General features: G+C 68.9%; 68 protein-coding genes and 1 pseudogene. 41 read left to right on the top strand and 28 right to left on the bottom strand.

Annotated features, from left to right (window positions below; all coding sequences use genetic code 11):
- The first annotated feature begins 174 nt into the window (after positions 1-174).
- Positions 175-651, top strand: a complete 477-nt coding sequence (locus tag AB0O76_RS36080) for a hypothetical protein (RefSeq protein WP_365500501.1) — start codon at positions 175-177, stop codon at positions 649-651.
- A 261-nt stretch (positions 652-912) separates the two neighbouring features.
- A pseudogene (locus tag AB0O76_RS36075) lies at positions 913-1917 on the top strand (chitinase); the annotation flags it as partial.
- On the opposite strand, the gene AB0O76_RS36070 reads toward AB0O76_RS36075, so the two are convergent.
- Positions 1905-2474 carry a phosphatase PAP2 family protein gene (locus AB0O76_RS36070; RefSeq protein WP_365500498.1) on the bottom strand — a complete coding sequence of 190 codons (570 nt, stop codon included), beginning with the start codon at positions 2472-2474 and terminating at the stop codon, positions 1905-1907. The pseudogene AB0O76_RS36075 and the gene AB0O76_RS36070 sit on opposite strands and share 13 nt — an antisense overlap.
- A gap of 505 nt (positions 2475-2979) precedes the next feature.
- Positions 2980-4314 (bottom strand): 4-aminobutyrate--2-oxoglutarate transaminase, encoded by a 1335-nt coding sequence (gene gabT / locus AB0O76_RS36065; protein ID WP_365500495.1) that lies wholly within the window; start codon positions 4312-4314, stop codon positions 2980-2982.
- A gap of 366 nt (positions 4315-4680) precedes the next feature.
- On the opposite strand from gabT, the gene AB0O76_RS36060 reads away from it, so the two are divergent.
- From AB0O76_RS36060 to AB0O76_RS36005, 12 genes are all read left to right on the top strand, one after another.
- The gene (locus AB0O76_RS36060) at positions 4681-7089 is read left to right on the top strand and encodes an ATP/GTP-binding protein (protein WP_365500492.1); all 2409 of its coding nucleotides are present in this window, start codon (positions 4681-4683) and stop codon (positions 7087-7089) included.
- Between the two features lie 205 nt (positions 7090-7294).
- Complete coding sequence (locus tag AB0O76_RS36055; RefSeq protein ID WP_365500489.1) at positions 7295-8881, top strand: PucR family transcriptional regulator; 1587 nt, start codon at positions 7295-7297, stop codon at positions 8879-8881.
- A 187-nt stretch (positions 8882-9068) separates the two neighbouring features.
- Positions 9069-10514 carry an aldehyde dehydrogenase family protein gene (locus tag AB0O76_RS36050; RefSeq protein ID WP_365500486.1) on the top strand — a complete coding sequence of 482 codons (1446 nt, stop codon included), beginning with the start codon at positions 9069-9071 and terminating at the stop codon, positions 10512-10514.
- Between the two features lie 262 nt (positions 10515-10776).
- A complete protein-coding gene (locus AB0O76_RS36045) occupies positions 10777-12714 on the top strand; it encodes an acyl-CoA dehydrogenase family protein (RefSeq protein ID WP_365500483.1) in 1938 nt (645 codons plus the stop codon).
- Between the two features lie 117 nt (positions 12715-12831).
- Positions 12832-13347, top strand: coding sequence for a hypothetical protein (locus AB0O76_RS36040; RefSeq protein ID WP_365500579.1), 516 nt, complete (start codon positions 12832-12834; stop codon positions 13345-13347).
- Entirely contained in the window at positions 13344-14306 is a 963-nt protein-coding gene (locus AB0O76_RS36035) for a hypothetical protein (RefSeq protein WP_365500480.1), read from the top strand. The genes AB0O76_RS36040 and AB0O76_RS36035 overlap by 4 nt, the downstream gene beginning before the upstream one ends.
- A 53-nt stretch (positions 14307-14359) precedes the next feature.
- The gene (gene dxr, locus AB0O76_RS36030; protein WP_365500477.1) at positions 14360-15634 is read left to right on the top strand and encodes a 1-deoxy-D-xylulose-5-phosphate reductoisomerase; all 1275 of its coding nucleotides are present in this window, start codon (positions 14360-14362) and stop codon (positions 15632-15634) included.
- Positions 15631-16932, top strand: coding sequence for a site-2 protease family protein (locus AB0O76_RS36025; RefSeq protein WP_365500474.1), 1302 nt, complete (start codon positions 15631-15633; stop codon positions 16930-16932). The genes dxr and AB0O76_RS36025 overlap by 4 nt, the downstream gene beginning before the upstream one ends.
- Positions 16933-17119: 187 nt before the next feature.
- Positions 17120-18277: a flavodoxin-dependent (E)-4-hydroxy-3-methylbut-2-enyl-diphosphate synthase gene (gene ispG, locus AB0O76_RS36020; RefSeq protein WP_365500471.1), complete on the top strand. Its 1158-nt coding sequence runs from the start codon at positions 17120-17122 to the stop codon at positions 18275-18277.
- Between the two features lie 390 nt (positions 18278-18667).
- On the top strand, positions 18668-19516 hold the full coding sequence (locus AB0O76_RS36015; RefSeq protein WP_365500468.1) for a GNAT family N-acetyltransferase: 849 nt from the start codon (positions 18668-18670) through the stop codon (positions 19514-19516).
- 61 nt (positions 19517-19577) lie between these two features.
- The gene (locus tag AB0O76_RS36010; RefSeq protein WP_365500465.1) at positions 19578-20123 is read left to right on the top strand and encodes a GNAT family N-acetyltransferase; all 546 of its coding nucleotides are present in this window, start codon (positions 19578-19580) and stop codon (positions 20121-20123) included.
- A 69-nt stretch (positions 20124-20192) separates the two neighbouring features.
- A complete protein-coding gene (locus AB0O76_RS36005) occupies positions 20193-21896 on the top strand; it encodes a proline--tRNA ligase (RefSeq protein ID WP_365500462.1) in 1704 nt (567 codons plus the stop codon).
- Positions 21897-22022: 126 nt separating this feature from the next.
- On the opposite strand, the gene AB0O76_RS36000 is transcribed toward AB0O76_RS36005, so the two are convergent.
- Genes AB0O76_RS36000 through AB0O76_RS35990 form a run of 3 tightly spaced genes read right to left on the bottom strand, consistent with a single transcriptional unit; the run spans position 22023 to position 23983 of the window.
- Positions 22023-22931, bottom strand: coding sequence for an aminoglycoside phosphotransferase family protein (locus tag AB0O76_RS36000; RefSeq protein WP_365500459.1), 909 nt, complete (start codon positions 22929-22931; stop codon positions 22023-22025).
- Positions 22932-22979: 48 nt separating this feature from the next.
- Positions 22980-23438 carry a ferritin-like domain-containing protein gene (locus AB0O76_RS35995; protein ID WP_365500456.1) on the bottom strand — a complete coding sequence of 153 codons (459 nt, stop codon included), beginning with the start codon at positions 23436-23438 and terminating at the stop codon, positions 22980-22982.
- Positions 23435-23983, bottom strand: a complete 549-nt coding sequence (locus AB0O76_RS35990; protein ID WP_365500453.1) for a hypothetical protein — start codon at positions 23981-23983, stop codon at positions 23435-23437. The genes AB0O76_RS35995 and AB0O76_RS35990 overlap by 4 nt, the downstream gene beginning before the upstream one ends.
- Positions 23984-24278: 295 nt before the next feature.
- On the opposite strand from AB0O76_RS35990, the gene rimP reads away from it, so the two are divergent.
- From rimP to AB0O76_RS35945, 9 genes are all read left to right on the top strand, one after another.
- Positions 24279-24776, top strand: coding sequence for a ribosome maturation factor RimP (rimP, locus tag AB0O76_RS35985; RefSeq protein WP_365500450.1), 498 nt, complete (start codon positions 24279-24281; stop codon positions 24774-24776).
- A gap of 2 nt (positions 24777-24778) precedes the next feature.
- Positions 24779-25777: a transcription termination factor NusA gene (nusA, locus tag AB0O76_RS35980; protein ID WP_135330985.1), complete on the top strand. Its 999-nt coding sequence runs from the start codon at positions 24779-24781 to the stop codon at positions 25775-25777.
- A gap of 89 nt (positions 25778-25866) precedes the next feature.
- Entirely contained in the window at positions 25867-26157 is a 291-nt protein-coding gene (locus tag AB0O76_RS35975) for a YlxR family protein (protein ID WP_266871192.1), read from the top strand.
- Positions 26158-26302: 145 nt separating this feature from the next.
- On the top strand, positions 26303-29467 hold the full coding sequence (gene infB, locus AB0O76_RS35970) for a translation initiation factor IF-2 (RefSeq protein WP_365500446.1): 3165 nt from the start codon (positions 26303-26305) through the stop codon (positions 29465-29467).
- A gap of 139 nt (positions 29468-29606) precedes the next feature.
- Positions 29607-29900 carry a DUF503 domain-containing protein gene (locus AB0O76_RS35965; RefSeq protein ID WP_365500443.1) on the top strand — a complete coding sequence of 98 codons (294 nt, stop codon included), beginning with the start codon at positions 29607-29609 and terminating at the stop codon, positions 29898-29900.
- A 32-nt stretch (positions 29901-29932) separates the two neighbouring features.
- Positions 29933-30379 (top strand): 30S ribosome-binding factor RbfA, encoded by a 447-nt coding sequence (rbfA, locus tag AB0O76_RS35960; RefSeq protein ID WP_365500440.1) that lies wholly within the window; start codon positions 29933-29935, stop codon positions 30377-30379.
- Positions 30376-31284, top strand: coding sequence for a tRNA pseudouridine(55) synthase TruB (gene truB, locus AB0O76_RS35955; RefSeq protein ID WP_365500437.1), 909 nt, complete (start codon positions 30376-30378; stop codon positions 31282-31284). Before rbfA ends, truB begins: the two co-directional genes overlap by 4 nt.
- A 248-nt stretch (positions 31285-31532) precedes the next feature.
- Positions 31533-35027, top strand: coding sequence for a S1C family serine protease (locus AB0O76_RS35950; RefSeq protein ID WP_365500434.1), 3495 nt, complete (start codon positions 31533-31535; stop codon positions 35025-35027).
- Positions 35028-35142: 115 nt separating this feature from the next.
- Positions 35143-36111, top strand: a complete 969-nt coding sequence (locus tag AB0O76_RS35945) for a bifunctional riboflavin kinase/FAD synthetase (protein WP_365500431.1) — start codon at positions 35143-35145, stop codon at positions 36109-36111.
- Between the two features lie 40 nt (positions 36112-36151).
- Here AB0O76_RS35945 and AB0O76_RS35940 read toward each other — a convergent pair whose 3' ends face one another.
- Entirely contained in the window at positions 36152-36361 is a 210-nt protein-coding gene (locus tag AB0O76_RS35940) for a hypothetical protein (protein WP_365500428.1), read from the bottom strand.
- Between the two features lie 170 nt (positions 36362-36531).
- On the opposite strand from AB0O76_RS35940, the gene AB0O76_RS35935 reads away from it, so the two are divergent.
- Positions 36532-36756 (top strand): hypothetical protein, encoded by a 225-nt coding sequence (locus AB0O76_RS35935; protein WP_365500585.1) that lies wholly within the window; start codon positions 36532-36534, stop codon positions 36754-36756.
- An 84-nt stretch (positions 36757-36840) separates the two neighbouring features.
- Here the strand turns inward: AB0O76_RS35935 and AB0O76_RS35930 are convergent, their stop codons facing one another.
- From AB0O76_RS35930 to eccE, 9 genes are all read right to left on the bottom strand, one after another.
- Entirely contained in the window at positions 36841-37038 is a 198-nt protein-coding gene (locus AB0O76_RS35930; protein ID WP_365500425.1) for a hypothetical protein, read from the bottom strand.
- A gap of 190 nt (positions 37039-37228) precedes the next feature.
- Positions 37229-38227 (bottom strand): ABC transporter ATP-binding protein, encoded by a 999-nt coding sequence (locus AB0O76_RS35925; protein WP_365500422.1) that lies wholly within the window; start codon positions 38225-38227, stop codon positions 37229-37231.
- Between the two features lie 35 nt (positions 38228-38262).
- A complete protein-coding gene (locus AB0O76_RS35920; RefSeq protein ID WP_365500419.1) occupies positions 38263-39282 on the bottom strand; it encodes an ABC transporter ATP-binding protein in 1020 nt (339 codons plus the stop codon).
- Positions 39283-39296: 14 nt separating this feature from the next.
- Entirely contained in the window at positions 39297-40220 is a 924-nt protein-coding gene (locus tag AB0O76_RS35915) for an ABC transporter permease (RefSeq protein ID WP_365500416.1), read from the bottom strand.
- A complete protein-coding gene (locus AB0O76_RS35910; protein ID WP_365500413.1) occupies positions 40217-41308 on the bottom strand; it encodes an ABC transporter permease in 1092 nt (363 codons plus the stop codon). The genes AB0O76_RS35915 and AB0O76_RS35910 overlap by 4 nt, the downstream gene beginning before the upstream one ends.
- A 3-nt stretch (positions 41309-41311) precedes the next feature.
- Positions 41312-43237, bottom strand: coding sequence for an ABC transporter substrate-binding protein (locus tag AB0O76_RS35905; RefSeq protein ID WP_365500408.1), 1926 nt, complete (start codon positions 43235-43237; stop codon positions 41312-41314).
- A gap of 562 nt (positions 43238-43799) precedes the next feature.
- Positions 43800-47210, bottom strand: coding sequence for an SCO5717 family growth-regulating ATPase (locus AB0O76_RS35900; protein WP_365500405.1), 3411 nt, complete (start codon positions 47208-47210; stop codon positions 43800-43802).
- Between the two features lie 307 nt (positions 47211-47517).
- Positions 47518-48282: a hypothetical protein gene (locus AB0O76_RS35895; RefSeq protein WP_365500402.1), complete on the bottom strand. Its 765-nt coding sequence runs from the start codon at positions 48280-48282 to the stop codon at positions 47518-47520.
- Complete coding sequence (gene eccE / locus AB0O76_RS35890; protein WP_365500399.1) at positions 48282-49604, bottom strand: type VII secretion protein EccE; 1323 nt, start codon at positions 49602-49604, stop codon at positions 48282-48284. Before eccE ends, AB0O76_RS35895 begins: the two co-directional genes overlap by 1 nt.
- A 186-nt stretch (positions 49605-49790) precedes the next feature.
- Here eccE and eccB point away from each other — a divergent pair, with 186 nt between their 5' ends.
- Both eccB and mycP read left to right on the top strand, forming a co-directional pair.
- Positions 49791-51323, top strand: a complete 1533-nt coding sequence (gene eccB / locus AB0O76_RS35885) for a type VII secretion protein EccB (RefSeq protein ID WP_365500396.1) — start codon at positions 49791-49793, stop codon at positions 51321-51323.
- Between the two features lie 17 nt (positions 51324-51340).
- Complete coding sequence (gene mycP / locus AB0O76_RS35880) at positions 51341-52603, top strand: type VII secretion-associated serine protease mycosin (protein WP_365500393.1); 1263 nt, start codon at positions 51341-51343, stop codon at positions 52601-52603.
- Positions 52604-52640: 37 nt separating this feature from the next.
- On the opposite strand, the gene AB0O76_RS35875 is transcribed toward mycP, so the two are convergent.
- From AB0O76_RS35875 to AB0O76_RS35865, 3 genes are all read right to left on the bottom strand, one after another.
- Positions 52641-53231 (bottom strand): hypothetical protein, encoded by a 591-nt coding sequence (locus tag AB0O76_RS35875; protein ID WP_365500390.1) that lies wholly within the window; start codon positions 53229-53231, stop codon positions 52641-52643.
- Between the two features lie 69 nt (positions 53232-53300).
- Positions 53301-55460 (bottom strand): hypothetical protein, encoded by a 2160-nt coding sequence (locus AB0O76_RS35870; RefSeq protein ID WP_365500387.1) that lies wholly within the window; start codon positions 55458-55460, stop codon positions 53301-53303.
- Positions 55457-55918 (bottom strand): hypothetical protein, encoded by a 462-nt coding sequence (locus tag AB0O76_RS35865; protein WP_365500384.1) that lies wholly within the window; start codon positions 55916-55918, stop codon positions 55457-55459. The genes AB0O76_RS35870 and AB0O76_RS35865 overlap by 4 nt, the downstream gene beginning before the upstream one ends.
- A 334-nt stretch (positions 55919-56252) precedes the next feature.
- Here AB0O76_RS35865 and AB0O76_RS35860 point away from each other — a divergent pair, with 334 nt between their 5' ends.
- The 5 genes from AB0O76_RS35860 (at position 56253) to AB0O76_RS35840 (ending at position 60353) form a co-directional block, all read left to right on the top strand.
- Positions 56253-56726, top strand: a complete 474-nt coding sequence (locus AB0O76_RS35860; RefSeq protein ID WP_365500381.1) for a hypothetical protein — start codon at positions 56253-56255, stop codon at positions 56724-56726.
- Positions 56727-58171: 1445 nt separating this feature from the next.
- Positions 58172-58306, top strand: coding sequence for a hypothetical protein (locus AB0O76_RS35855; protein ID WP_365500378.1), 135 nt, complete (start codon positions 58172-58174; stop codon positions 58304-58306).
- Positions 58307-58308: 2 nt separating this feature from the next.
- On the top strand, positions 58309-59598 hold the full coding sequence (locus AB0O76_RS35850) for a S8 family serine peptidase (RefSeq protein ID WP_365500375.1): 1290 nt from the start codon (positions 58309-58311) through the stop codon (positions 59596-59598).
- Positions 59599-59655: 57 nt separating this feature from the next.
- Complete coding sequence (locus AB0O76_RS35845) at positions 59656-59994, top strand: WXG100 family type VII secretion target (protein ID WP_365500372.1); 339 nt, start codon at positions 59656-59658, stop codon at positions 59992-59994.
- A gap of 56 nt (positions 59995-60050) precedes the next feature.
- Complete coding sequence (locus tag AB0O76_RS35840) at positions 60051-60353, top strand: WXG100 family type VII secretion target (RefSeq protein ID WP_365500369.1); 303 nt, start codon at positions 60051-60053, stop codon at positions 60351-60353.
- A 97-nt stretch (positions 60354-60450) separates the two neighbouring features.
- Here the strand turns inward: AB0O76_RS35840 and AB0O76_RS35835 are convergent, their stop codons facing one another.
- Positions 60451-60639, bottom strand: a complete 189-nt coding sequence (locus AB0O76_RS35835) for a DUF397 domain-containing protein (protein WP_365500366.1) — start codon at positions 60637-60639, stop codon at positions 60451-60453.
- A 12-nt stretch (positions 60640-60651) separates the two neighbouring features.
- Positions 60652-61503, bottom strand: coding sequence for a helix-turn-helix transcriptional regulator (locus tag AB0O76_RS35830; RefSeq protein WP_365500363.1), 852 nt, complete (start codon positions 61501-61503; stop codon positions 60652-60654).
- Positions 61504-61666: 163 nt separating this feature from the next.
- Here AB0O76_RS35830 and AB0O76_RS35825 point away from each other — a divergent pair, with 163 nt between their 5' ends.
- Complete coding sequence (locus tag AB0O76_RS35825) at positions 61667-62152, top strand: ATP-binding protein (protein WP_365500360.1); 486 nt, start codon at positions 61667-61669, stop codon at positions 62150-62152.
- A 43-nt stretch (positions 62153-62195) separates the two neighbouring features.
- Here AB0O76_RS35825 and AB0O76_RS35820 read toward each other — a convergent pair whose 3' ends face one another.
- The 6 genes from AB0O76_RS35820 to eccCa all read right to left on the bottom strand — a co-directional run bounded on the left by AB0O76_RS35820 (position 62196) and on the right by eccCa (position 74665).
- Positions 62196-62426 carry a hypothetical protein gene (locus AB0O76_RS35820; protein ID WP_365500357.1) on the bottom strand — a complete coding sequence of 77 codons (231 nt, stop codon included), beginning with the start codon at positions 62424-62426 and terminating at the stop codon, positions 62196-62198.
- Positions 62427-64440: 2014 nt separating this feature from the next.
- Positions 64441-69150, bottom strand: coding sequence for a putative T7SS-secreted protein (locus AB0O76_RS35815; RefSeq protein WP_365500355.1), 4710 nt, complete (start codon positions 69148-69150; stop codon positions 64441-64443).
- Positions 69150-69776, bottom strand: coding sequence for a hypothetical protein (locus AB0O76_RS35810; protein ID WP_365500352.1), 627 nt, complete (start codon positions 69774-69776; stop codon positions 69150-69152). The genes AB0O76_RS35815 and AB0O76_RS35810 overlap by 1 nt, the downstream gene beginning before the upstream one ends.
- Complete coding sequence (locus AB0O76_RS35805; RefSeq protein WP_365500576.1) at positions 69773-70246, bottom strand: hypothetical protein; 474 nt, start codon at positions 70244-70246, stop codon at positions 69773-69775. The genes AB0O76_RS35810 and AB0O76_RS35805 overlap by 4 nt, the downstream gene beginning before the upstream one ends.
- 48 nt (positions 70247-70294) lie before the next feature.
- On the bottom strand, positions 70295-70594 hold the full coding sequence (locus tag AB0O76_RS35800; protein ID WP_365500349.1) for a DUF397 domain-containing protein: 300 nt from the start codon (positions 70592-70594) through the stop codon (positions 70295-70297).
- 93 nt (positions 70595-70687) lie between these two features.
- On the bottom strand, positions 70688-74665 hold the full coding sequence (gene eccCa / locus AB0O76_RS35795; RefSeq protein ID WP_365500346.1) for a type VII secretion protein EccCa: 3978 nt from the start codon (positions 74663-74665) through the stop codon (positions 70688-70690).
- 385 nt (positions 74666-75050) lie between these two features.
- On the opposite strand from eccCa, the gene eccD reads away from it, so the two are divergent.
- The 6 genes from eccD to AB0O76_RS35765 all read left to right on the top strand — a co-directional run bounded on the left by eccD (position 75051) and on the right by AB0O76_RS35765 (position 82385).
- Complete coding sequence (gene eccD, locus AB0O76_RS35790) at positions 75051-76577, top strand: type VII secretion integral membrane protein EccD (protein WP_365500343.1); 1527 nt, start codon at positions 75051-75053, stop codon at positions 76575-76577.
- Between the two features lie 218 nt (positions 76578-76795).
- Entirely contained in the window at positions 76796-77083 is a 288-nt protein-coding gene (rpsO, locus tag AB0O76_RS35785) for a 30S ribosomal protein S15 (protein ID WP_007385095.1), read from the top strand.
- A gap of 443 nt (positions 77084-77526) precedes the next feature.
- Positions 77527-79743 (top strand): polyribonucleotide nucleotidyltransferase, encoded by a 2217-nt coding sequence (locus AB0O76_RS35780; RefSeq protein WP_365500340.1) that lies wholly within the window; start codon positions 77527-77529, stop codon positions 79741-79743.
- Positions 79740-81119, top strand: coding sequence for a pitrilysin family protein (locus AB0O76_RS35775; protein WP_365500337.1), 1380 nt, complete (start codon positions 79740-79742; stop codon positions 81117-81119). Before AB0O76_RS35780 ends, AB0O76_RS35775 begins: the two co-directional genes overlap by 4 nt.
- Before the next feature lie 30 nt (positions 81120-81149).
- A complete protein-coding gene (dapB, locus tag AB0O76_RS35770) occupies positions 81150-81902 on the top strand; it encodes a 4-hydroxy-tetrahydrodipicolinate reductase (protein ID WP_365500334.1) in 753 nt (250 codons plus the stop codon).
- A gap of 30 nt (positions 81903-81932) precedes the next feature.
- Complete coding sequence (locus AB0O76_RS35765; RefSeq protein ID WP_365500332.1) at positions 81933-82385, top strand: hypothetical protein; 453 nt, start codon at positions 81933-81935, stop codon at positions 82383-82385.
- A 4-nt stretch (positions 82386-82389) separates the two neighbouring features.
- Here AB0O76_RS35765 and AB0O76_RS35760 read toward each other — a convergent pair whose 3' ends face one another.
- Positions 82390-82950: a hypothetical protein gene (locus AB0O76_RS35760; RefSeq protein ID WP_365500329.1), complete on the bottom strand. Its 561-nt coding sequence runs from the start codon at positions 82948-82950 to the stop codon at positions 82390-82392.
- Positions 82951-83059: 109 nt separating this feature from the next.
- Positions 83060-83299 carry a hypothetical protein gene (locus AB0O76_RS35755; protein ID WP_365500326.1) on the bottom strand — a complete coding sequence of 80 codons (240 nt, stop codon included), beginning with the start codon at positions 83297-83299 and terminating at the stop codon, positions 83060-83062.
- Between the two features lie 212 nt (positions 83300-83511).
- Between AB0O76_RS35755 and thyX the strand changes: the two genes are divergently transcribed.
- From thyX to AB0O76_RS35740, 3 genes are all read left to right on the top strand, one after another.
- The gene (gene thyX / locus AB0O76_RS35750) at positions 83512-84252 is read left to right on the top strand and encodes an FAD-dependent thymidylate synthase (protein WP_360780723.1); all 741 of its coding nucleotides are present in this window, start codon (positions 83512-83514) and stop codon (positions 84250-84252) included.
- Between the two features lie 190 nt (positions 84253-84442).
- Positions 84443-85342: a 4-hydroxy-tetrahydrodipicolinate synthase gene (dapA, locus tag AB0O76_RS35745; RefSeq protein WP_365500323.1), complete on the top strand. Its 900-nt coding sequence runs from the start codon at positions 84443-84445 to the stop codon at positions 85340-85342.
- Between the two features lie 137 nt (positions 85343-85479).
- The gene (locus tag AB0O76_RS35740) at positions 85480-87165 is read left to right on the top strand and encodes a ribonuclease J (RefSeq protein WP_365500320.1); all 1686 of its coding nucleotides are present in this window, start codon (positions 85480-85482) and stop codon (positions 87163-87165) included.
- Positions 87166-87486 lie beyond the last annotated feature (321 nt).

Raw genomic sequence — 87486 nt, 5'->3', positions numbered from 1 at the left:
CGGGGGCTGCGGGGGGGGGTGGGGGGTGTGGTCGGCGGCCCGCGCCCCCCCCCCCCCCCACACCCGCCCCGTCGCACTACCAACTGGTAGCCGAAACCCGCGTAATGCTCCGCCCCCGACCCCCTCTCGCCTGTGACAGGCACAGCTGGCGCAGAGGAAGAGGGAGGTCCCGCCATGAATGCCTCAAGGACGAAGTCGGCGGTCGAATGGCTGGTGTCGGTGGCGCCGGATCCGGAAGCCTGCCGCTGGGAGTGGGAGCGAAATCCCCTCGGGGTCGCGCTGCTGCCGGCGGGCAGGCTCTGGGACGTACTCATCCTGCCCGGCGAACTCGGCTACCCCACGCTTGACGTGCTCACCCGCTGCATCGACCGCCCAGGACCCGTGCTCGCCGACTTCGGCGACGCCCGCATGGGGTTCTTCGTCCCGGCGGGCACGGTCGCCCGCTGGATCGGTACGGGCATCCGCGGCGCGGGCCGCGGCACCTGGATCGTCGTGCCCTATCCCGGGCGGGCCAGCGGCGCGGCGCGCTGGCTGATCCTGCCGGACGGTTCGGGCACCCTGACCGATCCGGCGCTGCTGGAACTCGCGATGCACGAGGCGGCGGCGGGTCTCGCCCGGGAGGGGCAGGAGGGGGGAGGGGGGAGTCAGTAGTCCCGGTCAGGGGAGTGCCGCAGCGGCACAGGAGTGGTTGAAGGTCTTGACAGCCTTATTGGTCTGGACCAAATTAAGCGCACCCGCCCTCCAATCCCCCCATGCCCGGAGGCAGTTGTGGATCGTTCCGTGTTGCGTTCCCGTTCCCATTCCCTGAGACGTCTCACCGTGGCCGCGGCCGCCTCCTGCGCGCTCGCCGCGTCCGGCCTTCCTGCCATGTCCGCTGCAGCGGACACCGCACGACCGAAGGCCGCCGCCGACCACGCCCTCGTCGGCTATCTGCACACCAGCTTCGCCAACGGCTCCGGATACACCCGGCTCGCGGACACCCCCGACAGCTGGGACATCATCGACCTCGCCTTCGGCGAGCCGACGTCCGCCACATCGGGCGACATCCGCTTCAGTCTCTGCCCGCAGACCGAGTGCCCGAACGTGGAGACCAAGGACGAGTTCAAGGCCGCGATCAAGGCCAAGCAGGCGGCGGGCAAGAAGGTCCTGATCTCCATCGGCGGCCAGAACGGCCAGGTGCAGCTCACCACCACACAGGCCCGCGACACCTTCGTGTCGTCCGTCTCCGCGATCATCGACGAGTACGGACTCGACGGCCTGGACATCGACTTCGAGGGCCACTCCCTCTCCCTGAACGCCGACGACACGGACTTCAAGAACCCGACGACCCCGTCGATCGTGAACCTCATCTCCGCGGTGAGGACCCTCAAGTCCAAGTACGGCAGCGGCTTCACGCTGACCATGGCGCCGGAGACCTTCTTCGTCCAGCTCGGCTACCAGTACTACGGCACCGGCAAATGGGGCGGCCAGGACCCGCGCGCGGGCGCGTACCTCCCGGTCATCCACGCCCTGCGCGACGACCTCACCCTGCTGCACGTCCAGGACTACAACTCGGGGCCGATCATGGGCCTGGACAACCAGTACCACTCCATGGGCGGCGCCGACTTCCACATCGCCATGACCGACATGCTGCTCACCGGCTTCCCGGTGGCGGGCGACACCGACAATGTCTTCCCCGCCCTGCCCCCGGAGAAGGTGGCCATCGGCATGCCGGCCTCCACCAATGCGGGCAACGGCCATGTGCCGACCACCGAGGTCAACAAGGCCCTGAACTGCCTCACCAAGGGCACCGACTGCGGTGCGTACGCGACGCACGGCACCTGGCCGGCGCTGCGCGGCCTCATGACGTGGTCGATCAACTGGGACCGCCACAACAACTGGGAGTTCTCGAAGAACTTCGACGCCTACTTCGGTTGAGGCGTCCGCGTCCCGTAGCGCGTGACCACGACCACCATCACCTGCAGCACCATCCCGAACAGCAGCCAACTGGCCACGACGTCCAGCGGCCAGTGGTACCCGCGCCGCACAAGACCGAGCCCGACCCCGAAGTTCAACAGGGCACAGGCGATGACCAGTTCACGACGTCCGTACGTGCTTCGCAGATACGGAAGCAGGAGCAGCGCCGCCCCGCCGTAGGCGACCACGGCGGTGGCGGTGTGGCCCGAAGGGTAGTAGCCGCTGCCGTCCATGCCGGGCGGTCCGGTGCGGTCGATGAGGACCTTGAGCGGGATCACGAGCGCCGGGATCGCCACCATCGCCACGGTGGCGGTCACCGGGGCGAGCCACCAGCGGAAGACGCCGTCGAGCCTGCCCCGCCAGGCGGTCCAGACGACGACGGCACCGAGCACGGGTCCGGCGACCGCCACGCCACCGAGGTCGGCGAGGAACTCGGCGGCGCCGTCCGGGAGCCTGCTTCCGGTGATCCAGGGGCTGAGCCGCTGGTCCGCGTCGAGGAGGGGTCCTTCGGCGATCACCTGCCAGGTGACGAGCGCGAGGAACAGCGCACAGAGGGAAATAAAAATGGCCGGCCACCTCGGAACAGGGGGGGTAGTTCCGAAGTGGCCGGGCTGATCGGCGAACCGCGCGCCCCGGGGGGTTTGGGGCGTGCGGCCATCCGATCGGTGAGGAGTTCCGGAGCCAGAAGCTCCGGGTGTGTGCGCGATGGCACGACCAAGACGGGGCTGGGGAGGCTCCGTCCCGGTGTCGCCCACAGTCCCCTGTGGGCGGGGTGTTTCTCTCATCTGCAGAAACCGTACGTCAGGTGGTGACGGGCCGACAGGCGGAACGGCAACCCGTCATGGGCCCCGCACACGTTCTTCACACGCCCTGCCCGTCACCCCAGGTCATGGCTCTCTCACCGCGCGAGGTACACACACGTCAGGGCATGTGCGGATACATACGGAGCCGGGATCTTCCCGCTTTGGGGTGATCCCGGCTCCCTTGAGCGCTATGGATGACGGCCGTGGCCGACTCCCCGCGTCAGATGCCGGCGAACGCCGCCTCGATGATGTCCAGGCCCTCGTTGAGGAGGTCGTCGCCGATCACCAGCGGCGGCAGGAAGCGCAGCACGTTGCCGTACGTGCCACAGGTGAGGACGAGCAGGCCCTCGGCGTGGCAGGCCTTGGCCAGCGCGGCGGTCGCCTCCGGGTTCGGCTCCTTGGTGGTGCGGTCCTTGACCAGCTCGATGGCGATCATGGCGCCACGGCCGCGGATGTCGCCGACGACGTCGTACTTCTCCGCGATGGCGGCGAGGCGCGACTTCATCGTCGCCTCGATCGCCTTGGCCTTGCCGTTGAGGTCGAGCTCCTTCATCGTCTCGATGGCACCGAGCGCACCGGCGCAGGCCACCGGGTTGCCGCCGTAGGTGCCGCCGAGGCCGCCGGCGTGCGCGGCGTCCATGATCTCGGCGCGCCCGGTGACGGCAGCGAGCGGCAGACCACCGGCAATGCCCTTCGCCGTGGTGATCAGGTCCGGGACGATGCCCTCGTCCTCACAGGCGAACCACTGACCGGTGCGGCAGAAGCCGGACTGGATCTCGTCGGCGACGAAGACGATGCCGTTGTCGTTGGCGAACTGCACGATCGCGGGCAGGAAGCCCTTCGCGGGCTCGATGAAGCCGCCCTCGCCGAGCACCGGCTCGATGATGATCGCGGCGACGTTGTCCGCGCCGACCTGCTTGGTGATCTGGTCGATGGCCTGCTTGGCGGCCTCGGGACCGGCGTTCTCCTCGCCCGTCGGCCAGCGGTAGCCGTAGGCCACCGGTACGCGGTAGACCTCGGGCGCGAACGGCCCGAAGCCGTTCTTGTACGGCATGTTCTTGCTGGTCAGCGCCATCGTGAGGTTGGTCCGGCCGTGGTAGCCGTGGTCGAAGACGACGACGGCCTGGCGCTTGGTGTGCGCACGGGCGATCTTGACGGCGTTCTCGACGGCCTCGGCGCCGGAGTTGAAGAGCGCGGACTTCTTCGCGTGGTCACCCGGCGTCAGCTCCGCGAGCTGCTCGGCGACGGCGACGTACCCCTCGTACGGCGTGACCATGAAACAGGTGTGGGTGAAGTCGGCGAGCTGCGCGGTCGCGCGGCGCACGACGGCCTCGGCGCTCGCACCGACCGACGTCACGGCGATGCCGGAGCCGAAGTCGATGAAGCGGTTCCCGTCTACGTCCTCGATGATGCCGCCACCGGCGCGCGCCGCGAACACGGGCAGCACCGAACCCACCCCACCGGCGACCGTGGCGGTCCGGCGGGCCTGCAGCTCCTGGGACTTCGGCCCGGGAATGGCGGTGACGACGCGGCGCTCCTGCGGAATTTCGGTCATGGAGGGCTCCTGGGGGTGGGGGCGTTACGGACGCACTGTTGCTTTCTTCGCAGGTTAGGGCCGCGGACCGGGGGCGGTCATGCTCCACGGGGGAGTTGTTGGGCGTGGCGGTTGTCCGTGGTGGACATAGCGGCCCGCCCGGTGGGGTCAGGGGGTGGCGATCGGAGCGTGCTCTCGCGTTCCGACAGCCATGTCGTCGTGGTCCTTGTGATCGGCCATCGGACGACCGTAGCGGGACAGAGGCGTGCGGCCCAGCTCGCGCCGCCCCATTCCCGCAGGCCCGGCCGCGTATCCGGTGAACTCCCCCTGCGGGGGCACTAGATTGACCCGCGGAACAGCAGAGCGGCAGGTCAGGGGGCAAGGGGCATGGACTCCGACGGCACATACGACGCACGCGGCACGCACGCCACACCGGTGCCGCGGCCGGCGGTGCCTCCGTCCGGTGCCGCGGCCGGTCCTCCGCCACGGGTGCCCGCCGCGCCGCCGATGCCCCGGCAGGCGCCCGGCGCCGACAGCGCCACATCCGTCGCCGAATGGCTCGCCGCGCCGCGCCCCGAGGTGGCTCCGGGCCTCTGGCGCTACGCCTACCGGCCTCCGGCGCCCGAGGCCGATGGCGAAGGCGCCGATCGGCGACTGATCGTCGGCATAGTGATCTCCGCCCTGCTCGGTCTGCTGTTCTGGTCGCTGTGGCGGCAGGGCAGCATCCCCTATCAGTGGGCCCCGCTGAAGCTGTTCACGCCGGGCGACTGGTGGTGGGCCGGCAGCGCCACTCCCAAGGCGTGGCAGGCCGAGGACGCCCGGATCGTCTACGACGGGGTGGTCTTCGGCGCGGTGCTGTACACCGTCGGTCGGCTTGGCGCCTGGCCGGACGCGATCCAGCACTTCGTGGTGCGGCGCCCGCAACCGGCCCGTGCCGTGCTCGCCTCCGTCGCGGCGGTTGGTGTCCTGGTCTTCGTCTGGCCGAGCGCCCTCGGGCTCGACGCGCGGGCGCTGCCCGTGGCCGACCCCGTCTTCTCACTGGTCGCGCTCGTCGCGGGTGGGTACGAAGTATTCGAATCGCGCCTGCTCACCGACGCCCTGTACGTCCTGATCACCCTCGCCGTGCTGTGGCCCTTCGTGCGGATCGGAGGGTGGTGGCAGGCGGTCCGCGACGCCAGGGCCGTGAAGGAGCGGACGCCCGCCGCGCCGCCGCGCCCCGCCGACGACGCCACGCGCGCCCACTGGCCCAAACTGCGCGAGGCGGGACACGACAAGGCCGCTGATCTGCTCTCCACCGAACTGGTCGGCGGACGCATGAACGACGTCGACTGCGCCCGCGTGGCCCACGCCTGGCGCACGGCCACCCCCGACCCGGGGGCTCTCGCCGCCTTCGTGGACACGGTCGCCCGGCACGGCCGCGCCGCCTGGGCCCACCCCTCCGGCCGGCGTGACCTGCCCGCTCGCACAGCCGTCCACGACGTGCTCACCGGCCAGGTCAGGATCGGCCGCTACGCCAAGGACGAGCGCAACCCCTACGCCGTACGCAACGCCGCCGCCGCGCTCGATCCCGCCGTGCTCGGCACCTCCCTGCTTGCTGTGGGTCCGTCCGGAGCGGGCAAGACCGGACGGCTCATGCGTCCGGTGGTCGAGTCGCTCGCCCTGGGCGCCCTCACGGGGCAGTGCGCCGTCGTCGCCGTGGGCTCGGCGGGCACGGAGCTCGGTGCCGACGACGCGTACGACGTCGTGGTCAAGCCGGGCGATCCGGCGTCCGTCCACGACATCGACCTGTACGCGGACTGCGCCGACGCGGACGAGGCCGCGGCCTTCCTCGCCGAAGCGTTGGTCGGCGACCTCGAGGCCGTCGAGACGCGGCGCGCCGCCACCACTCTCGCGCAACTGCTCGGCCCCTACCGGGTCCTCCACGGAGGCTTCCCCTCCGTCCCCGTGCTGCGCGAACTGCTCGAAGGGGACCCCGTCGGCCTCGCCGCCCTCCAGGCGGGCCTCGCCACGGGCGAGCACACGGCCATGCGCCGCGAACTCGACGCCCGTATCCGTCAGTCCGGCTCTCCGGGCGACCCGGGCCCCGCCCTGGCCGACCGGCTCGCCCTGCTCGACCGGCCCGCTTTCGCCGACTTCTTCAACCCCGGCGGCGAGGGACGCCCCTTCTCCATGCGCGCCGTCGTCCACCACCCGCTCCGGGTCAGAGTGGATCTGCCCGAGCACGGACACGAGGAGGCGTCGAGGCTGCTTGCCCGACTGCTGCTCGCTCAGTTCACGTACGTCGTCCGCGGCCGTGCCCGGCGGCCGCACTTCGCCTGTCTGATCCTCGACGACGCCGCGCGCACCCTCACCACCGAGAGCGTGCGCGCCATCCAGCGGCTGCGGTCGCTGAACGCGGGCGTCGTGCTCGGTCTGCGCACCATCGGCGAGGTACCGGAGCCGCTCCAGGGGCCGCTCTTTGCGGCGGTCGGCTGCCGGATGGCCTTCTCCGGCGTGACGACCTGGGACGGTCGTCGGTTCACCGAGGCCTGGGGCACCGAGTGGATCGAGACGAAGGAAGTCGCACAGCACACCGTCTTCGCCGATCAGCCGATGACGCGGGCGCTGCACTCGCTGCGCAAGCTCGTCACCGGCAAGGCGGTCACGACCGACGCCGTCACCGTGCGCAAGGTCGAGCGCGAGCGCTGGTCCGCCTCCGACCTCGCCCACGCCCTGCCTCCCGGCCACGCCGTGCTCTCGCTCACCGATGTGCGCGGCGAGCACGCCCCGCCGCTCCTCGTGGACCTCCGGGGTTAGTCGGCAGGGCGTAGGTAGGGATGTACGTACTGGGTAATCGGTCCCGTACGTACCGTACGGTGAGGCAGAATCGACACAGGTCGTTCATACGTAGCGGCCAAAAGATCCACATCTCGTCCGGGATGCGATGTACGGACCGGGCGGGTGCCGTCTCGCCCGACGTCGTCGACACCCAGACCTGCCACTGACCCGACCTGAAGGTCCCATGCCGCCCACGCTCGCCTCGTTGGTCCATCACTCCGCGCTCAAGCTCACCGTGCGCGCGGGCGAGGAGCATCTGGATGCCCCCGTGCGCTGGGCGCATGCCAGTGAGCTCACCGATCCCGTGCCCTACATGGAGGGCGGCGAGCTCCTCCTGATCACCGCGCTCAAGCTGGACGCGGAGGATCCCGACGCGATGCGCCGCTATGTGAAGCGGCTTGCGGCTGCCGGTGTCGTCGGGCTCGGCTTCGCGGTCGGCGTGCACTACGACGACATTCCGCAGGCGCTGGTCGATGCCGCGGAGGGTGAGGGGCTTCCGCTCATCGAGGTGCCTCGGCGCACGCCGTTCCTCGCCATCAGCAAGGCCGTGTCGGCCGCGATCGCCGCCGACCAGTACCGCGCGGTGACGGCGGGCTTCGCGGCCCAGCGCGAGCTGACCAAGCAAGCGCTGAGCGACGGCCCCGAGGGGCTGCTCGCCGCGCTGGCCGGGCAGGTGGACGGCTGGGCCGCGCTGTACGACGCGTCCGGTGCCGTCGTCGCCACGGCACCGGAGTGGGCGTCCCGCAGGGCCGCCCGCCTCACCTCCGACGTCGAGCGGCTGCGGGACCGGACGGCCCCCGCGAGCGCGGTCGTCGCCGGCACGGAGGACCGCGTGGAGCTGCACTCGATCGGCACCGGGCGGCGGCCGCGCGCCGCGCTCGCCGTCGGCACGGCGTCCACCCTCGGCACCGCCGAGCGGTACGCGCTGCACTCCGCGATAGCGCTCCTCACCCTCACCACGGAGCGGAACCGCTCGCTGCACGCCGCCGAGGCGCGGATCGGGGCTGCGGTGCTGAGGATGCTGCTCGCCGGGGAGCCGGATCACGCGCGGACCGTGGCGGGGGAGCTGTACGGGGGGCTCCTTGACGCCCCGTTCCGCCTCGTCATGGCTGAAGTGCCGGCCTCCGCCCCCGAGGGCGGCGACCCGCTGGCCGGGCTCACCGACGCCGTCGAATCGGCCGCCGCGCGCGCCGGCGAGGCGCTCCTCGTCGTGCCTTACGGCGAGCGGCTCGTGCTCCTCGTCGTGGACGGCGGGGCAGGGGCGGCGGCCTGCGTCGCGTACGCGGAGCAGCTGGAGTCCGGCCGCTCGGAGGTGCGCGAGCAGGGCGCGGGCGACGACGCGTCGCTCCTGATGGGGCTCTCCGCGCCCGCCGGACCGATCGCGGCGGCCACGGCGTACAAGCAGGCAGACCAGGCGCTGTCCGTGGCCCGGCGGCGGGGCCGCACGCTGGTCGAGCACGAGGAGCTCGCGGCGGGCTCCGTCCTTCCCCTCCTCGCCGACGACGCGGTGCGGGCGTTCGCCGACGGGCTCCTGCGTGCGCTGTACGAGCACGACGCCACCGGCCGGGGCGACCTGATCGCCTCGCTGCGGGCCTGGCTGTCCCGGCACGGCCAGTGGGACGCGGCGGCGGCGGACCTCGGCGTCCACCGGCATACGCTGCGCTACCGGATGCGGAGGGTCGAGGAGATCCTCGGGCGCAGCCTGGACGACCCGGACGTCCGGATGGAGCTGTGGCTCTCGCTGAAGGCGACGTCGAGCGGCACGGAGTAGCCCTTACGGGCCCCGTCGCGTGTCGTCTCACCCCGGCACTGCTTCGCAAGCCCCCCGCCCCTGCCAAAGCGGCGCAGACCCAGTGTCCAACGTGCCGCGTCGGACAAACGCCCCGCACCCTTACCGCCCCTACGGTGGGGAACGTACCCCCCAAGACACACCTTTCGCGGAAGGGCCGGGAATCGACATGACTTCCATCCACGCCTTCTGGCTCGCCGGTCGCCAGACCACCGGTGAGACCACTCTCGACGTCACATCGCCCTGGGACGGGCGGCTCGTCGGCAAGGCGGCCGTCCCGACCGACGCCCAGGTCGAGGAGGCCGTCGCCGCCGCGTACGCCGTGCGCGACGAGTTCGCAGCGACCCCGGCCCACGTACGCGCCGCGGCCCTCTCCCACGTGTCGAACCGCCTGGTCGAGCGCACGGAGGAGATCGCCCAGCTGATCTCCGCGGAGAACGGCAAGCCGATCAAGTGGGCCCGCGGCGAGGTCGGCCGCGCGGTCTCCGTGTTCCGGTTCGCCGCGGAGGAGGCCCGCCGGTTCAACGGCGGCGAGGCCCAGCGCCTGGACACCGACGCCGGCGGCCAGGGCCGCCTCGCCCTGACCCGCCGCTTCCCCAAGGGCGTCGTCCTCGGCATCGCGCCGTTCAACTTCCCGCTGAACCTCTGCGCGCACAAGATCGCCCCGGCCATCGCCGTCGGCGCGCCGATCATCCTGAAGCCGGCGCCCGCGACGCCGCTGTCCGGACTCCTCATCGGCGAACTGCTCGCCGAGACCGACCTCCCGGCCGGTTCCTGGTCCGTGCTCCCCGTCGCCAACGACAAGATGCCCGCCCTGGTCCAGGACGAGCGCATGCCGGTCATCTCCTTCACCGGCTCCGACAAGGTCGGCTACGCGATCATGGACTCGGTGCCGCGCAAGCACTGCACCCTGGAGCTGGGCGGCAACGGCGCGGCCGTCGTCCTGGACGACTTCTCCTCGGACGAGGACCTGGACTGGGCCGCCTCGCGCATCGCGACGTTCTCCAACTACCAGGGCGGCCAGTCCTGCATCTCGGTGCAGCGGGTCATCGCCGACGCGTCCGTCTACGACCGTCTCGTGCCGCGCGTCGTGAAGGCCGTCGAGGCCCAGGTCACCGGCGACCCGTCGGACCCGGCCACCGAGGTCGGCCCGCTGGTCAACGAGGACGCCGCCAAGCGCGTGGAGGCCTGGGTCGAAGAGGCCGTCAACGCGGGCGCGAAGCTCCTCGCGGGCGGCAAGCGGGACGGCGCCGCGTACGCGCCGACCGTGCTCGCCGACGTACCGGCCGACGTGACCCTGGCCTGCGAGGAGGTCTTCGGCCCCGTCCTCACCCTCAAGAAGGTGGACGGCGAGGCGGAGGCGTTCGCCGCCGTCAACGACTCCAAGTACGGCCTCCAGGCGGGCGTCTTCACGCACGACCTGCAGACCGCCTTCCGCGCCCACCGCGACCTCGAGGTCGGCGGCGTGGTCATCGGTGACGCCCCGTCCTACCGCGCCGACCAGATGCCGTACGGCGGCGTCAAGCAGTCCGGCGTGGGCCGCGAGGGCGTGGCGTTCGCGATGGACGACTACACGTACGAGCGGGTCATGGTCCTGACGGGCCTCGCCCTGTAAGGCACTTCACGAAGCAAGGCACTTCACGAACCGGACGGCCGGAGCCCACTGTGCGGGGGCTCCGGCCGTTCTCGTGTCCGGGTCCGCGGAGCGGACGCGGTGCGGACGCTGTGCGGCCAAACGCTGCGCGAGGGCTGGTGGGGTTCGGGCGAATCGGGTACATACGATCCATACGATCGAGTAGCACCAGTCAGTAACCGACCGGGTCGAGATCGGTCCATCGGCACCGACCGCCCCCACTCCGCGGCGAGGTGAGCTCCTCATGTCCGCACCAACCCCCAAACCGTCCGTCAGCGAGCGCGAGGCCCGGCAGGTCGCCGAGGCCGCTCGCGAGCAGGACTGGCGCAAGCCCAGCTTCGCCAAGGAACTCTTCCTGGGCCGCTTCCGGCTCGACCTGATCCACCCGCACCCGCTGCCCGCGGACGAGGACGCCGAGCGCGGCGAGGAGTTTCTGGCCAAGCTCCGCGACTTCTGCGAGACGAAGATCGACTCGGCCCGCATCGAGCGCGAGGCGCAGATCCCCGACGAGGTGATCAACGGGCTCAAGGAGCTCGGCGCGCTCGGCATGAAGATCGACACGAAGTACGGCGGGCTCGGCCTCACGCAGGTCTACTACAACAAGGCCCTGGCCCTCGTCGGCTCCGCCAGCCCCTCGATCGGCGCGCTGCTCTCCGCCCACCAGTCGATCGGCGTACCGCAGCCGCTGAAGCAGTTCGGCACCCAGGAGCAGAAGGACGAGTTCCTGCCGCGCTGCGCCCGCACGGACATCAGCGCGTTCCTGCTGACCGAGCCGGACGTCGGCTCCGACCCGGCGCGCATGGCGATGGCGGCCGTCCCGGACGGCGACGATTACGTCCTGGACGGCGTGAAGCTGTGGACCACGAACGGCGTCGTCGCCGACCTGCTCGTGGTCATGGCGCGGGTGCCGAAGTCCGATGGCCACAAGGGCGGCATCACCGCCTTCGTCGTCGAGGCCGGGTCGGACGGCATCACGGTCGAGAACCGCAACGCCTTCATGGGGCTGCGAGGGCTTGAGAACGGTGTCACCCGCTTCCACCAGGTCCGCGTGCCCGCGGCGCACCGCATCGGCCCCGAGGGCGCGGGCCTGAAGATCGCCCTGACGACCCTCAACACCGGACGGCTTTCGCTCCCCGCGATGTGCGTCGGCGCCGGCAAATGGTGCCTGAAGATCGCCCGCGAGTGGTCGGGGGCGCGCGAGCAGTGGGGCAAGCCGGTCGCGTTCCACGAGGCGGTCGGCGCGAAGATCTCCTTCATCGCGGCGACGACCTTCGCCCTGGAAGCCGTACTCGATCTCTCCTCGCAGATGGCCGACGAGGACCGCAACGACATCCGCATCGAGGCCGCCCTCGCCAAGCTGTACGGCTCGGAGATGGGCTGTCTGATGGCGGACGAACTCGTCCAGATCCGTGGCGGCCGCGGCTTCGAGACGGCCGAGTCCCTCGCCGCCCGCGGGGAACGCGCGGTCCCGGCCGAACAGGTCCTGCGCGACCTGCGCATCAACCGCATCTTCGAGGGCTCGACGGAGATCATGCACCTGCTGATCGCCCGCGAGGCCGTGGACGCGCACCTGAAGGTCGCGGGCGACCTGATCGACCCGGACAAGTCCCTGTCCGACAAGGCGAAGGCGGGCGCCAAGGCAGGCGGCTTCTACGCACGCTGGCTGCCGAAACTGGTGACCGGAGCGGGTCAACTCCCGCGCTCGTACGCCGAGTTCCACCCCAGCGGCCACGCGGACCTGTCCGGCCATCTGCGCTACGTAGAACGCAACGCCCGCAAGCTGGCCCGCTCGACCTTCTACGCGATGTCACGCTGGCAGGGAAAAATGGAGACCAAGCAGGGCTTCCTGGGCCGCGTGGTCGACATCGGCGCCGAACTCTTCGCGATGAGCGCCGCCTGCGTACGCGCGGAACTCCTGCGCACCACGGAGGACCACGGCCGCGAGGCCTACCAGCTGGCCGACACCTTCTGCCGCCAGTCCCGCATCCGCGTCGACGAGCTCTTCGACCGCCTGTGGACCAACACCGACGACATCGACCGCAAGGTCGTCAAGGGCGTCCTCTCCGGTACGTACACCTGGCTGGAGTCCGGCGTCGTCGACCCCAGCGGCGAAGGCCCCTGGATCGCGGACGCCACCCCCGGCCCGACGAAACGGGAGAACGTCCACCGTCCCATCCGCTGATCGCGGAGCACGCCACGGCCCTTCCTCTGCGGCAGCCCCCGGCCCTACGCTCGTGCGGCGGACTTCTGGAACCGGAGTCCCGCCGCCGTACCGCCGGGGGATGCCGTGGACGTGCCGATGCTCATCCTGCTGGGGGCGGCGGGGGGCGTGCTGCGCGGAGTGCTCGACGCCTACAACTGCGTACTCGACTGGCAGGCGGCGCGCCGCGAACACCGGCAGGCACCTGCCGCCGGGCAGGAGCCCCAACCGCCGCGATTCCGGGACCACTTCGACCCCGTGGCCGATACCGCCGCAGCCGTCATCCACAGCGGGATGGGCGCCGGTGCCGCCGTGCTCTTCGGCACCACCGGCCAGATCAGCGGCGCGTACGCGGCGTTCGTCGTCGGAGTATCGGCCCCGGTGATCCTGACCCAGCTCGGGCGCATCCAGGCGGTGAGCGACGCCGTCACCGGTGCGCCGACGGCGCCCGCGCCCGAGGCGGGCGGGGCGCAGCAGACCGAGCCGCTCGGGCCGCGCGTCCGGCCCAGCGTGGTGCCTGAGCCCGCTCAGGCCCAGGAACCGCAGGCCGAGCCCCGGCCGCAGCCCCGCCGCATCCACGGATCCACGGCCGAGGGAGAGGGGACGGCACTGTGACCCGACCCTCCACGAACCGCAGGATCGCCTCGGCGGTGCTCGGCGTCGGCCGCGCCTCCGCCCGGCCGACGGGCGCCCCGCGCAGGGCCGAACTCCCGCTCGGCCGCCGGGTGCTTGCCGCGCTCCTCGGCATCCGCGTGAGCGCGCCGCAGCGGTCCGAGGCGGCGCCCGTGAACCGCCCTCCGCGGACTCCTTCGTCCCGCACGGCACCGCACCTGCTCGCCGAGGACCGCGCCGACTTCGAGCAGCTGCTCGACGGGGTGCTGCGCAGCGCACCGGAGCGGCCCGAGCTCTCCGCGGTGGGGCAGTTCGTGCACACCGAGCAGCTGCGCACCATGGCGACGAACGCGTCCGCCCTCATCGCCGCGGCCGCGGCGGCCGAGTACGACCACTACGTGAAGGTGCGCAGCGAGGTGCGGTCACCGGCCCAGCCGGACGATGCCGTGGCAGTCGGCGCCTCAGGCTCCGCCCACCTGGCTCTCGGACCGGCCCGCATGGAGAGCGGCAGTGGGCTCTTCGCCGTCTTCGCGGTGCTCGTGCCCGTCCTCGCCGGGACGGCCGCCGCGATCTTCCTGCTCATCGGGTACGTCCTGAAGATGCTCACCCCGGAGCCAGACTTCGCCGACGCCATGATCGGTGCCGGGTGGTTCTTCGGCGCGGTCACCGCCGCGGGACTGCTGGCCGGCGCGGTCGGCCTGGTGGTCACCGCACTGCGCCATGGTCTCCCCGCGGCCAAGGCGGAGCCACGGACGGGGCGCGAGGACGAGGTCGCCCGGGCCAGGGAGGCCTGGCGCCGCGCACTCCAGGAACGCGGCATCGAGCCCTTCCTGAGGGACGCGGTGGCGGAGTCCGACCCGGGCGCCGACCCACGCACCCGAGGTGGCGCCATCCCCTCGGTCCCGCCCCTCCGCTACGCCGCTCGCCCCGACAGTCCCGCCCCGGAACACGAGACCGAGTGACCGGATCGGGGCGCAGTGCACCCGCACACAGCCGCCCACGCAAGAATGGGGGCATGAGCGACAGCCCTGCCCCCCTCGCGGACCCGCATCTCGTCTTCGACCCCGTGGTCCCAGTGGCCACAGCCGGCCCGCGGGACATCGTCATCCTCGGCTCGACGGGGTCGATCGGCACCCAGGCCATCGACCTCGTCCTGCGCAACCCCGGCCGCTTCCGCGTCACCGCGCTCTCCGCCGCCGGCGGCCGCGTCGGCCTGCTCGCCGAGCAGGCGCGGCAGCTGCGGGTACGGACCGTCGCCGTGGCCCGCGAGGACGTCGTACCGGCGCTGCGTGAGGCGCTCAAGGGGCAGTACGGCGGCGAGTCGCTGCCCGAGATCCTCGCCGGGCCCGACGCGGCCACGCAGCTCGCCGCGTCCGAGTGCCACACGGTCCTGAACGGCATCACCGGTTCCATCGGGCTCGCGCCCACCCTCGCCGCCCTCGAAGCGGGCCGCACGCTCGCGCTCGCCAACAAGGAGTCGCTGATCGTCGGCGGCCCCCTGGTCAAGGCGCTCGCCAAGCCGGGGCAGATCATCCCCGTCGACTCCGAGCACGCCGCCCTCTTCCAGGCGCTCGCCGCCGGCACCCGCGCGGATGTGCGCAAGCTGGTCGTCACGGCCTCCGGGGGCCCTTTCCGGGGACGTACGAAGGCCGAACTGGCCGACGTCACCCCGGAAGACGCGCTCGCGCACCCCACCTGGGCCATGGGCCCGGTCATCACCGTCAACTCGGCCACGCTCGTCAACAAGGGCCTGGAAGTCATCGAGGCGCACCTCCTCTACGACATCCCGTTCGAGCGCATCGAGGTCGTGGTCCACCCGCAGTCCTACGTGCACTCCATGGTCGAGTTCACGGACGGCTCGACGCTGGCCCAGGCCACGCCGCCCGACATGCGCGGCCCGATCGCCATCGGCGTCGGCTGGCCCGAGCGGGTCCCGGACGCGGCCCCCGCGTTCGACTGGACGAAGGCGTCGAGCTGGGAGTTCTTCCCGCTCGACAACGACGCTTTTCCGTCGGTCGGGCTCGCCCGGCACGTGGGGCAGCTCGCGGGCACGGCCCCGGCGGTGTTCAATGCCGCCAACGAGGAGTGCGTGGACGCGTTCTTGAACGGCGCCCTGCCCTTCAACGGGATCATGGAGACCGTCACGAAGGTCGTCGCCGAACACGGTGACCCCGGTATTGGAGCGGCGGGAACTTCCCTGACCGTCGCGGACGTCCTCGAAGCGGAGACCTGGGCGCGTGCCCGGGCCCGTGAACTGACGGCGAAGGCGACCGCGGAGGCCCGCGCATGACGACCTTGATGATGATCCTCGGCATAGTCGTCTTCGCGGTCGGACTGCTGTTCTCGATCGCCTGGCACGAGCTGGGCCACCTGTCGACCGCCAAGCTGTTCGGCATCCGCGTGCCGCAGTACATGGTCGGCTTCGGCCCGACGATCTTCTCGCGCAAGAAGGGCGACACCGAGTACGGCATCAAGGCCATCCCCCTGGGCGGCTACATCCGCATGATCGGCATGTTCCCGCCGGGCCCGGACGGCAAGATCGAGGCCCGCTCGACGTCGCCCTGGCGCGGCATGATCGAGGACGCCCGGTCGGCCGCCTTCGAGGAGCTCAAGCCCGGCGACGAAACCCGCCTCTTCTACACGCGCAAGCCGTGGAAGCGCGTGATCGTGATGTTCGCGGGCCCCTTCATGAACCTGATCCTCGCGGTGGCGATCTTCCTCGGCGTGATGATGACGTTCGGCATCAGTACGCAGACGAACCAGGTCGGCAAGGTATCCGACTGCGTCATCCAGCAGAGCGAGAACCGCTCGACCTGCGAGAAGGGCGACAAGCCCTCGCCCGCCAAGGCCGCGGGACTGAAGCTGGGCGACAAGATCGTCGGCTTCCAGGGGCAGCCCGTCGACGACTGGTCCACGCTCCAGTCGAAGATCCGCGAGACCATCGGCCCGGCCACCATCACGGTCGAGCGCGACGGCAAGCGGGTGGACCTGCACGCCAACCTCATCAAGAACCAGGTCAGCAAGACCGACGGGGACGGCGGCTACGTGGAAGGGCAGTACGTCTACGCCGGCTTCCTCGGCTTCACCCCGGCCACCGGGATCGTCCAGCAGGGCTTCGGCGACTCCGTGGACCGCATGGGCGACATGATGGAGAACGGCGTCGAGTCGCTCATCGCCCTGCCGTCCAAGGTCCCCGACCTGTGGGATGCGGCCTTCGGGGACGGCGACCGCAAGCAGGATTCCCCGATGGGCGTCGTTGGCGCGGCCCGCGTGGGCGGCGAGGTCTTCACCTTGGACATCCCGCCGGAGAACCAGATCGCGATGATGCTGTTCCTGGTGGCGGGCTTCAACCTCTCGCTGTTCCTCTTCAACATGCTGCCGCTGCTGCCGCTGGACGGCGGTCACATCGCGGGCGCCCTGTGGGAGTCGGTGCGGCGGAAGGCGGCCAAGCTCCTGAGGCGTCCCGACCCGGGGCCCTTCGACGTGGCGAAGCTGATGCCCGTCGCCTACGTAGTGGCGGGAATCTTCATCTGCTTCACGATCCTGGTGCTGGTTGCGGATGTGGTGAATCCGGTCAGAATTTCCTGAGAACGTCCTGTTTACGAGAAGTTTGCGGCGGCCGGGCACCATATGTGTCCGGCCGCCCACTATTGGGTGGACTCCGGGACGTGATGTGCCCGCGCCCTGTGGGGTGCCGTAATCTCGAAGCCTGGAGCCCGCCGATCTCGGGACCTTGATCCACACTGTGATCCACACTCTTGGGGATGCTCGCCAGATGACTGCCGTTTCTCTCGGAATCCCGTCCGTTCCGACCAAGCTCGCCGACCGCAGGGTCAGCCGGAAGATCCAGGTCGGAACGGTGGCCGTCGGCGGGGACGCACCGGTGTCGGTGCAGTCGATGACGACGACGCGTACGTCCGACATCGGGGCGACGCTGCAGCAGATCGCCGAGCTGACGGCGTCCGGCTGCCAGATCGTGCGGGTCGCCTGCCCGACGCAGGACGATGCGGACGCGCTGGCGACGATTGCGCGGAAGTCGCAGATCCCGGTGATCGCCGACATCCACTTCCAGCCGAAGTACGTCTTCGCGGCGATCGACGCCGGGTGTGCGGCGGTGCGCGTGAACCCCGGCAACATCAAGCAGTTCGACGACAAGGTCGCGGAGATCGCGCGGGCCGCGAAGGAGACGGGCACGCCGATCCGCATCGGCGTCAATGCGGGCTCCCTGGACGCGCGTCTTCTCAAGAAGTACGGCAAGGCGACCCCCGAGGCGCTCGTCGAGTCGGCCCTCTGGGAGGCGTCCCTCTTCGAGGAGCACGACTTCCGGGACATCAAGATCTCGGTCAAGCACAACGACCCGGTCGTGATGGTCAACGCCTACCGGCAGCTGGCCGCCGCCTGCGACTATCCGCTGCACCTCGGTGTGACGGAGGCCGGTCCGGCCTTCCAGGGCACGATCAAGTCGGCGGTCGCCTTCGGGGCGCTGCTCTCCGAGGGCATCGGCGACACCATCCGCGTCTCCCTGTCGGCCCCTCCGGCGGAGGAGGTCAAGGTCGGCATGCAGATCCTGGAGTCGCTGAACCTCAAGCAGCGCCGCCTGGAGATCGTCTCCTGCCCGTCCTGCGGCCGCGCCCAGGTCGACGTCTACAAGCTGGCCGAGGAGGTCACGGCGGGCCTCGACGGCATGGAGGTCCCCCTCCGCGTCGCCGTCATGGGCTGCGTCGTGAACGGCCCCGGGGAGGCCCGCGAGGCCGACCTCGGTGTCGCGTCCGGCAACGGCAAGGGGCAGATCTTCGTCAAGGGCGAGGTCATCAAGACCGTGCCCGAGTCGAAGATCGTGGAGACCCTCATCGAAGAGGCGCTGAAGATCGCCGAACAGATGGAAAGGGACGGCGTCCCCTCGGGCGAGCCGTCGGTGGCGGTGGCGGGCTAGCCGCTGCGCGCGCTCGAACCGTGACGTGGGCCTCGCCACCGGCTGGTGGCGGGGCCTCTTCCGTGCGGGGCCTTCGCAGCCCGCGAAGGCCCAAGAGCGGGGGTGCTGCCTCGTCCGGCCTGGCAGCCGGGGCGGCCGAACGACGGCAGCTCCACCCACGGCACGGGCCGACGCAGGGCAATCGGGCGGGTGGGCGGGAAACCCGCCGCGGAGCGGCGAAGAAGCCACCCGCGCCCCAGGCAACAGGCGGTCGCGAAGTCGCCCTCCCCCCGGCCGACAGGACGTGAAGAAGCCACCCCGGCAAGGGGCCAAGTGGACGCCCCGGCACAAGGCGCCCCCGCCAGGTACAGTGCGGAGATCAGCAGCCCGTCCCCGTGAGGCCCCCCGCACGTGTTGACTCAGACCACATCCCGGGTCCTCGAACCGAGTGACCTGGACGCCGCGCTCGCCGTGCTCGACCGCGAGCCGGTGGCCAACGCCTTCGTGACCTCGCGGGTCCGCGTCGCCGGTCTCGACCCGTGGCGTCTCGGCGGCGAGATGTGGGGCTGGTACGAGGACGGAATCCTTGAGTCGCTTTGCTACGCGGGCGCCAACCTCGTCCCGATATGCGCCACCCCCCGCGCCGTACGCGCCTTCGCGGACCGCGCCCGCAGGGCCGGCCGCCGCTGCTCCTCCATCGTCGGCCCCGCCGAGCCCACGGCCCAGCTGTGGCGCCTGCTCGAACCCTCATGGGGCCCCGCCCGCGAGGTCCGCGCCCAGCAGCCGCTGATGGTCACCGACCGGCTCCCGCAGGACATCACCCCTGATCCGTACGTCCGTCGCGTCCGCAAGGACGAGATGGAGACGATCATGCCGGCGTGCGTGGCGATGTTCACCGAGGAGGTCGGCATCTCGCCGCTCGCCGGTGACGGCGGCCTGCTCTACCAGGCGCGGGTCGCCGAACTGGTCGGCGCGGGGCGCTCGTTCGCCCGCCTCGACGGCGACGGCAAGGTCGTCTTCAAGGCCGAGATCGGCGCCGCCACGGCGCAGGCCTGTCAGGTGCAGGGCGTCTGGATCGCCCCCGAGTACCGCGGCAAGGGCCTGGCCGCCCCCGGCATGGCCGCCGTCCTGGCCTACGCCCTCGCGGACGTGGCCCCGGTCGTCAGCCTCTACGTCAACGACTTCAACACCGCGGCCAGGGCGGCGTACCGGCGCGTGGGCTTCCAGGAGGTCGGGGCGTTCATGAGCGTCCTGTTCTAGCTCCCCGACGTCTCGTACCGCGCCCCTCACGCACCCCCGTCAGCGAGTTAAAGTTCGGCGCATGACTGACGACGTCGTGATCGGGCCGCTGGACCTCGCCACGCACGTGGACGACGCGCTGCGCGTGCAGGCCCACGCGTTCGGGCTCAGCGACGACGAGGTGGCCGTGCGGCGGCAGATCGTGCTGCGGCACATCACCTACCCCGGCGCCCGCGCACTCGGCGCCCGTACGCCCGAGGGACGGCTCATCGGCTTCGTCTACGGCATGCCCAACGACCGCGCTCACTGGTGGTCCACGGTCGTCGAGCCGTATCTGCGGGCCCAGCACCTCGACAGCTGGCTGGACGACTCCTTCGTGATCACCGAGCTCCATGTGCAGCCCGGCCACCAGAACCGCGGCATCGGCCGCACCCTCATCACCACCATCACCGACAGCGCCGCGCAGCCCCGCTCGATCCTCTCCGCGATCGACATCGAGAGCCCGGCGCGCGGCCTCTACCGCTCCCTCGGTTATACGGACCTGGCCCGCAACGTCCAGTTCCCCAGCGCCCCGAAGCCGTACGCGGTGATGGGCGCGCCCCTGCCGCTCAGGCGGCCCGGCGCCTGACCGATTTCCGCACGCGCCCGGCCCCCGGCTAACCTCCTGCACATCATTCTTTCCACGCAGGAGTTCACCATGGCCCAGGTCCAGCGCATGTCCCGATTGATGATCAAGACACTGCGCGACGACCCGGCGGACGCCGAGACGCTCAATCACAAGCTGCTCGTCCGGGCCGGATACGTCCGCCGCACCGCCGCCGGCATCTGGTCCTGGCTGCCGCTCGGCAAGAAGGTCCTGGAGAACATCACCCACGTCGTGCGCGAGGAGATGGACGCCATCGGCGCCCAGGAAGTCCTCCTGCCCGCGCTCCTTCCCAAGGAGTCGTACGACGCGACGGGCCGCTACGACGAGTACGGCGACCTGCTCTTCCGCCTCAAGGACCGCAAGGGCGCGGACTACCTCCTCGGCCCCACGCACGAGGAGATCTTCACCCAGATCGTCAAGGACCAGTGCTCGTCCTACAAGGACCTGCCGGTGATCCTCTACCAGATCCAGACGAAGTACCGCGACGAGGCCCGCCCCCGCGCCGGTGTGCTCCGTGGCCGCGAGTTCCAGATGAAGGACTCGTACTCCTTCGACACCACGGACGAGGGCCTCGCCGAGTCGTACGCCCTGCACCGCGCCGCCTACATCAAGATCTTCGAGCGCCTCGGCCTCGACCACCGCATCGTCTCCGCCGTCTCCGGCGCGATGGGCGGCTCGGCCTCCGAGGAGTTCCTGGCGCCCGCGCCGGCCGGTGAGGACACGTTCGTGGACTGCCCCGCGTGCGACTACGCGGCCAACACGGAGGCCGTGTCCTTCGTCGCGACCGAGACCGTCGACCCGACCGCCTCGGCGCACGGGCCCGTCGAGGACCTGGACACCCCCGACACCCCGACGATCGAGACGCTCGCCGCACACCTCGGCGTGCCCGCGTCCGCGACCCTGAAGAACCTCCTGGTCAAGGTCGACGGCGAGATCGTCGCCGTGGGCGTCCCCGGCGACCGCGAGGTCGACCTGGACAAGCTCGGCGAGCACCTCGCGCCCGCCGTCGTGGAGCTCGTGACGGCCGAGGACTTCGTGGGCCGCGACGATCTCGTACGCGGATACGTCGGCCCCCAGGGCCTGGAGAAGGTCCGCTACATCGCCGACCCGCGGGTGGCGGCAGGCACCGCCTGGATCACCGGCGCGAACAAGATCAACACGCACGCGAAGAACGTCGTCGCGGGCCGTGACTTCGAGGTCGACGACTACCTCGACGTCGTGGTCGTCGAGGAGGGCGACCCCTGCCCCAAGTGCGGCACCGGCCTGAAGCTGGACCGCGCCATCGAGATCGGCCACATCTTCCAGCTGGGCCGCAAGTTCGCCGACGCCTTCCAGCTGGACGTGCTCGGCCAGCAGGGCAAGCCGGTCCGCGTGACCATGGGTTCGTACGGCATCGGCGTCTCGCGCGCGGTGGCGGCGCTCGCCGAGCAGACGGCGGACGACAAGGGTCTGTGCTGGCCCCGGGAGATCGCTCCCGCCGACGTCCACGTGGTGGCCGCGGGCAAGGCGCTCCAGACGGAGCTGGCGCTCGACGTCTCCGAGCAGCTGAACGCCGCGGGCGTGCGGGTCCTGGTGGACGACCGGGCGGGCGTTTCGCCCGGCGTGAAGTTCACCGACGCGGAGCTGATCGGCGTCCCGACGATCCTCGTCGCGGGGCGTCGCTCCGCGGAGGGCGTGGTTGAGCTGAAGGACCGGCGTACCGGGGAGCGCGAGGAGCTGACGGTGGCGGAGGCGATCGCTCGCCTCACCGCGTAAGCGCGCCCGGGGAGGGGCGGGCCCTGCGGGGCTCCGCCCCGGACCCCGCTCCTCAAACGCCGGAGCGGCTATTTTTCCCGCCCACCCTCCCGATTGCCCCGCGGGTTCGGGGAGAGAGAACCGCCCCTACAGCCACCCCGCGAACTCCAGCAGCAGCTCCGCGTCCTGTTCGCGCCCGACGCGCCGCGCCCGCACCCCCGACTCCACCGCCCGGAACAGCGTCCACCCCCGCAGCCGCTCCTGATCCACATCCAGCGACTCGGCCAGCTTCTTCACCCGGCGACGGGTGATCGACGCCCCGGAGGGGGACGCGATCAGGTCCTCCACCCGGTCCCGCACCAGGCGGGCCAGGTCGAAGGCGGGCTCCCCGACCACCGGGTCGGGCCCCACGGCCAGCCACGGCATCCGGTCACCCTGAAGCACCTTGCTCTGCCGGAACGTGCCGTGCAGCAACCGCACATCCTCCGGCGACGGCGCCCCCGCGAGCAGCTCGTCCCGGGCCGCGAGCGCCGCGTCCACCAGCGGCATGACCTCCCCGTCGGCCGACGCCGATGCCCGCATCGCATCGGCCTGCCGCCCGGTCCGCTCGGCGACCGTCTCGAAGCGGTGATCCGGCGGTGGCTCCACCCACAGGCGGCGCAGCGTGCCCGCCGCCTCGAGGAGCGCCTTGGCCTCGGGCAGCGAACGTACCGACACGTCGCGGTGAAGCCGTTCGAGGAGCAGCGCGCCGTCCGTGGCGGACGGGTCCAGGAGCCGTACGGCACCGAGCCCGGCCCAGTGCGCGAGCGCCGCCCGCTCGCTCTGCGGCCGCGACCGCGGCGGCACCAGCTTCAGGACGGCGGGCGTGCCGTCCGCGAGCCGCACCAGGACGACGAGGCTGCTGCGCCCACCGGGTACATGGACCCGCTCGACGGTCAACTCGCGTAGCGCGACGGCCTGTTCCACCGCCTGGGGCAGCTTCTCCAGCCAGTCGTCGCCGTCCTGCGCCGTCTCACCGAGTGCGGTGATCAGACGCTGCGGCGGTTCGAAAGCCATGCGCGAGTTGTTTCCTTCCTGAGCGTGTCATGAGCGGGTCATGAGCGGTCATGCCTGAGGTGCCGAAGAGCCGGACGTGGCGGACCGCTCGGCGAGACCAGGGAAGGTTACGCTCCCGCCCCGCCAGCGCGCCGCACGGACCGCCGCCTCCCGCAGCCCCTCGGCGGCGCTGCCACGCCGGGCGCCGGTGGAGGCGCGTACGAGATCGGAGTAGACCCCCGCGACGCGCTCCTCCAGCTCCGTTGCCAGCCGCACGGCGGCCGCCGAGTCCGGCACCGCGAACGGCAGCTTGTAGGCGGCCGCCGACGGCTCGGGCTCGCCGCCCAGATCGCGTACGGCGCGCTGCAGCTCGTCGCGGCGTGCGCGATGCGCGTCGTACGCCGTGCGCGCCTCCCCCCTGCGGTCCTCGCCGATCCGGCCGCCGACGACCCCGTAGCCGTACACGGCGGCGTGCTCGGCGCCGAGAGCGGCCTGCACCGCCTTCAACTCGTCCTTGGAATCGCTCACTTGGCGTCCTCCGTCAGCAGATAAGCGTGTGCCGCGCCGGCCGCCGCCACCGACGCGAGGAGCCTGGCGAGCTCGGCGGGCGCGTCGAGCAGGGCGCTCGCCCGCTGCCCGGCCAGCTCCCGCTCGGCCTTGGCCAGATCGCGTACGGCGGCCTTCTCGTCCCCGGGCGCGGACGGGGAGGGGGCGGGGGCGGGTGCCGAAGGCGCCGAGGCCGACGGGGACGGCGAGGCGGGCTGCCCCTCGGCGAACGCCGCCTGGTGCCGCTTCACCTCAGCCCGCAGCGGATCGAGCCGTCCGGCCAGCGCGGGATGGGCGGCGAGGACGGCGTCGTACCGCCCCAGAAGCTCACCGCTGTCCCGGGCGGCACGCGCGCGTAGCCGCCCGGCGGCGGAGGCACGCTCGTCCGCGTCCTCCGTGGAGGTGGAGGAAGTGGAGTCCGAGCAGCCCGAGAGCAGCACGGCCCCGGCCGCTCCGGCGGCCCCGGTCAGCAGACTCCTCCGGCGCGGCCCCGAAAGGCGGCGCGAGGGGATGGGATACGACGGCACAGCAGACGTCCTCGGCAGGAAGGCCAGCAAGGCGGGCAGTCAGCAGGTGGAGGCAGAACAGGCAGCAGGCGGAGGTCGGCGGTCCAGGACCGCCGTCAACCTGGTGATCACCGTACCTTCGGCCTGGCTTCGTACTTGCGAGCGGCTCGGCGCCGGTCGGACGACGGTGCGGCAACCGGACGACAACGGGCCGACGGCGGCTACCGGCGGGCGGCAACACCCTCCGGGACCGGATACCCTTTGACCTGACACGCGACGATCCCACAACAGCACACGCGGCCGAGGAGTCACCCGGATGAGCACCACCCAGAGCGAGAGGCTGCGAGAACTGCTGGAACCGCTCGTCAGCTCGAAGGAACTGGATCTCGAAGAGATCGAAGTGGCCTCGGTCGGACGCAAGCGGGTGCTGCGAGTCGTCATCGACTCCGACGACGGCGTGGACCTGGATCAGATCGCAGAGGTCAGCCGCGAACTCTCCGAGAAGCTCGACGAGAGCGACGCGATGGGCGAGGGGGAGTACACCCTCGAAGTCGGCTCCCCGGGCGCCGAGCGCCCGCTGACGGAGCACCGCCACTACCTGCGTGCCGTCGGCCGCCTGGTGAAGTTCCAGCTGACGGAGGGCGGCGAGCTGATCGCCCGCATCCTCGAGGTGGACGACGAAGGCGTGGATCTTGAAGTACCGGGCGTGAAGGGGCGCAAGCCCACCGCCCGCAGGCTCACCTTCGACGAGATCGCCAAGGCGCGCGTCGAGGTCGAGTTCAACCGCAAGGACAAGAAGGAAGAGGAGGCGTAGCCGTGGACATCGACATGAGTGCCCTGCGGGGTCTGGTCCGGGAGAAGGAGATCTCCTTCGACCTGCTGGTCGAGGCGATCGAGTCGGCCCTCCTCATCGCCTACCACCGCACCGACGGCAGCTTCCGTCGCGCACGCGTGAAGCTGGACCGCGACAGCGGCCATGTGACGGTGTGGGCGACGGAGGACCCGGCGGACCTCGAAGAGGGCCAGGAGCCCAAGGAGTTCGACGACACCCCGTCGGACTTCGGCCGCATCGCCGCGACCACCGCGAAGCAGGTCATCCTGCAGCGGCTCCGCGACGCCGAGGACGACGCGACGCTCGGTGAGTACGCGGGACGCGAGGGTGACATCGTCACGGGCGTCGTCCAGCAGGGCCGCGACCCGAAGAACGTCCTTGTCGACATCGGCAAGCTGGAAGCCATCCTGCCGGTGCAGGAGCAGGTGCCGGGCGAGGAGTACCCGCACGGGATGCGCCTTCGTTCGTACGTCGTCCGGGTGGCAAAGGGTGTCCGCGGCCCCTCCGTGACGCTGTCCCGTACGCACCCGAGCCTCGTCAAGAAGCTCTTCGCGCTCGAGGTGCCGGAGATCGCCGACGGTTCCGTCGAGATCTCGGCCATTGCCCGCGAGGCGGGACACCGCACGAAGATCGCGGTCCGCTCCACCCGCTCCGGGCTCAACGCCAAGGGCGCCTGCATCGGCCCGATGGGTCAGCGTGTGCGCAACGTCATGGCGGAGCTGAACGGCGAGAAGATCGACATCGTCGACTGGTCGGACGACCCCGGCGAGATGGTCGCCCACGCGCTGTCCCCGGCGCGGGTCAGCAAGGTGGAGATCGTCGACCTCGCGGCCAGGTCCGCGCGGGTGACGGTGCCCGACTACCAGCTGTCCCTCGCGATCGGCAAGGAGGGCCAGAACGCCCGCCTCGCCGCGCGGCTCACCGGCTGGCGGATCGACATCCGCCCGGACACCGAGCAGCCCCAGGACTCGGCCGACTCCTGATCGAGTTCCCACCGAGTTCTGATCAAGACAACAACCGTTCGATTTTTGCCCCAAAGGGGTGAGGTCGGTGCGGGGAGGTAGACTTAATCGTGTCTGGCCGGACGCAAGCCCGCGCATGCCCTGAGCGCACCTGTGTGGGGTGCCGGGAGCGAGCGGCCAAGAGCGATCTGCTGCGCATCGTGGCGAAAAGGGGCGCCTGCGTCCCTGATCCAAGCGGTACGCTGCCCGGCCGGGGTGCCTATGTACACCCCGTCCCGGTCTGTCTCGACCTGGCGGTTCGCCGCCGGGCGTTCCCGAGAGCCTTCCGAGGCCCGGGTCCGCTCGACACGGCGGAGTTGCGCCGAGTCGTCGAGTCAGTTGCCCAGCAGGCAACACCGTAAGGAAGGTCGCGCGGAACCCCGCGCGGCCCTGGTATTCCGCGAGTTGGAAGTAGGTCGAGATTGCGATGAGCACTCGATGAGCACGCGATGAGTACGCCCATGAAGTAGCGACGGTCCGGCGTAACCCGGACCTAAAAGGAGCGAAGTGGCTAAGGTCCGGGTATACGAGCTCGCCAAGGAGTTCGGCGTAGAGAGCAAGGTCGTCATGGCCAAGCTCCAAGAACTCGGTGAATTCGTACGTTCGGCGTCCTCGACGATCGAGGCGCCCGTAGTACGCAAACTGACTGACGCATTGCAGCAGGGTGGCAACGGCAAGCCCGCCGCCGCCAAGCCGGGAGCGCCGCGCAAGCAGGCCGCCCCCAAGCCGGCGACGCCGTCGGCCCCGTCCCCCGCGCAGGCCGCCCGTCCGGGTCCGGCCGCGCCCAAGCCGCCGGCGCCCAAGCCCGCCGTCGCGGCCGACAAGCCTGCCGCCTCTCCGGCGGCTCCCGGCCCGCGTCCCGGCCCCAAGCCGCCGACGCCCAAGCCGGCTCCGGCAGCCCCCGCGGCTCCGGCTCCGGTCACCCCGGCAGCGCCTGCCGCCCCGGAGTTCACCGCTCCGCCGGCCGCTCCCGCTGCCCCGGCCGCCTCCTCGGCTCCCGCAGGACCCCGTCCGGGCGCCCGCCCGGGTGCCCCGAAGCCCGGTGGCCGTCCGGCCCCCGGTCAGGGTGGTCAGGGTCAGGGCGGTCGTGGCGACCGCGGCGACCGTCAGGGTGGCGCACGCCCCGGCTCCGGTGGACCTGGCGGCCAGGGTGGCGCCCCGCGCCCCGGTGGCCGTCCGGCAGGACCGCGCCCCGGCAACAACCCCTTCACCTCTGGTGGCTCCACCGGCATGGCGCGCCCGCAGGCGCCCCGTCCGGGCGGCGCCCCGCGCCCCGGCGGCCAGGGTGGCCCCGGTGGTCCTGGCGGCGCCCCGCGTCCGCAGGGCCAGGGCGGCCAGGGTGCTCCTCGTCCGCAGGGTCAGGGCGGCGCTCGCCCCAGCCCCGGCGGCATGCCTCGTCCGCAGGGGGGCGCTCCGCGCCCCGGCGGCGGTGCGCCCGGCGCCGGTGGTAATCGTCCGAACCCCGGCATGATGCCGCAGCGTCCCGCTGCGGGACCGCGTCCCGGTGGTGGCCCCGGCGGTGGCCGTGGTCCCGGTGGTGGCGGTCGTCCCGGCGGTGGCGGCGGCGGTCGTCCCGGTGGTGGCGGCGGCTTCGCCGGTCGTCCCGGTGGCGGTGGCGGCGGTGGCTTCGCCGGTCGTCCCGGTGGCCCCGGTGGCGGTGGCGGTGGCTTCGCCGGTCGTCCCGGTGGCGGCGGTGGCCGTCCCGGCTTCGGTGGCCGTCCCGGTGGTCCGGGTGGCCGTGGTGGCACGCAGGGCGCCTTCGGTCGTCCCGGCGGTCCCGCGCGTCGCGGTCGCAAGTCGAAGCGGCAGAGGCGCCAGGAGTACGAGTCGATGCAGGCCCCGTCGGTCGGCGGCGTCATGCTGCCGCGCGGCAACGGCCAGGCGGTCCGCCTGTCCCGTGGTGCCTCGCTGACCGACTTCGCCGAGAAGATCAACGCCAACCCGGCGTCGCTCGTCGGCGTGATGATGAACCTCGGCGAGATGGTCACTGCCACGCAGTCCGTCCCGGACGAGACGCTGAAGCTCCTCGCGGACGAGATGAACTTCGTCCTGGAGATCGTCAGCCCGGAGGAGGAGGACCGCGAGCTGCTCGAGTCCTTCGACATCGAGTTCGGCGAGGACGAGGGTGGCGAGGAACTGCTCGTCGCGCGTCCGCCGGTCGTGACCGTCATGGGTCACGTCGACCACGGTAAGACCCGACTTCTGGACGCGATCCGCAAGACGAACGTCATTGCGGGCGAGGCCGGCGGTATTACGCAGCACATCGGTGCGTACCAGGTCTCTTCCGAGGTCAACGGCGAAGACCGCAAGATCACCTTCATCGACACCCCCGGTCACGAGGCGTTCACCGCCATGCGTGCCCGTGGTGCGAAGTCCACCGACATCGCGATCCTCGTGGTCGCGGCCAACGACGGTGTGATGCCGCAGACGATCGAGGCGCTGAACCACGCCAAGGCGGCCGACGTGCCGATCGTGGTCGCGGTCAACAAGATCGACGTCGAGGGTGCCGACCCGACCAAGGTGCGCGGTCAGCTCACCGAGTTCGGTCTGGTGGCCGAGGAGTACGGCGGCGACACGATGTTCGTCGACATCTCCGCCAAGCAGGGCCTCAACATCGAGTCCCTCCTGGAGGCCGTGGTCCTGACCGCGGACGCCTCGCTCGACCTGCGGGCCAACCCGGAGCAGGACGCGCAGGGTATTGCGATCGAGTCCCACCTGGACAAGGGCCGCGGCGCCGTCGCGACCGTCCTCGTCCAGCGAGGCACCCTGCGGGTCGGCGACACCATGGTGGTCGGCGACGCGTACGGCCGAGTCCGCGCGATGCTCGACGACAAGGGCGAGAACGTGGAAGAGGCGGGTCCCTCGACTCCGGTCCTCGTCCTCGGTCTCACCAATGTCCCGGGTGCCGGCGACAACTTCCTGGTCGTCGACGAGGACCGTACGGCCCGTCAGATCGCCGAGAAGCGTGCCGCCCGTGAGCGCAACGTCCGCTTCGCCCGCAAGGGTGTGCGGTTCTCCCTGGAGAACCTGGACGAGGCCCTCAAGGCCGGTCTGGTGCAGGAACTCAACCTCATCATCAAGGGCGACGCGTCCGGTTCGGTGGAGGCTCTCGAGTCCTCGCTGCTCCAGCTCGACGTCGGCGAAGAGGTCGACATCCGCGTCCTGCACCGCGGCGTGGGTGCGGTCACCGAGTCGGACATCGACCTGGCGACCGGCTCCGACGCGATCGTGATCGGCTTCAACGTCCGTGCGGCCGGTCGTGCCGCGCAGATGGCCGAGCGCGAAGGTGTGGACGTCCGGTACTACTCGGTCATCTACCAGGCGATCGAAGAGATCGAAGCGGCCCTCAAGGGCATGCTCAAGCCGGAGTACGAAGAGGTCGAGCTCGGCACGGCGGAGATCCGCGAGGTCTTCCGCTCGTCCAAGCTGGGCAACATCGCCGGTGTTCTTGTCCGGTCGGGCGAGGTCAAGCGCAACACCAAGGCGCGCCTCATCCGCGACGGCAAGGTCATCGCGGAGAGCCTCAACATCTCCGGTCTGCGCCGCTTCAAGGACGACGTCACCGAGATCCGCGAAGGGTTCGAGGGCGGTATCAACCTCGGCAACTTCAACGACATCAAGATCGACGACGTCATCGCGACGTACGAGATGCGCGAGAAGCCTCGCGGCTGATCAACGCAGCTCGAACCGGGGCCGGTCGAGGGGAGGTAAATCCCGTCGATCGGCCCCGGCCGTTCCGTGTACGGTTCTTGTGTCCCTGCCAAGTGGTTGGCGGGGCACGAACCCGAACCGGCGGGACATCCGGACATTCATGTATGTGGGGACACTGTCCTTCGATCTGCTCCTCGGCGACGTTCGCTCGCTGAAGGAGAAGCGCTCCGTCGTCCGCCCGATCGTCGCCGAACTCCAGCGCAAGTACGCGGTGAGTGCGGCGGAGACCGGGAACCAGGACCTCCATCGCAGGGCCGAGATCGGCCTGGCGCTGGTCTCCGGGGAGACGGGGCACCTCACCGACGTACTGGACCGGTGCGAGCGCCTGGTCGCCGGCCGTCCTGAGGTGGAGCTGCTCTCCGTTCGACGCAGGCTCCACAGCGACGAAGACTGATTGCACAGCAAGGCGAAGAAGGAGACGGAGCAGTGGCCGACAACGCGCGGGCGAAAAGGCTGGCGGACCTCATCCGAGAGGTGGTTGCCCAGAAGCTGCAGCGCGGGATCAAGGACCCGCGGCTCGGTACGCATGTGACCATCACGGACACCCGGGTCACGGGTGACCTGCGGGAGGCGACCGTCTTCTACACGGTCTACGGCGACGACGAGGACCGCGCGGCAGCCGCCGCCGGTCTGGAGAGCGCCAAGGGCGTCCTCCGTTCGGCGGTCGGCGCGGCGGCGGGCGTGAAGTTCACGCCGAGCCTCGCCTTCGTGGCGGACGCGCTGCCGGACAACGCCAAGGCCATCGAGGACCTCCTCGACAAGGCCAGGATCTCGGACGAGAAGGTGCGCGAGGTGTCCGCGGGCGCCGAGTTCGCCGGCGACGCGGACCCGTACCGCAAGCCCGAGGACGAGGACGGCGACGCCCCCGCATGAGCAACACCAGCAACAAGACGCCGGACGGCCTTGTCATTGTCGACAAGCCGTCCGGCTTCACTTCGCATGACGTGGTCGCCAAGATGCGCGGGATCGCCAAGACCCGCCGCGTCGGCCACGCGGGCACCCTCGACCCGATGGCGACGGGTGTCCTGGTCCTCGGCGTCGAGCGGGCCACCAAGCTCCTCGGCCATCTCGCGCTGACGGAGAAGGAGTACCTCGGCACGATCCGGCTCGGCCAGAACACGGTCACGGACGACGCCGAGGGGGAGATCACCTCGTCCGCCGACGCCTCGCGCATCAAGCGGGACGCCATAGACGCGGGGATCGCCAAGCTGTCCGGCGACATCATGCAGGTGCCGTCGAAGGTCAGCGCCATCAAGATCGACGGCAAGCGGTCGTACGCGCGTGCCCGCAAGGGCGAGGACTTCGAGATCCCGGCAAGGCCCGTGAAGATCTCCTCGTTCACCGTGTACGACGTCAGGGACGCCGTCGCCGAGGACGGCACCCCCGTACTCGACCTGGTCGTGTCGGTGGTCTGCTCGTCCGGTACGTACATCCGCGCCCTGGCCCGCGACCTCGGCGCGGACATCGGGGTCGGCGGCCATCTGACGGCGCTGCGGCGCACCCGCGTCGGGCCGTACAAGCTCGACTCGGCGAAGACCATCGACCAGCTCCAGGAGGAGCTGACGGTGATGCCGGTGGCGGACGCGGCCGCCGCGGCCTTCCCGCGCTGGGATGTCGACGAGAAGCGGTCGAAGCTGCTGCTCAACGGCGTACGGATCGAGATGCCCAGTGAGTACGCCGGTGTGGGCCCCGTCGCCGTGTTCGATCCGGAGGGCCGCTTCCTGGTCCTGGCCGAGGAGCTGAAGGGCAAGGCCAAGAGCCTGGCCGTCTTCGCCTGAGGCCCTCTCGGGCTCGGCACCTTCGTCGTGGGGGGGGGGGGGGGGGGCCCCCCCCCCCCCCCCCCACGCTTCCCCCTCCCCCCCCACCCCAAGGTGTATCCACCGCTCGTCGCCGATTCACCCCATCGGGCAGGCGCTCGGAGTGAACCGAGGGGGCGGAAGGGGGCGCGTTCGCCGGGCGTTCTGTCCCGCTGATCACCGCCGACCTACCGTCGGAAGGACGGGGCGCGTGGCAGGGAGGTTCGGGCATGACGGGACAGGGGGACCCGGCGGCCCTCGACAGGACCCTGGTGCGGATATGCGACCTGGCGGGGCGGCCGCGCGGGACCGGATTCGCCGCCGACGACCAGGGCACGGTGATCACCAGCCACGAAACGGTCGACGGCCTCGCGCGCCTCGTGCTGCACGCCGAGGGTGAGCGCGTCTGCGTGGTGACCGCCGACGCCGTGGTGCCTCTCCCGGAAGTCGATCTGGCCCTCGTCCGCACGGAGGGGCTCGGGCTGCGCCCGCTGCCCGTCACCGTGCGCGAGACCGTTGCGGTCGGCTCCTATGTGCGGATCGCCGCGCGTGGCTGGCGCGAGGCGCGCATCCTCGGCCCGGCGACGGTGACCTACACCGCCACGGACCGCTTCCATCTGGTCGACGCCGCGCTGGAGCTCGCCATCGGCACCGACGGCGCGGACGCGCTGCGGCTCGGCGGCGGGGCCGCGGGCGGTCCGGTCATCGATGCCTCGTCGGGAGCCGTGCTCGCCGTCCTGGGGACCGCGCTGCACGGCGAGCACAGCTCCGCGGGCTTCGCCGTGCCGTTGCGGGACGCGGCGGCCGCCGATCCGGGCGGACCGCTCGCCGAGCTCCTCGCGCGGGGCGCGGCGACCGTGCCGGTGTACGGCCGGGATCTCAACCTGGCCGGTGCGCTGCATCTGACGGCGACGTCGCTGGGCTCCGACGGGCCGCGCGCCCCTGTCCTCGAACCGGTCGAACGCCCGGATACGGCAAAGGAGTTGGCGGAATTCACCGACGGCCCCGCGCAGGTGCTCGGCCTCGTCGGCGACCCCGGCACCGGCCGGACCACGGAACTCGCGGCCCTCGCCGCACGCCGGGCGCGGGGCGCCGAGCCGGCTCCCACGCTGTGGCTGCGCGGTGCCGACCTGGAGGGCGCGGACACGGGCGTGGGCGATGCGGTGGAGCGGGCGCTCGAGCGGGCGGGGCGCATCGTCGAAGCGTCGGAGGATCTGCTCGCCGGGGCGGACGACGGCCTCGGGGACATCTCGGCGGGGCGTGTCGCGCGGCTCGTGCGGGACCGGGGGCGGCCGTTGCTGCTGCTGCTCGACGGGCCCGAGGAGATGCCGCCGGTGCTCGCGCATCGTCTCGCGGAGTGGAGCGGCGGTACGGCCGATTGGCTGCGGGACACGGGGGCGCGGCTCGTCGTGGCCTGCCGCGCGGAGTACTGGGAGCAGGCGGGGGAGCACTTCCCCGCGGGGCTGCTGCAGGGGTGTGTGCGCCTCGGGGATCTGCCCGAGCGGCAGGCGCGGCTCGCCCGGGCGCGGTACGGCATCCCGGAGGGCGCGCTGGCCGCCGCCGACGCCCGGCATCCGCTGGCGCTGCGGCTGCTTTCCGAGGTGCGCGCCGCGCTGCCGGACGCGCCGGCGCCGGGGCGGCCGGGGCGCGAGGAGATCTTCGCCGCCTATCTGGACCTGCTGTGCCTGCGGGTCGCGGTGCGGCTCGCTGCTCCGCAGGGGCTGCGGGGCGGGGCGGTGCGGCGGCTCGCGGCGAAGGTGTCCGGGCAGGTGCACGAGGCGGCGCGGCGGTGTCTCGGGCCGGGGCAGGGGGAGCTGGACCGGGCGTCCTTCGAGGAGGTGTTCCCGTGGGGTACGGGGTGGGCCTCCGCGGTCCTTACTGAGGGGCTGCTGACCCCTGCGGGGGGCGGTTATCGCTTCGCGCACGAGGAGCTTGCGGACTGGATCCAGGGGATGCATCTGGATGTGGACGGGGCGTTGTGGTCGTTGGTCCATCGGTACGGGGCGGCTGCGCCGCGGCCTTGGGCGGTGTCCTTGCCGGTGCCCCGCCACCGGATCGGCCCCGTCATCCAGGCCCTGCTGCAGCTGCGCCCCGGCGAACTGGAGCCTCGGCTACGGGAGTTGGCTCGGTTCGGGGAGCCTTGCTTGCCACCTGATGCATCGGCGCCCGGCATCATGCGTTGTGCCCACCCGTTCCGCCGTGCGGAACGCCTGCCCACAACGCGAGCGGAGTCGGAGGCCCCTGCCGCCCTTGCTGTGGGCAATCGTCCCGCAGGGCGGGACGGGTGGGCACAGCCCTCACCGCCGGGCACCGATGCACCGGGGTGGTGGGCAAGTCACCTGCTGAGCGAGACGCTGGCCAGGGTGCCCGACGCGTCGCCGTACCGAACCCTGCTCGCCGAGCTGGCCCAGCAGGGGCGGTACGACGCCGAGTTCTGGCTCGCTCTGCCCCTCCCGGAGGGCGACCGCTTCGACCTCCTGCGGGACGCGGTGATCCACGACCCCCCACCAGGCCCCGCGCAGGGTCGCTGCCTCGACGCGGTCGCCGAGCTCCTTGCCCAGAACCCCGCCAAGGTGCAGCCGCACCTGACCCGCTGGTTCACCGACGAACGCCCGCTCGCAGCGACCCCGCAGGCGACCGTCGCCTCCGCCGCCCAGGCCCTGCTCCACACCCACCGGCACCGCGCCATCGACGACCTCACCGAAGCCCTCGTCGAATCCGCGCACCCCCGCGCCGACGAACTCCTCGCGGTGCTCGCCGAGGAGGAGCCGTCCGCCGTGTGCCGGGCCGTCGACCGCTGGGTCCACGACGAGCGGCCCGCCCGCCGCGTCGCAGCCGTCGCCTACGGCCTGCGCGCCGCCCCGCACGCCACCACGGACGCCGACCGCGAGCTCCTGCGGTACGCGGCGTTCGCCCTGCTCGCCCGCCCCGCCGACGACACCCTGCACGGTGCCGCGCTCGCCCTCCTCGTCCGCGACCCGCAGACCCGTGCCCGCCATCTGCCGCCCGCCCTGCGGCGCTTCACCGCCGGAGATCCGCAGCTGCCCGCGAGCGCGCTCGTCGCCGCCTTCGACACCCACCCCGAGCCGGTCATCGCCGCCTTCCGCAAGCGTCTGTACGGTCCGGGCCCCGCGCCGGGGGACGTCCTGCGCAGCCTGGCCGACGTGACGGCGCCCGCGCTCGCGCGGCGGGTGGCCGATCTCGTACGCGATGTCCTGGAGCTCCGTCCCGACCTGGCGGGGCATGTGGCGGCGTACCTCGATCTGCGTCTTGAGCAGGGGCCTGGCGTCCGCGCCGTCCTCCTGCCGCTCGTGGTGGGGCTTCTGAACAGCCGCCCGCCCGCCGTGCGCGCCGCCCTCGCCTCCGCCGTCGCGGCCCCCGGCACCGACGCATCGCGGGCCCTGCGCGGCGAACTGCTCGACGTACTGCTCGACCGGGAGCGGGAGCCCGAAGTCCTGGACGCCGTGCTGTGCGCGGTCGCGGTCGGCGGCGACGAGAGCCGGGTCCGTGGTCTTGTGCACCGCACGGGAGAGCTGCTCGTCCGCACCCCGGACGGCGCGACCTGCTTCGACCGCCGCCTGGTCGAGCTGGCCCGTTCCGTCCCGGGCTTCGCCGCGTTCGTCGCCCGGTGGATGTGCGACGCCCCGCAGGAGTGGGCCGCCCTCGTCGGCCCGAGCGCCCGCCGCATGATCGAGAACCTCGCCGGGGTGCGCGTACCGGCGTGAGGTCCGCCACCCCATCCGATGCGATCCGGATCGCGCGGGCATGGCAGTCTTAGACCTGCGCAATGGGCAATGGGACGTACACACACGTACACGGGTTCGGCGAGGAGCAAAGACAGTGCAGCGCTGGCGTGGCTTGGAGGACATCCCCCAGGACTGGGGGCGCAGCGTCGTCACCATCGGTTCCTACGACGGCGTACACCGCGGGCACCAGCTGATCATCGGCCGTGCGGTCGAACGAGCGCGCGAGCTCGGCGTGCCCGCCGTCGTCGTCACCTTCGACCCGCACCCCAGCGAGGTCGTGCGCCCGGGCAGCCACCCGCCGCTGCTCGCCCCGCACCACCGGCGCGCCGAACTCATGGCCGAGCTGGGTGTGGACGCGGTCCTCATCCTGCCGTTCACCACGGAGTTCTCGAAGCTGTCGCCCGCCGACTTCGTCGTCAAGGTGCTCGTCGACAAGCTGCACGCGCGCGTGGTCGTCGAGGGCCCCAACTTCCGCTTCGGCCACAAGGCCGCGGGCAATGTCGCCTTCCTGACCGAGCTCGGCGCGACGTACGACTACGAAGTCGACGTCATCGACCTCTTCGTGAGCGGCGAGGCGGGCGGCGGCGAGCCGTTCTCCTCCACGCTCACCCGGCGCCTGGTCGCTGAGGGCGACGTGGCGGGCGCGGCGGAGATCCTCGGCCGCCCGCACCGCGTCGAGGGTGTCGTCGTACGGGGCGCGCAGCGCGGCCGCGAACTGGGCTTCCCCACGGCCAACGTGGAGACACTGCCGCACACCGCCATCCCCGCGGACGGCGTCTACGCGGGATGGCTGCACGCGCAGGGCGAGGCGATGCCCGCCGCGATCTCCGTGGGCACGAACCCGCAGTTCGACGGGACCGAGCGGACCGTCGAGGCGTACGCGATCGACCGCATCGGGCTCGACCTGTACGGCCTGCACGTGGCCGTGGACTTCCTGGCCTTTGTGCGGGGCCAGGCGAAGTTCGACTCCATCGACGAGCTGCTTGTCGCCATCGCGGATGACGTGAAGAAGGCCCGCGAGCTCATCGAAGCCGCCGATTCCGGCAACGGCGTCCCGGAGTAGGGGGCCGGAAGCGGGGCTCCCGCCCCCCGGTCCTCCGCGTCTACAGGACGTGCGGCAGGGCGACGCTGTTGACCAGCGGGCCTTCGACGGTGACTCCTTCGGTGATCAGCGACTCGACGGGCGGCAGCGGCGGGGCGGGGTTCGCCGTGCGCTGTGCCGCCGAGGCCATCGCAGCCGGAGCGGTGATCGCGGTGACGGACAGGGTGAGGGCTGCGAGCAGCGTGAAGGTCAGGACGCGGCGATGACGCATGAGATCTCTGCTTTCTTCCGTATTCTTCCGGTTTCCCTGGCGCCCGGTTTCCCCGGCGTCCGACGACCCGTTCGTATGATCGTCAGTGACTTCTTGGTCGTGCACGGGGTTACGCACGGCGAGCGGGCCGCGACCGGCGGCCCGTACGTGCACGGTCCAAGGAGGCTGCAGTGAACGGCAGTTGGGTGCAGACGACGTCCCGTTGGGCGCTGGTCGCGGCGATGGCGGCGGTGCCATCCGCCCTGTGCTCCGGCGCGGCGCACGCCGATGAGACGCACGCGAACTCGCACAACGCGCCCAGGGTCGCGCTGATCAACACCGGCCAGATCGATGACCCGTTGGAGGACGTGCTGGAGCACACCCTCAACTTCGGGGACGGATACAGGTGGGACTGACGGGGTGAACCGCTCGTGGCCGTACCGTACTTGCGCGGGTCCCGGGCGGCCGCGCAAGTAGGTCACGATGCGGGGGTGTTCAGGTCACGGGGCGAGGCACGCCGTGCCCGGCACCTCGGAGGGGACGCCGGGGCTGGCCGGGTCGACGAGCGAGGTGACGTCACCGGCGGCCTGCGCCACGCAGGTGACGGTCCCGACGGGGTCCGGGACGGCACTGGCGGGCGCGGCGAGAGCCCCCATCAGTGCGACGGCCCCGAGGATGACGGCGGCGGAACGGCGCATGGAAATCTCCTTCACTTCGGTGGAGTTGGAGTTGCTCACGGTCCGTCATTGGATCGGAGCACTCTGTGGCTCCCCAGCGCTCACGCCCGATAGGCCCCGCATCACCCGTACGTGAAAGAGGTAACGATCCGCCGCCTCAGGACGTCGCTCCGCCCCGCCCGGAACGGCACGCAACCCCGGTTGGACGCCGTCAGACGCCGGACGCGCTGACGTCGGCCGTCGCCCAATGGCACGCCACCTGCGTCTCGCCGGCGCCGGACAGCACCGGCAGGTCCTCGCTCCGGCAGCGGTCCGCGACACCCGCCCGCTGCGCCTCGCCAGAGGCAAGCACCTGGCAGCGGGCGTGGAACCGGCAGCCGCCCGGGATGCGGGACGGGTCCGGCGGCTCGCCCGTGAGGACCACCGGATCGCCGGGGGCCTCCGGTAGCACCGACAACAGGGCCTGGGTGTACGGATGTTGGGGCGAGGTCAGGACCTCCTCCACTGTGCCCGTCTCGACGATCCGGCCCAGGTACATCACCGCCACGCGGTCCGCGATGTTCCAGGCGAGGCCCAGGTCGTGCGTCACCACCAGTGCGGAGAGCCCGAGTTCGTCGCGCAGGCGGAGCAGCAGGGCGAGGATCTCGCCGCGTACGGAGGCGTCGAGCGAGGCCACCGGCTCGTCCGCGACGATCAGTTCGGGCTCAAGGACCAGCGCGCCCGCGATGACGACGCGCTGGCGCTGGCCACCCGACAGCTCGTGCGGGTAGCGCAGGAAGAATCGCTCCGGCGGGCGCAGTCCGGCCCGCGAGAGCGCGTCGGCGACCGCCGCCTGCTCGTCACCTCCGTACCCGTGAATGCGCAGTCCCTCGGCGACCGCCTCGTACACGGTGTGGCGGGGGTTGAGGGAGCCGCTGGGATCCTGGAGCACCAGCTGGACGCGCTTGCGGTACGCCTTGAGCGCGCGGCCCGAGTAGTCCAGCGGCTTGCCGCCGAACGTCACATTGCCGGAGGTCGGCGCCACCAGACCGAGCAGCGAGCGGGCCAGCGTCGTCTTGCCGCAGCCCGACTCGCCGACCAGAGCGACGATCTCGGCGGGCTTGATGTCGAGGTCGACGCCGTCCACCGCGCGCGCGGGCGGCGCGCCACGGCGGCCGGGGAACGTGATGTGCAGGTCGCCCGCCGAAAGGAGGGGGTCATCGGTGGTCATGCGTGGCCGCTCCTCGGTGCGTGGTCTGTTCGTGCTCACGGCGTACGCTCCGCCGTCGCCGGTGCCGATGTCGGCTGCGCCGGGAGCTGGGAACCCGCGTGCACGCACGCCGCCCGGTGCCGGGGGCCCGCGTCCCGCAGCACCTGGTCCTCCGTGGTGCAGGAGTCCAGGGCGACGGCGCAGCGCGGATGGAACGTGCAGCCCGTGGGGAGCAGGGACGGGTCGGGCGGGTCGCCGGGCAGGCCGCGCGGCGCGAAGCGCGACGCCGTGTCGCCGATGCGCGGGAAGGCCGCCGAGAGGGCCTTTCCGTACGGATGCTGCGCGTTCTCGTAGACCTCGGAGGCGGGGCCCTCCTCGACGACGCGGCCCGCGTACATCACCGCGAGCCGGTCGCAGGTGTCGGAGAGCACCGCGAGGTCATGGCTGATCATGATCAGGCCGAGGTCCTGCTCGGCCACCAACTGCTCGATCAGACGCAGGATCTGAGCCTGGATCATCACATCGAGGGCCGTCGTCGGCTCGTCGGCGATGATCAGCCGTGGATCGCAGGCGAGCGCCATCGCGATCATCACGCGCTGCCGCTGGCCGCCCGACAGCTCATGCGGATACGCGTCCGCGCGCGCGGCAGGCAGACCCACATGTTCGAGCAGCTCCCCGGCCTTCTTCTTCGCGCCGGCCGGGGTCGCCTTCTTGTGCAGCAGGATCGGCTCGGCGATCTGGTCGCCGATGCGGTGCACGGCGTTGAGGGAGTGCATCGCGCCCTGGAAGACGACCGACGCGCCCGCCCAGCGGACCGCGCGGACCCGGCCCCACTTCATGGTGAGGACGTCCTCGCCGTCGACCAGCACCTCGCCGGTCACCTTCGTCCCCGCCGGCAGCAGCCGCAGCAGGGCGAGCGCGAGCGTGGACTTGCCGCATCCGGACTCGCCCGCGACGCCGAGCTTCTGGCCCGCATCGACCGTGAGGTTCACACCGCGCACGGCGGCGGCCCCGGACGCGTACGTCACTTCGAGATTTCTTACGTCGAGGAGGGCCGTGGCCCGCTGTTCGGTCACCTTGCTCAAGCTACTCAACGGGAGACCCCCAGCCTGGGGTTGAGCACGGACTCCACGGCGCGCCCGCACAGCGTGAACGCGAGCGCCACGACGGCAATGGCCAGGCCGGGCGGGGCGAGATACCACCAGTCGCCCGCGCTGACCGCGCCCGCCTCGCGCGCGTCCTGGAGCAGGCCGCCCCAGGAGACGCCCGTGGGGTCGCCGAGACCGAGGAAGGCGAGCGTGGCCTCGGTGAGGATGGCGCTGGAGATGACGAGGGTGGTCTGCGCGAGGACCAGCGGCATGACGTTGGGCAGGACGTGCCGGGTCATGATGTGGCCGTGGCCGCCGCCCAGCGCCTGGGCGCGCTCGATGTAGGGGCGCGATTCCACGGCAAGGGTCTGGGCGCGGACCAGACGCGCCGTCGTCGGCCAGGTCGTCACGCCGATTGCCAGGATGATCGTCCAGATCGAGCCGGACAGCACCGCGGCGAGCGCGATGGCGAGCACCAGCGTCGGCATCACCAGGAACCAGTCCGTGACGCGCATGATGACGGTGGAGTACCAGCCCTTGAAGTGCCCGGCGGTGATCCCGACGAGGGTGCCGATGGTCACCGAGAGGAAGGCGGCGAGCAGCCCGACGGTCAGCGACATCCGCGCTCCCCACACCAGGAGCCCGAGGAGGTCGCGCCCGAACTGGTCGGTGCCCAGGGGGAATTCCCCGCTCGGCGACTCCATCGGCTTGCCCGGCGCGGCGGTCACGCTCTGCGCGTCCGAGCCGACGAGGAGCGGCGCGAAGACGGCCATGAGGGCGATCAGGACCAGCGCGGCCAGGCCGAAGAGCCCGGCCCGGTGTGTGCGGTACTCCCGCCAGAAGCGGGCGGCCGAGTGCCGCCTGCGGGTCCGGGCGAGGGCGCGCGCGCTCTTCACCGGGGCGGTCGGTGCGGATTCGGTCGTCATCGGCCCACCCGGGGATCGAGCAGCGGATAGATCACATCGGCCAGCGTGTTCATCAGGATCACCGCGGCGGAGAAGACGAAGAACAGGCCTTGTACGAGGGGCAGATCGGGCACGCTCAGCGCGGCGTAGAAGAGCCCGCCGAGCCCCGGCCAGGAGAAGACGGTCTCGACGAGGATCGCGCCCGCCACCACCGTGCCGAGGTTCACGAACATCAGCGTGACGGTGGGCAGCATCGCGTTCGGGACGGCGTGCCGGCGGCGTACGAGATCGTCCCGCAGGCCCTTGGCGCGGGCGGTCGTCAGATAGTCGCTGCCCATCTCGTCGAGCAGCGAGGAGCGCATGACGAGGAGCGTCTGCGCGTATCCGACGGCGACGAGCGTGACGACGGGAAGCACCATGTGGTGCGCGACATCGATGACGTACGCGATGCCCGTCTCGCCACCCGATTCGAGCCCGCCGGTCGGGAAGAGCCCGGGAATCGGGCCGACCCCCACCGAGAAGGTGATGATGAGGAGAAGCCCGAGCCAGAAGGACGGCACGGAGTAGAGGGTGAGTGCGAGGCCGGTGTGCACGCGGTCCCCGAGCCCGCCGTTGCGCCAGGCCGTGCGGGTGCCCAGCCAGACGCCGATGAGGGTGTAGAGGACGAACGCGGTGCCGGTGAGCAGAAGCGTCGCGGGCAGCGCGTCGGTGATCTTGTCGATCACCGGGGCGTGGAACTGGTACGAGGTGCCGAAGTCGCCTGTCAGCGCGTTGCCGCAGTAGTCGAAGAACTGCGTCATGACCGGCTGGTCGAGGCCGAACTCCTTGCGCATCGCGGCCAGTTGCTCGGCCGACACGCGCTTTCCGCCCGTCATCTGCTTCACCGGGTCGCCCGGGATGAGACGGAACAGGAAGAAGCTGGTGACGAGGACGGCGAACAGCGAGACGGCGGCGCCGCCCAGCTTGCCCGCCACGTACTGGAGATAGGCGCGGGTGTTGCGGGCCCGGGGCCCGCGGGCCGACGGCCCGGCCAGTGCCGGGTCGTCGGTCGCCGCGGTGCCCTTGATGCCTTCGGTGTCGAGCAGTGCGGGATTGCTGTCAGCGGTCATGCGTTACTCGCGGTCCTCTGCGGTCGAACGGCGGCGCAGGGCGAACAGGACTCCACCGCCGACGAGCACCACCGCGGCGGCGGCGATACCGATGATGACACCGGTCGAGCTTCCATCCTTGGAGGAACTCTTCCCATCCGCGGGGACGGCGGACCACCAGCTCCAATATCCGTCCTGGCCGTAGATGTTGCCCGCGGCCGTCGGCATGGTGGTGATGGACTTGATCTGGTCCGTGCGGTAGGCCTCGACGGCGTTCGGGTACGCGAGAACGTTCATGTACCCGGAGTCGTAGAGCCAGGACTGCATTTCCTTGACGGTCTCGGCGCGCTTGGCCGGGTCGTAATCGGCCAGCTGCTTCGCGTAGAGGTCGTCGTACTTCTTGTTGCAGATGAAGTTGTCGGTGGCGGCGCTCTCCTTGGCCTTCTCCGGCAGCGCTGCACAGGTGTGGATGCCGAGCACGAAGTCCGGGTCGGGGTTGACGGACCAGCCGTCGAAGGCGAGGTCGTACTCACCCGCGTACCAGGGCACGGAGACATCGTCGAGGCAGTTGACCTTGAGCCCGATGCCGAGATCCCCCCACCACTCCTTCAGATACTTGCCCACGGCCTTGTCGTTCGGGTCCGTGGCATGGCACAGGATGCGGAGGTCGAGCGGCTTGCCGTCCTTGCCGACGCGCTTGCCGTCGCCGTTCTTCTTGTAGCCCGCGTCGTCGAGGAGCTGCGCCGCCTTCTTCGGGTCGTACGCCAGTTCCTGGTCGGCCGATGGCTTCCAGGCGTAGTCGGAGAAACGCGGCGGAATGTAGCCCGCGCCCTCGACGGCCTGCCCCTGGAACACCTTGTCGACGATCGCCTTGCGGTCGACGGAGAGGAACAGCGCCTGACGGACCCTCTGGTCGAGGAGAGCCGGATGGCCGTCACCGAACTTCTTGCCGTCCAGGGTCTTGGCACCCGGATTGGTGGCGATGGCGAAGAAGCGACGTCCGGGCCCCTCGTTGACCTTGACGTTGTCTTCCTTCCTCAGGGAGGCGGCCTGCGCGGGAGTGAGCGCGGGCTGTCCGGCGACGAACGACACCTCGCCCTTCCTGAGGGCGGAGACGGCCGCGTCCTGGTCCTTGTACGTCTTGAAGACCAGCTCGTCGAACTTGGGCGCGCCGCGCCAGAAGTCCTTGTTGGCCTTGAGCTTCACGTACTGGTCGACCTTGTAGTCCGTCAGGATGAACGGGCCGTTGCCGACGACGGGGAAGTCCTTGTCGTTGTTGAACTTCGAGATGTCGTCGACCTTCTCCCAGATGTGCTTGGGAACGATCGGCACATCGAGCGCGGCCATCGTGGCCTGTGGCTCCTTCAACTCGATGACCAGCTTGGTGGGGCTGGGCGCGGTCACCTTCTTGAAGTTGGTGACGAAGTTGGAGTTCGAGGTGGCGGTGCCCTCCTTGGACATCACCTTGTTGAACGTCCAGGCGGCGTCCTCGGCGGTCGCCTTCTTGCCGTCCGACCACTTGGAGTCGTCCCGGATGGTGTACGTCCAGGTCAGCTTGTCGGCGGAGGGCTTCCAGTCGGTGGCGAAGCCGTCGATCGCCTTGTTGGTCTTCGCGTCGTAGTTCGTCAGGTACTCGTACGTGAGGCGGTGGATGCTGGTGCTGAGCAGCCGCTGGGCGAGGAAGGGGCTGAGCGAGTCGACGCTCTGCGCCACGGCGACGGTCAGGGTCTTCTTGCCGTCCGCCTTGGCCTCGGCCTGGTCCGGGGCCGGGTTGAGGGGGGTCGCAAGCCCTGCGGTGAGGGTGAAGGCGGCGGCTGCGGATGCCAGCAGGACGCGGGTCCTGCGGGGGCTGCGGGTGCCGCGGGTGCCGCGGGTGCGGCTCGTGCTCCGTGGTGGCGCCTTCGCCGGGGTGTGGGACCGTACTCTGCCGTGCTGATCTTGTGTGTCCATGGGTCGGTGACCTCGCGTCATCGCTCGCACAGGGATGGCTAGTTGAGAGTCGATCAAGGAACGTCAGCTGGTTGATGTGTGTGTCTACCAGCGCCAGTCTGCGTCAGTCAACGGCAGGTGAACCCCATGTGGCCTGCGGAAATAACGAGTTGACCCGGATTTCATCCGCATTGGTCAAGACCTGTGAAGCGTGGCTGGTCGGGGGGTGATGGTGGGGGGAGGGGCAGGTGGGAACGCCCTCCCCGACTCGCCCTCCCAGGAGAGCCGCCTCACTACGGACCGCCCCTGCCCACTCGGCGAGCTGCCCTGCTGTCGGCTGCCTCCGCTTTGCTCGGCCGCCCAGGCCAATCGCCCCGCTATCGACCGCCCCGCCTCCCCCGCCTCCCCCGCCCGCCCCGGCGAGCTGCCCTGATGCCGACTGCCGCCCTGCTGTGGGCAGGCGTTCCGCAGGGCGGAACGGGTGGGCACAGCCCTGCTGCCGGGTGAGCGATTTACGAGGCGGCTGGGAAACGGGGAGGGCCCGCACCGAGGAGCGGTGCGGGCCCAGTTGGGTCAAGTGAGGCTACTGCTGCGGCGCGTCCGGCGCCTGGGGCTGGCCCGGCTGGAAGGGGGCCCCGGGCTGGTACGGCTGACCGGGCTGCACCGGCTGCTGCGCCTGTGCGGGGGGCAGTTGCCCCGGCTGCGGCTGGCCGGGCTGCGGTTGCGGCTGAGCCTGGTACGGCTGCCCCGGCCCCTGCGGCGGAGCCGCGTTCTGCCACCCCTGCGGGGCGCCCGGCTGCGGGTACGGCTGCTGCTGTGCCGGCGGCTGAGGCTGTACCGGCTGCTGTTGCTGAGGCTGCTGAGGAGCGTACGGCTGCTGCGGCTGAGGAGCTTGCCCCCCATAACCCTGCTGCCCCGGCACGGGGTAGCCCCCCTGCCCCTGCCCCTGCCCCGGCATCGGCGGAGCCACAGTCGGCGGCGGATTCCCGTCCGAAGTCCACAGCCCCTGCTGCTGCTGAGCCCGCACGAAGTCCTCGGCCACCATCGCCGAGAGGTTGAAGTACGCCTCCCGCACCTTCGGCCGCATCATGTCGAGATCGACCTCCGCACCGGCGGCGAGGTGCTCGTCGAACGGAATGACGACAACGCCCCGGCACCGCGTCTCGAAGTGCGACACGATGTCATCGACCTTGATCATCTTTCCGGTCTCGCGCACTCCGGAGATGACGGTGAGGGACCGCGACACCAGATCGGCGTACCCATGGGCCGACAGCCAGTCCAGCGTCGTGGACGCGCTGCTGGCCCCGTCCACGGACGGAGTCGAGATGATGATGAGCTGGTCGGCGAGGTCGAGAACACCCCGCATGGCGCTGTAGAGCAGCCCGGTGCCCGAGTCGGTCAGGATGATCGGGTACTGCTTCCCCAGTACGTCGATGGCGCGCCGGTAGTCCTCGTCGTTGAAGGTGGTGGACACGGCCGGGTCGACGTCATTGGCGATGATCTCGAGCCCGGACGCGGCCTGCGAGGTGAACCGCCGGATGTCCATGTACGAGTTGAGGTACGGGATCGCCTGGACGAGGTCACGGATGGTGGCCCCGGTCTCGCGCCGGACGCGGCGCCCGAGCGTACCGGCGTCGGGGTTGGCGTCGATGGCAAGGATCTTGTCCTGCCGCTCGGTGGCGAGCGTCGAACCGAGGGCAGTGGTGGTCGTGGTCTTACCCACGCCACCCTTCAGGCTGATGACGGCAATGCGGTAGCAGGACAGCACCGGAGTCCGGATGAGCTCCAACTTCCGCTGCCGCTCGGCCTCTTCCTTCTTGCCGCCGAGCTTGAACCGCGAACCGCCGGACGCGGGCCGGCTGCTCTTCGCCTTCGGCTTGGTGTTGCGCAGCAGCCGGTCGGAGGAGAGCTCGACGGCGGCCGTGTACCCGAGGGGCGCGCCGGGGTTGGTGCGCTCCCGCTGATCGTGCTGCACGGCCTGCGGCCAGGCGGCACCGGTACGGGGGTCGATGGGCGGCTGCGGCTGACCGGGCTGCGGGGCCTGCGGCTGCTGCGGCTGAGGCTGCTGCTGGGCCGGAAGTGGCTGCTGTGCCTGCGGTTGTACGGGGGCCGGGGGCTGGGCCGTCGCCTGCGGTACGGCCAGGTTGGGGGTGGGGTTCGGGTTGGCCGGGGCGGCGGGCTGCGGCTGTGCGCCGGCGGGCGGTAGCGGCTGCTGGGCCTGCGGCGCGGGGGGCTGCGGGAACCCGTAACTACCCTGCGGGGCAGGGGAGTTGGGGTTCGCGGTGGGAGCGGGGGCACCCTGCTGCGGGAACCCGTAGCCGCTCGGCGGAACGGGAGCGCCCTGCTGCGGGAACCCGTAACTGCTCTGCTGAGCAGGGGCGACGGGCGTGGGAGCCGGGGCAGGCGCCGGAGCCTGGGCCGCTGCCTGCGGGAAGCCGTACCCGGCAGGCGGCACGGGCGCATCGGTGGCAGGCGCGGGCGCAGGAGCAGGCGCCGGCGAAACCGGACCCGGACCCGGAGCAGGAGCAGGCGCCGGAACTGGCGCACCGGCCTGCGGGAACCCGTACCCGCTCGGAGGCACGGGAGCATCGGCGGCAGGCGCGGGCGCGCCCGACGCGGGAGCCACGGGCCCGGTGGGCGCGGGCCAAGCGTGCGGCGCGGGCTGCGGAGCCTGCGGCTGCACCGGCTCGGGAGCCGGCGCGGCCTGCTGCGGAACCTGCGGCTGCACCTGCTCGGGAGCGGGAGCGGGCGCCGGTTCCGCAGGCGACTCGGCCTGCACGGGAACCGGCCACTGGGGCGCGGAGGTAGGCGCGGCAGGCTGGAAGGCGGGCGGCAGCGGCGGAAGCCCACCGTGCGGCGCGGGCGGGGGAGTCCAGGAGGGCGGCACCGAGTCCTGCACCTCGTCGACAGGCGCGGCGGGCACGGCGTCTTGAGGAGCGGAGCCCTGAGGCGCGGAGTCCTCCGGAACGGCGTCTACAGGGACGACATCCTTCGGGGCGGAGTCCTCCGGAACGGCGTCCTGCGGAACGGCGTCGTTGATCTCGGCGGAGCCATCGGACCCGTCAGCGTCATCGAGGCCCCCGACACCTACCAGGGCGTCGGATTCGCCACCGTCGCTTGCCCCGTCAACATCAAGGTCGGGGGAGGAGGGCACAGAGTCAGACACAGCGTCCTCATCGCCGCCACGGTCACCGAGATCCGCAACGGGCTCGACGACAGAAGAGGACTGTCCCTCGGACGACTCTCCCTCGGAGGTCTCCTCCGCAGGAGCCCCCTCCTGGCCGTCAAGGCCTCCACCATCGGACGCCTCGGCAGCCACCTCAACGTCCTCGGAGGTCACGTCAGCGGACGCAGGAGCCTCATCCGCCTCCGCCTCCGTCTCCGCGGCGGCCCGCTCCTCGATCTCCCGCTTCAGGGCGACAGCGGAGAACCGCATGGTGGCGCCACTCTCAAGATCGCCACTACCAAGGTCCTCGGCAACGGGCTCATCCTTGACCTCGGCCACAGGTTCCGGCTCAGTCTCAGCTTCAGGCTTAGGAACGACCCCAGTCACATGCACGGAAGAGGCCACACCGGCAACGGCGCCACTCCAGTCGGCGGCACCCCCCGAGGGCGAAACACCATCAGAAGAAGGTGCAGCGGGCTGCGGCTGGAACCCGCTCCCCACAGGCAGCTTCGGCACAGCAACAGGCGGCCCGACAGGCGGAACCGGAGCGGAAGAGGCCGGAGGCTCAGAAGCGGTCGGCGGCTCAGGGGCGGCGGGAGGAGCAACTGGAGCAGCAACCGGAGGAACAACCGGAGCAGGCGCGGCATCAGCCGCAGGCGCCGCCGACGGAGTCTCCCCCGCGCTGCCGGACGCATTCTGCGTGTACCAGGCGGGCGGGGCGTAGTCGATGGTGAACTCGCCCGTCGTCTCGGCAGCGGACTCCGCGTCGGACTGATCATCGACGGGTGAGTCCCAGCCCCCGCGGATCTCGTCCCGATCGCTGTTCACAATGCCTCCTGGTGTGGTCGAGCACCCTCGTGCCGTGGTGGGGGGCGACCGTTCCTGTCGTCCGATCCGCCTTGGCTCTCCCCGTGAGAGACGCGAACGACCCGCTCGCGGGTTCTTGAGTCGCGCCCTGTCCCAGCCTAATCACCATAAGCACCAGCACGGCAGGGCAGCCCACCTCACGAATGCTGTCCTTTCCGTCACGCTCCCCACGGGAGTGATCCCCGTATCCAAAACGGTGACGGACAAATCAGCCAACAAGCATCAAATAGCCGCTAATTCGCCTGGTCAACCGACACCGACCCCTCGCTCAATCCATCCTCCGCGCCGTACCCAACAATCCGGTCTCGGCATCTGTGGCCTGCGTCATCACGTACTGCCGGTCACGATCGGCACACCACAACGTCAATCCATCGGCAAGCGTCGGCAATGCCTCGACATCGCCGCGCGGCAGCCCCACGAACCGTCCGATCTGAGCCGCCTCATCCGGTGAAACCCGCTGCACTCCGACAAGCCGGGCCTGTCGTATCAGCCGAGGCGCGACCGGACTCAGGTAGGGCAGCAGCGTCAGGACCGATTGCCAGGGCCCGGAGACCACCCGCCCCCGGGGCGGCCGCATCCCGCAATCCCGCACTACAAGGACCGGGCTCCCCGCCGATGCACCTTGCGGGGGCACCCGCCCCACGTCATGCACCGACATTCCGCTCGGTCCGACGCCGAGGGCTTCCACGAGCTGGGCCCAAGCCGCCGCCCGTCCGGTCTCAACGGCTACCCGGGCCCCCGTCGCGGCCGCCCGCAACGCGATGACCTGCGCCGTCCACAGCCCTCCGATCAGCAGCACGTCGTACGGCGTAGGCCGGTTGACGCCGAGAACGGAGGGTTGACCCTGTGCGTCCACGCCGATCACGACGCCGTCGTCACCGATGGGCAACGCCAGTGCGTCCACTTGCTCGGCGGAGAGCGCGTGGCGACGGTGGTGTGGTCCGAGCAGCCCGAACCCACTGCGCAGTGCCGTGCGAAACGCATCGCCGGGAGCGGACGGAACGGCCGGCGTGGTCGGATTCGTGACGGTCATCAGCGGGTCCCCCCGAGCGGCAGAGTGGCAAGCATCCCGGGCAGCTGCTCGCGATCGAGACGGACGAGTCCGGTACCGACCTGCCGGGCCCCCTGCTCCAACGCCCGCCGAGCGGTTTCGAGTTCGGCATCACTGCGCCCGGTCACCCGCACATGCCCGCACAGCGACACTTCCTGTCGCTCGCCGTGGCGCAGGGTGAGGCTGAACGTCGTGGCCAGCGTCGGGACGGCGGTGAGCAGCGCGACGAGCTGCGGCAGCGACGGACTGCCCGCGTTCCCCAACTGCGGCCAGCGCCGGATCCAGTAGGTGGTGTGACGGCGGTTGTCGCAGCGCCACGCGCGTGCGGACTCCTCTGTCCTGCGCTCCGGCAGCTCGGTCCGCCCGGCCTCCGCTGTGACCAGCGGATTGGCGCCGGCCGAAGTGGCGATGGCGGCAGCCAACTGCTCCTCGGTCAACGCTGTAGCCCGGAAACCGGCCCCCGTGAGCCGACTTGCCAGCTGGTCCATGGCCCGCACCACGCACTTCTGAGCCCCCACGAACCCGCCTCCACGCGCCGCCACAGCCTCGGGGCAGAGCTCAGGATCCAGTTTCAGGGCAACCCATGTAATCCGTACGGCGGGTGCTCCGGTCTGGGCTTGAAGGGGCGCATAGTTGCTGACGGCTACGGACTGCTGAGGGAGATGCAACGCGGGCGCCGGCTGGGTGTGCTGCACTATCTGCGCCGACTCGAGCCGGATCCCGTCCACCTCCAGGACGTCCCATACGAGCCCCACCGGAAGTGGCTGCCTCCCGCGCTCGGCCCGCAACGCGGTGGCGTCCGACTCGACTTGGAGCACGGCGGTCACGAACGTCCCGTCTCCCACCATCCCGACCTGCCGCCGGTCCCGGTCTCCGTAGGCGTACGTGCGCAAGGCCGGGTCGCACTCGACGGCCGGGGCGAACGCAGGCTCCGTACCCGGCGGTATTGGAGCATTCGCCGCCCGGCGCTTGCGTGCCCGCAACGCCCGTGCCGTGCCCAGCCATTCGTGCCATGCGCGGCCACGACGACGTACGACAGCGAGCAGCACCAGCACAGCGGCGACGACAGCGGCTGGCACGAGGGCCAGCGGATCCACCACCCATGCGGCCAGCAAGAGGGCTGCGGCGACCTCGATCAATACAAGTCGTTGCAAGCGAAACGATCCGAACTGCGCAGAACGCGCCCGGAGATGGAAGGTGACAGTCCCTGGGCGCGGCGACGCGCCGACCCCAACGGGCGCTGCCTGCCCCTGAGTCCCGGACCCTGACGGTCCCCGAGCTCCGGTCCGCGCTGCGGAAGCCATCAGTCCAACCCCCCGTAAGTCTCCCGAATCGCCCTGGTGGTCACGGAACATGCACCCCAGGAGTGCCCGGGAACCTTACCCACCTCACACGCGTGATTACTCAACAGGCATAGTAGGGGCCGGGTCTGACAACGGAGGGTGGGGGTGGCGTGCCCCCGGCGCTGCACGGGGGAGAAGCAGACACTCATGGCATCACGGCGGGACGAACTCAACGCCTACACCTTCGCGAAGCGCCGCACACTCGCGTCCTTCATCCAACCGTCGCCTTCGGGTTCGGAGGAAGGCGCACCACGCCCGCTGCGTGGCGTAGTCCCCGGCCTCATCGTCGGAGTGATCGTCCTGGCCGTCTTCGGCGCGTGGGGCATGTTCAAACCGGCGGCCAAGCCCGGCTGGGACAAGCCGAAGGAGCACGTGATCATCGCGAGCAAGTCCACGACCCGGTACGTCGTCCTGGAGACGAACGGCAAGACTCAGCTCCACCCGGTACTCAACATGGCCTCGGCGAAGCTCCTCCTCGATGCCGACAAGGGCGACGTCATCAACGTCGACGAGTCCGTACTCGACGAGGGCAAGATCCCGCACGGCGCCACCATCGGCATTCCGTACGCTCCCGACCGCCTGCCCTCCGAGTCCGAGGCCGGTGCTGTCAAGCGCTGGGCGGTGTGCGAGCGCCCGGGCGAGGGCGGCAGGGCCATCCAGAAGGCCGCGTTCATCCTGGCGGAGCGTGACCAGAACAAGACCGAGGGCAGCGAACGGCTGCGCGGCGGCGAGCTGTTGTACGTAGTCGGCCCTGACAAGACCCGCTACGTCGTCGATGCGCGGGGAACCGCGTACCGAATCGCGGAGAAGAACCAGCTCAACGTCCTGCTGCGCACCATCGTGGGCCTCGGCCGCGAACCGCAGCGGGTCTCCAAGGAGTGGCTCGAAACGCTGCACTACGGAGACCCGATCACCTTCCCGAAGGTGGAGGGAGTCCCCGGAGCCGACGCCAACGTGGCGAGCCTCCAGGACCGGCAGGCGAACCGGGTCGGCATGGTCCTCCAGGCATCGGACGGGGCCGGGAAGCAGCACTACGTAGTCGAGCCCGGGCGGATTGCCCCGGTCTCCGACTTCACCGCGAAACTAATCCTCGCCAACCCCGACCTGGTCAAGGTGGGCCAGGACGGCCGAGCCCGCAACCTGAGCACGGGCGCCTTCACCCCTGACCCCAGGGAGTTCGACGCGCAGCGCAAGTGGCCGACCGAGAGGCCATCGCACGCCAACGAAGCCTCTGGAGACGCAAGGAGCCGCGACACCATCTGCAACGTCCTGCGCAAGGTGGACGGCGACAACGGCCACACCACACTCAGCACATGGGCGGGAACGGACTTCCCCGCCACACTGCCCACCGGCTCGTCCAGCGCGTACGTCACGGCCGGATCGGGCCTGCTCTACCGGCAGTTCACCGGGTCGCAGACCAAGACGGGCGGCATCTTCTTGGCCACGGACACAGGCCTGCGCTACGCGATGCAGTCCAACAGCGACAGCGCGACGGACGACGCGGGCATCGGCACGTCGGCCAAGCAGCGCAAGCAGCAACAGCAGGAGGCGCAACAGGCCCAGACCCGCCTGGGCTACGCGGACACGGACGTGACTTCGGTGCCGGCCCCTTGGTCGAAGTTCCTGCCGACAGGCCCGCGCCTCTCGACTTCGGCGGCACGCCAGCCGCAGGGCTCCTAGACGGCGGGGGGCTGACAATGACGTATACACAGCGCTGGTCCCACGCCACAGCGGCCACGGCGGCGACGCTGACGGTGATCGCGACAACAACGCTGCTCGCCGCCGCACCCACCGCGACCGCGGCCGCCGGAGACCAGTGCACGTTCGGGGACAAGAAGTACGAGGGCCGCCCCTGGTCCCTGCAGCGCGTCCTCCTGGACGAGTTGTGGCGCCAGTCCACAGGGAAGGGCGTACGGGTGGCGGTGATCGACACAGGCGTGGACGTCAAGAACCCACAACTCAAGAGCGCGGTGGACGTGTCGCGAGGCCGCAACCTCCTCCCCAAGAACCTCAAGGACGAAAACGGCGACAAGATCAAGCGTGGCAAGGAGAACGGCACGACGGACACCGTCGGCCACGGCACGCGCGTGGCGGGCATCATCGCGGCCCGCCCGGCCAAGGGCACCGGCTTCGTGGGCCTGGCCCCCGACGCGACGCTGATCCCGATCCAGCAGAACGACGCGGAGGGCCACGGCACCGCGGAGACTCTCGCGGCAGCGATCAACTACGCGGTCGAGGCCGAGGCGGACGTCATCAACATCTCCCAGGACACGGCCAATGCGGTAAAGCCGACCCCGATCCTGAAGGAGGCAGTGGACAGGGCACTCAGGCGCCAAAAGGTGATCGTGGCGTCCGCCGGCAACGACGGCGTGGGCGGCAATGTCAAACCGACCTATCCCGCTTCGTACGACGGCGTCCTTGCGGTAGCAGCATCGGACCGCAACAACGAACGCGCCCCGTTCTCCCAGTCAGGCAAGTGGGTGGGCGTGGCAGCCCCTGGCGTAGACATGATCTCCACAGTGCCCCTGGGCGGTCACTGCTCGGACAACGGCACAAGCTTCTCGGCCCCGTACGTCGCGGGGGTGGCGGCCCTGATCAAGTCCAAGCACCGCGGCTGGACGTCCCGCCAGATCACCGCCCAGATCAAACAAACAGCAGAACGCTCGGTAGCGGGCCACGATCGCCTGGTCGGCTGGGGAGTGGTGGACCCGGTCCGCGCCCTGACAGAGGACGACCACCCGATCGAGACCCCTCACGCCCGCGAGGGCGTCACCCGCGCGAAGGCCCCAACTCCCGCGGAGCTCCACCTCGGTGAGACGGCGGATGAGCGGACGGCTCGGATCGCTACGTATGTGGCTGTGGGGGCGGGGGTTGTGGTGGCGGTGCTGGGTGGGGCGGGGGTGGCTGTGCGGGATGGGCGTGCGCGGGGCCGCGGTCGTGGCCGTGGGGAAGGCGGCTGAAGGAACCCTGTGGTTCCTCATTCAGTGCCACCATCGCTCAACGCGAGGCGTCAACTCGTGGTGGCGTATCCGGAAAGCTGATTGCCTCTTGGCATTTCGCCGCCTTGTGGGAATGCTCTGCAGCTTGGAGTGCGAATTCGGTCAGCTGTTGACGTAGCTCGGTACCGCTAATCCGGGCTTCCCCCACGATCTTTGCATCTACGTTCAGTGCGTATGTCTCCAGAGCACTGCTGGCCTTGCGTCCTGGCGGCGTGCAACGCATGTAGATGACCGTCTCGCGAGGCCAAGACACGGTTGCCGGCTCCCCGGAGAGGTCGACCTCTTTTCCCTTGAGGCTCGCGCGGTAAAAATCCTTCCACTTCGCTAGTTTCACATCTGCCGATCTGACGTTAACGGAGAGGGACGATTCTCCGCTGATCATGATTGCACAGTGGAAAAGGAAGTCACCCTCGCGCAAGAGGGTCTGCCGAGAGCTCTCCTCGACATTACGTGCTGCTGGTAGCACGTTGGATGCCGTGGACCGCTGGACGCCCTGCTTGCAGGGGCGGTTAGGCAGTTCTTCGATTCCACTCAGGAAGATTTCTTTGTAGCCGATAAATCCTCCGCCAAGGATTGCGACTGCCGTCAACGCTATGATGATTCTGCTGCTATGTGCTTTCACAGTTACCCCTTCACCTGGTCCCTTCACCTCGCGCCTCTAGGTGCTAGGGCGTGCTGTGACATCTTCCAAGCGGGTATCGCTTAGATCCCATCCAGTTGACACTGCTGTTCCTACCAGCGAACTCACTTCGTCCTTTTTGAGGTGGGATTCATGTTCCTCTAGGGAGTAGTCGGTGGCCGAGAGAACCGATCGGCTCGTATCTTCTTTTGCGACATTGAGCTCCTTTCCGGCTTGGTACATGATCTGGTCCTCATTGTCAATTTCTCGACTGTCGATGATTCGATCAATCCCGACGGCGGCCGCTCCCGCGAGAAATGCCCCGCCTGCACCGATGGCTGCTTCCCGCGCGATCCCTCCAGCGCCTTCCAGAGTCACTGCGCCAACCGCGATCCCGGTCTGCACGAAAGTCTTAGCGAACTCTCCTTGGCGTTTCAGTGCATCGTTGGTCTGCTTATCGCCTTCTAGACCGACCTCAATATCGTCGTCGCCTCGAGAACGATTCAAGATCCCGTCAATCAGGCCGGCGTTCTCTGCGACTCGCGTGATTGCCGTTTCCGGCTCTCCGGTGTAGCTGCCCAGACCGGCGATATGAGCCTCGATAGTGCTGTTTGTGTAGATCCCGCGTCCGTATACCGCTGCGGCAGTGGCGTCGTCGTCCTTCCCTAGCGCGTAGAGGAAACGGGTAGTGTCTGTTTGATCTAGGTCGTCTGGTGCTTGGCTATGAGTAGGGAAGATTTGATCGTGCCCAGGGCCCGCGATGGTGCGGTTGATCTCGGGCATATAGGCGGCGGCGACATGGCCAAAGCTCTCGCCAATTCCCTTTTTGACGAGATCATAATCATGTTCTGGATCTGCAACAACATGCATCATATTCTTTACGATCTCGACCTGGTTTGCGCTATGGGGGATTGGTGAGCGTGGTGCAGAATCCCCATAAGGAATGCCTGTGACTGCCGCTTCAAGGGCATGTCCGACGTGTTTACCGCGATCTGTGTTCTGAGTGCTCTCAATAAGGTGATTGAGGTCTGATTTCTTATCGAATACATCTTCTGCGGCGTCGGGATTGCGTGACAGGGCGTCCATGAAGCCGTTCATGGGATCACTGCCGTTGCCCTTCCCGAACACAAGGTCAATGTTTGGACTATCCCCCCAGATCTCTCTGGTTCCCATTGCCCCTGAAGCGTGAGATCTATCGCGTTCGAGAAGGTCCTTTCCGTAATCGTAAAGAAAACCCTTCTCGTAATTTCCGTGTCTCATCAGACTGCTCATTACTTGGAATCCCTGCACGCCGACAGGTGCCCCAGATGCGTTGCTCCTAAAGTTCGTGTTTCCTTCTCTGACTACGTCCCGTTCCCATTTTTGCATGTCCAACGAGTCGGATTGGGTCGCCGTAGCTAGCGTCGTGCTGAAGTTCTTCTGCAATTCTTTGAGTTGATCCATGTCATCGCGATTCCCCTGGTGCGTCGCGGTGATGTCAGTCCAAAACTGCAGTGTCTGCTTTCCGCCCAGATCCGTTGCGAAGCGCTCGGCGAAGAGGTCGTCATTGCGATACTTCTTTAGGTCGCGGTTGAAAGCGGCGAGTTCCTTGTCCGACATGTCTTCTGGATGCTTGGCGGCCTTCGCCCATTTTTTGGCGTCCTCAACCGCAGTGGCAGCAGAGTCACGGTCCCCATACTTGGCGTCGGAGAACCCGTACTTAGCCTGGTCGGCGATTGCGCGGAGAACTTCAGCGGCTGTCCTATCGCTTTCAGACGCTTGGTTCAGGATGCGTTGAAGCTCGTCCCGGAGCGGCTCGACCGCATTCTTGCTCTCGGGAGGCTCGGGGTGCACGCTCACAAAGACCTTGAATCCGCCGCCGCTCACGCCGTAGACCGAGATGCCCTTTTTGAGGCCGCGGTCGATGGCTTGATTGAGTTCGTCCCTATACTTGATGAGTTCGCCGTGAGTGTCATGGAGAATGTCATGAATTGTGGTGGCCTGGGTGACAGCATCGCTGAACTCGCCCGCTGTTTTGGCGATGAAGTCTCGGGAGACAGTGGCGTTGACACCGGCCCAATTGGCGCGGTTGGCCCCTTGCTTCAAGCCGATCCTAGCGACCTTTTCCATCTCGGTGAGGTTCTTGATGACTGAGGACCAATCCGTGATGGCCTCTGCCAGCGCTGCGAAGTTTGCATGGCGCAGCTCTTCGAGGTTCATGGACGCTCTCTCTCATCGAAGGCCTTATCAAGCGTTGAGATGCTACTCATAGCGCGATAAATGGTGTCCTCGTCGCTCTGGTGCGTCTTCTTCGTGAAGCGCATGTGGTTCGAGATGTGCGCGCACGCGTCTAGGAGCGACTTCAACTGCTCCTCCCAGCGGTTCGAGACGTGCTGGAGCGCACCACCGAGAGCGAACCCTTGAGACTTCAGCTCGCTGGCGGCCGTGTCGCTGGTGGGTACGGCAATGCGTGCTTCTCGCCAAAGTCGGTCGTACAGATCGTGAGCTTTGCTGCCAACTGCGGCCAGATCCTTCTGCGAGACCTTGAGGACTCCTGCCTCGCCGGTCACGCCCAGGCCCCGGCCGCCGTCACCCGGATCGGCCTTGTTCAGCTGCATCTGCGTGGAACGCCGTTCAGCGGCCTCGGTCTTGAGTTGTTCCCACTCGTCCCACGCCATGGGCGCATCCTTCCCCCGTGAGCTCGGCCACCTCCGACGGATGACACCGTTCCGGCTCAACCTAACAACGCCCTTGCTCGCACGCGGTGTTGCGCACTTGACCCTCGAATCTGTTGGCCTGTTGTGGCGTGCCTCCGTACCGGTTTACGGCTTGTCACCCATTTTGATACCCATTGAACTTCGAACCTCTGGCTGATTTGCAACTGCCCTAATGCAAAGTTCAGTTGGATGTGACGCTGAGTGTGGCTAAAGTGACGCGGGCGCGATAAGTGACCACCGAGCCGCCGCGATCGTGAACGATCAGGGCAGGCCGGTAACGGGGAGGGAAGGCATCGTGCTTGCTGCAGACGGGCGCGGAGGTACGGCGCCGTCATCGGACGCCGACCTGAAGCGCGGGCTGGAGGCGCTGAAGACCTTTCGTCGACGCGTCAACACTCTGCTCACGGAGTTCGAGGGTTCGGCGGGTGGTTCGAGTGAGGTCGGGGGCTACAAGCTCACCCGGGGTTCCTTCAGTGGTGGGGGGAGCGCGTTTCCCGCGGCCGATGGCTTGTACTCACAGTACGACCAGGTTCACGAGCGACTGACCTCGCTCTCCAAGATGCTGGGCAACCAGATCGACGCCATGGGCATCGCGGTGCATGGCGCGGACGTCGGCTTCGACAACCTTGACGAGGACCTGAGGCAGCGCTTCTGGGCGATCCAGACCGACGTCCGTCGCGAGCAGCTGCCGGATGGGCGTGAGCGGACCGGCGAGCCTGACGCGCGAGGTGGCCACGGTAGTGACAAGTCTGATGCGGGGTGGTCGTAGTGGGCTTCGAGGGACACCGCCTCAACGACTTGATCGACCTGGTCGAACAAGCGAATCCCGCCGATCTGGAGAGCGCGGGGGAGGCGCTCAAGAAGGCGCGTGACGCGATTGCCGCGGCAGCCAAGGAACTCGGCGAGCACATCGATCGAGTCGACTGGGAAGGGGCGGCGGGGGAGGCGTTCCGCAAGTGGGGCAAGAACCTCGTCAAGGACACGCATCAGCTCTCCGACTTCGCTGACACCGCCAGTGTTCACATTGCCTCCGCCGGCGCGGGGCTGGCTTCTGTCCGTAGCTCCATGCCACCTCGGGATCAGCGTGCCGATCCGAAGATGGTTGAGGACATCCCCACTCCCAAGAGGGTCGAAGGCAATGCGGAGTACGACGCCGCGGCCAAGGCGGAGAACCATCGACAAGAGGCGATCAACCAGATGAACCGGTTGTCGTCGTTCTACCAGGTGTCACAGCACTCGATGGCTGGGCAGGAGCCGCCTGCGTTTTCGGCTATGCCGGACGTGGGGGTACCGAAGGGGAAGGAGAGTCTCGGCCGCGGCGGGGAGGGGGGTACGGCATCTTCCGCCATGGCGGCCGGTGGTGCTCAGGGCACGCCTGACCGCTCTACCGACACAGCGACGGGAGGTGATCCACGTCCGGTCGAATCCTCGTCGCCCCGTGTCGGCGGACCCGGCCCGATCGCCTCGCCGGACTCGATCGTTTCGCCGGATCGGCCTATCGGCACGGAGATTGACAGCGTCGGCACTCTGCCGCCGCAGACCGTAAGCCCGGCTCCAGCTTCGTCACCTCCGACGCCAGGCCCAACGGGCGGTGCTGGAGAGTCTGTTCCTCCCGTCGGAATTGGCCCCCGTAGCCCTGCGCCTATTGGCCCTGTTGCCCGCACGCCAGTTCCTGGAGCAGGTCCGAAGAGCTCGCTACCAGCCCATGGCCGAACAAGCACGACAGGCCCAGCGCGACCAACAGCAGGTCCTAGTCCTTCGAACCCGATCGGGCGCACAGGTCCGATGGGCCAAGGGAGAATCGTCAGTGGTCCGACGGCTACCGGACAGCCGCCAGCAGGACGTGCTGTCACTGGGGGCACACCACGTCCTGCTGTGCCGGGCCCGCGTCCTGGCCTCCCAGGTACTGGTGCGGAGCGCGCCAACGGCGTCGTCGGTGGGCGGCCTGCGTCTGGCCCCGCGCAGGGGGCGTCGGGTTCCAGGCTGCCGCGCGGCCCGGTCATCGGTTCGGAGGGCTCCGGTAGTTCAAGGCCAACTAATGGAGCCGGAGCCCAACGCGGAGTTGTTGGCGCCGCGCCTCAAGGCCCAGCTGGAAGCGGTCAGAGCTCTCGCAGGTTCAGCAGTAGTTCCGATGGCGTGATCGGTACTCCCAAAGGACGCACGTCTACTACCGTCGGCCGTAGGAACGGATTCACGGCCGGCGGTTCTGGGCTGGTGCGTGGTCCCGCAGGCACCCCACGCCCGGATGACGACGAGGGCGAAGGCGTGCGGCGGCGCGACTATCTGGTCGAGGACGAGGAAACACATCTGCCAGGCAACCGGCGGCACGTGCCGCCGGTGATCGACTGATCGTGAGCAATGACGTGCAGGGCATGAGGTCTGAAGCCAGTCGACGCGGCAGGCGGGTTACATCGTTTCAGGGCGGTGCAGGGCGACGCATCACCGCCGTGGGCTCGGCAGTGGGTGTGCTGGCGCTGGTGTCCCTAGGGCTTTCTCCGAGTGCGACGGCGGACGACACCCAGTCGAAGCTGTGGCACTTGGAGGCCATGGGCGCTGATGATCTTTGGGATGTCAGCACCGGTGAGGGCATCAAGGTCGCAGTTGTCGACACCGGCGTCTCGGAGACGCCTTCGCTCAAAGGCCGCGTCCTTCCGGGCAAGGACGTGGCAGGTATGCCTGGTGGGTCGACAGACGACTACGACGGGCATGGAACCACGATGGCGGAACTCATCGTGGGATCCGGACGAGGCGGGGGGATCAAGGGCTTGGCTCCCGGGGCCGAGGTCGTTTCCTTCCGTACCGGTCTGGGTGGCAAGTTCGTGAAGAAGGGAAGCCGGAGCGCCGAAGCAATTCGGGCCGCCGCCGACAGTGATGCCCGGATCATTAGTATGTCCTTCGGGTCTGACTTCATCTACCCAGATGAAGAGGCAGCGGTTAAGTATGCGGCATCTAAAGGGAAGTTGATGTTCGCCGCCGTGGGCAACGATGGTGAAACGAAGAACTTCATCGGGTATCCCGCCGCTTTTCCGTCTGTCACCGGGGTCTCCGCCGCTGACAAGTCTGGCAAGGTCGCTAAGTATTCGGAGTTTGGGGAGTACGTGGATCTGGCGGCCCCAGGTCGGAACCTCCCTCATTGGTGCGACGAGACATTCCGCTCGTACTGCAACGGCGAAGGCGGCACCAGCGCTGCCACAGCCATCGCCTCCGCCTCCGCAGCCCTGATCTGGTCCAAGCACCCCAACTGGACGGCAAATCAGGTCCTCCGTGTCCTCATCGACACCGCAGGTCGCGACTGGCCCAAGGATGAGCCCAGCGACTACCTGGGCTACGGGCTGATCCGCCCCGCCCGCAATGTCGTGAAGGGCGAGGGGAAGCCCGGCCCAGCGGATGTTGACCCCATCACTAACAAGAAGACGGCAGTCGCTGGTTCCGGCGACGACGGCACTGCTCCTTCCACCTCGGCGCCCGCCGCATCTCCACAGCCCTCGAAGGAGGACAGTTCCGGCGACAAGTCCGCCGCAGCTGCGAAGAGCTCGGATGACGAAAGTAGCCAGTCATGGCTGGTGCTAGGCAGCCTTGCCGCAGTCGCGGTGATCGCTGGCGGTGCCTTCGCGGCGATGCGTGCAAGGCGCAGAGCCTGACCGCGACGCAGCATCACCCGACCCATACCAACAAAGGTTCAAGAAGGGAGCCCAGCCGTGGCTGACGGCCAGAAGTTGAACAATGAGCAAGTCGATCTTCTGAAGAAGGAGATCGTGGGCAAGTACGACTCGGTCCAGAAGCAGGTCAAGCGCCTCCAGGGCACTCTCGACATGATGGAGGCCAACTGGCGGGGCATTGGAGCGCATGCGTTCGACAAGAAGCAGACTGAGATCAACGAGCGCATGGTGGCGATCGGGAACATCCTGGTGGATTTCCTGGAAGGTATCAGCGGTAACGAGAAGCTCACGGACGGGCTTGAGGATCAGGTCCGGTCGACGATGGACAGTATCGACGTGCAGCACGGCGGCAAGCACTCGGCCATCAACAGCTACTGAAGCGTTGCGCTCCTCGGGGAACGCGTTCCCTACAACTACTGAGAGACGGGGCAGGCATGGCAAAGGTTCACCTGGACGAACTCGCGGTCAAATACGGCGGCCTTGACGCCATCACGACCGAACTCAGCATCCAGGCCAAGCAGTTGGAAGCCGATCTCGCGGACATCAAGCGGGCAGTCGCCAAGGTGGCCGAGGGCTGGGAGGGAGAGGCTCACACGGCGTACACCATCAAGCAGAAGGAGTGGGACGACAACGTCGACGCCATCCACCGGGCTCTCGTCGACATTGCCCAGAAGGTCGGCCAGGCCGGCGGTGATTACCGGGGCGGCGACCTGAAGGGCGCCAGCTACTTCCAGTGAGGGCTGGCGGTATCACGCAACGGGGCGGGGTAGGCGCGCGCGGGAGGCGCCTACCCCGCCCCGTGCGTGGTGGCATGGCGCTGGCTGCCCAGACCTTCTAGGTCATCCGGCCCTTCGCTAGTGCGCCAGTGAACTGCACCCACGCCGCAAGCCCCACCGTGGCCATCGCTAGTTCGGGGTCCTTCGAATCGCGTACGGCGATCAGGTTCCCGAACTCGGCTATCTCGACGCAGGCGTTGCCTGACGCCTCTGAGTGGGAGGACTTGACCCACTTCAACTCAGGCATGGGGATCCCCTCTTACAACTCTCCGGCGATCTCGAGGATGAGGTCCCTCGACTTGTTCGGATTCAACGCCACCTGTTCGACCAAGTCCAGTCGACGGCGGAAGTTGGCCAGTTGGGTCGGTGAGTCGAAGAAGACCGCGCCGATGGGAGAGTCCACCTCGACCGTGTCCAGGTGCGGGCTGTTCGCGCTGACGTACATCATCGTGTCCCCTGCCATGGGGAAGCCTTCAGCGGCGAACGGGATGACGAGGAGTCGTACGTTGGCCCGCTCGCTCTCGTCGAGGAGGCGGGCCAGCTGGGCCTTGGCGGTTGTGCGGCCTCCTGTCCGCAGCCGCAGCGCCGCTTCATGAACCAAGGCGACATAGGGCACCCCTGGTGCACCAGTGATGATGCTGTGCCGAGCCATTCGGTGGGCGACTCTCAACTCCAGCTCCAGGCGTGGCAGGGCCGGCACGAAAAGGTCGAAGAGGGCCCGTGCATGATCTTCCGTCTGGAAGACACCGGGGATGTGCGCGGTCTGCAGTGTGCGGAGGCCGGTGGAGTGGTGTTCGAGCTCGGCCACGTCCAGGAAGTCGGGCGGAATCTTTCCTCGATACTCGTCCCACCAGCCCTTGGGGCGGCCCCCGGTCATTTCAGCCAGGGCGTCGATCAGTTCGGGGTCGGCGCACTCGTAGATGGTCGCCAGACGGCGAAGCCGCTCCTCGCTGATCCCGAATCGGCCTGACTCGATGTTGGAGATCATCGTGCGATCCGCGCCGAGTCGCTCAGCGGCTATCGGCGCCGACATCCCGATGGCGTCGCGCATGCGGCGGAGTTCGGCACCGAAACGGCGCTGGCGGATGGTGGGTGTGGGACGCGGTGCCATGGCTCAACTCCTCGCTCGCGCGCACAGTTTGCCGATCGAGACGGTGAGGCGTCCACCGGAATCGGGGAGATTACTCGTTTTAGTGAAGCGGGTAGCACGCGTTTTAGTAGCTCCGCTAGCGTGTGATGCAGGCCACTCGCTGACTTCCCTCCCGAGGTGAACCATGGACGCACCGGCCCCACCCACACCCGCCCCTTTCGACGCGACGCCCACCCGAGTCGGCTGGGACACCTCCGTACTAGATCCACTCCGCCCGGTCGCCGAAGCCCGGCACCGCACCCGGGTCTGGGTCCAACAGAAGTGGAGGCTCCCCGAGTTGGCCGATGCCGTCGAGCTGGCGGTCGGGGAGTTGTGCGCCAATGCCGTACGCCATGGGGGAGGGCTCGCAGGTCTTGAGCTGATCCTCGGCGGGTCCCGGCAGTTCGTGCCGCCCATGCTGCGCGTGCTGGTCGTCGACCATCGTCCTGACCGTACGCCTGAGTTGGCGGCCGACGGCGACCCGCTCAGCGAGCACGGGCGCGGTCTGCGCCTGGTCGCCGCGTTGTCACGCCGGTGGGGCTGGCATCGCACGGGTTTCGACGAGAAGCAGGTGTGGTGCACGTTCGCCATCGCGCCGCAGGGGGGCCGGAAGGTGGGTCGCGGCGGCTGAGCGGCGTCTCGGAAGTGAGGTCCAGCCGAAGGGTTCCGCCCGTTCACTTCCTCCGGTTGCTCTGTCGGAACGGGATGTTGATCCGAGGGCTGCCCGGCTCCAACATGAGAATTCGGCGGGCGTCGAGCATCTCTGCGTACCAGCCGTCGAACTGCTCGTCGTCGAAGTGCAGGCAGCGCCTGACGATGTAGCTCGCGGAAAGGTCCTGCGAGGAGCGGTGTGAGCGTGCTGCATTCTGGTCCGCAAGGATGATAGCGGCCTCTTCCTGCCGCAAGTTGCAGCAACGGACGCCGAGCCCCAGCGGGCCATCGTCAATGCGTGGCCCAGATCCCCGGCGTCGGTGGAGGTGACGTACCTGTTCTCCTCGAGGATGCCGTCGGCCCGCATGGATGCGTCGTATTGGGCGATGCGGCCGGTCATCTGGCTTCAGCTGTGAGTGCTGGCCCCTTCTGGGAACGGGAGTTGGCCCCAGCGGCGTGAGTCCGGAGCTGGCGCCCACTGCGGCGGTGGTGGTGGGCCGAACGGCATCCTTCTGCCTACCGGGGTTCAGGCCAGATTTTGCTGGAATACCTTGAGGGAGTGTGCCTCATGAGGACGCTCTATTCGGTGCCACGCATCGGTCCGAATCGCGACGGTGTGTGATGGTCTCCCCGGTCCTCGTGCCAATGGCAGCTGGCCGCCTGAACGTACCCATCTCCATCATTCAATAGAAAGAGGGCGCCCGTTAGCTGGTTTACCCCATGACGTGTGAGGAAGTCGGCACCTTCTTTTTCATTCAGCTGTGTGATCTTGAGTTCTTGATAGGTGGCCTGCAGTTTCATCAATTCTACTGCTGGAAAGACGACATCGATACGAGTGTCATGGAGTCGGGGATGGCAGCTTCTCAGGAGCAATACAGAGTGCGAGACCGAGTACTGCCAGACTTGAAACTGTCGATGCCAGACGGCAATATGATGCAATTCAATTCCCAGGCATGGGTCAAGCCAGTTGCTCTGGCGCCTTTATCTTCTGTCCATTTTCGTAGAAATCGATACTATCTCAGCTTCGATCGCCGAGCCGAACGGCCTTTCTGGCGTGCCAACAAACGGTTGGTTCAGCCTACTTGGAGTCTCTCTGTGGCGTGCCGCAGTTGCTCGGTCGTACGTACCGTGAGGCTTAATGTCATCGCGCGCTCGTCTCGTCACGTGCAAGAGCGCTCCGTGATGTCAGGCGATGTCTACCCAGAGGGGGTCGATCAAGTGGTCGAGTGCGTCGTCGTAGAGGTAGCTGTCCCACCTTTGCCTATCGTGAGAACATTTGCATCCAATGGAGGATTTTCGATAGGTAAAGGTCGGCGAGGAACATGTGATATCCATCCCCATCCAGTTTCACGCTGACCATGTTGAGTGTGCCTCCGGAGTGGTTTTCGAGGAAGGATACAAGCGCTGCAGTTTGAGTCTGTAGAGGGGATCCATCCTCGGTTCTCGCAAGCCTGCGACGGTACGTGTGCAGCAGGCTGTTCCGTGAGACCTCTCCGGTCTCAATAGAGACAACTTCTTGCATCGTGCCAAGGAGATCCTGAGGGCACCTGGCCTCACCCACTGCTGCGGTGATGAGCTCCGTCAGTTTGCGCTGATCCATTGTCCTTCGTTAAAGCTCACTTCCGCACCTCCTGCGGGACGTCGGATCAAGGCATCTCCTCGCAGTGTCCCCCTAGTGGCTCGGCCACGCCACGCTGGGCGTCTTAATGCAAGCTGAGCTCCGTGAGACGCTTGCGCAGGAAAACAGCTGTTCGGCATAGCGTCCGAAGCGCAGAAAATCTCCGGTCTCGGCGGTAATTCCGTAGCTCCTCGAACCTGTCGGGTTGGTCCTCTGCTTTCTGAGTTTAAGGTTCGTGAGGCATTGGGAGACTCCGTAGCCAGGCGCGATAATAGGCATCTTGCTCGGCAACTGTACCGACTTTCTCCAGATCTGCGGCGGCGAATGTCTCTACGACAGCTGCCATATCGGTGACTTGCCTACCCATCTCCCTAATGGTCACTTTGTGGCCACCTCCCATCTGGATCGCCATACCGGAGGGGTAGCAGTCTCTTCTTGCGCCGTTGCAACAGATACGTACTCCGTCCGGCTCGCACTCGTTGCGGATTTCAGTCAAGCACTCCCACAAGTTCGCGCCACGCGATTCATACACCGTGCCATCGGGGCGAGAAATCTTAACCTGAGCCTCGTCGGAGGTGAGATTCCATTCCAGGATGGAATCGAAGAGTGCGGGGCCCCCAGGTCCGGGCGCGAAGATTTTAATGCTAGCCTTAATTGTCACGAATGTACACCAACAATTCGTCGTCCAATTCCCAATATTCGTCTAGTTTCCACGCTCGAGTGATCCTATCGAATGGGATGTGCGTCTTGAACGCTATCTCCCTCTCGTGAGGACTTGGATTTAGTGGTCCAAGTTCATTGTTGACGTTTATTCCACCTGGCGGCGACTCGATCTCGTAAATGAAACCTCCAGGTCTACTGAAGAGCAGTGCACTAGCCTCGGATCGTGACGTTGAGATGAAGTCACTCGCTACGTGATTCACAACATAATCATAGAGTGATGCATTGCTGCCCGGTAGAATGGAATTAAATCCGCCCGAATGTCGGATCTCGTCCACAGATCTCGTGTCGCCTCGGTATAGGATTTCGCCCTCTCGGGGGCATGCATCAGGGGCGAGTCCGAGGCGATCAGTGCCGACACTGGGGTTCCTGACGTAAGCGACAGGATTGGGGGCTGGGTCCAGTCCCAACGGGTCGGGGCTGAGGTAGCGGGCGGTTTCGGGGTCGTAGTGGCGAAAATAGTTGTAGTGGAGCCCTGTTTCGGGATCGAAGTACTGGCCAGGAAAGCGCAGGGGAGTGTAAGCCGTGCTGTCTGCAATCCAAGCTGTACTGCCCCATAGCGTGCGTTGCGTCCGCCAGGCGATTTCGCCCTGCTCGTCTACGAGTTCGCTCGGAGTACCGACAAGGTCGGTCACGATGGCGAAGAAGCGGGTGTCTATCTCGTCCTGGGGTGTTTCAGCTGCCGTGATGCGCTCGGTTTGGGCGATCGGGCGAGCGCCCCGGTAGTCCCAGGTGAGGGTGACCGGGTTCGGCAACTCCGGGGATGTGGTGGTTTGTTCGCAGAGTGTGGTGCCATCCCACGTGAAGTCGACTTGTTCGGTGACGGCCGAGCCGTCACCCGTGAGGCGTTGTTTGGCGACGCGGCGGCCGAGTGGGTCGTACTGGTAACGCCACAGCGTCCCGTCAGGGGTGACCACCGATGTGAGGCGATCCTCCGCGTCCCATGTGTAGCGCCACGTATCGGCTTTGCGTGAGAGGCGCATCTTCTGGCGCATGACGATGCGGCCCAGAGCGTCGTGTTCGTAGCGGACATTGCCTGCGCGCGTGATCCGGGTGCCGGAGTAGACGCGCGGCCCCGTCGCCTCCTGCCCAGGATGCCCGGCAGGCCAGGACGCCTCCGTCTGGTTGCCCGCCTCGTCGTAGGCGTACGTCTCCGTCCAGTTCGCCGCATGGACCGCCGTGACCCGGCCCGCCGCGTCCAGGTCGAAGCTCCGGGCACCCGACAGTTGATCGTCGATGCCGATCAGATTGCCGTCCGCGCGGTAGGAGTACGCCCGGTGCTGGATCGATCGGCCGCCCGACGCGGTGACCGACTGAGTGGTGAGTCTGCCCAGTTCGTCGAAGGCGTGGTCCAGAGTGACGGAGTCGCCGATGTGGCGGGTGAGTTCGTGCCCCGCGGCGTCGTAGGCGAAATCGATGCTGCGGCCCGACGTGACCAGCCGACTGCGGCGGCCCGCCGCGTCGTACGACCACGTGCTCGTCGCCCCGGTGGGGGTGATCCTGCCGGTACGGCGGCCCAGTTCGTCGTACGTGAAGGTGAGCTTGCGGCCGTTGACCGTCTCGGATCTGAGCCGGCCGAAACGGTCGCGCAGGAGGGTGAGGGTTGTGTCCGGGCTTGTCGCCTGGGCGAGTTGGTCCGTCAGGTCGTACGCGAACGCCGTGACCGTGCCGGCCGCGTCCTTCCGCGTAACTTGCCCAAGGGCGTTGCGCTCGAAGGAGATGGTCTGGCCGGTGCCGTTCGTGCGGGACGTCAGGTGGCCTGCGCTGTCGTGGGTGTAGGTCAGCGTCCGGTCGTCGAAGTCCGTCTCCGATGTCAGGCGGCCTGCCGGGTCGTAGGCGTAACTCCACGTCAGGCCTTGGGGGTTGGCGACCTGGGTGAGTCTTAGTTCCTTGTCGTGGGAGAACTCGTAGCGCACGCCGTCCGCGCCTGTGCGGGCGGACAGCAGGTCGAAATGGGTGTACTCGTACGTCGAGACTGCGCCCATCGCGTCCGTGTGGGTTGTGCAGTTGCCCTCTCCGTCGTACGTCCATGATTCCGTCGACCCGTCCGGAGCGGTCCGGCGGGCGAGCCGTCCCTCGACCGTCCACTTCAGGCGGGTCGTCGCACCCAACGCGTCCGTGATTCCGACAGGTCTGCCGAAGGCGTCTCGTTCGTAGTGGGTCACCGCTCCGAGAGGGTCGGTGATCATGATCGGGAGGCCGGTCCGGTCGCAGCGGACATGCGTCGTGGCACCCAGCGGGTTGACGACGGCGGTGACGTGTCCTGCCTCGTCGTACGTGAAGTGTGTCGTCCTGCCTGCCGGGTCGGTGACCGACGTGCGGTTGCCCCGCTCGTCGTACGACTGCCGCCAGGTCGTGCCGTCCGGACTCGTCACCTGCACGGGCAACCCGAGGGCGTTGTACTCGGCCTTCGACTCGCGACCGTCGGCCCGCGTGACTCCCACCAGGTTGCCCGCGTCGTCGTAGCGGAAGGACGTGGTGTGGCCGAGTGGGTCCGTGCGTGACAGCAGTCTGTTGTGGCGGTCCCGTTCGTAGTGCGTGACCGCGCCTAGTGGGTCGACATCCGTGACGACCTGCCAGGCCTTGTTGATCAGGAAGCGGCGGGTGTGCCCCTCGCCCGTCGTGGTCGTCGTTGCCCGGAGGCCGGTCGTCGGGTCCATGTCGTCGTAGGCGAGCCGCAGGCTCATGTGGCCCTCGGAGCCGCCCTCGGCTATGCAGCGGTCTTCGTCGTCGTACGCGTAGGTGTAGGCGCGGTCGTTCGTGTCGGTCCACGACGTGACACGGCCCGTTTCGTCGTAGGTGAAGCGCAGGGGCACGCCGGAGGAGTTGATCACCTCGGAGAGGTGGCCCTCGGCGTCGTAGCCGTACCGGATCAGCTCTTGATCCGTGGCATCAGCAGCCGCGTCCGCCAGGTGCAGCGCCGTGACGCGGCTGCCGTCCGTGGTCAGTTTCAGGTGGTAGCCGCCGCTGTGCACCACCGACTGGGGTGCACCCTCGGCGTCGTACTCGAAAGTGAGCCAGTTGCCGTTGCGGTCGTCGATCTGTTCCAGGACCGCCAGGTCAGGGCCGCTGTCGGTGAAGTGCCACCGTCGCAGCGTGGCCGGATCGGAGACCGTGTAGCCGTCCTCCTCGCGGTCCAGCGGCCAGCGCGGGCCCCGGATCGGCAAGGTCGGCAGACCCGGCGCCGGATGCGGGTAGGAGAGCAGCAGGCCGTCCTCGGTCACGAAGATGACGCCCTCGGCATCGATCTCCAGGCGCTGGTCGACCGTGGAGGACCAGGAAGGGCCGAACCATCGCCCCAGGTGGTATCCCGACTCCACACGCCGCTTGAAGACGAGGGGCAGGGCGCCCGGGAGTGCCACGTCGGTCTGCGGCAGGTACATCTTCCCGGTCGCAAGGTCGACCGGGTCCGTGCCCTTGCTCATCCGGGAGTCGTCAGGACGCCCGTGCTGCGCGGGATCGTCCCCCACAGCCTCACGCGCCCCGCGCTGCGTTCCCGACTCGGCGGCCTCCTTCGCCCCCTGCCGGACCCCCGACCGCACTCCGCCCTTCGCGAGGCCCATTCCCCTGGACCCCACCGCCTCCGGCAGCAGCCTGCCGCCGAACTCGGCGGGGTCTTCCTTGAAGCTTTCGTACCCGGCCTTCACCGCACGGTCGGGGTGCGTGGCCGTGGACGCGAGACCGCTCAGCGTCATGCTCAGGTTCTGCAGGTATGCCGCCGGGTGCGTGATGTTGTACGGGTCAACCGGGTTCAGGCCGCGTACGAAATTGACCAGGCCGCCCGTCCCTTTGAGAGCTCCGCCCATGACGTGGGTGAGCTCTGTGTTGACCGACTTGAGGCCGTCCAAGGAGTTGGACTTCAGCCGGTCAAGCGGCGGTGGCTCGGCAGGAGCGTGTGTGAGGGCGGCCTTGACCGTGGCCGCGGCGAGTTGGCCCGCTTCGTTGCGCTGGCGGCGCGCCTCGGCGAGTATCTCGTGGGCCCGCGCCACATCGGCCTTGCCCGGGTCCTTGAAGGGTTCAGGGCGAGGGCCCGGATCCTTGTCCGCCTTGATGGCCGCGTTGTACGCGTCGGCACGCTTGTTGTACGCCTCCACCGCCGTGTCGGAGGCGCTCTTGCCCTTCTTGTACAGGTAGATGGCGTCCTGAGCCTGGCCCTGAGCCCACTTGACCGCGTCCGCGTACCTGTCCAGAGCTTGGCCCGCGTGCTCGCAGGCGTCCGCCGCGTGCAGCCACTTGGTGGGATGCACGGCGAACTTCTCGCGGAAGGTGTTGGCGGCCTCGCCTCTCCAGTGGGAGGAGTCGAGGCGGCGCATGCCCCTGCCGACCTTGTCGAAGGCCTTGTGGAAGTCCGTGAGGTGCCGCGCGCTCGCGCGGATCTTGCCCGGACTGCCGTGGATCAGGTCACCGGGGTGGTCGGACTCGCCGAGCTGCTGCTCGTCGACGTTCGCACCCAGCTTGGACGCGGCGCTGGCACCGACAGATTTGACTGCGTCCGCCGCGCCCTCGGCTCCGATGTGGTCGAGGCCGTCCGCGAGCTGTTCGCTGCCCCACTCGATGCCCTCGCCGGTGACCTTCTTCGTCGCGTCCCAGCCGTCCTCCAGCTTGCCGAGTCCGGAGTCGACTATGTCGCCTATGCCCATCAGTCGCGCTCTCCGCTTTCGGCCCTTTCCTCGGGCGAGGGGCCGAAGGCCTCGTCGAGCAGGAACTCGTACTCTTCGTCGCTCATGCCGGCGGTCCGCTGGACGGCTCCACTGCCGAGCATGTCCGAGGTGAGGGCATCGCGGCCGGCGTCCTGCCAGCCCTGCTTCATGTTCTCCCCGGCCTTGTCGAACGACTCCTCGCTGTAGTCCGGGTCGGCGAAGGCGTGGCGGTCGTTCAGCTCGTCCCAGCTCATGCCGGTGACCTCGTCCTCGGTGGCGTACGGGTTGCCGCCAAGGGAGTTCGAGACCACCTTCAGCGAGCCGTCCACGTACACGTCCGTCTCGTGCAGTGTCCCCGCCGCGAGGCCCACCCCCTCGGCGAAGTCGTTCCCTTCATTGACCAGGGAACGCACGCCCCATTGCCATCGCTCGACGAAGGAATCGAATGCGCCGAGCAAGCCAGGATGTCCCAGCTCCATCCCGGAGAGGGCGAGGTCCTCGAAGCCCCGGCCCTCCCCGGCCGCACCGATCGGGCCGAGTTCCCTGAGCTCTTCCAAGGTCAGGGTGATTCCCTGCGCGATGAGATCGAGGCCGCCCGCCTGGAGGTCCTTTTGGTCACCACTCACCGCTGGGACCCCCTGTCAGCCTCTCTGTTCCCATCCCTGCCCACATCCCCGTCCGCGTCCCCGTTCAAGTTCTCATCCACCGCCGCCCCGTCCGGTACGACTCCCACCACAGGCGGGAGCAGCACCTCGTCGCCCTCGCTCCCCACGTCCAGCGCCACACCGCAGGGCACGCCTGCGGCCGGGACGGAGGCGTCCAACACGCGTGCACCGAGGACTCGTTGGTAGCCCCACACACGCTCCGCCTCGCCCCGCGCGAACGCAAACCGTGCAAGAGCCTCCTCGTCGGAGAACGCCAAGATCCACCGCACTCCGTTGAAGTCGACCGTCAACGGCGACGCGTCGTCCCCGCCGAGCGGCAACAGCACAGCCGTACGCCGGAATTCACCCAGCAGCGTCGAGAACTCCCGGCGGATCCGGGCGGCGTCACCGACGGCGACGGGTCGGCGGTTCGCCCCCGCAGCGGGGCTCACGACGGTCTGGTCGGCGAGGTCCGCGAGCCGGGAGCGTCTCACCGGCCGCTACTCCGACGCCACGCCGCCATTGCGCGGCGAAGGCTCCAGGTCGAACTCCCCGTCCCGAGCCCCCAGTACGAAGGCGCGCCACTCCGCCTCCGTGTACCGCAGCACGGTGTCCGGATCGAGGGAGGACCGCATTGCCACGGCGCCCTCGGGAAGATACGCGATCTCCACGCGCTCCTCGTGCTCCTCCGTGCCTGGGGCGCTCTGCCACTCGACGCCAGAGATGTCGAGGGCGTAGAGCTCCTCCTTCTCGCGTTCCTTGCGTGCCTTTTCCTGCGCGTCGTTGCGTGCATCGGTCATGGCGGAGGGATCCCTTCAGGCCGTACGAAAGAGCTGTGAGCTCACATTACTTGGGGGCTTCGCGGCTGTTCACGGCTTCCGAAGCCGTCACCCTCAGTACTCCCCACCCACCAACCCCGTCTGTACCAACGGCTTCCCCCGCCGCCGCGACACAAAGGTCCCGCGCCCCACCGGCATCGGCCGCGGCCGCACCCCACCCAGAATGTCGCCCTCACCGGGATCCCCGGCGAGCACGACGCCCTGCGCCCCCAGCTCCAGCATCCGCTGCATGAACGGCTCGTACGCCGCCCGGCCCGCACCCGCCGTCGACCGCGCGATGATGAAGCGGACGCCCACATCCCGCGCGAACGGCAACAGTTCGGTGAGCCCACCCAACGGATTTCCGCTGGACGTCGACACCAGGTCGTAGTCGTCGACGATCACGTACACCGTCGGGCCCCGCCACCAGCTGCGCTCCCGGAGCTGCTGAGCGGTGACGTCGGCCGTGGGCGTGCGGCGTTGCATCAGGTCGGCCAGGGCCGTCATGTGATGGTCCATGGCATTGGACATGGGGATGTACTCGGCCAGGTGCGAGGCCGGGGTCACGTCGAGGAGGGAGCGGCGGTTGTCGACCACGAAGAGTTTGCAGTCTTCGCCGCTGTAGCGCTCCGTCAGCCGCTTGATGAGCAGCCGCAGCAGGTTCGACTTGCCGGACTCGCTCTCGCCGAAGACGAGGAAGAAGGGGTCCTGCTCGAAGTCCACGAAGACCGGTTCGAGGTTGGTCTCGTCGAGGGCGAAGGACACACCCCGCTTCGGGAAGACGTTGCCAGGCGGGAGCTGTTCGGAGGGCAGTTCCCTCGGCAGCAGGCGGACCTCCGGTGCGCCCGGCTCCGTCCAGTGGCGGGACACCTCAGCGGTCAGGGTGGACGTGGCCTCAGCGAGGCTCGTGTCGGACGACAGGCCGTCGATGCGCGGGACCGCCGCCATGAAGTGCTGCTTCTGCGGGGACTGGCCCCGGCCGGGCACCCCTGCGGGGACGTTGGCGGCGGCCTTGCGGTCGATCTCTGAATCCATCGTGTCGCCGAGACGCAGTTCGAGACGGTTCATGAGGTGGTCCTTGAGGTTCGCGCGGACCTCCATCGACCTCGATGCGGTGAGGATCAGGTGGATGCCGTAGCCGAGGCCGCGTGCCGCGATGTCCAGGACCGCCGGTTCCAACCCCTCGTACTCCGTACGGAAGTTGCCCCATCCGTCGATGATCAGGAAGACGTCGCCCCAGGGCTGGTCGGCCACCGTGATGTCACCGCGCGCCCTGCGCGCCCGGAAGTCCGCGATCGACGGGATGCCGGACGTACGGAAGTACTCCTCGCGGCGCGTCATCACGCCGTACACCTCGGCTACCGTGCGCCGAACCCGCTCGGGGTCGAGACGCGAGGCGACCCCGCCGACGTGGGGGAGCCCTGCCACGGACGCCATTCCGCCGCCGCCGAAGTCCAGCCCATAGAGCTGTACTTCGTACGGAGTGTGGGTGAGGGCGAAGGATGCCATCAGCGAGCGCAGCAGCGTCGACTTTCCGGACTGCGGTCCACCGACGATCTGCATGTGGCCGGCCGCGCCCGAGAAGTCGCACCACAGTGCGTCACGCCGCTGCTCGTACGGCTTGTCGACCAGGCCGAGGGGAACGACGAGCCGCCCTGCTCCTTCGTAACCGGGCTGCGTGAGCCCACGCCCTGGCACGGCCGTGAGCCCTGGAAGAAGCGCGTCCAGGGAAGGCGGGCTGTCCAGCGGCGGCAGCCACACCTGATGGGCCGCCGGGCCCTGAGCCTCCAGACGGCGCACGATGACATCGAGAACGGTGTCGGCCAGCGCGTCGTCCGGGTCCGTTGCCGACTGCGTGCGCGGCTCCGGTACAGGTGGCGCGGCGGCATAGCGCACGGGGACCTCGGCCGCCGTGAACAGCACCGGACGGCGATCGACGGGCCGCGGTCCACCCAGCGCCGCTGCCTGCGCGGAGCCCGAGCGATACACCCCGGAGACGTACGCCGCCTTGAAGCGCACCATCTCGTCCGTGCCGTATTTCAGATATCCGGAGCCGGGGACGTTCGGCAGCTGATAGGCGTCCGGCACGCCGAGCGCCGCGCGTGACTCTGCCGCGGAGAACGTACGCAGACCGACGCGGTACGAAAGATACGTCTCCAGGCCGCGCAGTCGGCCCTCCTCCAGGCGCTGCGACGCCAGCAGCAGATGCACGCCGAGCGAGCGGCCGATGCGGCCGATCTGCACGAACATCTCGATGAAGTCGGGCTTGGAGGTGAGCAGTTCGCTGAACTCGTCGATGACCAGGACCAGAGAGGGGATCGGCTGGAGCGGGGCGCCGGCCGCGCGCGCCTTCTCGTAGTCATGGATGTTCGCGTAGTTGCCCGAGTCGCGCAGCAGCTCCTGGCGCCGGTTGAGCTCGCCGCGGATGGAGTCGCCCATGCGGTCGACCAGCGTCAGGTCGTCCGCCAGGTTGGTGATCACGGCGGCGACATGCGGCATCTGCGCCATGCCCGCGAAGGTCGCACCGCCCTTGAAGTCGGCGAGGACGAAGTTCAGGCTCTCGGAGGAGTGGGTCACGGCGAGGCCGAGGACCAGCGTGCGCAGCAGCTCCGACTTGCCGGAACCGGTGGCTCCCACGCACAACCCGTGCGGGCCCATGCCCTCCTGAGCCGCTTCCTTGAGGTCCAGCATCACGGGGCGGCCGTCCTCGCCGACACCGATCGGCACACGCAACCGCTCTGCCTGAGCGCGTGGGCGCCATGTCCGGGCCGTGTCGACGGAGTTCGCGTCCCCCAGGTTCAGCAGATCCGTGAACTCCAGATTGGCCAGGAGCGGCTCGTCGTCGTCACCGCCCGATGCCACACGCAGCGGCGCCAGTTGACGGGCAAGCGCCTCGGCGGCCTCGTAGGAGAGGAGATCGGGCGTGCCCTCGTACACCAGGCCGTGCCCGGACTCGATCCGCAGCGACTTCGGCTGCACGACGATGGACAATCCGCCGCGCCCGCCGCTCAGTTCACCCGGCACGACCTCCACGACCGTCACGCCCTGCAGGCCCTCGGCGGAGGCGAGCACCGACATGGGAGGCAGCGACAGACCATCGAGTACGACGACGATGTGGGGTTCGTCCGGCATATGAGCCCCGCCGGGGTGGAAGCGGGGGCGCCCCTGCAGCCGGGGGGCGAGCATGGCCTCGAGCTCCATCGGGTCGCCGGTGATCATCCGCCGACTGCCCGCACCGTCCGCGGCGCCCTGCGTCTGGCAGTGCGGGAGCCACTTGGACCACTCCCACTCCGGAGCGGCCGTCTGCCCCGCCGCGACCGCGATCACCAGGTCCTGGGGGGAGTGCAGCGAGGCGAGAGAGCAGGTCAGCGCGCGGGCGGCTGCCCGCACCGTGCTGGGGTCACCGCTGACCGTCACGTGGTAGAAGGCCCGCAGGGACACCGCCATCGGCAGGTCCTCCAGCGTGCTGTGCGTGGCCAGGAAGCGCTGCATCGCGCCCGCGGTGAGCGGCTCCAGCTCGTCCACCGCAGCGGTCTGCGGCGGGACGAGCGGCGTGGCGAGCGCCTGCGGGCCGAGCCCGACGCGCACCTGCCCGAAATCCTCGTCGCCCGTACGGCGTTCCCATACCCGGCTGCCCTCGGCGACCAGGGCCCACAACTGCTCGGGGGACGGGTGGAGGTAGTACTGCGCGTCGCGCTGCGCCTTCGCGGTGTCCAGGGCCTGCCGCCGGGTCTGCTTCAGGTACCGGAGGTAGTCGCGCCGCATGTCGGCCAACTGCCCCTGCGTCCCGCGCCGGTAGCGGATCAGCATCGCTACGGACATGGCCACCGTCGAAGCGACCATCACCATGCCCATGATCTTCATGAACGGATGCGAACTCGGCATGAAGAAGAACACCACGGAGCCGCCCATGCCCAGCATGGGAAGGAGCTGCATCATCGCGCCCTCTTGCTGCCCACGCGGCAGCTCGGGCGGCGGCTGGAGCACGACCTCTTCAGTGGGTACCTGAGACGGCAGAGCCCGAGGTGGGCGCTTCACGACGATGTGGCTCACTACGCACCAATTCCCCTACAGGGCCGACGTGTTCCGTCCGCCGCCCCGTTTCAGGCGGACGCAGGCCGCTGTGTGATCCTACTGATACAGGTGGTGACCGGTCGGCGGTAGGGTGCCGCATGTGCGCGTGAGCACCTGCTAATCCGGCCGAAGAGGGGTTCGGGCAACTGGCCGATGAATCGGGGCATTTAGCGGTATGTGGTGAGGGCGGCCCCCAAGAACCAGCCAGCCGGGGCTGATTGCGCCGCGACACACCGTGCGATGCGGCACAGTCGGCGGACACACCGCGTACGCAAACCCAGCACCACTCATGACCGCGTACACAACACCAGCACCACTGATGACATCGCCATCAGGACCACCAGCACCGAGGGGGAGCAGCAAGGTGAGCATGACGGCCTCCGCGACGGCCACCGGATCGGGCCGCCCCGGCCAGGGAACCCCTTCGGGACCCCCCTCCGGGACCGGCACGGGATTCGGCTTCTGCCGGGTCACCATCGTCGCGCCCGACAGCCGGATCGACGTGGCGCTGCCCGACGACATCCCGGTCGCCGACATCTACCCGGAGATCCTGCGCCTCTCCCGGCAGAGCCCCGCCGAAGGCGCCCCCGTCGGCTACCACCTCGTCCGCCGTGACGGCGCCGTGCTCGACAGCGCCCGCTCCTTCGCGGCACAGCGCATCCTCGACGGTGAGCTCCTCACCCTGCGTCCGTTCTCGGAATCGTTGCCGCCCGCCGTCTTCGACGATGTGTCCGAGGCCGTCGCCTCCGCGGTGACGCGGGATCGCACGCTGTGGAACGGCGACCTGACGCGGGTGGCGGGGCTCATCGGCGGCGCCGTCCTGCCCGCCCTCATCGCCTTCGTGGCCTGGACGGCGGAGCCCCGCCACGACATGCACAGCCTTCCGGGCATCCTCGCCGCCGTCGCGGGTCTGCTGCTGCTCACCCTCGCCTGCGTGCGCGCGCGGATCTACGACGACCGGGCCTCGGCCATTGCACTGGGCCTCGGCGCTCTGCCGAACGTGGCCGTGGCCGGCTCCGGGCTGCTGCCCCTGGCCGAGGGCCAGGGCATCGGCAGGCTCCAGTTCCTGCTCGCCTGCACGGCCGTGCTCATCGCCTCGGTGATCCTCACCCTGGTGTCGCCGCGCGGGGACGGCCCGTTCGTCGCCTTCGTCTTCGCCTCCGCCGTCGGCCTGCTCACGGTGTTCATCGCAACGCTCAGCAACCTGGACCCGATCGAGACCGCGGCGCTCTGCGCCCCGCTGGCCGTGGGGGCCCTCGCCTTCTTGCCGGGTCTTTCCATGCGGTTCGCCCGGCTCCCCATCGGCTTTGAGTCCCCGCACGCCGCGCGCAGCGAGTTCGGAGCGGAGCCGGAGCCGCAGGAACCGATCGACGCCGAACGCATCGCCGCCCAGGCCCGCCGCGGTCACGAACTGCTCTGCGGCCTGGTGGGCGGCTGCGCCCTGGTATCCGTAGGGGCCGCGGCGGTACTCGGCTTCTCCGACGACGTATGGGGGCAGCTGCTGGCCCTCGCCACCGGCATCGCGATGCTGATGCGCGCCCAGCTCTTCCGCTACACGGCACAGGTAGCCGCCACCCTGGCCGCAGGCCTCGGGGCACTGGTGCTACTCGGACTCGGCCTCTGCCTCAACCCGCCGCGCGCGCTGATGCGCGATGCCCTGCTCGGCGACAGTGCGGCTCTCAATGTCCGTACACTCTGGCTGATCGCGGCGATCGCGGCCGCTTCCGCACTGGTCACCGCCGTAGGGCTGATCACATCGCGCCGGGGAGTCACTCCCTTCTGGGGCCGCTTCACGGAGATCGCCGAAGGCTTCGTCCTGCTGACGCTGGTCCCGCTGGCCCTGGCCGTCTTCGACGTCTACGCGGCGGCTCGGGCGATGACCGGCAAGTGAACCCACCCCTGGGTCAGCCCCCGCACGCCGACTGGTACCCTGTGTAACGGCCGTACGTGTACGCGCCCCCGGACCCCCTCGATCAAGAGTCTGACCAAGACCCTGACCGAGGACCTGGAGGCAGCGCCCAGCGGACCTCGCCTCCCGAGTAACGGAAGCTCCCCTGAGACTTAGACCAGGGGCACTCGGTGGCCACGTAAAGACTACGAGGAGTAAGCGTGTCGCTCGACGCCGCTACGAAGAAGCAGATCATGACCGAGTTCGGCCAGAAGGAGGGCGACACCGGCTCCCCCGAGGTCCAGGTCGCCATGCTCTCCCGCCGCATCTCGGACCTGACCGAGCACCTCAAGACCCACAAGCACGACCACCACTCCCGTCGTGGTCTGCTGATCCTGGTCGGTCAGCGCCGCCGTCTGCTGCAGTACCTGGCCAAGAAGGACATCCAGCGCTTCCGTGCGCTGGTGGACCGTCTGGGCATCCGTCGCGGTGCGGCGGGCGCGAAGTAAGACATCGTGAAGGGAGCGGTTCCCACGCAAGAGGGGGCCGCTCCCTTTGCCGTATGCAAGCGTGTCGTACGTGATGTACGCACGCCCCGCATGCTCTACGTGCGAAACATGCGAAGTGTCACCGGCCCTTTGTAGTCTGGTCGCACAACGTCATACGCACACCCATACCGGACTGGGCAGAATCGGACTGCACGGTTCAAAGACGTAACGGCGTCGCACGAGGCGACGAGACGACGTCACACGAACGAGGAGAAGCGCACCTCGAGGAACGCCGCCGCCGGTCCTCGGTAGTGGCCCCCGGGGTACAGCGAAAACTCGACCATCGAGCAATCGCGTACGGCCCGGAGGCTTCGATCGAAGACCGGCCCGCACCAGAAGGGCGCTTCTCCGCCACCGTCCCCGTGCCACACGGGCCAAGGGACGAAGACGAGGAGAAAACGCTAGTGGAGAACGAGACCCACTACGCCGAGGCTGTTATCGACAACGGCACTTTCGGCACCCGCACCATCCGCTTCGAGACGGGCCGCCTGGCCAAGCAGGCCGCAGGCTCCGCCGTCGCGTACCTGGACGACGACACCATGGTGCTGTCGGCCACCTCCGCTTCCAAGCGGCCCAAGGACCAGCTCGACTTCTTCCCCCTCACGGTGGACGTCGAGGAGCGGCAGTACGCCGCCGGCAAGATCCCCGGTTCGTTCTTCCGTCGTGAGGGTCGCCCCTCCGAGGACGCGGTCCTGACCTGCCGCCTGATCGACCGCCCGCTGCGTCCTTCTTTTAAGAAGGGCCTGCGCAACGAGATCCAGATCGTCGAGACGATCATGGCGCTCAACCCCGACCACCTGTACGACGTGGTCGCGATCAACGCCGCCTCCTGCTCGACGCAGCTGGCCGGCCTGCCCTTCTCGGGCCCGATCGGCGGCACGCGCGTGGCGCTCATCAAGGGCCAGTGGGTCGCCTTCCCGACGCACACCGAGCTCGAGGACGCCGTCTTCGACATGGTCGTCGCCGGTCGCGTCCTGGAGGACGGCGACGTCGCGATCATGATGGTCGAGGCCGAGGCCACCGAGAAGACCATCGAGCTCGTCAAGGGCGGCGCCGAGGCGCCGACCGAAGAGGTCGTGGCCGCCGGCCTCGAGGCCGCGAAGCCCTTCATCAAGGTCCTCTGCAAGGCCCAGTCGGACCTCGCCGCCAAGGCCGCCAAGCCCACCGGCGAGTTCCCGGTCTTCCTGGACTACGAGGACGACGTCCTTGAGGCGCTCACCGCCGCCGTGAAGTCGGAGCTCTCCCAGGCGCTGACCATCGCCGGCAAGCAGGAGCGCGAGGCCGAGCTCGACCGCGTCAAGGAGATCGCCGGCGAGAAGCTGCTCCCGCAGTTCGAGGGCCGCGAGAAGGAGATCTCCGGTGCCTACCGCGCGCTGACCAAGAAGCTGGTCCGCGAGCGCGTCATCAAGGACAAGGTCCGCATCGACGGCCGTGGCGTCACGGACATCCGTACGCTCGCCGCCGAGGTCGAGGCCATCCCGCGCGTGCACGGCTCGGCGCTGTTCGAGCGTGGCGAGACCCAGATCCTGGGCGTCACCACCCTCAACATGCTCCGCATGGAGCAGCAGCTCGACACCCTTTCCCCGGTGACGCGCAAGCGCTACATGCACAACTACAACTTCCCGCCGTACTCGGTCGGCGAGACCGGCCGCGTCGGTTCGCCGAAGCGCCGCGAGATCGGCCACGGCGCGCTCGCCGAGCGCGCGATCGTGCCGGTCCTGCCGTCGCGCGAGGAGTTCCCCTACGCGATCCGTCAGGTCTCCGAGGCCCTCGGGTCGAATGGCTCGACGTCCATGGGTTCGGTCTGTGCCTCCACGATGTCGCTGCTGAACGCCGGTGTGCCGCTGAAGGCCGCCGTCGCCGGTATCGCCATGGGGCTCATTTCCCAGGAGATCGACGGTCAGACGCACTACGTCGCCCTCACCGACATCCTCGGTGCGGAGGACGCGTTCGGTGACATGGACTTCAAGGTCGCCGGTACGAAGCAGTTCGTGACCGCGCTGCAGCTCGACACCAAGCTCGACGGCATCCCCGCCTCGGTCCTGGCCGCCGCGCTGAAGCAGGCCCGTGACGCGCGTCTGCACATCCTCGACGTGATGAACGAGGCGATCGACGTTCCGGACGAGATGTCCCCGAACGCGCCGCGCATCATCACCGTCAAGATCCCGGTGGACAAGATCGGTGAGGTCATCGGCCCGAAGGGCAAGATGATCAACCAGATCCAGGAGGACACCGGCGCCGACATCACGATCGAGGACGACGGCACCATCTACATCGGTGCCGCCGACGGCCCGGCCGCCGAGGCCGCCCGCGCCACGATCAACGGCATCGCCAACCCGACCATGCCGGAGGTCGGCGAGCGCTACCTGGGCACCGTCGTGAAGACGACGACCTTCGGTGCGTTCGTGTCCCTGCTCCCGGGCAAGGACGGTCTGCTGCACATCTCGCAGATCCGCAAGCTCGCCGGCGGCAAGCGCGTGGAGAACGTCGAGGACGTCCTCGGTGTGGGCCAGAAGGTCCAGGTCGAGATCGCCGAGATCGACTCCCGCGGCAAGCTCTCCCTCATCCCCGTCATCGAGGGCGAAGAGGGCGACGACCAGAAGGACGACACCGACAAGTGACGTCGCGTAGCACCACGACGACGGCCCGCCCCTCTTCGGAGGGGCGGGCCGTCGCCCGTACCCAAACCCTCCTCAAGGGCAAGGACGGCATCGGCACGGTCCGCCGTACGACGCTGCCGGGCGGCCTCCGCGTCGTCACCGAGACCCTGCCCTCCGTACGCTCGGCGACCTTCGGGATCTGGGCGAACGTCGGCTCCCGCGACGAGACGCCGTCCCTGAACGGCGCCACGCACTACTTGGAGCACCTGCTCTTCAAGGGCACCAAGAAGCGCAGCGCGCTCGACATCTCGGCCGCGCTCGACGCGGTCGGCGGCGAGATGAACGCCTTCACGGCGAAGGAGTACACGTGCTACTACGCGCGCGTGCTCGACACCGACCTGCCGCTGGCCATCGACGTCGTCTGCGACATGCTGACGGGCTCCCTGATCCTCCAGGAGGACGTCGACGCCGAGCGGGGCGTGATCCTCGAAGAGATCGCGATGACCGAGGACGACCCGGGCGACTGCGTGCACGACCTGTTCGCGCACACGATGCTCGGCGACACCCCCCTCGGCCGCCCGGTCCTCGGCACCGAGGAGACGATCAACGCCCTCACCGCCGACCGGATCCGCCGCTTCTACAAGAAGCACTACGACCCCACGCGTCTGGTGGTCGCCGCCGCGGGCAACATCGACCACAACAAGGTCGTACGCCAGGTCCGCGCCGCCTTCGACAAGGCGGGCGCCCTCCACCGCACCGACGCCACGCCGGTCATCCCGCGCCAGGGCTCCCGCGCGCTGCGCACGGCGGGCCGCGTCGAGGTCATCAACCGCAAGACCGAGCAGGCCCACGTCATCCTCGGCATGCCGGGCCTGGCCCGCACCGACGAGCGCCGCTGGGCCCTCGGCGTCCTGAACACCGCGCTCGGCGGCGGCATGTCGTCCCGCCTCTTCCAGGAGGTCAGGGAGAAGCGCGGCCTGGCGTACAGCGTGTACTCGTACACGTCGGGCTTCGCCGACACCGGCCTCTTCGGCGTGTACGCGGGCTGTCGCCCGAGCCAGGTGCACGACGTACTGAAGATCTGCCGCGACGAACTCGACCAGGTCGCGCAGAACGGCCTGAGCGACGACGAGATCAGCCGAGCGATCGGCCAGCTCGCGGGCTCCACCGTCCTCGGCCTCGAGGACACCGGCGCGCTGATGAACCGCATCGGCAAGAGCGAGCTGTGCTGGGGCGAGCAGATGTCGGTCGACGACATGCTGGCCAAGATCGCGGCGGTCACCCCGGACGAGGTCCGTGAGGTCGCCCGCGACGTCCTGGGCCACCGCCCGTCGCTGTCGGCCATCGGCCCGCTGAAGGACAAGCAGGCCGCCCGCCTGCACGAAGCGGTCTCCTAACTCCCTTAACTCCCTTAAGGAATCAGGCACATGAGCAAGTTGCGCGTGGCGGTCATCGGGGCCAAGGGCCGGATCGGCTCCGAGGCCGTGCGAGCCGTCGAAGCCGCCGACGACATGGAACTGGTCGCCGCACTCGGCCGCGGCGACCAGCTGGAGACGCTGGTGGAGACCGGCGCCCAGGTCGTGGTCGAACTGACCCATCCCGACGCGGTGATGGGCAATCTCGAGTTCTGCGTACGCCACGGAATCCACTCCGTGGTCGGTACGACGGGCTGGACCGACGACCGCCTCGCGCAGCTGAAGACTTGGCTGGCCGCGTCTCCGGAGACGGGTGTCCTGATCGCCCCGAACTTCTCCATCGGCGCGGTCCTCACCATGAAGTTCGCGCAGATCGCGGCGCCGTACTTCGAGTCCGTCGAGGTCGTCGAGCTGCACCACCCGAACAAGGCCGACGCCCCCAGCGGCACGGCCCAGCGCACCGCCCAGCTCATCGCGGCGGCGCGAGCGGAGGCGGGCAGCGCCCCGCAGCCGGACGCCACGGTGACGGCGCTGGAGGGTGCCCGCGGCGCGGACGTCGACGGCGTTCCGGTGCACTCGGTGCGGCTGCGCGGTCTCCTGGCCCACCAGGAGGTCCTGCTCGGCGGCGAGGGCGAGACCCTCACCATCCGGCACGACTCGCTGCACCACAGCAGCTTCATGCCGGGCATCCTGCTCGGCGTACGCCGTGTGGTGAACACTCCGGGCCTCACGTTCGGCCTGGAACACTTCCTTGACCTGAACTGACGCGAGCTGAACCGAGTTGAACTGACCGTCATGCGAGCAAAGATCACTTACGCCGTCACGGCTGCCGTCCTGGTCGTCTATTTCGTCCTGGTCGGCAGCCGCGGCGTGCTCCTGATAAAGCACGGCACCGCGCTCACCGTCACCTTCGGTGTCGCGGTCCTGATCCTGCCGGTCATCGGCGTCTGGTTCCTCTGGAAGAACACCCAGTTCGTCCAGCGCGCCAACCGTCTGGCCGCCGACCTTGAGGCCGAAGGCGGCCTCCCCGTCGACGAGTTGAAGCGCACCCCGGGCGGTCGCATCGACCGCGACTCGGCCGACGAGGTCTTCGCCAGGCGCAAGGCCGAGACCGAGGACTCACCGGACGACTGGCGCTGCTGGTTCCGCCTCGCCGTCGCCTACCACGACGCCCGGGACACGCCCCGCGCGCGCAAGGCGATGCAGCGCGCGATCGCCCTCCACGCGGGCAGGCCCGCCAGCGCCTAGTGCCTCAGGCCGTGCGGCGGTACTCGTCGGCCCACACCTCGATGGAGTCGGCCGCCCGGTCGAAGGCCTCGTGCCGGGCGAGGAAGTCGGCGTTGCGGTCGGTGAGCAACGGCAGCTGCCCGTCGGCCTGTTGATCCCGGCGTACGAGGACGAGTGCCTGCCCCTGCACGGTGCGTGGCAGCCCCATCCACCGCACGGGCTGCTGCGTCGTACGCACCGTCACGACCTGCGCCCACGACACGGTCTGCGTCGTCAGGAACGCCACGCGACGCAGCCCGTGGGCGCTCACCCACGTGCCCATGCGCAGCAGCCGCAGCGCGCTCGCGATGATGGCAGCCGCGAGCCCCGCACAGACCGCCGCCCCCGCGAGGGAGTCGGCGAACGCGATGATCACGGCGGCGACCAGGACGTACGAGGCGAGCAGCAGAAGCAGCGCCGCGGCCCCCACCCGCCACGGTCCCGGCCGGTAGGGACGCCGCCAGTGGTCGCGATCGTCGAACGGCAGGGCAGCGTCTTCCGCTGCCTCGTCAAAGGCGCGGTCCGCCGTCAGGAAGGGCAGGGGCACGACTGTTCCTCACTCAATCCACGCATGGGCTGTGCCCGGTGAGGCTACCGAGCCCCGCTGTCGCCAGCCACCCTTGGGGGTCCGGATGAGTCAGGGGCGCCGACGCCCGTCAGCGGCCGTCGGAGGCTTCCGACTGCTGGTTCTGCGCCGGCGACTGGTCGGGCGACAGGGCGGGCATGCCGAAGAGCATCGACCCCACGAGCCCGGCCACCACGACGAGTCCGACCAGGGTGCGGCCCACTATCTGACTGGCCGAGGCGCGCTCGCGGGGTGGGGGAGTGACATTGCTGCGGAACTGGTCGGCTTCGGCGATGAAGGCGAACGGAACGGGCTCGCGCCGACGGAACATGGGTTGCGCTTCTCCTCACACGGATCACACACGGGGCTCACGCGAATCGAACGTGACTCTGTTGACTAGACAGACGCTCGAATCGCCCAAAAGGTGCCCTGCTTCGGCAAATTGGTCGAAGAATCTCGTAGCGGGTCACCAAGAGACCGATTGTCAGTGCCGGGCCATAGAGTGGGCGCCGCCCGAGTGATGCACATGGAAGGACCCCGCCAGTGAGCGAGACCCCCACCGAAGACCTCAAGCCCAGTTTCCGCAGCGAGGTCACCGTCGAGCTGGTGAAGCACGCCGCGACCGACTCCGACGTCCTGTGGGCCGCCCGTGTCTCGACCGCCGGCGAGCAGTCCCTCGAAGAGCTCCAGAAGGACCCGGAGCGCTCCAAGGGCCTGATCAACTACCTGATGCGGGACCGCCACGGCAGCCCCTTCGAGCACAACTCGATGACGTTCTTCATCAGCGCCCCGATCTTCGTCTTCCGCGAGTTCATGCGGCACCGCGTGGGCTGGTCGTACAACGAAGAGTCGGGTCGCTACAGGGAGCTCCAGCCGACGTTCTACGTCCCGGACGCCTCCCGCAAGCTGGTCCAGGAGGGCCGCCCCGGCAAGTACGTCTTCGTGGAGGGCACCCAGGCCCAGCAGGAGCTCACGGGCCGCGTCATGGAGGACTCCTACCGCCAGGCGTACGAGGCGTATCAGCAGATGCTCGCCGCGGGCGTCGCCCGCGAAGTCGCCCGCGCGGTCCTGCCGGTCGGCCTGTTCTCGTCGATGTACGCGACGTGCAACGCCCGTTCCCTGATGCACTTCCTCGGCCTGCGCACCCAGCACGAGCTCGCCAAGGTCCCGTCCTTCCCGCAGCGGGAGATCGAGATGGTCGGCGAGAAGATGGAGGAGCAGTGGGCCCGGCTGATGCCGCTCACCCACGCGGCCTTCAACAAGAACGGGCGTGTGGCTCCGTAAGGCACTGATGTACGGATGAGCCGAGTGAGGTGTCCGCATTGCGGCATTTCGAGAAGTTCATCTAGCCTGATCAAACGGACCCGGCACTGCTTGAACCCCCGAGCAGGCAGTGCCGGGCTCCTCACTTGTCAGGTCCGCACACATCCCCCGAGGGGGGACCACGCGCTGAGCAGCGAGTAGCGTGTTACCCATGGCTCCGACCTCCACTCCGCAGACCCCCTTCGGGAGGGTCCTCACTGCCATGGTCACGCCCTTTACGGCGGACGGCGCACTCGACCTCGACGGCGCGCAGCGGCTCGCCGTCCACCTGGTGGACGCAGGCAATGACGGCCTCGTCATCAACGGGACCACCGGCGAGTCCCCCACCACCAGCAACGCGGAGAAAGCCGAGCTCGTACGAGCCGTAGTGGAAGCAGTCGGAGACCGCGCCCACATCGTCGCGGGCGTCGGCACGAACGACACCCGCCACAGCATCGAGCTCGCCCGCGACGCTGAGCGGGTTGGCGCGGACGGCCTCCTCACGGTCACGCCGTACTACAACAAGCCCCCGCAGGAGGGCCTGCTCCGGCACTTCACCGCGATCGCGGACAGCACTGACCTGCCGGTGATGCTCTACGACATCCCCGGACGCAGCGGCGTACCGATCAACACCGAGACGATCGTCCGCCTCGCCGAGCACCCCCGGATCGTCGCCAACAAGGACGCCAAGGGCGACCTGGGCCGCGCCAGCTGGGCCATCGCCCGCTCCGGCCTCGCCTGGTACTCCGGCGACGACATGCTCAACCTTCCGCTGCTCTCCGTCGGCGCCTGCGGCTTCGTCTCCGTCGTCAGCCACGTCGTCACGCCGGAACTGCGCGCGATGATCGACGCGTACTCCACGGGTGACGTGCAGAAGGCCACCGAGATCCACCAGAAGCTGCTCCCGGTCTTCACGGGCATGTTCCGTACCCAGGGCGTGATCACCACCAAGGCGGCGCTCACCCTGCAGGGCCGCCCCGCGGGCCCGCTGCGGCTGCCCCTCGTCGAGCTGTCCCCCGACGAGACGGCCCAGCTCAAGATCGACCTCGCTGCGGGCGGGGTACAGCTCTAGCCACAGACTTCACAACTGAATACGCGAAACACCGCAGGCACACAGCGCCTGCACCCACACAGACAACTGCTACTGCACGAACGTCATGCGCGCCACGTGCCCTACAGGTACGTGGCGCGTGTGGTGAGGAGAGTCTTTTGAGTCATCCGCATCCTGAACTCGGCGCCCCGCCGAAGCTCCCGAAGGGCGGCCTGCGGGTCACCCCGCTCGGCGGCCTCGGTGAGATCGGCCGCAACATGACCGTCTTCGAGTACAACGGTCGCCTGCTGATCGTCGACTGCGGAGTGCTCTTCCCCGAGGAGGAGCAGCCCGGAATCGACCTGATCCTGCCGGACTTCACGTCCATCAGAGACCGCCTCGACGACATCGACGGCATCGTGCTCACGCACGGCCACGAGGACCACATCGGCGGTGTCCCGTATCTCCTGCGCGAGAAGCCGGACATCCCGCTGATCGGCTCCAAGCTGACCCTCGCGCTGATCGAGGCGAAGCTCCAGGAGCACCGCATCCGTCCGTACACGCTGGAGGTCGCCGAGGGCGACCGCGAGCGCCTCGGCCCGTTCGACTGCGAATTCATCGCGGTCAACCACTCCATCCCCGACGCCCTGGCCGTCGCCGTCCGCACCCCCGCGGGCATGGTCGTCGCCACCGGCGACTTCAAGATGGACCAGCTGCCGATGGACGGCCGCCTCACCGACCTGCACGCGTTCGCGCGGCTGAGCGAGGAGGGCATCGACCTCCTCCTCTCCGACTCGACGAACGCCGAGGTCCCGGGCTTCGTCCCGCCGGAGCGCGACATCTCGAACGTGATCCGGGGCGTCTTCGCCGGCGCCCAGAAGCGGATCATCGTCGCGAGCTTCGCCAGCCACGTCCACCGCATCCAGCAGATCCTGGACGCGGCCCACGAATACGGCCGCAGGGTTGCCTTCGTCGGCCGCTCGATGGTCCGCAACATGGGCATCGCCCGGGACCTCGGCTACCTGAAGGTCCCGCCGGGCCTGGTGGTGGACGTCAAGACGCTGGACGACCTCCCGGACAACGAGGTCGTGCTCGTCTGCACGGGCTCGCAGGGCGAGCCGATGGCCGCCCTCTCCCGGATGGCCAACCGCGACCACCAGATCCGCATCGTCCAGGGCGACACGGTGATCCTGGCGTCGTCGCTCATCCCGGGCAACGAGAACGCGGTGTACCGCGTGATCAACGGCCTGACCCGCTGGGGCGCCAACGTCGTCCACAAGGGCAACGCGAAGGTGCACGTCTCCGGCCACGCCTCGGCCGGCGAGCTGCTGTACTTCTACAACATCTGCAAGCCCAAGAACTTGATGCCGGTCCACGGCGAATGGCGCCATCTGCGTGCCAACGCCGAGCTAGGCGCCCTCACCGGCGTCCCGCACGACCGCATCGTGATCGCCGAGGACGGCGTGGTCGTCGACCTCGTCGAGGGCAAGGCGAAGATCGTCGGCAAGGTCCAGGCGGGATACGTCTATGTGGACGGCCTCTCCGTCGGCGACGTCACCGAGTCCTCCCTCAAGGACCGCAGGATCCTCGGGGACGAGGGCATCATCTCGGTCTTCGTGGTGGTGGACTCCAGCACCGGCAAGATCACCGGGGGCCCGCACATCCAGGCCCGCGGCTCCGGCATCGACGACTCGGCGTTCACGGCAGTCATCCCGAGGGTCCAGGAGGTCCTCGAGAAGTCGGCCCAGGACGGCGTCGTAGAGCCCCACCAGCTGCAGCAACTCATCCGCCGCACGCTGGGCAAGTGGGTCTCGGACAACTACCGTCGGCGTCCGATGATCCTGCCCGTGGTGGTCGAGGTCTGACCTGACACCGCGTGAACTCCGGAGCGGGGCGCCTCGATTTGCATCGGGGCGCCCCGCTCCAGTACGTTTACGTCTCCGCCTGAACGGGAAGCCCCCGGCGCTCACGCGCTCGGAGCAACACACCGAATGGGGCGGGGAATTCCGACTCAGAATCTCTGATAAAGTCGGAACCGCCGGAAAGGGAAACGCGAAAGGCCGAGAGGCCGGAGCGGAAACCTGAAAGGCGCCGAGGAAATCGGACACGAAAGAGTCTGATAGAGTCGGAAACGCAAGAACGAAACACCGAAGGGAAGCGCCCGGAGGAAAGCCCGAGAGGGTGAG

The organism is Streptomyces sp. NPDC086554 (genome assembly GCF_040686095.1).
Taxonomy (GTDB): Bacteria; Actinomycetota; Actinomycetes; order Streptomycetales; family Streptomycetaceae; genus Streptomyces.
Note: the sequence above shows the minus strand (reverse complement) of the source record. Positions and strands in the feature narration are given on the sequence as shown.

What these genes read in the sequence shown, in the direction of transcription:
- AB0O76_RS35925 (WP_365500422.1), bottom strand. Translation starts at nt 38,227, where the DNA reads ATGACCACCGATGACCCCCTCCTTTCGGCGGGCGACCTGCACATCACG.
- AB0O76_RS36045 (WP_365500483.1), top strand. Translation starts at nt 10,777, where the DNA reads ATGTCCGCACCAACCCCCAAACCGTCCGTCAGCGAGCGCGAGGCCCGG.
- AB0O76_RS35905 (WP_365500408.1), bottom strand. Translation starts at nt 43,237, where the DNA reads ATGGACACACAAGATCAGCACGGCAGAGTACGGTCCCACACCCCGGCG.
- AB0O76_RS36040 (WP_365500579.1), top strand. Translation starts at nt 12,832, where the DNA reads ATGCTCATCCTGCTGGGGGCGGCGGGGGGCGTGCTGCGCGGAGTGCTC.
- AB0O76_RS36060 (WP_365500492.1), top strand. Translation starts at nt 4,681, where the DNA reads ATGGACTCCGACGGCACATACGACGCACGCGGCACGCACGCCACACCG.
- AB0O76_RS36000 (WP_365500459.1), bottom strand. Translation starts at nt 22,931, where the DNA reads ATGGCTTTCGAACCGCCGCAGCGTCTGATCACCGCACTCGGTGAGACG.
- AB0O76_RS36080 (WP_365500501.1), top strand. Translation starts at nt 175, where the DNA reads ATGAATGCCTCAAGGACGAAGTCGGCGGTCGAATGGCTGGTGTCGGTG.
- ispG (WP_365500471.1), top strand. Translation starts at nt 17,120, where the DNA reads ATGACTGCCGTTTCTCTCGGAATCCCGTCCGTTCCGACCAAGCTCGCC.
- mycP (WP_365500393.1), top strand. Translation starts at nt 51,341, where the DNA reads ATGACGTATACACAGCGCTGGTCCCACGCCACAGCGGCCACGGCGGCG.
- AB0O76_RS35940 (WP_365500428.1), bottom strand. Translation starts at nt 36,361, where the DNA reads ATGCGTCATCGCCGCGTCCTGACCTTCACGCTGCTCGCAGCCCTCACC.
- AB0O76_RS35835 (WP_365500366.1), bottom strand. Translation starts at nt 60,639, where the DNA reads ATGCCTGAGTTGAAGTGGGTCAAGTCCTCCCACTCAGAGGCGTCAGGC.
- AB0O76_RS35825 (WP_365500360.1), top strand. Translation starts at nt 61,667, where the DNA reads ATGGACGCACCGGCCCCACCCACACCCGCCCCTTTCGACGCGACGCCC.
- eccE (WP_365500399.1), bottom strand. Translation starts at nt 49,604, where the DNA reads ATGGCTTCCGCAGCGCGGACCGGAGCTCGGGGACCGTCAGGGTCCGGG.
- AB0O76_RS36050 (WP_365500486.1), top strand. Translation starts at nt 9,069, where the DNA reads ATGACTTCCATCCACGCCTTCTGGCTCGCCGGTCGCCAGACCACCGGT.
- gabT (WP_365500495.1), bottom strand. Translation starts at nt 4,314, where the DNA reads ATGACCGAAATTCCGCAGGAGCGCCGCGTCGTCACCGCCATTCCCGGG.
- dapB (WP_365500334.1), top strand. Translation starts at nt 81,150, where the DNA reads ATGAGCAAGTTGCGCGTGGCGGTCATCGGGGCCAAGGGCCGGATCGGC.
- AB0O76_RS36025 (WP_365500474.1), top strand. Translation starts at nt 15,631, where the DNA reads ATGACGACCTTGATGATGATCCTCGGCATAGTCGTCTTCGCGGTCGGA.
- AB0O76_RS35910 (WP_365500413.1), bottom strand. Translation starts at nt 41,308, where the DNA reads ATGACCGCTGACAGCAATCCCGCACTGCTCGACACCGAAGGCATCAAG.
- AB0O76_RS35870 (WP_365500387.1), bottom strand. Translation starts at nt 55,460, where the DNA reads ATGAACCTCGAAGAGCTGCGCCATGCAAACTTCGCAGCGCTGGCAGAG.
- truB (WP_365500437.1), top strand. Translation starts at nt 30,376, where the DNA reads ATGAGCAACACCAGCAACAAGACGCCGGACGGCCTTGTCATTGTCGAC.
- AB0O76_RS35840 (WP_365500369.1), top strand. Translation starts at nt 60,051, where the DNA reads ATGGCAAAGGTTCACCTGGACGAACTCGCGGTCAAATACGGCGGCCTT.
- AB0O76_RS35830 (WP_365500363.1), bottom strand. Translation starts at nt 61,503, where the DNA reads ATGGCACCGCGTCCCACACCCACCATCCGCCAGCGCCGTTTCGGTGCC.
- AB0O76_RS35800 (WP_365500349.1), bottom strand. Translation starts at nt 70,594, where the DNA reads ATGACCGATGCACGCAACGACGCGCAGGAAAAGGCACGCAAGGAACGC.
- AB0O76_RS36005 (WP_365500462.1), top strand. Translation starts at nt 20,193, where the DNA reads ATGGCCCAGGTCCAGCGCATGTCCCGATTGATGATCAAGACACTGCGC.
- AB0O76_RS35895 (WP_365500402.1), bottom strand. Translation starts at nt 48,282, where the DNA reads ATGACCGTCACGAATCCGACCACGCCGGCCGTTCCGTCCGCTCCCGGC.
- AB0O76_RS36010 (WP_365500465.1), top strand. Translation starts at nt 19,578, where the DNA reads ATGACTGACGACGTCGTGATCGGGCCGCTGGACCTCGCCACGCACGTG.
- eccB (WP_365500396.1), top strand. Translation starts at nt 49,791, where the DNA reads ATGGCATCACGGCGGGACGAACTCAACGCCTACACCTTCGCGAAGCGC.
- AB0O76_RS35915 (WP_365500416.1), bottom strand. Translation starts at nt 40,220, where the DNA reads ATGACGACCGAATCCGCACCGACCGCCCCGGTGAAGAGCGCGCGCGCC.
- AB0O76_RS36055 (WP_365500489.1), top strand. Translation starts at nt 7,295, where the DNA reads ATGCCGCCCACGCTCGCCTCGTTGGTCCATCACTCCGCGCTCAAGCTC.
- AB0O76_RS35755 (WP_365500326.1), bottom strand. Translation starts at nt 83,299, where the DNA reads ATGTTCCGTCGGCGCGAGCCCGTTCCGTTCGCCTTCATCGCCGAAGCC.
- AB0O76_RS35930 (WP_365500425.1), bottom strand. Translation starts at nt 37,038, where the DNA reads ATGCGCCGTTCCGCCGCCGTCATCCTCGGGGCCGTCGCACTGATGGGG.
- rimP (WP_365500450.1), top strand. Translation starts at nt 24,279, where the DNA reads ATGAGCACCACCCAGAGCGAGAGGCTGCGAGAACTGCTGGAACCGCTC.
- dapA (WP_365500323.1), top strand. Translation starts at nt 84,443, where the DNA reads ATGGCTCCGACCTCCACTCCGCAGACCCCCTTCGGGAGGGTCCTCACT.
- AB0O76_RS35965 (WP_365500443.1), top strand. Translation starts at nt 29,607, where the DNA reads ATGTATGTGGGGACACTGTCCTTCGATCTGCTCCTCGGCGACGTTCGC.
- AB0O76_RS35950 (WP_365500434.1), top strand. Translation starts at nt 31,533, where the DNA reads ATGACGGGACAGGGGGACCCGGCGGCCCTCGACAGGACCCTGGTGCGG.
- AB0O76_RS35815 (WP_365500355.1), bottom strand. Translation starts at nt 69,150, where the DNA reads ATGGGCATAGGCGACATAGTCGACTCCGGACTCGGCAAGCTGGAGGAC.
- AB0O76_RS35865 (WP_365500384.1), bottom strand. Translation starts at nt 55,918, where the DNA reads ATGGCGTGGGACGAGTGGGAACAACTCAAGACCGAGGCCGCTGAACGG.
- dxr (WP_365500477.1), top strand. Translation starts at nt 14,360, where the DNA reads ATGAGCGACAGCCCTGCCCCCCTCGCGGACCCGCATCTCGTCTTCGAC.
- AB0O76_RS35765 (WP_365500332.1), top strand. Translation starts at nt 81,933, where the DNA reads ATGCGAGCAAAGATCACTTACGCCGTCACGGCTGCCGTCCTGGTCGTC.